The 110,588-nt window shown below is 62.3% G+C and carries 119 protein-coding genes, 4 tRNA genes and 2 pseudogenes (1 of these 125 cut by a window edge); 40 read left to right on the top strand and 85 right to left on the bottom strand.

What is annotated here, in order from left to right; translation table 11 throughout:
* Window positions 1–21 precede the first annotated feature (21 nt).
* Both M1E10_RS16075 and M1E10_RS16070 read left to right on the top strand, forming a co-directional pair.
* Complete coding sequence (locus tag M1E10_RS16075; protein WP_499173827.1) at window positions 22–651, top strand: glutathione S-transferase family protein; 630 nt, start codon at window positions 22–24, stop codon at window positions 649–651.
* 246 nt (window positions 652–897) lie between these two features.
* Complete coding sequence (locus M1E10_RS16070; protein WP_499173826.1) at window positions 898–2,220, top strand: PRC-barrel domain-containing protein; 1,323 nt, start codon at window positions 898–900, stop codon at window positions 2,218–2,220.
* Between the two features lie 158 nt (window positions 2,221–2,378).
* Here M1E10_RS16070 and tig read toward each other — a convergent pair whose 3' ends face one another.
* On the bottom strand, window positions 2,379–3,869 hold the full coding sequence (tig, locus tag M1E10_RS16065; RefSeq protein WP_499173825.1) for a trigger factor: 1,491 nt from the start codon (window positions 3,867–3,869) through the stop codon (window positions 2,379–2,381).
* A gap of 143 nt (window positions 3,870–4,012) precedes the next feature.
* Window positions 4,013–4,097 (bottom strand) — tRNA-Leu (locus M1E10_RS16060).
* Between the two features lie 537 nt (window positions 4,098–4,634).
* On the opposite strand from M1E10_RS16060, the gene M1E10_RS16055 reads away from it, so the two are divergent.
* The 3 genes from M1E10_RS16055 (at window position 4,635) to trmFO (ending at window position 6,760) form a co-directional block, all read left to right on the top strand.
* Complete coding sequence (locus M1E10_RS16055; RefSeq protein WP_499173824.1) at window positions 4,635–4,781, top strand: DUF1127 domain-containing protein; 147 nt, start codon at window positions 4,635–4,637, stop codon at window positions 4,779–4,781.
* Between the two features lie 226 nt (window positions 4,782–5,007).
* Window positions 5,008–5,151, top strand: coding sequence for a DUF1127 domain-containing protein (locus tag M1E10_RS16050; protein ID WP_069733981.1), 144 nt, complete (start codon window positions 5,008–5,010; stop codon window positions 5,149–5,151).
* 139 nt (window positions 5,152–5,290) lie between these two features.
* On the top strand, window positions 5,291–6,760 hold the full coding sequence (gene trmFO / locus M1E10_RS16045) for a methylenetetrahydrofolate--tRNA-(uracil(54)-C(5))-methyltransferase (FADH(2)-oxidizing) TrmFO (protein ID WP_499173823.1): 1,470 nt from the start codon (window positions 5,291–5,293) through the stop codon (window positions 6,758–6,760).
* On the opposite strand, the gene M1E10_RS16040 is transcribed toward trmFO, so the two are convergent.
* From M1E10_RS16040 to yajC, 4 genes are all read right to left on the bottom strand, one after another.
* A complete protein-coding gene (locus M1E10_RS16040; protein WP_499177202.1) occupies window positions 6,712–7,134 on the bottom strand; it encodes a hypothetical protein in 423 nt (140 codons plus the stop codon). The two genes, trmFO and M1E10_RS16040, sit on opposite strands and share 49 nt — an antisense overlap.
* 107 nt (window positions 7,135–7,241) lie before the next feature.
* Window positions 7,242–8,096, bottom strand: a complete 855-nt coding sequence (locus tag M1E10_RS16035) for a phytoene/squalene synthase family protein (RefSeq protein WP_499173822.1) — start codon at window positions 8,094–8,096, stop codon at window positions 7,242–7,244.
* Window positions 8,093–8,479, bottom strand: a complete 387-nt coding sequence (locus M1E10_RS16030; RefSeq protein ID WP_499173821.1) for an Mth938-like domain-containing protein — start codon at window positions 8,477–8,479, stop codon at window positions 8,093–8,095. The genes M1E10_RS16035 and M1E10_RS16030 overlap by 4 nt, the downstream gene beginning before the upstream one ends.
* Before the next feature lie 72 nt (window positions 8,480–8,551).
* On the bottom strand, window positions 8,552–8,902 hold the full coding sequence (gene yajC, locus M1E10_RS16025) for a preprotein translocase subunit YajC (protein WP_499173820.1): 351 nt from the start codon (window positions 8,900–8,902) through the stop codon (window positions 8,552–8,554).
* A 202-nt stretch (window positions 8,903–9,104) separates the two neighbouring features.
* Here yajC and M1E10_RS16020 point away from each other — a divergent pair, with 202 nt between their 5' ends.
* Window positions 9,105–9,977 carry an ATP-binding protein gene (locus tag M1E10_RS16020; protein ID WP_499173819.1) on the top strand — a complete coding sequence of 291 codons (873 nt, stop codon included), beginning with the start codon at window positions 9,105–9,107 and terminating at the stop codon, window positions 9,975–9,977.
* Window positions 9,978–10,028: 51 nt separating this feature from the next.
* On the opposite strand, the gene M1E10_RS16015 is transcribed toward M1E10_RS16020, so the two are convergent.
* The 15 genes and pseudogenes from M1E10_RS16015 to M1E10_RS15945 form a co-directional block, all read right to left on the bottom strand.
* Window positions 10,029–11,621 (bottom strand): peptidoglycan DD-metalloendopeptidase family protein, encoded by a 1,593-nt coding sequence (locus M1E10_RS16015; RefSeq protein WP_499173818.1) that lies wholly within the window; start codon window positions 11,619–11,621, stop codon window positions 10,029–10,031.
* Window positions 11,622–11,759: 138 nt separating this feature from the next.
* Window positions 11,760–12,401, bottom strand: coding sequence for a protein-L-isoaspartate(D-aspartate) O-methyltransferase (locus M1E10_RS16010; protein ID WP_499177201.1), 642 nt, complete (start codon window positions 12,399–12,401; stop codon window positions 11,760–11,762).
* Between the two features lie 8 nt (window positions 12,402–12,409).
* Window positions 12,410–13,186: a 5'/3'-nucleotidase SurE gene (gene surE, locus M1E10_RS16005; protein WP_499173817.1), complete on the bottom strand. Its 777-nt coding sequence runs from the start codon at window positions 13,184–13,186 to the stop codon at window positions 12,410–12,412.
* Window positions 13,186–13,794 (bottom strand): annotated as a pseudogene (gene serS, locus M1E10_RS16000) (serine--tRNA ligase); the annotation flags it as partial. The pseudogene serS and the gene surE, both read right to left, overlap by 1 nt.
* Window positions 13,795–13,944: 150 nt before the next feature.
* Window positions 13,945–14,604, bottom strand: a pseudogene (locus M1E10_RS15995) (serine--tRNA ligase); the annotation flags it as partial.
* Window positions 14,605–14,657: 53 nt separating this feature from the next.
* Window positions 14,658–15,482, bottom strand: coding sequence for a twin-arginine translocase subunit TatC (tatC, locus tag M1E10_RS15990; RefSeq protein ID WP_499173816.1), 825 nt, complete (start codon window positions 15,480–15,482; stop codon window positions 14,658–14,660).
* On the bottom strand, window positions 15,479–16,165 hold the full coding sequence (gene tatB, locus M1E10_RS15985; RefSeq protein ID WP_499173815.1) for a Sec-independent protein translocase subunit TatB: 687 nt from the start codon (window positions 16,163–16,165) through the stop codon (window positions 15,479–15,481). Before tatB ends, tatC begins: the two co-directional genes overlap by 4 nt.
* A 32-nt stretch (window positions 16,166–16,197) precedes the next feature.
* The gene (locus M1E10_RS15980; RefSeq protein ID WP_499173814.1) at window positions 16,198–16,404 is read right to left on the bottom strand and encodes a Sec-independent protein translocase subunit TatA; all 207 of its coding nucleotides are present in this window, start codon (window positions 16,402–16,404) and stop codon (window positions 16,198–16,200) included.
* Between the two features lie 40 nt (window positions 16,405–16,444).
* Window positions 16,445–17,545 (bottom strand): ABC transporter ATP-binding protein, encoded by a 1,101-nt coding sequence (locus M1E10_RS15975; RefSeq protein WP_499177200.1) that lies wholly within the window; start codon window positions 17,543–17,545, stop codon window positions 16,445–16,447.
* A gap of 59 nt (window positions 17,546–17,604) precedes the next feature.
* The gene (scpB, locus tag M1E10_RS15970) at window positions 17,605–18,234 is read right to left on the bottom strand and encodes an SMC-Scp complex subunit ScpB (RefSeq protein WP_499177199.1); all 630 of its coding nucleotides are present in this window, start codon (window positions 18,232–18,234) and stop codon (window positions 17,605–17,607) included.
* A gap of 67 nt (window positions 18,235–18,301) precedes the next feature.
* The gene (locus M1E10_RS15965; RefSeq protein ID WP_499173813.1) at window positions 18,302–19,141 is read right to left on the bottom strand and encodes a segregation and condensation protein A; all 840 of its coding nucleotides are present in this window, start codon (window positions 19,139–19,141) and stop codon (window positions 18,302–18,304) included.
* A 19-nt stretch (window positions 19,142–19,160) separates the two neighbouring features.
* Window positions 19,161–20,177 carry a glycoside hydrolase family 3 protein gene (nagZ, locus tag M1E10_RS15960; RefSeq protein WP_499173812.1) on the bottom strand — a complete coding sequence of 339 codons (1,017 nt, stop codon included), beginning with the start codon at window positions 20,175–20,177 and terminating at the stop codon, window positions 19,161–19,163.
* A 105-nt stretch (window positions 20,178–20,282) separates the two neighbouring features.
* Window positions 20,283–23,330 carry an SPOR domain-containing protein gene (locus tag M1E10_RS15955; RefSeq protein WP_499173811.1) on the bottom strand — a complete coding sequence of 1,016 codons (3,048 nt, stop codon included), beginning with the start codon at window positions 23,328–23,330 and terminating at the stop codon, window positions 20,283–20,285.
* 67 nt (window positions 23,331–23,397) lie between these two features.
* Complete coding sequence (gene argS / locus M1E10_RS15950; protein ID WP_499173810.1) at window positions 23,398–25,155, bottom strand: arginine--tRNA ligase; 1,758 nt, start codon at window positions 25,153–25,155, stop codon at window positions 23,398–23,400.
* Between the two features lie 56 nt (window positions 25,156–25,211).
* Window positions 25,212–26,429 (bottom strand): deoxyguanosinetriphosphate triphosphohydrolase family protein, encoded by a 1,218-nt coding sequence (locus M1E10_RS15945; RefSeq protein WP_499173809.1) that lies wholly within the window; start codon window positions 26,427–26,429, stop codon window positions 25,212–25,214.
* Between the two features lie 129 nt (window positions 26,430–26,558).
* Here M1E10_RS15945 and erpA point away from each other — a divergent pair, with 129 nt between their 5' ends.
* Window positions 26,559–26,891 carry a HesB/IscA family protein gene (gene erpA / locus M1E10_RS15940; RefSeq protein ID WP_499173808.1) on the top strand — a complete coding sequence of 111 codons (333 nt, stop codon included), beginning with the start codon at window positions 26,559–26,561 and terminating at the stop codon, window positions 26,889–26,891.
* A 77-nt stretch (window positions 26,892–26,968) separates the two neighbouring features.
* Window positions 26,969–27,763, top strand: coding sequence for an exodeoxyribonuclease III (gene xth, locus M1E10_RS15935; RefSeq protein ID WP_499173807.1), 795 nt, complete (start codon window positions 26,969–26,971; stop codon window positions 27,761–27,763).
* A 15-nt stretch (window positions 27,764–27,778) separates the two neighbouring features.
* Here the strand turns inward: xth and exoR are convergent, their stop codons facing one another.
* The 5 genes from exoR to M1E10_RS15910 all read right to left on the bottom strand — a co-directional run bounded on the left by exoR (window position 27,779) and on the right by M1E10_RS15910 (window position 35,315).
* Window positions 27,779–28,555 carry an exopolysaccharide production regulator ExoR gene (exoR, locus tag M1E10_RS15930; protein WP_499173806.1) on the bottom strand — a complete coding sequence of 259 codons (777 nt, stop codon included), beginning with the start codon at window positions 28,553–28,555 and terminating at the stop codon, window positions 27,779–27,781.
* 483 nt (window positions 28,556–29,038) lie between these two features.
* Entirely contained in the window at window positions 29,039–30,322 is a 1,284-nt protein-coding gene (locus M1E10_RS15925) for an OmpP1/FadL family transporter (RefSeq protein ID WP_499173805.1), read from the bottom strand.
* A 349-nt stretch (window positions 30,323–30,671) separates the two neighbouring features.
* A complete protein-coding gene (locus M1E10_RS15920) occupies window positions 30,672–33,587 on the bottom strand; it encodes a valine--tRNA ligase (RefSeq protein ID WP_499173804.1) in 2,916 nt (971 codons plus the stop codon).
* A gap of 114 nt (window positions 33,588–33,701) precedes the next feature.
* Window positions 33,702–34,484 (bottom strand): PopZ family protein, encoded by a 783-nt coding sequence (locus M1E10_RS15915; protein ID WP_499173803.1) that lies wholly within the window; start codon window positions 34,482–34,484, stop codon window positions 33,702–33,704.
* A gap of 180 nt (window positions 34,485–34,664) precedes the next feature.
* Window positions 34,665–35,315 carry a protein-L-isoaspartate O-methyltransferase family protein gene (locus tag M1E10_RS15910; RefSeq protein ID WP_499177198.1) on the bottom strand — a complete coding sequence of 217 codons (651 nt, stop codon included), beginning with the start codon at window positions 35,313–35,315 and terminating at the stop codon, window positions 34,665–34,667.
* Between the two features lie 233 nt (window positions 35,316–35,548).
* On the opposite strand from M1E10_RS15910, the gene M1E10_RS15905 reads away from it, so the two are divergent.
* Together M1E10_RS15905 and M1E10_RS15900 are read left to right on the top strand one after the other, a co-directional pair.
* Window positions 35,549–35,622, top strand: a tRNA-Cys gene (locus M1E10_RS15905).
* A gap of 497 nt (window positions 35,623–36,119) precedes the next feature.
* On the top strand, window positions 36,120–36,518 hold the full coding sequence (locus tag M1E10_RS15900; protein WP_499173802.1) for a hypothetical protein: 399 nt from the start codon (window positions 36,120–36,122) through the stop codon (window positions 36,516–36,518).
* A gap of 22 nt (window positions 36,519–36,540) precedes the next feature.
* Here M1E10_RS15900 and M1E10_RS15895 read toward each other — a convergent pair whose 3' ends face one another.
* Both M1E10_RS15895 and M1E10_RS15890 read right to left on the bottom strand, forming a co-directional pair.
* Window positions 36,541–36,774 (bottom strand): DUF6894 family protein, encoded by a 234-nt coding sequence (locus tag M1E10_RS15895; protein ID WP_499173801.1) that lies wholly within the window; start codon window positions 36,772–36,774, stop codon window positions 36,541–36,543.
* A 154-nt stretch (window positions 36,775–36,928) separates the two neighbouring features.
* Entirely contained in the window at window positions 36,929–37,204 is a 276-nt protein-coding gene (locus M1E10_RS15890) for a hypothetical protein (protein ID WP_499173800.1), read from the bottom strand.
* A gap of 357 nt (window positions 37,205–37,561) precedes the next feature.
* Here M1E10_RS15890 and M1E10_RS15885 point away from each other — a divergent pair, with 357 nt between their 5' ends.
* Entirely contained in the window at window positions 37,562–38,203 is a 642-nt protein-coding gene (locus tag M1E10_RS15885) for an exopolysaccharide biosynthesis protein (protein WP_499173799.1), read from the top strand.
* Here M1E10_RS15885 and M1E10_RS15880 read toward each other — a convergent pair.
* Window positions 38,200–38,460, bottom strand: a complete 261-nt coding sequence (locus M1E10_RS15880) for a hypothetical protein (protein ID WP_499177197.1) — start codon at window positions 38,458–38,460, stop codon at window positions 38,200–38,202. The two genes, M1E10_RS15885 and M1E10_RS15880, sit on opposite strands and share 4 nt — an antisense overlap.
* Window positions 38,461–38,634: 174 nt before the next feature.
* Here M1E10_RS15880 and M1E10_RS15875 point away from each other — a divergent pair.
* The 8 genes from M1E10_RS15875 (at window position 38,635) to M1E10_RS15840 (ending at window position 43,850) form a co-directional block, all read left to right on the top strand.
* A tRNA-Asn gene (locus M1E10_RS15875) sits at window positions 38,635–38,709 on the top strand.
* A 205-nt stretch (window positions 38,710–38,914) separates the two neighbouring features.
* The gene (locus M1E10_RS15870; protein WP_499173798.1) at window positions 38,915–39,292 is read left to right on the top strand and encodes a PH domain-containing protein; all 378 of its coding nucleotides are present in this window, start codon (window positions 38,915–38,917) and stop codon (window positions 39,290–39,292) included.
* Between the two features lie 275 nt (window positions 39,293–39,567).
* Window positions 39,568–39,885: a hypothetical protein gene (locus tag M1E10_RS15865; protein WP_499173797.1), complete on the top strand. Its 318-nt coding sequence runs from the start codon at window positions 39,568–39,570 to the stop codon at window positions 39,883–39,885.
* A gap of 187 nt (window positions 39,886–40,072) precedes the next feature.
* A complete protein-coding gene (locus tag M1E10_RS15860) occupies window positions 40,073–41,110 on the top strand; it encodes a cysteine synthase A (protein WP_499173796.1) in 1,038 nt (345 codons plus the stop codon).
* Window positions 41,111–41,116: 6 nt separating this feature from the next.
* Entirely contained in the window at window positions 41,117–41,854 is a 738-nt protein-coding gene (locus M1E10_RS15855; protein WP_499173795.1) for an alanyl-tRNA editing protein, read from the top strand.
* A 24-nt stretch (window positions 41,855–41,878) separates the two neighbouring features.
* A complete protein-coding gene (gene sseA / locus M1E10_RS15850) occupies window positions 41,879–42,742 on the top strand; it encodes a sulfurtransferase (RefSeq protein WP_499173794.1) in 864 nt (287 codons plus the stop codon).
* A gap of 4 nt (window positions 42,743–42,746) precedes the next feature.
* On the top strand, window positions 42,747–43,304 hold the full coding sequence (locus M1E10_RS15845) for a GNAT family N-acetyltransferase (RefSeq protein WP_499173793.1): 558 nt from the start codon (window positions 42,747–42,749) through the stop codon (window positions 43,302–43,304).
* A gap of 72 nt (window positions 43,305–43,376) precedes the next feature.
* Window positions 43,377–43,850: a DUF1203 domain-containing protein gene (locus M1E10_RS15840; RefSeq protein ID WP_499173792.1), complete on the top strand. Its 474-nt coding sequence runs from the start codon at window positions 43,377–43,379 to the stop codon at window positions 43,848–43,850.
* Between the two features lie 86 nt (window positions 43,851–43,936).
* Here the strand turns inward: M1E10_RS15840 and ald are convergent, their stop codons facing one another.
* Complete coding sequence (gene ald / locus M1E10_RS15835; RefSeq protein WP_499173791.1) at window positions 43,937–45,055, bottom strand: alanine dehydrogenase; 1,119 nt, start codon at window positions 45,053–45,055, stop codon at window positions 43,937–43,939.
* Between the two features lie 156 nt (window positions 45,056–45,211).
* Here ald and M1E10_RS15830 point away from each other — a divergent pair, with 156 nt between their 5' ends.
* The 3 genes from M1E10_RS15830 to M1E10_RS15820 all read left to right on the top strand — a co-directional run bounded on the left by M1E10_RS15830 (window position 45,212) and on the right by M1E10_RS15820 (window position 48,219).
* On the top strand, window positions 45,212–45,673 hold the full coding sequence (locus tag M1E10_RS15830) for an Lrp/AsnC family transcriptional regulator (RefSeq protein ID WP_499173790.1): 462 nt from the start codon (window positions 45,212–45,214) through the stop codon (window positions 45,671–45,673).
* A gap of 91 nt (window positions 45,674–45,764) precedes the next feature.
* Window positions 45,765–46,109 (top strand): PilZ domain-containing protein, encoded by a 345-nt coding sequence (locus tag M1E10_RS15825; RefSeq protein ID WP_499173789.1) that lies wholly within the window; start codon window positions 45,765–45,767, stop codon window positions 46,107–46,109.
* A 124-nt stretch (window positions 46,110–46,233) separates the two neighbouring features.
* On the top strand, window positions 46,234–48,219 hold the full coding sequence (locus tag M1E10_RS15820; RefSeq protein ID WP_499173788.1) for a 2',3'-cyclic-nucleotide 2'-phosphodiesterase/3'-nucleotidase: 1,986 nt from the start codon (window positions 46,234–46,236) through the stop codon (window positions 48,217–48,219).
* Between the two features lie 40 nt (window positions 48,220–48,259).
* Here the strand turns inward: M1E10_RS15820 and M1E10_RS15815 are convergent, their stop codons facing one another.
* Entirely contained in the window at window positions 48,260–48,820 is a 561-nt protein-coding gene (locus tag M1E10_RS15815; protein WP_499173787.1) for a DUF2087 domain-containing protein, read from the bottom strand.
* Between the two features lie 183 nt (window positions 48,821–49,003).
* Complete coding sequence (locus M1E10_RS15810; protein WP_499173786.1) at window positions 49,004–49,972, bottom strand: LysR family transcriptional regulator; 969 nt, start codon at window positions 49,970–49,972, stop codon at window positions 49,004–49,006.
* A gap of 145 nt (window positions 49,973–50,117) precedes the next feature.
* Here M1E10_RS15810 and M1E10_RS15805 point away from each other — a divergent pair, with 145 nt between their 5' ends.
* Entirely contained in the window at window positions 50,118–50,732 is a 615-nt protein-coding gene (locus M1E10_RS15805) for an FMN-dependent NADH-azoreductase (protein WP_499173785.1), read from the top strand.
* A gap of 90 nt (window positions 50,733–50,822) precedes the next feature.
* Here the strand turns inward: M1E10_RS15805 and M1E10_RS15800 are convergent, their stop codons facing one another.
* Both M1E10_RS15800 and ilvA read right to left on the bottom strand, forming a co-directional pair.
* Window positions 50,823–51,146: an HlyU family transcriptional regulator gene (locus M1E10_RS15800; protein ID WP_499173784.1), complete on the bottom strand. Its 324-nt coding sequence runs from the start codon at window positions 51,144–51,146 to the stop codon at window positions 50,823–50,825.
* Between the two features lie 70 nt (window positions 51,147–51,216).
* The gene (gene ilvA, locus M1E10_RS15795; protein ID WP_499173783.1) at window positions 51,217–52,467 is read right to left on the bottom strand and encodes a threonine ammonia-lyase; all 1,251 of its coding nucleotides are present in this window, start codon (window positions 52,465–52,467) and stop codon (window positions 51,217–51,219) included.
* Window positions 52,468–52,570: 103 nt separating this feature from the next.
* On the opposite strand from ilvA, the gene M1E10_RS15790 reads away from it, so the two are divergent.
* Window positions 52,571–54,025 carry a TrkH family potassium uptake protein gene (locus M1E10_RS15790; RefSeq protein ID WP_499173782.1) on the top strand — a complete coding sequence of 485 codons (1,455 nt, stop codon included), beginning with the start codon at window positions 52,571–52,573 and terminating at the stop codon, window positions 54,023–54,025.
* 29 nt (window positions 54,026–54,054) lie between these two features.
* Here the strand turns inward: M1E10_RS15790 and M1E10_RS15785 are convergent.
* The 4 genes from M1E10_RS15785 to M1E10_RS15770 form a co-directional block, all read right to left on the bottom strand.
* Window positions 54,055–54,139 (bottom strand) — tRNA-Leu (locus M1E10_RS15785).
* Window positions 54,140–54,241: 102 nt separating this feature from the next.
* Window positions 54,242–55,003, bottom strand: coding sequence for an ABC transporter ATP-binding protein (locus tag M1E10_RS15780; protein ID WP_499173781.1), 762 nt, complete (start codon window positions 55,001–55,003; stop codon window positions 54,242–54,244).
* A complete protein-coding gene (locus tag M1E10_RS15775; RefSeq protein ID WP_499173780.1) occupies window positions 55,000–56,040 on the bottom strand; it encodes a FecCD family ABC transporter permease in 1,041 nt (346 codons plus the stop codon). Before M1E10_RS15775 ends, M1E10_RS15780 begins: the two co-directional genes overlap by 4 nt.
* On the bottom strand, window positions 56,037–57,062 hold the full coding sequence (locus M1E10_RS15770) for a TroA family protein (RefSeq protein ID WP_499173779.1): 1,026 nt from the start codon (window positions 57,060–57,062) through the stop codon (window positions 56,037–56,039). The genes M1E10_RS15775 and M1E10_RS15770 overlap by 4 nt, the downstream gene beginning before the upstream one ends.
* A 276-nt stretch (window positions 57,063–57,338) precedes the next feature.
* Between M1E10_RS15770 and M1E10_RS15765 the strand changes: the two genes are divergently transcribed.
* Entirely contained in the window at window positions 57,339–57,578 is a 240-nt protein-coding gene (locus M1E10_RS15765; RefSeq protein ID WP_499173778.1) for a hypothetical protein, read from the top strand.
* 81 nt (window positions 57,579–57,659) lie between these two features.
* Window positions 57,660–58,199: a DUF4142 domain-containing protein gene (locus M1E10_RS15760; RefSeq protein ID WP_499173777.1), complete on the top strand. Its 540-nt coding sequence runs from the start codon at window positions 57,660–57,662 to the stop codon at window positions 58,197–58,199.
* A 540-nt stretch (window positions 58,200–58,739) separates the two neighbouring features.
* On the opposite strand, the gene wrbA is transcribed toward M1E10_RS15760, so the two are convergent.
* Entirely contained in the window at window positions 58,740–59,339 is a 600-nt protein-coding gene (gene wrbA, locus M1E10_RS15755; RefSeq protein ID WP_499173776.1) for an NAD(P)H:quinone oxidoreductase, read from the bottom strand.
* Between the two features lie 236 nt (window positions 59,340–59,575).
* On the opposite strand from wrbA, the gene M1E10_RS15750 reads away from it, so the two are divergent.
* The 6 genes from M1E10_RS15750 to M1E10_RS15725 all read left to right on the top strand — a co-directional run bounded on the left by M1E10_RS15750 (window position 59,576) and on the right by M1E10_RS15725 (window position 67,817).
* Window positions 59,576–60,355 (top strand): competence/damage-inducible protein A, encoded by a 780-nt coding sequence (locus M1E10_RS15750; RefSeq protein WP_499173775.1) that lies wholly within the window; start codon window positions 59,576–59,578, stop codon window positions 60,353–60,355.
* A gap of 111 nt (window positions 60,356–60,466) precedes the next feature.
* A complete protein-coding gene (locus tag M1E10_RS15745) occupies window positions 60,467–61,303 on the top strand; it encodes a universal stress protein (RefSeq protein WP_499173774.1) in 837 nt (278 codons plus the stop codon).
* A gap of 85 nt (window positions 61,304–61,388) precedes the next feature.
* Complete coding sequence (gene gpt / locus M1E10_RS15740) at window positions 61,389–61,886, top strand: xanthine phosphoribosyltransferase (protein WP_499173773.1); 498 nt, start codon at window positions 61,389–61,391, stop codon at window positions 61,884–61,886.
* Between the two features lie 640 nt (window positions 61,887–62,526).
* A complete protein-coding gene (locus M1E10_RS15735; protein ID WP_499173772.1) occupies window positions 62,527–66,345 on the top strand; it encodes a vitamin B12-dependent ribonucleotide reductase in 3,819 nt (1,272 codons plus the stop codon).
* Window positions 66,346–66,640: 295 nt separating this feature from the next.
* Window positions 66,641–67,405, top strand: a complete 765-nt coding sequence (locus M1E10_RS15730) for a hypothetical protein (protein ID WP_499173771.1) — start codon at window positions 66,641–66,643, stop codon at window positions 67,403–67,405.
* A 76-nt stretch (window positions 67,406–67,481) separates the two neighbouring features.
* Complete coding sequence (locus tag M1E10_RS15725; protein ID WP_499173770.1) at window positions 67,482–67,817, top strand: helix-turn-helix domain-containing protein; 336 nt, start codon at window positions 67,482–67,484, stop codon at window positions 67,815–67,817.
* Between the two features lie 21 nt (window positions 67,818–67,838).
* Here the strand turns inward: M1E10_RS15725 and M1E10_RS15720 are convergent, their stop codons facing one another.
* Complete coding sequence (locus M1E10_RS15720) at window positions 67,839–68,450, bottom strand: transglutaminase-like cysteine peptidase (protein ID WP_499173769.1); 612 nt, start codon at window positions 68,448–68,450, stop codon at window positions 67,839–67,841.
* 260 nt (window positions 68,451–68,710) lie between these two features.
* Between M1E10_RS15720 and M1E10_RS15715 the strand changes: the two genes are divergently transcribed.
* The gene (locus tag M1E10_RS15715; RefSeq protein WP_499173768.1) at window positions 68,711–68,968 is read left to right on the top strand and encodes a hypothetical protein; all 258 of its coding nucleotides are present in this window, start codon (window positions 68,711–68,713) and stop codon (window positions 68,966–68,968) included.
* Between the two features lie 82 nt (window positions 68,969–69,050).
* Here the strand turns inward: M1E10_RS15715 and phoB are convergent, their stop codons facing one another.
* The 10 genes from phoB to ftsZ all read right to left on the bottom strand — a co-directional run bounded on the left by phoB (window position 69,051) and on the right by ftsZ (window position 80,140).
* Window positions 69,051–69,737 carry a response regulator gene (gene phoB / locus M1E10_RS15710; protein ID WP_499173767.1) on the bottom strand — a complete coding sequence of 229 codons (687 nt, stop codon included), beginning with the start codon at window positions 69,735–69,737 and terminating at the stop codon, window positions 69,051–69,053.
* Window positions 69,738–69,754: 17 nt separating this feature from the next.
* Window positions 69,755–70,474, bottom strand: a complete 720-nt coding sequence (gene phoU, locus M1E10_RS15705) for a phosphate signaling complex PhoU family protein (RefSeq protein WP_499173766.1) — start codon at window positions 70,472–70,474, stop codon at window positions 69,755–69,757.
* A gap of 43 nt (window positions 70,475–70,517) precedes the next feature.
* A complete protein-coding gene (gene pstB, locus M1E10_RS15700; protein ID WP_499173765.1) occupies window positions 70,518–71,333 on the bottom strand; it encodes a phosphate ABC transporter ATP-binding protein in 816 nt (271 codons plus the stop codon).
* 13 nt (window positions 71,334–71,346) lie between these two features.
* A complete protein-coding gene (gene pstA / locus M1E10_RS15695; RefSeq protein WP_499177196.1) occupies window positions 71,347–72,582 on the bottom strand; it encodes a phosphate ABC transporter permease PstA in 1,236 nt (411 codons plus the stop codon).
* 95 nt (window positions 72,583–72,677) lie between these two features.
* Window positions 72,678–74,138, bottom strand: a complete 1,461-nt coding sequence (gene pstC / locus M1E10_RS15690) for a PstC family ABC transporter permease (RefSeq protein WP_499173764.1) — start codon at window positions 74,136–74,138, stop codon at window positions 72,678–72,680.
* A gap of 71 nt (window positions 74,139–74,209) precedes the next feature.
* Window positions 74,210–75,247, bottom strand: coding sequence for a type 2 periplasmic-binding domain-containing protein (locus M1E10_RS15685; RefSeq protein WP_499173763.1), 1,038 nt, complete (start codon window positions 75,245–75,247; stop codon window positions 74,210–74,212).
* A 144-nt stretch (window positions 75,248–75,391) separates the two neighbouring features.
* Window positions 75,392–75,727 (bottom strand): SPW repeat domain-containing protein, encoded by a 336-nt coding sequence (locus tag M1E10_RS15680; RefSeq protein ID WP_499173762.1) that lies wholly within the window; start codon window positions 75,725–75,727, stop codon window positions 75,392–75,394.
* Between the two features lie 162 nt (window positions 75,728–75,889).
* On the bottom strand, window positions 75,890–76,339 hold the full coding sequence (locus M1E10_RS15675) for a DUF2383 domain-containing protein (protein ID WP_499173761.1): 450 nt from the start codon (window positions 76,337–76,339) through the stop codon (window positions 75,890–75,892).
* 397 nt (window positions 76,340–76,736) lie between these two features.
* On the bottom strand, window positions 76,737–77,363 hold the full coding sequence (locus M1E10_RS15670; RefSeq protein WP_499173760.1) for an outer membrane protein: 627 nt from the start codon (window positions 77,361–77,363) through the stop codon (window positions 76,737–76,739).
* 1,739 nt (window positions 77,364–79,102) lie between these two features.
* A complete protein-coding gene (gene ftsZ, locus M1E10_RS15665; RefSeq protein WP_499173759.1) occupies window positions 79,103–80,140 on the bottom strand; it encodes a cell division protein FtsZ in 1,038 nt (345 codons plus the stop codon).
* 520 nt (window positions 80,141–80,660) lie between these two features.
* Here ftsZ and M1E10_RS15660 point away from each other — a divergent pair.
* Window positions 80,661–80,969, top strand: coding sequence for a DUF1883 domain-containing protein (locus tag M1E10_RS15660; protein ID WP_499173758.1), 309 nt, complete (start codon window positions 80,661–80,663; stop codon window positions 80,967–80,969).
* Here the strand turns inward: M1E10_RS15660 and M1E10_RS15655 are convergent.
* Both M1E10_RS15655 and M1E10_RS15650 read right to left on the bottom strand, forming a co-directional pair.
* Complete coding sequence (locus M1E10_RS15655; protein WP_499173757.1) at window positions 80,966–82,282, bottom strand: replication-associated recombination protein A; 1,317 nt, start codon at window positions 82,280–82,282, stop codon at window positions 80,966–80,968. The genes M1E10_RS15660 and M1E10_RS15655 overlap by 4 nt on opposite strands.
* Entirely contained in the window at window positions 82,279–83,682 is a 1,404-nt protein-coding gene (locus M1E10_RS15650; RefSeq protein WP_499173756.1) for a DegQ family serine endoprotease, read from the bottom strand. The genes M1E10_RS15655 and M1E10_RS15650 overlap by 4 nt, the downstream gene beginning before the upstream one ends.
* Before the next feature lie 118 nt (window positions 83,683–83,800).
* On the opposite strand from M1E10_RS15650, the gene M1E10_RS15645 reads away from it, so the two are divergent.
* A complete protein-coding gene (locus M1E10_RS15645) occupies window positions 83,801–84,187 on the top strand; it encodes a lysozyme inhibitor LprI family protein (RefSeq protein WP_499173755.1) in 387 nt (128 codons plus the stop codon).
* 17 nt (window positions 84,188–84,204) lie between these two features.
* On the opposite strand, the gene ilvD is transcribed toward M1E10_RS15645, so the two are convergent.
* Window positions 84,205–86,040 (bottom strand): dihydroxy-acid dehydratase, encoded by a 1,836-nt coding sequence (gene ilvD, locus M1E10_RS15640; RefSeq protein ID WP_499173754.1) that lies wholly within the window; start codon window positions 86,038–86,040, stop codon window positions 84,205–84,207.
* A 232-nt stretch (window positions 86,041–86,272) separates the two neighbouring features.
* Here ilvD and msrP point away from each other — a divergent pair, with 232 nt between their 5' ends.
* From msrP to M1E10_RS15620, 4 genes are all read left to right on the top strand, one after another.
* On the top strand, window positions 86,273–87,214 hold the full coding sequence (gene msrP / locus M1E10_RS15635; RefSeq protein WP_499173753.1) for a protein-methionine-sulfoxide reductase catalytic subunit MsrP: 942 nt from the start codon (window positions 86,273–86,275) through the stop codon (window positions 87,212–87,214).
* Entirely contained in the window at window positions 87,214–87,864 is a 651-nt protein-coding gene (gene msrQ / locus M1E10_RS15630) for a protein-methionine-sulfoxide reductase heme-binding subunit MsrQ (protein ID WP_499173752.1), read from the top strand. The genes msrP and msrQ overlap by 1 nt, the downstream gene beginning before the upstream one ends.
* A 142-nt stretch (window positions 87,865–88,006) precedes the next feature.
* Window positions 88,007–88,588, top strand: a complete 582-nt coding sequence (locus M1E10_RS15625) for a YqaA family protein (protein WP_499173751.1) — start codon at window positions 88,007–88,009, stop codon at window positions 88,586–88,588.
* 183 nt (window positions 88,589–88,771) lie between these two features.
* Window positions 88,772–89,869 carry a glycosyltransferase family 4 protein gene (locus tag M1E10_RS15620; protein WP_499173750.1) on the top strand — a complete coding sequence of 366 codons (1,098 nt, stop codon included), beginning with the start codon at window positions 88,772–88,774 and terminating at the stop codon, window positions 89,867–89,869.
* 123 nt (window positions 89,870–89,992) lie between these two features.
* Here the strand turns inward: M1E10_RS15620 and rplQ are convergent, their stop codons facing one another.
* From rplQ to rpsL, 31 genes are all read right to left on the bottom strand, one after another.
* Window positions 89,993–90,418 carry a bL17 family ribosomal protein gene (rplQ, locus tag M1E10_RS15615; protein ID WP_499173749.1) on the bottom strand — a complete coding sequence of 142 codons (426 nt, stop codon included), beginning with the start codon at window positions 90,416–90,418 and terminating at the stop codon, window positions 89,993–89,995.
* A 44-nt stretch (window positions 90,419–90,462) separates the two neighbouring features.
* Window positions 90,463–91,473, bottom strand: coding sequence for a DNA-directed RNA polymerase subunit alpha (locus M1E10_RS15610; protein WP_029620146.1), 1,011 nt, complete (start codon window positions 91,471–91,473; stop codon window positions 90,463–90,465).
* Between the two features lie 174 nt (window positions 91,474–91,647).
* A complete protein-coding gene (gene rpsK / locus M1E10_RS15605) occupies window positions 91,648–92,037 on the bottom strand; it encodes a 30S ribosomal protein S11 (RefSeq protein ID WP_007766864.1) in 390 nt (129 codons plus the stop codon).
* 133 nt (window positions 92,038–92,170) lie between these two features.
* Window positions 92,171–92,539 carry a 30S ribosomal protein S13 gene (gene rpsM / locus M1E10_RS15600; protein ID WP_499173748.1) on the bottom strand — a complete coding sequence of 123 codons (369 nt, stop codon included), beginning with the start codon at window positions 92,537–92,539 and terminating at the stop codon, window positions 92,171–92,173.
* Window positions 92,540–92,780: 241 nt separating this feature from the next.
* Window positions 92,781–93,431, bottom strand: a complete 651-nt coding sequence (locus M1E10_RS15595; protein WP_499173747.1) for a nucleoside monophosphate kinase — start codon at window positions 93,429–93,431, stop codon at window positions 92,781–92,783.
* Window positions 93,428–94,768 carry a preprotein translocase subunit SecY gene (secY, locus tag M1E10_RS15590; RefSeq protein WP_499173746.1) on the bottom strand — a complete coding sequence of 447 codons (1,341 nt, stop codon included), beginning with the start codon at window positions 94,766–94,768 and terminating at the stop codon, window positions 93,428–93,430. The genes M1E10_RS15595 and secY overlap by 4 nt, the downstream gene beginning before the upstream one ends.
* Before the next feature lie 228 nt (window positions 94,769–94,996).
* On the bottom strand, window positions 94,997–95,470 hold the full coding sequence (gene rplO / locus M1E10_RS15585) for a large ribosomal subunit protein uL15 (protein ID WP_499173745.1): 474 nt from the start codon (window positions 95,468–95,470) through the stop codon (window positions 94,997–94,999).
* A gap of 16 nt (window positions 95,471–95,486) precedes the next feature.
* Window positions 95,487–95,699: a 50S ribosomal protein L30 gene (gene rpmD, locus M1E10_RS15580; RefSeq protein ID WP_029620141.1), complete on the bottom strand. Its 213-nt coding sequence runs from the start codon at window positions 95,697–95,699 to the stop codon at window positions 95,487–95,489.
* A gap of 11 nt (window positions 95,700–95,710) precedes the next feature.
* Window positions 95,711–96,280, bottom strand: a complete 570-nt coding sequence (gene rpsE / locus M1E10_RS15575) for a 30S ribosomal protein S5 (RefSeq protein WP_499173744.1) — start codon at window positions 96,278–96,280, stop codon at window positions 95,711–95,713.
* A gap of 137 nt (window positions 96,281–96,417) precedes the next feature.
* The gene (gene rplR, locus M1E10_RS15570; protein WP_499173743.1) at window positions 96,418–96,780 is read right to left on the bottom strand and encodes a 50S ribosomal protein L18; all 363 of its coding nucleotides are present in this window, start codon (window positions 96,778–96,780) and stop codon (window positions 96,418–96,420) included.
* Window positions 96,781–96,792: 12 nt separating this feature from the next.
* Entirely contained in the window at window positions 96,793–97,326 is a 534-nt protein-coding gene (rplF, locus tag M1E10_RS15565) for a 50S ribosomal protein L6 (protein ID WP_499173742.1), read from the bottom strand.
* A 42-nt stretch (window positions 97,327–97,368) separates the two neighbouring features.
* Entirely contained in the window at window positions 97,369–97,767 is a 399-nt protein-coding gene (gene rpsH / locus M1E10_RS15560; RefSeq protein ID WP_029620137.1) for a 30S ribosomal protein S8, read from the bottom strand.
* 12 nt (window positions 97,768–97,779) lie between these two features.
* Window positions 97,780–98,085: an uS14 family ribosomal protein gene (gene rpsN, locus M1E10_RS15555; protein WP_499173741.1), complete on the bottom strand. Its 306-nt coding sequence runs from the start codon at window positions 98,083–98,085 to the stop codon at window positions 97,780–97,782.
* 33 nt (window positions 98,086–98,118) lie between these two features.
* Window positions 98,119–98,676 (bottom strand): 50S ribosomal protein L5, encoded by a 558-nt coding sequence (gene rplE, locus M1E10_RS15550; protein WP_037112439.1) that lies wholly within the window; start codon window positions 98,674–98,676, stop codon window positions 98,119–98,121.
* Window positions 98,669–98,977 carry a 50S ribosomal protein L24 gene (gene rplX, locus M1E10_RS15545; protein ID WP_499173740.1) on the bottom strand — a complete coding sequence of 103 codons (309 nt, stop codon included), beginning with the start codon at window positions 98,975–98,977 and terminating at the stop codon, window positions 98,669–98,671. The genes rplE and rplX overlap by 8 nt, the downstream gene beginning before the upstream one ends.
* Window positions 98,978–98,990: 13 nt before the next feature.
* Window positions 98,991–99,359, bottom strand: a complete 369-nt coding sequence (gene rplN / locus M1E10_RS15540; RefSeq protein ID WP_029620133.1) for a 50S ribosomal protein L14 — start codon at window positions 99,357–99,359, stop codon at window positions 98,991–98,993.
* 232 nt (window positions 99,360–99,591) lie between these two features.
* Window positions 99,592–99,828, bottom strand: coding sequence for a small ribosomal subunit protein uS17 (gene rpsQ / locus M1E10_RS15535; RefSeq protein ID WP_499173739.1), 237 nt, complete (start codon window positions 99,826–99,828; stop codon window positions 99,592–99,594).
* A 12-nt stretch (window positions 99,829–99,840) separates the two neighbouring features.
* Window positions 99,841–100,041 (bottom strand): 50S ribosomal protein L29, encoded by a 201-nt coding sequence (gene rpmC, locus M1E10_RS15530; RefSeq protein WP_016553554.1) that lies wholly within the window; start codon window positions 100,039–100,041, stop codon window positions 99,841–99,843.
* 12 nt (window positions 100,042–100,053) lie between these two features.
* Window positions 100,054–100,467: a 50S ribosomal protein L16 gene (gene rplP / locus M1E10_RS15525; RefSeq protein ID WP_029620131.1), complete on the bottom strand. Its 414-nt coding sequence runs from the start codon at window positions 100,465–100,467 to the stop codon at window positions 100,054–100,056.
* 38 nt (window positions 100,468–100,505) lie between these two features.
* Entirely contained in the window at window positions 100,506–101,240 is a 735-nt protein-coding gene (rpsC, locus tag M1E10_RS15520; protein WP_029620130.1) for a 30S ribosomal protein S3, read from the bottom strand.
* Window positions 101,240–101,629, bottom strand: coding sequence for a 50S ribosomal protein L22 (rplV, locus tag M1E10_RS15515; RefSeq protein WP_037112434.1), 390 nt, complete (start codon window positions 101,627–101,629; stop codon window positions 101,240–101,242). Before rplV ends, rpsC begins: the two co-directional genes overlap by 1 nt.
* A 2-nt stretch (window positions 101,630–101,631) precedes the next feature.
* Window positions 101,632–101,910: a 30S ribosomal protein S19 gene (rpsS, locus tag M1E10_RS15510; RefSeq protein ID WP_112643018.1), complete on the bottom strand. Its 279-nt coding sequence runs from the start codon at window positions 101,908–101,910 to the stop codon at window positions 101,632–101,634.
* Window positions 101,911–101,925: 15 nt separating this feature from the next.
* Window positions 101,926–102,762, bottom strand: a complete 837-nt coding sequence (gene rplB / locus M1E10_RS15505) for a large ribosomal subunit protein uL2 (RefSeq protein ID WP_499173738.1) — start codon at window positions 102,760–102,762, stop codon at window positions 101,926–101,928.
* A gap of 11 nt (window positions 102,763–102,773) precedes the next feature.
* Window positions 102,774–103,067, bottom strand: coding sequence for an uL23 family ribosomal protein (locus M1E10_RS15500; protein ID WP_499173737.1), 294 nt, complete (start codon window positions 103,065–103,067; stop codon window positions 102,774–102,776).
* A complete protein-coding gene (gene rplD / locus M1E10_RS15495; protein ID WP_499173736.1) occupies window positions 103,064–103,684 on the bottom strand; it encodes a 50S ribosomal protein L4 in 621 nt (206 codons plus the stop codon). The genes M1E10_RS15500 and rplD overlap by 4 nt, the downstream gene beginning before the upstream one ends.
* 13 nt (window positions 103,685–103,697) lie before the next feature.
* Window positions 103,698–104,339, bottom strand: coding sequence for a large ribosomal subunit protein uL3 (gene rplC, locus M1E10_RS15490; protein WP_499173735.1), 642 nt, complete (start codon window positions 104,337–104,339; stop codon window positions 103,698–103,700).
* A 37-nt stretch (window positions 104,340–104,376) separates the two neighbouring features.
* Window positions 104,377–104,685 (bottom strand): 30S ribosomal protein S10, encoded by a 309-nt coding sequence (gene rpsJ / locus M1E10_RS15485; protein ID WP_003547547.1) that lies wholly within the window; start codon window positions 104,683–104,685, stop codon window positions 104,377–104,379.
* Window positions 104,686–105,009: 324 nt separating this feature from the next.
* A complete protein-coding gene (tuf, locus tag M1E10_RS15480; RefSeq protein WP_499173734.1) occupies window positions 105,010–106,185 on the bottom strand; it encodes an elongation factor Tu in 1,176 nt (391 codons plus the stop codon).
* Window positions 106,186–106,250: 65 nt separating this feature from the next.
* Window positions 106,251–108,350 (bottom strand): elongation factor G, encoded by a 2,100-nt coding sequence (fusA, locus tag M1E10_RS15475; RefSeq protein ID WP_499173733.1) that lies wholly within the window; start codon window positions 108,348–108,350, stop codon window positions 106,251–106,253.
* Window positions 108,351–108,383: 33 nt separating this feature from the next.
* Window positions 108,384–108,854: a 30S ribosomal protein S7 gene (rpsG, locus tag M1E10_RS15470; protein WP_029621196.1), complete on the bottom strand. Its 471-nt coding sequence runs from the start codon at window positions 108,852–108,854 to the stop codon at window positions 108,384–108,386.
* A gap of 79 nt (window positions 108,855–108,933) precedes the next feature.
* Window positions 108,934–109,305 carry a 30S ribosomal protein S12 gene (rpsL, locus tag M1E10_RS15465; protein WP_003507760.1) on the bottom strand — a complete coding sequence of 124 codons (372 nt, stop codon included), beginning with the start codon at window positions 109,303–109,305 and terminating at the stop codon, window positions 108,934–108,936.
* Window positions 109,306–109,777: 472 nt separating this feature from the next.
* On the opposite strand from rpsL, the gene M1E10_RS15460 reads away from it, so the two are divergent.
* Complete coding sequence (locus M1E10_RS15460) at window positions 109,778–110,074, top strand: transcriptional regulator (protein WP_499173732.1); 297 nt, start codon at window positions 109,778–109,780, stop codon at window positions 110,072–110,074.
* A 64-nt stretch (window positions 110,075–110,138) separates the two neighbouring features.
* Here M1E10_RS15460 and M1E10_RS15455 read toward each other — a convergent pair whose 3' ends face one another.
* Window positions 110,139–110,588 carry the end of a cytochrome-c peroxidase gene (locus tag M1E10_RS15455; protein ID WP_499173731.1) on the bottom strand. Its footprint extends 612 nt past the window's final position, so only the last 450 of its 1,062 coding nucleotides appear in the window; its start codon lies off the right edge, out of view; its stop codon occupies window positions 110,139–110,141.

The following is a 110,588-nucleotide window of genomic DNA, read 5'->3' as shown; positions in this document are numbered from 1 at the left end:
CCTCCAATGGAGGAGTTCTTCATGACCGATGACCCGGTTCTTTACACAAACCCGATGTCGCGCGGGCGCATTGCGCGATGGATGCTGGAAGAGGTGGGCGTGCCCTACAGCGCCGAGATCATTCCTTTTGGGCCTGTCATGAAGGCCCCGGAATACCGGGCCATCAATCCCATGGGCAAGGTGCCGGCCCTGCGCCACGGACAGCATGTGGTCACGGAATGCGCCGCGATCTGCGCTTATCTGGCGGATGCGTTTCCGCAGGCCGGGCTGGCGCCGCCGACGACGGAGCGGGCCGACTACTATCGCTGGATGTTCTTTGCCGCCGGCCCGCTGGAGGCGGCGGTCACCAACCGATCGCTCGGCGTTCAGGTGACGCAGGACAAGCGCGGCATGGTCGGCTACGGCAGCTACGAGGAGGTACTGGACACGCTGGAAACGGCACTGGCAGGCCACGAATTTATCGCAGCCGACCGCTTCACCGCCGTCGATGTCTACGTCGGCTCCCATCTGATGTGGGGCTTGCAATTCGGTTCGATCGAACGTCGCCCTTCGTTCGAAAGCTATGTCGCGGGCCTTGCTGAAAGGCCCGCCCATCTCCGCGCCAGTGCTCTCGATGACGCGGAGATGCAGGCGATGCAAGCGACTGCCTGACGGCATTCTGGTTGGCGGCGGGTATGGAAACGCCCGCCGCTAAGATCAGGGCAGATTGCGCCTCATTCTCGCTAAGTCATTGATGTTGCTTCAGAAGAAGAAGCTGACGAAGCGGGCAAAAATACGGTTTTTTTTGGAACTTACCCGATCTCGCGGACTTTGATCTGGGTGCGTCTGGCACGATGGCCTTCGGTCAGCGACGAGCCGGCACACTTCAAAGACAACCAATCTAGAGAGGTAACGTCCATGAAGATGATCTATGTCACCGCCCTGTTGGCGGGTACCGCACTGATGCCGGCAACCGCCATGGCACAGCAGTCGACGGGAACCAATCCCCAGAATGACGCCGTCCAGTCCGGCCAGAATGCCGCCGGCATGTCTCAGGTTCAGCAGCAGATCCAGCAGGCTCTGCAGGCACTTGAAAACAACGACATGCAGGCTGCACGAGAGGCTGTCCAGGCTGCGCGACGCAATCTCAACCAGGACCGTCAGGGCGATGCCATGGCGCAGATCCGCCAGCCGCTGCAGGAAGCCGACCAGGCGCTGGCGCAGCAGGATGAGGCCGGCGCAGAACGGGCTCTCGATCGTGTCGAGCAGCAGATGACGAACCTCGAACGCCAGGGCCAGCAGAACGCCCAGGGCGCCGACGTGACGATCCAGGAAAGCGAAGCTTCCATCCGCGTCGACGTGCCGGAGCCTGATGTGACGGTGCAGCAGGCCAATCCGCGGGTCGCAGTACAGCAGAATCAGCCCGAGATCACCGTACACCAGCCTGCGCCGATCGTGACCGTGGACATTCCGCAGCCTCGCATCACCATTCGGATGCCGGAGCCTGACGTCAACGTCAGCCAGTCGCAGCCGCAGGTTCAGGTCGAGCAGGGCCAGCCGGAGGTTCGCGTCAGCGAGAGCGAGCCGCAGGTGCGCATGCAGGAAAACGATGAGCAGGCGAATGTCCAGGTCCAGCGGTCCGGCCAGCCGGTCGTGCGCATCCAGGAGTCCGAGCAGCAGGCCAACGTCCGATACGAGGCGGAAGAAGCTCAGGTCCGCGTGAACCGTGCGGAGGGCGAGCCCGAAGTACGCTTCGAGGAAAGCGAGCAGGCTGCGGCCCAGAATCGTCAGGCGTCACAGAACGAGCAGAACAACCAGGCGCAGACCGAAACGGCAGCCAATGAGGATGTCGATCAGGAGAGCACTGCTTCTGTCAACCCGCGGGGCGCTCGCGAAGGTGCCAATATGGCCATCGGCGTGGATGCCACCCGCGATGTGCCGCTCACGGTCGCCGACATCAAGAACTACGACATCGTCGGCGCCAACGGCAACAACCTCGGTGACATCGAGGACGTCGTCAGCGTCAACAACCGTCTTTACGCGGTCGTCACGTCCGGCGGCTTTCTCGGCCTCGGCGAGGAGCGGGCGGCGGTACCCCTGTCGGCACTCTATGTGACCGAAGAGGAAACACTGCTCGGCCCCAACGTGACGGAGCAGCAGATCGACGGTCTCGCAAACTTCGACTCGACCCAATATCCGAACCTTCCGGACGATCATCCGGTAACGCTCGGCGCACGCTAAAAGTGTCCGATCAGATGCCGGAGGCGGCTGGTATTGCCAGCCGCCTCTTTTTTAGCGCTCGCGACCTGCCGGGCGTCCTGACGTCCGCTTGAATGAGATCGGCACGAAAAAAGGCCGAGCTGCAAGAGCCCGGCCTTTCGCATGAAATCCGATCAAACTTACTCGGCGCTGTCGTCAGCAGCCTTCTTCTTCGGAGCAGCCTTCTTCTTTGGAGCCGCAGCTTCATCGGCACCTTCGTCGGCAGCCTCGTCCTTGGCAGCAGCCTTCTTCTTGGGTGCAGCCTTCTTCTTGGCGGGCTTTTCAGCCGAGTCGTCCTCGTCTTCCGCCAGCAGTTCTTCCTTCGTCACCGTCTTGTCGGTCACGTCGACGTCTGCGAGGAGCTTGTCGACGACCTTCTCTTCGAAGATCGGCGCGCGCAGCGAGGCGGAGGCGCCCGGCGTGTTGCGGAAGTAGTCGAGGATTTCCTTCTGCTGACCCGGGAACTGCTGCAGCTGGGCGAAGAGCGCACGCTGCATCTCGTCTTCGGTCACCTCAACGCCGCCCTTCTCGCCGATCTCGGAGAGAACGAGGCCGAGACGGACGCGACGTTCGGCAAGCTTGCGATATTCGACGCGCGCTTCTTCCTCGGTCGTGTCTTCATCTTCGAAGGTCTTGCCGGACTGGGCGAGATCCGTGTTGATCTGGCGCCAGATGTTGTCGAATTCTGCTTCGACGAGGCCCTGGGGCGCGTCGAACTGGTACATCTCGTCAAGCTGATCGAGGATCTGACGCTTGACCTTCTGGCGAGTGACATTTCCGTACTGGCCTTCGATCTGGCCGCGAACGATTTCCTTCAGCTTGTCGAGCGACTCGATGCCGAGCTTGGAGGCGAGCTCGTCGTTCAGCTCGAGTTCGGCGGCAGCAGCCACGTCCTTGACGGTGACGTCGAAGGTGGCTTCCTTGCCGGCAAGGTTGGCCGCCGGATAGTCAGCCGGGAAGTTGACGGTGATGGTCTTCTCGTCGCCGGCCTTGACGCCGACCAGCTGGTCTTCGAAGCCCGGGATGAAGCGGCCGGAGCCGATCACCAGTTCGGCGTCTTCGGCCGTGCCGCCATCAAAGGCTTCACCGTCGACCTTGCCGAGGTAATTCATGGTGACGCGGTCGCCGTCGGCGGCCTTGCCCTTCTTGGTCTCATAGGTGCGGGCGCTCTCGGCGATCTTGAGGATCTGCTCGTTGACCTCCTCGTCGGAGACTTCGACGACTTCACGCACGACCTTGATGCCGTCGGTCGACTTCAGCTCGATCGCGGGAATGACTTCATAGGCCAGCGTGAATTCGAAGTCCGCCTGGGCAGCGAGGATCTTCTCGGCTTCAGCTTCGTCCTCGGTCATGGTGATCGCCGGCTGCGTCGCCGACTTCTCACCGCGCTCGGAGAGGATCTTGGAGGGACGGTCACGGACGATCTCGTTGACGAGCTCGGCCATGATCGACTTGCCGTACATCTTCTTCAGATGCGCGAGAGGCACCTTGCCCGGACGGAAGCCGTTGATGCGGACCTTGTCCTTGGCATCGGCCAGACGCTCATTCATCTGAGCTTCCATGTCCTTGGCCGGGATGACGACCTTGATTTCGCGCTTCAGCCCTTCAGCGAGCGTTTCGGTAACCTGCATTTTCAAACCTTCATAATCGTGGCGGCGGTGCTCAGACAGCCGTTGGTTTCAATGAGCACGACGCCGGAACCTGAGTGACCGGCCGCGACTTCTGGACGCTGATCTCTAGCCTTACATGGCTCCCGATCCTGCCCCTGCGGCTCTGGTGCGGGTAGAGAGACTTGAACTCCCACGCCTTGCGGCACCAGAACCTAAATCTGGCGTGTCTACCAATTTCACCATACCCGCGCTCCAGCCGCGCAAAATCCCCGCTAAGGGGCTTTCGGAGCGCGCGTCTCTATATCACCCGTTTTTTCCAGCGCAAAGAGAAAATGACGGGTTTGCGACGTGTGGCCAAGCCTCGGCTCAGGCTCGCCCGCCCTGCATCGCTTAAGCCTGTATTAACCATCCGAAGATAAGATAAATCTAATTCAACTACGCCGGAACTTCAACAGCCGGCCGCGGTTCGAAGCCCATCGGAGATCGGTCCTGCGCTCCTCCCGCATCAGGACCGGCATGAGCCGGCGCCCTCCTCCTCCTTGCGCCGGTGAACATAACAGCGCCTGCCGTCCCCCTCCCGGCAGGCGCTGTCTTTTTGCCTGACGCCTGGGCCAATGGCGTAAAGATTAAGCAATGGTTTAAATCCGTTCCCGACGCGATGCACTGGCTGCATAGGTGGCATACTTGTTTGGCGCTTTTCTCCTTTTGCAGCGCAACATATATTGCGGTCATCAGATTTGAGCCGGTCCCGAGGGTCCGGTGGCAACCAACCAAAGGGGCATGACCATGAACATTGCAAACAAGTTCAACAACTGGCGCAAGTACCGCGAAACGATCACCGAACTGCATCGCATGAGCGATCGCGAGCTCCACGACCTCGGCATCGGCCGCAGCGACATCCGTCGCGTCGCCCGGACCGCCGTCGGCTTCTGATCGCGACTGTCCTGAGCCAAAAAATGGCGCCCTCCGGGGCGCCTTTTTTATTGCCCACCAGTCGCACGGCACTGGTGGTTTTTGCGGCATCGCCTGCTTCTTCATCAACTCACTGCACATTTGCATGGCAGTCGCATGTTTTTTGCACTGCACATTGTTATTATTCACGCGTATAAGTTCCTCATCGCCGGGCCGCAGTCCGGTTGAAACTCTGAGGACAACAACGATGAACCCGCTTCGCCTTGCCAAGAACTGGCTCAGCTACCGCCGCACGGTCAACGAACTTGGTGGTCTTTCCACCCAGGCTCTCAATGACATCGGCCTGACACGCTACGACATCCGCAACGTCGCTTCGCGCTCCTTCCGTTAATCGGTCCCTTCGGGCCCGACAACGATTGCTACGCGACGCCGCTCATGGGCACCCGATAGGGTGCCTTTTTGATTCTGCGCCCTGCCGAGAAAACGCCTTTTTGATTCCGGTCCGCTTGAAGGCATGTTAAGAGCGCGCCATGACCGAAAGACAATTTTCCCCCATCCATATCATCGGCGGCGGGCTCGCCGGTTCCGAGGCTGCCTGGCAGATCGCAAAGGCTGGTGTTCCGGTGATCCTGCATGAAATGCGGGGCGTGCGCGGCACCGATGCCCACAAGACAGATGGCCTGGCCGAACTCGTCTGCTCCAATTCCTTTCGCTCCGACGATGCGACCTCGAACGCGGTCGGCGTGATCCATGCGGAAATGCGGCTTGCCGGCTCGCTGATCATGGCCTGCGCCGATCGCTGCCAGGTGCCCGCCGGCGGCGCGCTTGCCGTCGACCGCGACGGATTTTCCGAGACGGTGACGGCCGAGATCGCGGCCCACCCGCTAATCACAGTCGTCAGGGAAGAAATCACCGGGCTGCCGCCTGCGGAATGGGACCTGGCGGTGATCGCCACGGGGCCCCTCACCTCGCCGTCGCTGGCCGCTGCCATCCAGGCGGAAACCGGCGAGGATTCGCTTGCCTTCTTCGACGCGATCGCGCCGATCGTCTACCGCGAAACCGTCAACATGGACATCTGCTGGTACCAGTCGCGCTACGACAAGGTCGGACCGGGCGGGACCGGCAAGGACTACATCAACTGCCCCATGGACGAGGCGCAATACAACGCCTTCGTCGACGCGCTCGTTGCCGGCGACACGGTCGGTTTCAAGGAGTGGGAGGGCACCCCATATTTCGACGGGTGCCTGCCGATCGAGGTGATGGCTGAACGCGGCCGTGAAACCCTGCGTCACGGGCCGATGAAGCCGATGGGCCTCACCAATGCGCATAATCCCACCGTCAAGGCGTATGCGGTCGTGCAACTGCGCCAGGACAATGCGCTCGGCACACTCTACAACATGGTCGGGTTCCAGACGAAGCTGAAGTACGGGTCGCAGGCGGAGATATTCCGGATGATCCCGGGGCTCGAGAACGCCGAATTCGCGCGTCTGGGCGGGCTGCACCGCAATACCTACATCAATTCGCCGCTCGTGCTCGACAAGACGCTGACGCTGAAGAGTCGCCCCGGCTTGCGTTTTGCCGGCCAGGTGACCGGCTGCGAAGGCTATGTGGAAAGTGCGGCCATCGGCCTGATGGCCGGGCGTTTCGCCGCTGCGGAGCGCAAGGGCGAGGCCATCGTGCCGCCGCCCGTGACCACGGCCTTCGGATCGCTGCTCGGCCACATCACCGGCGGGCATCTCACCTCGAACGACGAGCCGGGCAAGCGCTCGTTCCAGCCGATGAACATCAACTTCGGGCTGTTTCCGGACCTCGAGCCGGGCTCGATCGTCAAGCCGGAGGGCGTCCACCGCTTTCGCGGCAAGGACAAGACGATCATGAAGAAGCAGCTGATGGCCGCCCGCGCCCTTTCAGACTGTGCCTCATGGCTCGGCCAGGACGATGGCCGCAGGGCTCAGCTGAGCGATTCGGCAGCCTCTTCCTTGTCGGCGGTCGCCAGGTAGTTTCCAAGCAGCCAGAGCGAGACTTCGGCGGCATCCGCTTCCGTTCTGAAGACGAAGTCGCCGTTGTTGCTCGGCGCGTCCATGAATTCCGCGGAAAATCCCTTCAGATTGTCGAGGGGTGCCACCCGGACCCGTCCAGGCTTGATCAGGTGGCAGGTGTAATGCCGGCTGTGACTGCGCATAATCCCGGTCTTGTCGTCGTGCAGGCGCAGGAACACCGCTCCACCGTCGCCCGTTGCATGCAGTTCGCGGATCGCCTCGTTGGGGAAGGCCCTGCCGAAATGCATGATGGCGAAGCCAAGGTCCATTTCTCCGTCGCCATCGGAATTTCGCTTCGCTATCCGGGTCACGTAATAGGCGAGGAGGACGAGCATCACGAGGATGATGGACCAGACGATGATAGGCTGCACGCCGTTCTCCTTGGCGGTTGTAAGCTTATCCAGACTAAACCCGCAGCCTTGCGCGAACTTGGGGCGCGATGTCAGAAGCGCTGCAAAAGTTGCGCCTTCATCAACAAGATCTGGCGCCGCCATTGTGGCGGCTGGACCTGCCCTTCCAGCATCGCTGCTTTTTCCCGCAACGCACGGCGGAGAACTGGTTCCGCCAGCGAAACCGGCAGGAAAGCCGGAAACACCGCTCTGGAGACAGACCCTGCGCGTCTCGCCTTTGCCAGATGCTCCAAGCCCAGACCGGCGAAGGCTTCAACAGCGGCAGAAATCCGGGCGGTGTCGTCTCCCGCCAGAAACGCCTCGCGGTCGAGACCGGTGGCAGTCAGGATGTCGAGTGGCAGGTACACCTGGCCGCGCCGACGGTGCAGCGGCATCAGCAGCAACAGTCCGGCAACCGCCTGCGCGACGCCCGCATGTCCCGCAGCTTGCGCCGAACGGGCCGCGTCCTCCGGGGACAGGACGAGGCTTGCGAGCTGGATCAGCGCCGATGCGGTTTCCCCGGCATAGCCTTCCAGATCGTTTCGGTCGGCCAGGAGGTCGTCGTAGAGGTCGCCGATCCGGGCGTCGATCATCGCCGTCAGCGTATGGCGTGGCAGGCGGTAGCTCTCGACTGCCGACAGGAGTGCGACGGCCACCGGATTGCCGCCGGCGTCACCCTGAGCGCCTCCTTCCAGGAGATCACGCCACCACTGCAGCCGGATCTCGCCCGGTAGCGGCTCGCGCACCACGTCGCGGACCCGCGCGATCTCGGCATTGAAGGCGTAGAGCGCCGCCAACGCCGGGCGTTTTTCCTCCGGCGACAGCAGGCAGGCCAGATAGCGATCCCGATCGGTGTCCCGCAGCGACGCGAGAACCATGTCATGGACGTCGGCCACTTGGCGCGTCATACCGCTATCAGCGCGGCAGCCACCGAACGGGATTCGGCCAGCATGACATTGTAGGTGCGCACGGCCGCGCCCGTGCTCATCGGGTCGGAGGCGATGCCGCGTGCCTTGAGGGTAGCCTTCACCGCCTGCGGCAGCGGCCGGATCTCCTTGCCGGTTCCGACCAGCAGGACCTCGATATCGACTGCCTCATCCAGCACCCGCGACAGGGATTCGGCCGTCAGCGGTTCGCCTTCGGTCAAATCCCACCCGTGGACACCCGACGGCAGGCACAACAGCGAGCCGCGGTGCGACATGTCCGCAAAGCGAAACCCACCGTTGCCATAGGCATCGATGGGGGCACGGCCCGGAAAATGGGCATCGCGGATTTCAATTCCCTTGGGCATCGTATCGGTGCCTCCTCATATCGGAATGCAGACCGGAGGCGTGCGGCGGACCCGTGGATCCGCCGTGGAGGATCAGGAGGCTGCAGCTTCCGCCTTGACGGGCTCGCCCTTGACGCGGACTTCGGCGACGTAGGTGCGCAGTGCGCGAACCTTCACACCTTCGGCGATCTCGACTTCCACTTCGTTGTCGTCCACCACCTTCGTCACCTTGCCGGTGATGCCGCCGCCGAGAACGACATTGTCGCCGCGGCGGATGTTCGACAGCATCTCCTGGCGCTTCTTCAGCTGGGCGCGCTGCGGGCGGATGAGGAAGAAGTACCAGACCACCATCAGCGGTGCGAAGAGGAAAAGCATTTCGAGGCCGGAGCCGAATGCGGAAGGTGCGGCACCCTCGGCCTGGGCGAATGCTTCGGTGATGAACATAGGGAACTCCTCAATTGGCAGGAGCGTCCAAGCCCCCATTTTGCAAGTGGCCGGAATATAATTCCGATCCCCTCGAATGCAACAGAAACAGGGGGGCTGCGCGTACCGAATCGGGCTGGCCAAGGCTTTTACACGACAATATCGCGTGGTAACCGCATTTGCCCCTGATGCAGGGGATCGAAATCACGATAGGAGGTGGAGCATGGCGGATCAGCCGGACGACCGGTTGCTGCTCGAGATACGGCGGATTGCCGATGCGCTGGAGCGAATTGCCGGACCTGCCCCTGCCCTCAACGACTGGTCGGCAGCGGACTGCTTCGTCTGGGTGCCGGCGAACCTGCGCCTGCAGCCGGTGCCCCGGCCAAACCGGGTGGCTCTGTCGCTCATCCGCGGCGTCGACCACGTGCGCGACATCCTGCACGAGAACACCCAGCGCTTCGCGGAAGGATTTGCCGCCAACAACGTGCTCCTGTGGGGTGCGCGAGGCATGGGAAAATCATCCCTGGTCAAGGCGGTGCATGAGGACGTGCGGGCCGAAACCGGTACAGCGCTGAAGCTCGTGGAAGTCCATCGCGAGGACATCGCCTCGCTGCCGGCACTCCTCGATATCCTCAAGGACTCCGGCGAGCGGGTCATCCTGTTCTGCGACGATCTTTCCTTCGACCATGACGACACGGCCTACAAGTCGCTAAAGGCGGCGCTGGACGGAGGCATCGAGGGGCGCCCGGACAACGTGCTTTTCTATGCCACCTCGAACCGCCGGCATCTCCTGCCGCGGCACATGATGGAGAACGAGCAGTCGACGGCCATCAATCCGTCGGAGGCGGTCGAGGAGAAGGTCTCGCTGTCGGACCGTTTCGGCCTCTGGCTCGGCTTCCACAAGTGCAGCCAGGACGACTACCTGACGATGATCGACGGCTATGCGGACTATTTCGGCCTGCCTCTGGAGAGGGAGGTGCTGCACCACGAGGCGCTGGAATGGGCGACCACCCGTGGCGGCCGCTCCGGGCGCGTCGCCTGGCAGTATATCCAGGATCTGGCCGGCCGGCTGCGGATCCCGCTGGAGCGCAGATAAGGAAAAGCCCGGACGAGCCGGGCTTTTCCAACTTCCCTGATACGCACTACTCTATTCCAGGAAAGTGATCGGGTTGACCGGGGTAGCATCCTTGCGCACCTCGAAGTGGACCTGCGGGCGCTTGGCGTCGCCGCTCATGCCGGAGGTGCCGATGGTCTGGCCGCGGGTGACCTTCTGGCCGCGGGACACGCTAAGTTCTCCCGCATGGCCATAGACGGTGACCTTGCCGTCGTCATGGCGAACGAGAACCGTGTTGCCGAGCTGCTTCAGGCCATTGCCGGAGTAGATGACCACGCCGTTCTCAGCGGCCTTGATCGGCGTTCCTTCCGGAACCGAGATGTTGATTCCGTCGTTGCGGTTGCCCTCGACGTTCTGGCCGAAGCCGGCGATCACGGCGCCGCTGACCGGCCAGCGGTACTTGTCGATCCCGGTCGACTGCGGTGCAGCACCGCCGACATCGGTCTTCAGGGATGCTTCGGACACAGATGCCGTCTCGGCGGGCTTGGCTGGAGCGGGCTCGGCCTTTGCCTGGACCTGGGCCGGCGATTGGGTCGCCGGTGCAGCAGCGGCTGGCGTCTGCGCCAAGCCCTGGGCCTGCTCCCGCTTCTCCGGCACCGAGGCCGTCTGAACGGGATCGGGCGTTGCCGGAGCGGCGGACGGCGAGAGCGCCAGGACCTGGCCGATGCGGATGCTCTCCGACGTCAGACCATTTGCCGCCTTCAGCTGATCGACCGAGACGCCATTGGCGCGGGCGATCTTCGTCAGCGTGTCGCCCGGCTTGACCGTGTGCGTGCCGCCAGCCGGCGGCGTGAGCTTGGCCGGTTCGGCGAGACCCTTGTCGCGGGCATTGCCAGGCAGGACCGCAAGCTTCTGCTCCTGCTGCTGGACAGGTGCCGGGGCCCTGTTCTGGAGATCAATGTCGCCCGCGGCGACTTTCGCCGAATTGCTGGCGGTGCCGAACGTCGGAATGATGACCGTCTGGCCGGCGGCCATCTTGCCGCCGTTGGCCTTGAGAATTTCCCGCTCCGGTACGCCATAGCGCCTGGAGAGCGTGGCAGCGGTTTCACCCGGCTTCAGCGTCATCCGCGGCGCATTGACGGTCGACCAGCCGGCGGATGTTCTGACGGTGCCGGTGGTGATGGTGTCCGCGTTGGTCGTGGGAGCCGGAGCGGTCGTGGCGACCGACTGCTGCTCTGACGGGAAGGATTGCGCCATTGCCTGCTGGCGGTTGGCGAAATCGTCGCCACCCTGGGAGGAAGACGCGCCGCCGGGAGGCGCAAGTTCGGTGCGCTGAACCGCAGCCGGTGCTGCCGCAGACCGTGCCGGGGATGCGACCGAGGAATAGCCGCCGCCATTGCTGGCCGGATAGGGCTGGCTGGTGGCCGCACTGCGGCTCCCATAGTCAGCCACCGGTGCCGCTGCCATGCCGCTGTTCAGATTGCCGCGCGGCACGGGTGCCTGGCCATAGGCGCCGGATCCCTGCCGTTGCGGGATCGACGCCGTGGTCAGCGAATCGGTGTCGGAAAACAGACCGGAGAAGCGGGTGGCGTCGGAACTGCAGCCAGTGGCGACACTGGCCAGCAAGACTGCACCTGCGATCCGCAGCAGGGACTTCCGGGTAATCGAAGAACTCGTGATACGCATGACTCAACCTAACGTGACGCAGCAACCATCGTAGGCATGATTAAAGCGCGTTAGTCTTACTGGCCGGTTAAGGCGCGACCCTCGCATCTGCTTTTTTGCTAAATTGGTAACCATGCGGCGCGGCCGCAGGTACAAGCGTCAAAGAGCTGCCGCAATATGGGGGACGAGCGGCAGGTAGGGCGCCGTAAACAGGTCCTCCCGTTCGAACCGGCTGCCGGTCTTGCTGAGGCGCACCATCATGCAGGTGGTGTCGTCCACCATCAGCGGCGCGATCATCGTGCCGCCGGAGACCAGTTGCTCGGCGTAGAAGCGCGGCATGGTGGTGAAGGCGCCGGTGACAAGGATACGGTCGAAGGTCCCCTCACCCGGCATGCCGTTGATGCCGTCTGCCTGGCGGACGATGACGTTGCGCATCGCGAGCTTTTCGAGGCGTCCCTGCGCGGCAGTGACCAGCGTCCGGTAGCGATCGATGGTCAGCACCCGTTCGGCAAGCCTGGCAAGAACCGCGGCGGTGAACCCGCTTCCGGTGCCGATCTCGAGAATGCGCTGCCCCGGCTTCACCTGCAGGCTGGCCAAGAGCCGCACCGCCATGTCAGCGCCTTCCATGAAGGCGCCGCAGTCAATGGGGATCGTCCGGCTGGAATAGGTATTGTCTGCCGAAGAGGCCGGCACGAAGAGCGACCGTGGCGTCTGTTCCACCGCCGTCAGCAGGTCGAGGTCCGAAATTCCCTCGGACCGCAGGCGCAGAACGAGAGCAGCAAAGCCTTCCTTCTCCACCATGCTCGATTTCAATCGGTCACTCCAAAGCCCAGCGCATCGGCAACGCGATCCTGCACCGAATAATCGGTAAGGTCGAGCTTCAGCGGCGTCACGGAAATCTTGTTGTGCTTGATTGCGTGAATGTCGGTGCCGTCGCGGAAGTTCCCCTGGCGTTCGCCGAAACGCAGCCAGTAGTAAGGCAGGCCACGACCGTCGCGACGGGCGTCGATGGTCAAGCCGAAGTCGAGCTTGCCCTGCGCGGTGACCGCGACGCCCTCGACATCGTCCGGCGCGCAGTTGGGGAAGTTCAGATTGAGGAAGGTGCCGTCGGGCAGTTCCACGGTGCTCAGCTGCCGGATCAGGCCGGCCGCGTGGGCTTCGGCCACTTCGAAGGGCACGACCTTGCCGCCCTCGCCGTCATATTGCGAAGCCTGGCTCAGTGCGAAGGAGCGCACACCCTGGAGGGTTCCTTCGATGGCCCCGGCAATCGTCCCGGAATAGGTGACGTCGTCGGCCATGTTGGCGCCAGCGTTGACGCCCGAGAGAACCAGGTCGGGCTTCTCCGGCATGACTTCGCGGATCGCCATGATGACGCAATCGGTCGGGGTGCCGCGCAGGGCAAAGTGCTTGTCGCCGACCTGGCGAAGCCGCAGCGGTTCCGACAGCGTCAGCGAATGGGCAAGGCCGCTCTGGTCCGTCTCGGGTGCAACGATCCAGACGTCGTCGGAAAGCTGCCGGGCGACGCGCTCCAGCACTGCCAGCCCCTCGGCGTGGATCCCGTCATCGTTGGTCAGCAGGATCCGCATCAGGCGCGCTCGATCTTCTTGAGGCCACCCATGTAGGGAAGAAGCACGTCCGGGATTGTGATCGAGCCGTCCTCTTCGAGGTAGTTCTCCATGACCGCGATCAGGCAGCGGCCGACGGCGGTGCCCGAGCCGTTCAGGGTGTGAACGAACTTCAGGCCCTTCTCGTCCTTGCCGCGGTAGCGGGCGTTCATGCGGCGGCCCTGGAAATCACCGCAGACGGAGCAGGACGAAATCTCGCGGAAGGCGTCCTGGCCCGGCAGCCAGACCTCGAGGTCATAGGTCTTGCGGGCGCTGAAGCCCATGTCGCCGGTGCAGAGCGTCATGGTGCGGAAATGCAGGCCGAGCCGCTTCAGCACCTCTTCGGCGCAGGCGGTCATCCGCTCATGCTCGGCCACCGCGCTCTCGGCATCGGTGATCGAAACGAGCTCGCACTTCCAGAACTGGTGCTGGCGCAGCATGCCGCGGGTGTCGCGGCCGGCGGAGCCCGCTTCCGAGCGGAAGGAGGGGGTGAGCGCTGTGAACCGGAGCGGCAGTTTCTCCTGCTCGAGAATTTCGCCGGAGACGAGATTGGTGAGCGTCACTTCCGCCGTCGGGATCAGCCAGTAGTCCTCACTCGTTGGTGCACGCTCTAGTACGGCCTCCATTACCTGCTCGAGACTTCTTGCTCCAGATTTCAAATCCTGAACATCAGACTCAGTGGCATACTCAGAAATTGAATCTCGCATTTGTTTAGAGCGAGATCCCTGAGAGGCTCCGAAGAAGAGGTCTTCACCGAACTTTGGCAACTGGCCTGTACCAAACATCGCTTGGTCCCGAACAAGTAGCGGTCCGCTAACTTCAGTGTAGCCGTGCTCGGTGGTGTGCAGGTCGATCATGAACTGGCCGAGCGCCCGCTCGAGCCTGGCCAGCTGGCCGGTGAGAACCGTGAAGCGGCTGCCGGAGAGCTTTGCGGCGCGGTCGAAGTCCATCATGCCGAGCGCTTCGCCGATTTCGAAGTGCTCCCTGGCGGCGTGGTTCCAGCGCGGCTTCTCTCCGGTCACGCGGGCAATGACGTTGTCGTGCTCGTCCTTGCCGACCGGCACGTCCTCGAACGGAATGTTGGGAAGGCGCGACAGGGCATCCTCGAGCGCCGCAATCGCGGTCCGCTCCTCCTGCTCCACCGTCGGCATGGTGTCCTTGAGATCGGCGACTTCCGCCTTCAGCCTGTCGGCCAGTTCGGCGTTCTTCTGCGCCATCGCCGCGCCGATCTCCTTGGAGGCGGCATTGCGGCGCGACTGCATGTCCTGGAGCTTCTGGATGACCGACCGACGAGTGTCGTCGAGCGCGATCAGGGCAGCGGACATAGGCTCCGCACCCCGCGTCTTCAGCGCTTCGTCGAGAACGTCCGGATTGTCACGGATCCACTTGATATCGAGCATCGTCCCTGGCCTTTCGAGCGGAACGCCACCTTCGCAAGCAAGGCAGGAGAGCCTTAGGCCTCGTCCGTTTCGGAAAGGTCCGACGCGGCCGATTGGGCAACAGCTTCCTCAGCGCGTTTGCGCTCGACGAATCGGGCGGCGTAGATGGAAATTTCGTAGAGAAGGATGGTGGGCAGCGCAAGACCGATCTGGGAAAGCGGATCCGGCGGCGTCAGGACGGCGGCAACGATGAAGGCGATGACGATCGCGAACTTGCGCTTCTCGCGGAGCCAGTCGCTCGACAGGATACCCACCCGCGCCAACAGCGTCGTCACCACCGGCAGCTGGAAGACCAGCCCGAAGGACAGCACGAGCGTCATGATCAGGCTCAGGTATTCCGAAACCCGCGGCAGCAGCGAAATCGCCATCTCGCCCTCTTCCGGTGCCTGCTGCATGGACAGGAAGAACCACATGACCATCGGCGTGAAGAAGAAGTAGACGAGCGCCGCCCCCAGAAGGAAGAGCACCGGCGACGCGACCAGGAACGGCAGGAAGGCGGCCCGCTCGTTCTTGTAGAGACCAGGAGCGACGAACTTGTAGACCTGGGAGGCGATCACCGGAAATGCGATCACCAGCGCGCCGAACATGGCGACCTTCACCTGGGTGAAGAAGAACTCCTGCGGCGCCGTATAGATCAGTTCCGACTTGCTGACGTCCATGTCGGCCCAGACTACCGCCCACCTGTAGGGCACGACCAGGAAGTTGAAGAGATCCTTGGCGAAGAAGAAGCAGACGATGAAGGCAATGAAGAAAGCGCCGAGGGACCACATCAGCCGTCTGCGCAGTTCGATCAGATGCTCCAGGAGCGGCTGCGGCTTGTCGTCGATGTCACCGCTCATGCTTCATCCTTCGGCGTCTCGGCCTGCTTTGCGGGGCGCTTGCGCGGCGCCGGCTTGGGTGGAGCGGGCTCAGCCACCGCGGGTGCAGCAGCGCGCGACCGCTTCGGCCTGACGGCCTTCGCAGGCTCTGCTTCCGCAACGGAGGCGGCCGGCTTTGCAGACTTGCGGGCAGCCTTGGCCGGCTTTGCGTCAGCCGTCGCGGGTGGCAGGGCGGCAGACATGGATGGCGGCGTCGACGGCAGGGTCATGGCAGGCTGCGGCACCGACACGGGCGCAGGCTGCTCGGCCGGGATCACGCCCTCCACCGTCTTCTGCGCCTCGACATCCGGCTTTGCGACCTGCGGCACCTCTCCTGCAGAGGCTTGCGCAGGCTTGTCTACCTGGGTCGCCTTCTGGATGTCCGTGCGGATCTCGTTGCCCATCTGGCGCAGCGGGTTGATCGCATCGCGCAAGGCGTTCGACGGGTTCATCTTCTGCACGTCCGCGATGGTCTTGCGGACGTCGTCCATCTCCGTCTCGCGCAAGGCTTCGTCAAACTGCGAGCGGAATTCACCGGCCATCTTGCGCAGGTTGGAGGTCATCTTGCCGAATGCGCGCAGCATCGGCGGCAGATCCTTCGGCCCCACGACAACAATCAGAATAATGCCGATGACGAGCAGCTCGGTCCAGCCGATATCAAGCATTCAACAAGGCTCCTGCGGTCCGGATCATGTGCTCAGGTCCGCGTGTTTTCCTTGGTGTCTTCCGCCTTGTGATCAACGGTCTTGGCATGATCCGGAGTGTCGTCCTCACTGATGCCCTTCTTGAAGCTCTTGATGCCCTTGGCGACGTCGCCCATCAGTTCCGGGATCTTGCCGCGGCCAAACAGGACGAGGACAATGACCAGAACGATCAGCCAATGCCAAACACTGAAGGAACCCATAACTCAACTCCTAATTTCGGTTGCGTTGGATGTATGATGTTTAAGCGTCTTTTTCAAACACCAAAATGTCCTGCGGCTGAACCGTCACGGTGACATCTGCGAGAGCGGTCGGCAGCAGGTCGGCGCGGACGCGGGCGCGCAGTGGTTCCTCGCGGCCCGGCACGGCCAGTTCAAGAAGTTCTATCACACCCAGGAAGCGTCTGGAGCGGATTCTCGCCTCGATTTCGCCGCCCTGCGGCATCACCCGCACATCCGAAAGCCGGACTGCGATCGAGACTGCCGTACCCTCCGAAAACTGCGATGCCGCAACCCGGCCGACCGGCGTATCGACGGCGCCGTCCCGTACCCTGCCGTCGAACTGGTTGATCTCCGAGAAGAAGGCGGCAGCAAAAAGATCCTTCGGCTGCCGGTAGAGCAGATCAGAGGTACCGACCTGCACCAGCTGACCGTCGCGCAACAGGGCAATGCGATCGGCCATCCGCATCGCCTCCTCGGCGTCATGCGTCACGACGATCGCGGTTGCCCGGCTTTCGCGCAGGATCTGCAGCGTATCGGCGCGCACCGTATCCTTGAGCCGGGAATCGAGACCGGAAAACGGCTCGTCCATGAGAAGCACGCCGGGCCGCGGCGCAAGTGCCCGCGCCAGTGCCACGCGCTGCTGCTCGCCGCCCGAGAGTGCATGGGGATACTGTGCTGCATAATGGGCAAGGCCGACGCGCTCCAGGGCCGCCTGCGCGGCGGCGATCGCCTCGCGCTTGGGCAGGGCCGTCAGGCCGAACCTGACGTTGTCGAGCACGCTCATGTGCGGGAAGAGCGCGAAGTCCTGGAACATCAGCCCTATACCCCGCTTCTCCGGCGGCAGGAATACGGAGGGGCCGGCGGCTTCTCGTCCGTCAATGACCACCCTGCCCTGCGCCTGCACCTCGATCCCCGCCGCTATCCTCAGGAGCGTCGTCTTGCCCGAGCCGGAGGGTCCGAGCAGGCAGAGCACCTCTCCGGGCTCGGCCGTCAGCGATATGCCGCGGATCGTCGGTTTGCCGTGGTAGCTGTGATGGATGTCCTCGAACGTCAGCCGGGACGCAAACGACACGCCCGTCGTCGTCCGCGTCCGTTCGCTCGATTGTGCCGATGGAAGCGTCATGACCTGCTCGATGCTGGGGCTGGCGCCCTGGGCCTGTTCCCGCCCGCCAAAAAATGAGGTCATTCCTCCTCTTCACCGCCCGGTGTCAAGAGCCCGAGTTCCTCAAGGTCCATCTGGGTGATGGGATCCTCGTCCTCCTGCAGGTCGTCGCTCATGCCAGGAAGCGGAACGTGGAAATTCGGCGGGATACGCCCGGACAACAGGCCGGCCCCCTTCAACTCGTCCAGTCCCGGCAGATCGCGCAGTTCTTCCAGGCCGAAGTGGTCGAGGAAATCCGGCGTCGTGCCGAGCGTCACGGGGCGCCCGGGCGTCCTGCGCCTGCCGCGGAAGCGGACCCATCCCGCCTCCATCAGCACGTCCAGCGTGCCCCGGGACGTCTGGACACCGCGGATGTCCTCGATCTCGGCGCGTGTCACCGGCTGGTGATAGGCGATGATCGCCAGCACTTCGAGCGCGGCGCGCGACAGCTTGCGGACGTCGTTGTCATCCTTGCGGATCACGAACGAGAGGTCGGCTGCGGTGCGGAAGCCCCAGCGATCCGCGCTGCGGATGAGGTTCACGCCGCGCGACGCATAGAAAGACGAGAGGCTCTCCATCACCGCGGGGATGTCTACGCCGAGCGGCAACCGTTCCGCCAGGAAGTCTTCGGAGACGGGTTCGGCGGAGGCAAAGACCAGCGCCTCGGCGATCCGCTCGGCCTCCGCAAGCGAGAAGCTCTGCGGCGACGTGTCCTCCGTCTGCTCGTCCGGGTCATGCTCAGAAGGTATCAACGACCGTCTCCCGGGGTAGCGAGCCCTGCTGGCCGTTGCGCAGATAGATGGGCTGGAAGACGCCCTCCTGACGGATCTCGATCTTGCCCTCGCGGACAAGCTCCAGGGATGCGGCAAAGGCGCTGGCGGTGGCCGTCACCCGGTCCGCTGGCGGCAGATACTCCAGAAGATAACGCTGCAGCGCCGTCCAGTCGGTGACCTCGCCCAGCATGCGCGTCAGGAGATCGCGGGCATCGGACAGCGACCAGACCTTGCGCCGCTCGATCGTCACCTGGGTGACGGCCTGGCGCTGGCGAAGATTTGCATAGGCGGACAGAAGATCGTACAGGCTCGCGTCGTAGAAGGAGCGGACGCGGTGCGGGATATGCTCCGGGGCGCCGCGGGCAAAAACGTCGCGGCCCAGACGGTTGCGGTTGATGATGCGGGTCGCCGCCTCGCGCATCGCCTCGAGCCGCTTCAGCCGGAAGGCAAGCGCTGCCGCCATTTCCTCGCCGGAGGGGCCATCGTCGCCCTTCGCCTGCTGGGGGATGAGCAGTTTCGACTTCAGGAAGGCGAGCCAGGCAGCCATGACCAGGTAGTCAGCCGCGAGTTCGAGGCGGACGCGGCGGGCGCTTTCGACAAACAGCAGATATTGTTCGGCCAGCGCCAGCACGGAAATCTTGGCGAGATCGACCTTCTGCGACCTGGCCAAATGCAGAAGCAGGTCCAGAGGCCCCTCGAAACCGCCGACGTCGATCATCAGCGCCGGCTCGTCAGCCGCCCGCTCCGGCGCCTCCTGCCAGAGTTTGTCCATCGGAATGGCGCCTGGTGCGATGTTCATTGCCATTCCCACCTCATGCATCAGGTCAGGCGCTGGAGAGAAGCCCCCAAAATTCCTGGCGGAGCGCCGCTTCGTCGGCACCATCGCCCAGGCCAAATGCGGCTTCTACCCGTTGGGCACGCTGCAGTGCTTGCGCCTGCAGCGGACGCGCCTCCTCGACCACCGCCTTCATTTCCTCCATCACGCCGTTGCAATGCAAGATGATATCGCATCCACCCCCAGCTATTCGCCGGGCCCGTTCGCCGATCGTCCCTTTCAGCGCGTTCATCGAGGTGTCGTCGGACATCAGCAGGCCGTCGAAGCCGATGAAACCGCGGATGATCTCCTCGATCACCCTGGGCGAGGTCGTCGCCGGCTCATCGGGATCGATGGCGGTGAAGACGATGTGGGCGCTCATCGCCATCAGTTCGTCCTTCAGTGCCCGAAACGGCAGGAAGTCATGGGCCTCGAGTTCGTCGCGGCTGGCGGTCACCACCGGCAGATCGTGGTGAGAGTCGGCCATGCCGCGGCCATGGCCGGGGATGTGTTTCATCACCGGCAGCACGCCGCCGGCCGTCAGGCCGTCGGCCGCAGCCTTGCCCATCTCCGACACCGTCAGCGGATCGAACCCATAGGCACGGTCGCCGATGACATTGCTGGCGCCCTCCACCGGCACATCGAGCACCGGCAGGCAATCGACGTTGATCCCGAGCTTCAGGAGGTCGAAGGCGTGCAGGCGCGACATCAGCCAAGCCGCGCGCAACCCCATTTCGCGATCCTGTCGATAAAGGTCTCCAAGCGTCGCGGCGGACGGATATTTCTCCACGAGCGGCGGACGGATGCGCTGGACGCGACCGCCTTCCTGGTCGATCAGCACCGGAGCATCAGGCCGTCCGACGGTGTCGCGCATGGAAGCCGCCAGATCGGCAATCTGGGACGGCTTTTGGATGTTGCGGGCAAAGAGGATGAACCCCCAAGGCCGCTCGTTGCGGTAAAGGGCAATCTCGTCGGCGGAAAGGACGGGGCCGCTCGCCCCCAGGATCAGTGCTTTTGATTCGGTCATACGGCGATGATAGGCGCCACGGCGAAAATTGCGAATGCCGGCAGCGGTCGACCCTAACGAAAACGGGGCCTTTCGGCCCCGTTCAATTGGTGATGTTCCTGTCGGCTACTTCGCGACGAGGCAGCTTCCGCCAGCGGCACGATAGCTTTCGCAGAGCTGCACCGCTTCGGCCTTGCTGCCGGCCGGGATGCGGACGCGGTAGAAGGTGCCCTTGCCGGCGATCTCGGCCGCGCGGATATCGACACCGCGACCGCCGATGACGGAGGCAAACTTCGAGGAGAGGTTCTTGTAGGATTTCTCCGCGTCCGCGGCACTCGGTAGCGAGGCGATCTGGATCACGTAACCGCCCGGAGAAAGAGCCGCCACCTGGGTCTGCTGCGGAGCAGCCGGCGGTGCGGCAGACGTCGGCACAGTCGCTGTGGTTATTGCGCCCTGATCAGACACAGCCGCCACGGCATTTGCCCGCTGACGCTCGGGCCGCGCGGTCGGAACCGGAGCAGCAATTGACGATTGATCCGCAACCGGGGTTTCCAGCGCGAGACCTGCCATGTCGGCGGAGGCATCTGCTGAGACAGGTACGATGCCGGCCGCCTGGCCCTGTTCGGAGGCATTGGGCTCAGCGACCGCGGCATCCGGGATCGAGGCGATCTCGACTGTCTTGGCCGAAGCGGCCGGGACCTTCTGGGTTTCGACCGGGATCGAGGCCTGCACCGCCGGCTCCACCGGGGCAGCGACTTCCTGCTCCACGAGGGTACCATCCGGGCGCACGATCATCGTCTTGACCCGGCGCGGCATCACCGCAACCGCCTGAGACGCTTCCGGCGGCAAGTCTGCCTGCTGCGCCTCAGGAATAAGGCGATCCTCGCGATACGGGGTATCGGAAGCACTCGCCAATTCGACCGAATTCTCCCCTTCCAGAGGCAGCTGGTCGTTCATCAGTGTCTTCTGCACGACGTCCACCGGCTCCTCGCTGGCGGAAATCAAAGCTTCCTGCAGCGGGGCCGCAGGCACTTCGCCCGCAACACGGTCGTAGACGGCCTTGTCCTGGTTCGGAACGGTCTTCCCACCAGGATTGGCCGGGAGGACCTTCACCGGGCTGGTGTCGGCCGCGATCACGATCGGCTCGCCATTGGAGGCGAGCGAGCCGCTGTCGCCGCCAAACAGCGCATAGGCTACCGATCCACCCGCAATGACGACGCCGGCAATGGCCAAAGGCATGGCGAAAGCCGCCATCGAGCGGCGGGGGCTTTCGGTAAAGCGATCGCCGGATCGAGCAGAGGACCTTTCGGCGTTCGGCTGAGGTGGCAGCGGTTGGGTCAGGCTGCGGCGAAAATCCTGCTCAAGGGCACGCTCGAAGTCGTCGAGATCCAGATAGCCCGATGCCGCTGCTGGCTGCTGTGCCAGTTCCACATGATCGACGTCAGCCGCCCCCCCGGCATCGGCAGGCTCCGCTGCGGACGGCTGCAACAGGGACGCAAGCTCGGCGTCGATGTCGAAGTCGTAATCGTTGCGGTATTCCGGTGCTGGCTCCTGCTCTGCGGTCTGAAGATCTGGAACATGCAGATCGAACACAGATTCCGGCTGCTCCTCCGTTTCCGAGATCAAGCCCGGATCAAAAGCCAGGCTCGGAGCTGCCTCAGCCGTGAACGCAGGCACCGGAGGCTCTGACATCGGCTTTGGCGGCTGCGACACGGCAGCCGGGGGAATCACTGCGCTTGTGTAGGTCACAGCGGTTGGTGTGGCCGCAACAATGGAGGGCGCGGAGGGCGTGGGCACAACACGTGCCACCGGCGACCAGGAGGCGGTAAACCGCTGCGGCTCGACCGGAGCGGAGACGATGGCAGGTGCAGCAGGCTTCGGCTCGTCGAAAACATGGAGATCCTCGTCCGACAGAATGTCCGTCAGATCAAGCTCCAGATCATCGAGCGCCAGTTCGAAATCGTCGTCGAGCATCGGATCGACAGGCGCCTGCACCGGAGCGCTCACTGGCTTGGCGGAATTTCGCTGCAGGCTGTTGCTGAAGGCTTCATCTCGGAAGTCGAACGGCATGTCCCAGCGCGGCTCGGAGATCATCGGCCCGGCAGGTTTGCTGTCCTCGATGACGTTGTCCGACATGATGTCGGAGGGTGCATCAAAGCTCGGCGACACAAACGATGCCGCCCTGGTTTCGACGGGCTGAACCTGAACATCAGGAGCGGCAACTTGCTTGGGAGCCACCGTGAAGTCATCAACGGACGGCACGGGTTCGAAAGCCGCCTCCGAGTGTGGCGGCTTGGCCGGAGACACGTCCTGCAGCAGATCTGCGGACCTGTCGAGAACCGGCTCGATGCGAGAAACAGCATCAAAGCGAGGTGAAGCTGTGCTGGCCGGTTCCCTTACAGGGTTGAAGTTTGCGAGAGGCATGCGGAAGCCGGGCGTATAGATCGCCTTGCGCCCCGCCGAAAGCGGCGCTTCTGGAACGGGCGCAAACGCTTCCGTGGCGCCGATAGACAGTTCAACCTCATCCGAGAGATCGAAGGACGATTCAGCTTTGTCCGCTGCCGGAACAGTTTCTGCGGAGAGCACCGCCTCTGCCGCCGGAACAGCGTCCGCAAGAAAGTCATCATCCGGCGCAACCAGGGCTTCGGCAGGCGCGTCGCTCCAGAGGGCATCATCGAACGCATCAACCGGTTCCGGCTGAACGTCGGAGAGTTGCAAGTCGGGCTCGGCCGAACCAGTGAAGAAATCCTGGTCGTCCGGGGCGACATCGAAAGAGGTCTCGGCGTCGATTTCAGGTTCGCCGACCGCTTCTACGGCAGGCGATGGCTGGTCGTCGAAGGATCGCTCTTGCAATACTGCCGGCTCGGCAGGAGCCTGCGCCGATTGGTCAACGCTATCCTGGAATTGGTGCGGTGTATCGAAGACATCCGCCGGAGAAACCGTCTCGACAGGCGCAACAATGGACTGATGCGGACGCGGCGCTTCGTAGCGCTCGAATTCACGCAACAATTCGTCTTCGAGGTTGAAGGCGGGCTCACGGCGCTCCGCCACGGGTGGCTTGGGGACCAGACGCTCGTCATATCCGACGATCCGGGCGAGTTCTGCCAACGGATCATCGTCGGCAAAGAAGTCCGGACTGTCATTCCGGTTACGCGCAAGGTTGTTGTCTGCCATTACCTCGTCCACCCACCTACATCTACTCAGGGCATTGCCAGCGCTTTGTGGGGAAATGGTGGCGCAACTACCGCATTTCGTCTGGTGCGGCAGTGCCCGTGATGGACAATCCCGACTTCAGAACTGAGGCCACGGCGCGCACCAGTCCAAGCCTGGCAATACTCAATTCTCGGCTCTTATCATTAACAAATCGTAATTCAGGCTGATCCTTGCCCTTATTCCAGTGAGCGTGGAAGAAGCTTGCCAGATCATAAAGGTAAAATGCAAGTCTATGCGGCTCCTGCGACTGTGCCGCAGCCTCGACGACACGGGGGTATTCAGCCAGCTTTCCGATCAGCTGGATCTCAGCGTCATCGACAATCTCCCCGGTCATTCCGGAAAGATCAAGGGAATCAATGTCGACATCCGGAAACGCCTCGCGGGCCTGGCGGAATACCGACATGCAACGGGCATGGGCGTACTGCACGTAGAAGACCGGATTATCTTTCGACTGCTCGGTCACTTTGGCGAAATCGAAATCCAGAGGCTCCGAGCTCTTGCGGTAAAGCATCATGAAGCGGACCGAATCACGGCCCACTTCGTCCACCACTTCGCGCAGGGTGACGAAATCGCCCGAGCGTTTCGACATCTTCACCGGTTCGCCATTTCGGTACAGTTTCACCAGCTGGCAGAGCAGAACCGTGAGCTTGGCGCTGCCGCCCGAGATGGCCCGCGCCAGCGCCTCGAGGCGCTTGACGTAGCCGCCGTGGTCGGCACCGAGGACGTAGATCATCTCGTCGTAGCCGCGGTCGAACTTGTCCTTGAAGTAGGCCACGTCGGCAGCGAAATAGGTGTAGCTTCCGTCCGACTTGATCAGCGGCCGGTCGATATCGTCGCCCACTTCGGTAGAGCGAAACAGGGTCTGCTCGCGATCCTCCCAGTCCTCCGGCACCTGCCCCTTCGGCGGCGGCAGCGATCCACGATAAACGTGACCCTTGAAGGTCAGGTCGTTGATGGCGGCGCGGATGCGCTGGGCGCCCTCGGCATGCAGCGTCCGTTCCGAAAAGAAGACGTCGTGGCGAACGTTAAGCGCCTCGAGATCTTCGCGGATCATCACCATCATCGCGTCGATGGCCCGGTCCTTGACGAGCGGCATCCAGTCGTCGTCGGACATGTTGTGAAGCCGCACCCCGAATTCGTCAGCCAGCGCCTTGCCGACCGGCACGAGGTAATCGCCGGGATAGAGGCCCGCAGGGATCTCGCCGATGTCTTCGCCGAGCGCCTCGCGGTAGCGCAGGAAGACGGACCGCGCCAGGACGTCGATCTGGCTGCCAGCGTCATTGATGTAATATTCCTTGGTGACCTCGTAGCCGGCGAACGCCATCAGATTGGCCAGAGCGTCGCCGACGACGGCGCCGCGGCAATGGCCGACATGCATGGGACCGGTGGGGTTTGCGGAAACGTATTCGACGTTGGTCTTGCGGCCGGCGCCGACCGTCGAGCGGCCATAATCGGTGCCCTGCCGGATGACTGCCGCCAACAGCCGCTGCCAGTACTCCTTGGACAGTCGGATATTGATGAACCCGGGCCCGGCGATGGACAGATCGACGACATCCGGGTCTTCCTTCAGACGCGCAACGATCAGCTCCGCCAGCGCCCGCGGGTTTGTGCCGAGCGGCTTGGCGAGCACCATGGCGGCATTGGTGGCGATGTCGCCGTGGCTCGAATCCCGCGGAGGTTCCACGGCCACCCGGGCGAAATCGACCTCGCCGCGCTTCTCCTTGATCAGATCAATGGATTCGAGCGCAGTTTCTATTCTTGTCTCGAAGTCGGCGAAGAGGTTCATGTCATCATTCCCGCAGCAGGCGGACCCTTGGAAAGCCGTTGTTGTTGGCGCGCTGCCTAACGCAAATCGGGAGTCCGGTCAAACAACTCGCCATGCGCACGAACCGCATAGGAATCGGTCATGCCGGCCAGGTAGTCGCCGACATGACGGGCGCGCGCCGGCGGTGAAAGCCCGGCCATATGCTCGACCCAATAGTGGCTGCGCATCAGCGATGGATCCGCCAGATAGGCGCCGAACAGATCGGTGACAATCTGGGCCGCACCGGTGCGGATGCGCATGATCTCCGGGTGGCGGTAGATATGCGAAAACAGCAGTTTCTTGATCAGCCGGTCCGTCTCTGCCATCTCCGGCGAGAAATTGGCGAGCACCCGGCCGCAGGCGCGAACGTCTGCTGCGGACTGCGGCTTCACTTCTCCCAAACTTTGCTGCGCGTAGCCGATGACGTCCTCGACCATGCGCGTGATCTGCCGACGCATCATCTCGTGGGTGAAGCGGCTGGGCTCCAGATGCGGATAGCGGTCGCGGACCTCCTGCATCAGGCCGGCAAGGAAGGGCACATCCTCCAGCATATCGAACGTCAGGTAGCCGGCGCGCAGGCCATCGTCGATGTCGTGGGTGTTGTAGGCGATGTCGTCGGCGATCGCGGCCACCTGCGCCTCCAGGCTCGCATAGCTTGAAAGCTCCAGATCGTAGAGCTGGCAGTAGTCGCGGATCGGCTGCGGCACCGGCCCGCGCGTCCCCTCGCCCTCCGGCGTCAGCAGGGGTCCATTGTGTTTCACGAGGCCCTCCAGGGTCTCCCAGGTGAGGTTCAGCCCGTCGAAATCCGCATAGCGCCGCTCGAGCTTGGTGACGATCCGCAGCGACTGGGCATTGTGATCGAAGCCGCCATAGGGCTGCAGCACCTCGTCGAGCGCATCCTCGCCCGTGTGACCGAAGGGGGTGTGGCCGAAATCGTGGACGAGAGCGACGCCCTCGGCGAGGTCCTCGTCGAGCTTTAACGCGCGGGCCAGCGCACGGGCGATCTGGGCGACCTCGATCGTATGGGTCAGGCGGGTGCGGAAGTGGTCGCCGTCCGGACTGATGAAGACCTGCGTCTTGTGCTTCAGCCGCCGGAAGGCGGTGGCGTGGACGATCCGGTCGCGGTCGCGCTGGAATTCGGAGCGGGTGAGACTGCCGCCCTCGGGGAACAGGCGCCCGCGCGATGCCCAGGGATCTGTAGCAAAGGACGCCTTGTCACCGCTGCCGTAGCCCAGTGCCTGTCTATCAATCGTCATGCGTCTTGCCTGGCCTCTCTGCTTGCCTCGCCCATTGACGTGGGTTTTAAGGGTTCATACCTATAGTGCAATCCGGCGTCAGCCGAGACTACCAACCTTACCCGAGCCTTAAACTCGGCAGGAGACGACATGACGACACCCAATGTCACCCTTTCGGATGCTGCGGCAAAGCGCATCTCGCAGATCGTCGCAGGCGAAGCCGGCAAGCAGGCGCTGCGCGTCTCGGTGGAAGGCGGCGGTTGCTCCGGCTTCTCCTACAAGTTCGACCTGGCCGAAACCCCGGATGCCGACGATGTGATCATCGCCAATGGCGAGGCCAAGGTCCTGATCGACAGCCTGTCACTCGTCTACATGGAAGGTTCGGAAATCGACTTCGTCGACAATCTGCTCGGCCAGTCGTTCCAGATCAAGAACCCCAATGCGGTTGCCAGCTGCGGCTGCGGCACCAGCTTCTCCGTCTGATCGCTACCGCGTCACCATGGGCTTCCAAAGACCGTGGCGTTCGCTAAAAGGGTGACGACAACAGGAGCGGACAGCCGATGAAGATCGCCACATGGAACATCAACGGAGTGAAGGCGCGGATCGACAGCCTGCGCCAGTGGCTCAGCGATTCCTCCCCTGACATCGCCTGCCTGCAGGAGATCAAATCGGTCGACGAAAACTTCCCGCGGCTGGAGATCGAAGCGCTCGGCTACCATGTGGAGACCCATGGCCAGAAGGGTTTCAACGGTGTCGCGCTTCTTTCGAAGATGCGACCGGACGAGGTGATCCGCGGCCTGCCGGAAGGCGATGGTGATGACCAGTCCCGCTACATCGAAGGCGTCTTCTCGGTTCGCGGCGGTGCGATCCGCGTTGCCTCGATCTATCTGCCGAACGGCAATCCTGCCGATGATCCGGTGAAATATCCCTACAAGCTGAAATGGATGGAGCGCCTGCGCCGGCATGCGGAGAACTGCCTGCTGCTGGAGGAGCCGCTGATTCTGGCCGGCGACTACAATGTCATCCCCGAACCGCACGACTGTTTCGATCCGGCCGCCTGGACCGGCGACGCGCTTTTCCTGCCGGAAACCAGGGCGGCCTTCCGGCGCCTGGAGAACCTGGGGCTCACGGAAGCCGTGCGGGCCACCAATGACGCCACCAAGCTCTACACTTTCTGGGATTATCAGGCGGGCGCCTGGCAGAAGAACAACGGCATCCGCATCGACCACATGCTGCTGTCGCCGGAGGCCGCCGACAAGCTGCGCTCGACGACGATCGAAAAGCATGTGCGGGGCTGGGAGAAGCCGTCAGACCATGTGCCGGTAACGGCCATGTTCGACTTCGAGGCTGCCTGATCTCGCTTCAGGCCGCTATTCGACGGCGTGGCTGAATTCCTGCGAGAGGGCGACCGCGACGCGGCGCTCCTCCTCGTTGGCGACCGAGAAAGCCTGCTCCTGAAGCTGCTGCATCCAGCCGCAGTCCTTGGGGCCGCAGCGGTCGAGCGCTGCCGTCAGGAACGCCAGTCCACGGACCGTCTGCCCTTCCTGGAAGAGCACGTCGCCGAAGACCGCCATGGCGCCGGCGTGGCCACCCTTGCGGGCCTGGTTCAGCCACTTCTTGGCCTGGTGGACATTCTGCGCACCGCCCTCGCCCGCCAGGATCATCTTGGCAAGCTGGAACTGCGCTTCCGAGACACCGAAAGCCGACGCCGCCTGGAAATAAAGCTGGCGCGCCTGGGACAGGTCACGCTTGACCGGGGTGCCGGAAATGCCGTCGCGGTAATAGCCGGCCAGCGAAAGCAGCGCGTTGACGAAAAAACCGGTGTCTTCCGAGCCTGGCTCGACGCCCGCCGCCGCAATCTCGTTGTAGATCTTGAAGGCTTCGAAGTCGTCCTTCGCAACGCCGTCGCCATAGGCATACATGTTGGCGAGCGCCCAGCGCGAGCCCGTGTGTCCCTTTTCGGCAGCATAGCGATAGGCCTCGACGGCCTCTTCCTTCTGGCCGTTCTTGTAGGCCTTGAAGCCGAACTTGAAGAGGTCGAAGGGCCCGGATTCCCGCGTCACCCCCGAGTTGATGTCGAAGGCGGCGGCAGAACCGGTCATGATCACGATGGAGGCCAAAGACGCCCCCAGAAGCAATACTCTCATGGATCCCTTACCAGACATCGTTCACGCTCTTCCGGTCAACGGCATGGTCACGCACGAGGTGCACACTGCAGGCCTTTTCCCAAATTGGGGGGTTCGAACTCCACTCTCGAAGATTGCCCTGGACGTTACATCCAATTTCCGGCGAGACTAGGACATCGCGTATCCGCGACCATGCCCGAACCGTAACCTGCTGGCGCATGTCGCCTGTTGGCGCAACGCTTGGCTTTTGCTGTGAAATCCCGCCCATGATACTCCAACACAGGCGCGCCACCCCCGTGGCCCGCCTCTTTCGCCCCTATCGCTGCTCCCCGTTTGTGGCGGGAAATGGACAGATCTGCCCCTGCGAGATGCGCTGCCGACTCTGCCAGGGATGTGTTGCCAAATCGTCACAAGAATCCCAACTTCAGGAGAAGCAGGCGGATTGCCCGCACAAAAAAGCCCGGCACATCGGCCGGGCTTTTGTCTCTTCGAATGTCCGAGCGACTAGAAGCGAACCTTCAAGGAGGTCGATACACCGGCAGCGAGGTCATCATCGAACGTGTAGTTCGCCCGCTGGCCATAGGTCTGGCCGTCGATCACGACCGTGTTGGAGCTGCCCCCGGTCAGAAGAGCAAGAGCACCGGCGACGCGGAACTCGACATTTTTCGTCGGAGCGTAGGCAGCGCCGACGCCAAGCGTCCAGGTGTCCGTCTGGGTTCCGAAGTCCTGCGAGGTTCCACGGTCCCAGGTGACGCTGACGGCACCGCTCCACTGTTCGTTGAACTTGTGGCCGACGCCGCCGGAGACTGTCCAGCCGTCGCGGTAGCCGAGGTCGAGCGAGGTGATCCCGTTCGATGTCGTGCAGGTACCCGTGACCGCTGCGGAGCAGAACGGAATCTTCTGGAACTGGCTCCAGTCGACCCACTTTACGGAGCCGAAGGCCAGCCAATCCGGAGCGATACCGGACTGAACCTTCAACTCGATCACGTCCGGCATGTTCTGAGCGCCGTGTACGTCAAACGCCGGCGTCCCGTTGACCTGTGACAGATCAAGCGTGCCGGTGATGTCGTCCAGCTTCACTTCGCTGTTGTAGACGAGGCTTGCGCGGAAAGCATATTCCGGGATCTCATAGGCAACGCCGGCGCGCCAGCCCCAGCCGTCACCTTCCAGGTCCAAGCGGCCGACGCCCGTACGGAGTCCGCCAAATGCAGCAGGCACTCCTGTATAGTCTTGAACGAGACGCTCCTGAAAGCCGTAGACTTCCTGGTAGAATGTGCCGCCAATCAGGCGCAACTGCCCAGGACCTGCATCAAAACGGTAGGAGCAGGTCACCGCATAGTTCCGGCTTTCAACCTTGGTTTCGATATCCTCGTTGGCACCAGCCCAGTTCCGGCCAGGATTCTTGTGGGCGCCCCACGGCTCCGAGTAATCGAACATGCAGTCGGCGGCGTCGCCAATCGCGGCTTTCGCGCCGATCCGTGGGACCCAGTAGCTCTCGCTGCCATCCGCGGAATTCGGCAGGCTGTTGAGATTGCCGCCCCCGGTGGCACCTGCACCAGTGCCGTTGAATGGAAAAGCGCCGGAAGTCGTGTCGACGTCCCGTACATTGTTCAGCTCACGCTGCGGCGCCACGAATGTCACCGCAGACTCGGCTGCAAAGCGTCCCTCGTCGAACAGCAGGTCGATGTTGTAACCGCCGCGCTCAAGGCCTCCCGCCAGAGCCGTCGATGTCAGGGCGCAGCTCGTCGCAAGCACCAGAATCCCATTGGAAATAAGCGTCTTTTTCATTGTTCTCCCACCTCCCGGTATGTGATGGAGGCGAGTGTAGATGCTGTAAGGTAAATGACAACTTTCCGAAATTCGGCGCACCGTCCTGCGGGCCAAATCAAATTTACGTAACCTCGCTTGGAACAATTGATTTTCAGAAATTTATCGAAAAATTATTTTGCTGTTCGGCCGATACAACGAGTTCATTGAAATTAAATTCTACATCGCCACCACCCTGTGCCATTGTGGCAACATTGCGTCCGGCGATTGACGTAAACGGCAGATTGCCCACTCCTCGAGAGCAAATCCTAAAAGAAACGGCCCCGCAGCGGCGATTTGCGCTCCGGGGCCGCCAATTGGTGAGGGAAGCCTAGCCTGCTTCGGCGATTCTCTGCACTGCGGTCCTCAGGCTGTTCAACTGCACCTCAAGCTCCGCATGGCGCTCTCGTTCGGCGGCAACCACCTCCGGATCGGCATTCTGGACGAATTTTTCGTTTGCCAGCTTCTTGGCGATGCGTTCCCGCTCCGCCTCGACCTTTCCGATCGCCTTCTCGATGCGCGCCTTTTCGGCCGAGAGATCAATCAGGTTGCCGAGCGGCAGGCAGGCAATCGCTTCACCTACGACAACCTGGGCTGCCCCCTTCGGAGCGGCTGCGGCCATCTCGATGCTCTCGACGCGGGCCATCCGGCGGATGGCAGCATCGTGGCGCCTGAGGCGGGCTTGCGTGATCTCGCTCGCGCCGACGACGATCAGCGGCGCCACCGCCGACGGCGGGATGTTCATCTCCGCCCGGGCCGACCGCAGGCCGGAGACGAGATCCACCAGCCAGTTGATCTCCGCTGCGGCCGCCTCGTCAATAAACTCTGGAGCCGGCCAATCGGTGTGGCAAAGCAGCGTGTCGCGGCTTTCGGTGTGTGCCCAGAGCTCCTCCGTCATGAACGGCATGAAGGGATGCAGCAGCTTGTAGATCTCTTCGAGAACATAGGCCGCACAGGCCTGGGCCTCGGCCTTCGCCTGTTCGTCCTCGTCGGCAAAGATCGGCTTCAGAAGCTCGAGGTACCAGTCGCAGACCTGGTTCCAGACGAAGCGGTAGAGGGATCCGGCTGCGTCATTGAACCGCTGTCCCTCGATGGCGTCGGTGACATCGCGGATGGTGCCGGCAAGTTCCGTCAGGATCCAGCGATTGATGGTGAGCGTCGCGGTCTCCGGGATGAAGTGCGGATCGCGCTTGACGCCGTTCATCTCGGCAAAACGCGTGGCGTTCCACAGCTTGGTCCCGAAGTTGCGGTAGCCGGCGATGCGCGCCGGGTCGAGCTTCACGTCCCTGCCCTGCGCCGCCATGATGGCCAGCGTAAAGCGCAGCGCATCGGCGCCGTATTCGTCGATCAGCTCCAGCGGGTCGATGACGTTGCCCTTGGACTTCGACATCTTCTGGCCGTTCTTGTCGCGAACCAGCGCATGCACGTAGACCGTATGGAAAGGTTCGACCGGGTTTCCGGCCTCGTCCTTCATGAAGTGCATGCCCATCATCATCATCCGCGCGACCCAGAAGAAGATGATGTCGAAGCCGGTGACGAGCACGCTGGTCGGATAGTATTTCTCCAGCTCCTTCGTCTGCTCCGGCCAGCCCAGCGTCGAGAAGGGCCAGAGGGCCGAGGAGAACCAGGTGTCGAGCACGTCCTCGTCGCGGGTCAGGATCTCGCCCGGGCGGAAATTCTCCAGCAGATCCTCGACATAGGCCTTCATCGGGCCTTCGTGGGCGATGTAGTGCTGGATGGCGGCGTGCAGCGCCTCCTCCTCGGTCTTCTCTACGAAGACCTGGCCGTCCGGCCCGTACCATGCGGGGATCTGGTGTCCCCACCAGAGCTGGCGCGAAATGCACCAGGGCTGGATGTTGTCCATCCATTCGAAGTAGGTCTTGTCCCAGTTCTTCGGCACGAAGTTCGTGCGACCTTCGCGCACCGAGGCGATGGCCGGCTGGGCGAGCGTCTCGGCATCGACGAACCACTGGTCCGTCAGCATCGGCTCGATGACGACATTGGAGCGATCGCCGAAGGGCTGCATGAGCTTCTTGCTCTCGACATAGGGAATGTCGTTGCCCTCGTCGTCCTTGGCGGTAACGGCCAGACCTTCGGCATTGATCGCCTCGACGATCAGCTTGCGGGCGGTGTAGCGGTCGAGGCCGCGATATTCATCCGGCACAAGGTTGATGTCGTCGACCTCGGATTCCGAAGGCACGGTCCCGGATCTTGCGATCTCCAGCGCCTGCGCGGCACAGACCGCATAGGGCTCGCCGTCCTGGCGCAGCGAAGCTGTGCCATCCATCAGGCGGTAGAGCGGAATGTCGTTGCGCTTGGCGACCTGATAGTCGTTGAAATCGTGGGCGCCGGTGATCTTCACGGCACCGGACCCGAACAGCGGATCCGGGTACTCGTCGGTGATGATCGGGATCAGACGGCGATGCGCCTTCGGCCCGACCGGGATCTCGCAGAACTTGCCGACGATCGGCGCGTAGCGCTCGTCGGAGGGATGGACGGCAACCGCGCCGTCACCCAGCATCGTCTCCGGCCGGGTGGTGGCGATGGCGATGTAGTTGCGCTCCTCCTGAAGGATGATGTTACCGTCGGCATCCTTCTCGACGTAGGTGTAGGTCTCGCCGCCAGCCAGCGGGTACTTGAAGTGCCACATGTGGCCGTCGGCTTCGCGGTTCTCCACCTCGATGTCGGAGATCGCCGTCTCGAACTGCGGATCCCAGTTGACGAGCCGCTTGCCGCGATAGATGAGACCTTGCTTGTAAAGCGTTACGAAGACTTCGAGAACCGCTTCCGACAGTCCCTCATCCATGGTGAAGCGTTCGCGCGACCAGTCGCAGGATGCGCCGAGGCGCTTCAGCTGGTTGAAGATCAGCCCGCCCGACTCTTCCTTCCATTCCCAGATCTTGTCGATGAAGGCCTCACGGCCCATCTCGCGGCGACCGGGCAGCTGTCGCTCCGCCAGCTGCCTCTCGACCACCATCTGCGTCGCGATGCCGGCATGGTCCATGCCCGGCTGCCACAGCACATCCTTGCCGCGCATGCGCTCGAAGCGGACCATGATGTCCTGCAGCGTGTTGTTGAGCGCGTGGCCCATGTGCAGCGAGCCGGTGACGTTCGGCGGCGGGATCACGATGGTGAAAGGCTCCGCACCGGGCTTGGCATTGGCACCGGCCCGAAATGCGTCGGCCTCGTCCCATGCAGCGGCGATTTTCGGCTCAACGGCGGCGGAATCATAGGTTTTTTCGAGCATTTTCCGACCAGATCTGGAGTTCTTGTTGTGGGGTGTAAATAGGACTGGGAAATACGAGTCAATAAAAAAGCCGCCCCGTCACCGGAGCGGCCCCTGTTCGAAAATGGAGCGATGTCAGCGCCGCGGGCCGCGGGCGACGCGCTCGATTTCCTCGCGCACGAGGCGCTCCACGAGGGTCGGCAGATTGTCGTCGAGCCAATCCTGCAGCATCGGCCGCAGCATTTCCTGCGCCAGATCCTCCAGCGAGCGGTTCTGAATGCCGTCGAAGGCCGCGGCAAGCTCTCCGAAGGAGCGCGACACCTGCGCACCGGCCTCTTCTGACATCAGGCTGGCGGCGGATTCAATCCGCGCCGGCAGGCTCTGCGGCTCGGGCCGCTCGACCATGGCTGCTTCGGGCGCCCGGACGGGCTCGGCAGGAGCGGCAAAAACCGGAGCCTGCTCTTCTTCCAGCGCCTGCTGCTGTCTCGGCTCGGCGATCAGCCGCTCGGGCTGCTGGTAGGACATAATCTGTTCTGGTTCGCGGGCGGCGGGACGTTCGGGGAAGGCGGCGACGGCCGGAGCCGGAGCCCTGTGCTGACCGGGACGGTTCTCGTATGCGCGGTCGGCGCCGGCCCGCACGCGGGCTGCGACATCGGCCAGCGACAGCGACCGCTCCGGCTCAGGTTCTGCGAAAGGCCTGCGTGCGGGTTCTGCTCGCGCCGGCTGACCCGGATCGTTGGCAGCCACCTCCGAGGTCATGCCGAGGTCATCCTCGTCGAAATCCTCTTCGGCATAGACGGGGGGAAGCGAACGCGGCAGGCTGTCCTCGGCCTGAGGCTCATTGCTTTCGATGATCCGGCGGATGGACGCCAGTATCTCCTCCATCGACGGTTCACGCACTACATTTGGCTGAGCCATTTTCATCCCCGCAACTGACTGATCGGTCGGTTCGCATATCGCAACTCGAATCGCCTACAGTTTAGGGCACGGCCGTAGAGGGAAACAATCGCAGGATTCACAAGACCTTGCCGGACCCACAGATTTGTTCGCGGGTGAGTCCCGGCAGTCACACCGCAACTTGCGCGGCAGACGCCGTTTCTAGAACACGAAGCTTCTGGCGCGGCGGAAACCGGGAAGCGGCTTGACGCCGGCATTGAAGTGGACGCTCTCGGAGACGCTACCGCGTTCCTTGACCAGCCGCCTTGCCTGGGCAGCACTGCCATAGCCGATGACGGACACGAGGCGTCCGCCGTCACGCAGCTGTTCGATCAGGGCTTCCGGCACCTCTTCGATCGCGCCGTTCACGAAGATCAGGTCGAAGGGCGCCTCGGCAGGACAGCCCCGCTCCATCTCCCCCGGCACCACAGCGACGTTGTCGTAGCCGAGCGACGACAGCTTCTCGATCGCCTGACCGGCCAGGGCCTCGTCGGATTCGATCGACACGACGGAGCCGGCAATCAGCGAGAGAAGCGCGGAGACATAGCCGGTTCCGGTGCCGATCTCGAGGACGACGTCGTCCTTGGTGATCTGCGCCAGCTGCAGGAGCTTGGCGAGCGGCGAGGCTTCCATGAGGTAGCGGCCAGGCGCGATCTCGATGTCGTCATCGATGTAGGCGAGCGGCTTCAATTTAGCCGGGACGAATTCTTCGCGCGGGACGGCCAAAAATGCATCGAGCACCGAATAGGAGGTGACGTCGGTCGTGCGGATCTGGTTGTCGACCATCTTGGTGCGTGCGGCTTGGAAATCCATCATCTTGGCTGTCCCGGTTCGACCTGTCTGTGCCGTCTTTACTGGGCTGCCGCACCGCTTTCAAGTCGCACGCAGGTTTCCCGTTCAAAAACCTTGAACGCGCCCTCGCATGACTTCGGCGGCCACCCGGAAACAACCTCGCGGAAATCGACAGGACGCTCCCATCCCCTCTTGCGCCGCCTTTCGATTCGTTCTAAATGCCGCGCCACCACACGCTTTTATACCCCCCGGACGGCCTCGTGGCGGAGTGGTGACGCAGAGGACTGCAAATCCTCGTACCCCGGTTCAATTCCGGGCGAGGCCTCCAATTTTCCCTTCCCCCCTTTTTCAGGCAGCACCGTTGCCGCCAAGGCCAGCCGCCTGCTGTATCGGCCCATCGTCGTAGCTTTGCGGGGTAATAAACGCATGAGCAAACCGCGTTGCTCGCCGGACCGCTCTCATCGTTTCCCATAGCATCTTACGGATTGTTGATAGGGCTAACGGGTTCGTTAGAGGTAAGGCATACTGGGTGGTACCCGCACTGCTGGCCGCAGCGTTGGCCAAAGCGTGGATTGCCGTTCCGGACAACCGCTGACGCGTCGCGACCGAACAGCCAAAGCACCCGGTGCAACCGCAACATCCCACGCGGATTGTCGCGGTTGTAAAGATACATGGCGCAGAAGGATTAGAATGAGCAGATCAGCCGGTCCCGTAGGAAAGAAGGCGGGCAGAACCGACGTGCTAGCAGAAGGCGGAGACAAAAACGCACTGCGTCTCATGCAGATGATGCAACTTGATGACCGCAGAAGACGATGGGTCGCGAGCATGATCACGGCTCTCTGTTTTCTGGCCGCCGTGCCCGGCGTGCATGCACAGTCCGTGGAAGTCGAGAGCTTCGAGTACGAGTACGCTTCCGGCAGGGTGGTCCGGCTGACCGACATCGGATCGTCGCTGCCGAGCCCGGCGACGGGATCCAGGCTCGAAACGGAATACCCCGATATCGGCCCGATCCTCTTGTTCTGCACGGAACTCTCGGGGCCGCGCTTCGCCTATTTCGGCGGCGCGTTCTACAAGCTCAATGAAAAAGCGAGGCGGGAAGGCGCGCGCGTCGTCACCAACGAGGGCCCGCAGGGACTTCTGGATATCGATAAGCCACCCTCCCCCATGGCGGGAGACTTCAGGATGATCCTGAACCTCACGCGGGATGCAGGTGAAGGCTGCTGACAGCGTCTCCTACTCCGGTGCCCTAGAAGCGTATGACCGAGACGAACGGGACGGTGGCAATGACCGTGCCGTCTTCCTCGGTGATCTCGAAAGCCCGGCCGTCGATCACCTCGTCCCGCAACACTGCCTCGGCAACCATCTCCCGGGCGGACGACATGGCTTCCCGATGGGCGTCTTCGTGACAGGAGAATTCCGCACCTTCGATATCTGGCTCGAAAGTGCCTCCTTCCCGGATATGGAAATAATATCTTGCCATGGTGTGACAAAAACCACGATCCCTGCGGGAGGTTCCTGCATTCGCCAGATATTTGAACGCAAGCGACTGTTTTTGTTCGAAGGCTCGTTTTGCTGCAGGAGAAGAGGCCGCTGCACGGCGTCTGGAAGCAAGCGCGCCAATAAAGACCAGCCCTTCAGGCGGGCCAGTAGATGTCCGATTGGAAGTCGGGCGGGATCGCCGCCAATTCCCCCAGCGTCTTGGCCACGAACTGGATCTGGAGGGCCCGGTAATGGATTTCCCGCGGCATCGGGACACCGGTCGCCATCTGCCGGCTCCGCCACCGTTCGTAGCCCAGGCTGAGCAGGCGCCGTTCCGCCTCACTCTCGACATCGATGCGTCGCGGCGTCGGCAACTTGATAGTCACTGCGTGGAGGGCTGCCAAACCGCCCTCGATCACTCTCAGGTTCATGTCCGTCCTCTTCACCCCGAGCACAGATTCGGTGATTCTGCTGCCCGGCGGCAAGAGCGAGTTCTCATCGGTGAAACTTGCGGTACACCGCAAAGCTGTTAAAATTCGGGTTGATCGGCGGGGAGGACCGCCGTTCACCCGTTTGCGGAGGAGGAAGCCGCGATGCATGTCCTGGAATTCGTGACAGCGCTCAATCCCTTCGTGCTCGCCATTCTGGCGATCGCGATCGTGTGCGGCTGCTATGACCGGTGGCTCCTGCCGAAGTAGGAGGTCGGCACAACCCGGTCATCCGGCTGCTTTGCCGAAGCAACCAATGCTGCTATTCATCCGCGCTCCAGAGACGACAGGAGTGTGGACGTGCAGGACGGTTCGGATTTCAAAGACAGCTCAGCCTCGCTGAGCGAAACGCTGAGAACGGTGATCTCAAAGATATCGGGATCCTCCGTGACCCTTCGCGACCTGATGGCCGAAGTGGGGGAGCACGGCCTGCTTCTGATGTGCGCACTGGCCTCCCTGCCCTTTCTGATCCCTGTTTCCATTCCAGGCGTCAGCACCGTGTTCGGCTTTGCCATCATCCTGATCAGCCTGTCGGTCGCCTTCAACCGGCTGCCCTGGATGCCCCGCCAGATCCTGGACCGGAAGCTCGACACCACGAAACTGGTCCCGGCGCTGGAGAAGGGAGCCGCTCTCGTGTCGCGGCTCGATGCCTATCTCAAGCCTCGGATGTCGGGATTCGTTGCCGGGGCGCTGATGAACCGTGTCAACGGGCTGGCAATCGCCTTCGGCGGCGTGCTTCTGATGTTTCCGCTCGGTCTCATTCCGCTCTCCAACACGCTGCCGGGAATAGCCATCCTGTTGCTGACGACGGGAATGATCCAGCGCGACGGGCTGATCGTCGCCGCCGGCTATGCATTTCTGGTCATTACGGTGATCTACTTCGTCGTGCTTGGCCTGATGGCCTACGGCGCCGGCCAGGGCCTGGCGGCGATGTTCGCCTAGCCGTTTCGCCTTTGACGGCGGCGTTGCCACCAGATGGCCATACGCCGTCGCCTGCGCCTGACGAAGTGCAGGTCATGCGACAGGACGATGACACCCAGCGGCAGCATCCAGAACCCGAGAATCGGGAGGAAACCGAGGGTGCCGCCGGTGATGAGGCCGGTGCCGATCGCGATCCGCCCGATGCGCGAGCGGGGCATGGCGATCTCCCAGGAGCCAAGCACGAGCTTGCCGCTTTTCGGATCCATCCCGAAGCGCATCGTTTTCCGTTCCGTCGTCGTCAAATTCGTCTGCCTCGCAACTCACGCCATGCCGGCTCCAGATGGGGCGATATCTCGCGCAAAACAAGCGAGGCCAATTTTTTTAGAAAAACCGCTTGGCAAACGGCCAAAGCATTTGTATTACCCCGCTCGACGCCGCGACCGAGCGGTTGTTCCCTGGTAGCTCAGCGGTAGAGCATTCGACTGTTAATCGACAGGTCGCCGGTTCGAATCCGGCCCGGGGAGCCATATTCTTCAGTAAGCGTCTGTTTTCTGTTCAGCAAAATGCGAAGCAGACGCTTTCTTCCCCACTCCCCCCTCCTCGCTGTCATGGTCACGCCCAATAGGCATCGCCCCGTGGACACTGCCCACTCGTGACTGGGCGCGCGCCTCTGGAGCCCTTGGAAACGCCCGTAAGCAACCCACATCGTGCAGTTGAACCGGAGGGACAAAAATGGGCATATTCGACGGACTACTCGGGCATGGATCCACCGTGGATCCCGCCGACCTCAACAAGCGCCTCGCCGGCGTCCTGATTGAGGGCGAGACGCCTCAACTGGCTTTCAAGATTATCCGGGACTTCTTCGTCTTCACGGAGCATCGCGTCATCCTTGTCGACATCCAGGGGATGACGGGCAGCAAGGTCGACTATACCTCCATACCCTATCGAGCCATCACTCGGTTTGCCGTGGAAACGGCCGGCACCTTCGACCTGGACTCGGAGCTGAAGATCTGGGTGTCGGGAACGAGCGCGCCGATTACAAAGACCCTGAAGAAGGGGACTGATGTGCGCGGCATCCAGAGGGCGTTGGCCACCGGCGTGCTGCGGTAGACAAACCAAAACCAGCCGACCTTTCAATCCCACCGCTGGTGGCCCCTCTCGGTGTCCCGTGGCGAGGCGGTTGCCGGGTGTGGTCGGCGAATGAGGCGGGCGAATTCGAGATCATGAGGGCCCGACCGCCTCCCGTGGACAACGGCTTTCGCCGAGGGAGGCCAACCGCAGTTTAATGAGAACAATCTACATTAGAGGGAACAACTTTCGCTGCAGGAAGTTAGATCGCGGTAGTCAACATCAGGCCGAATGCCCGGCTCCCTCGGAGGAATATAATGTTTACCAAACTTCTCACAACCACCGCCTTCACCCTTGTTCTGGCTTCGGGCGCATTCGCCCAGGCGAGCGGTTCGAACGACTCGGGCAGCACCGGTGGCAGCACCGGCGGTGCGTCGAGCGGCACTGATGCGGGCGCTTCGACCGGTGGCACCGGCGGTTCCGCGACTGGTGCTGGCACGGCTGCCGCCGGCGCCGGTTCTTCAACCAGCACGAGTGCCCGCGACAGCGACGACAACGATTGCACCGACGCAAGCTCGGAGAAGGTCGGCACCACGGACAGCTCCACGGCGCCTCAGGTTGCCTGCGCCGAATAATCACGGCGCCGAATTGAACTGGAAAGGCCGGTCCCGCGACCGGCCTTTTTCGTGCCGTCCACGCAGACGCATCCACCGGATATAATTTCCGCGCCGCCGCCGCATGCTAAAACGCTATTTCTTGCCGCAGAGCGCTTGTTTGCAGAGAAGACGGAATCTACATCTGAGCCAACAGAAGGCCATTCCCATGACACTCGATACCTCCGTTCTCGGCACCATCGGCAACACGCCACTCATCCGCCTGAAGAAGGCGTCAGAAGAGACAGGCTGCGAGATCTTCGGCAAGGCCGAGTTCCTCAATCCCGGCCAGTCGGTCAAGGATCGCGCAGCGCTCTACATCATCCGCGATGCTGAACGAAAAGGACTGCTTCAGCCTGGCGGTATCATTGTCGAGGGAACGGCGGGCAATACCGGTATCGGTCTCACGCTCGTGGCAAAGGCTCTCGGCTACCGCACCGTGATCGTCATCCCGGAAACCCAGAGCCAGGAGAAAAAGGACGCCTTGCGGCTGCTCGGCGCCGAATTGGTCGAGGTCCCGGCGGTCCCCTACAAGAACCCCAACAACTATGTAAAGGTGTCGGGGCGGCTTGCGGACGAGCTGGCGAGAACCAATCCGGCCGGGGCCATCTGGGCAAACCAGTTCGACAATGTCGCCAACCGCGAGGCGCATGTGGATACGACCGCGGTGGAGATCCTGGAGCAGACAGATGGCAAGGTGGATGGCTTCATCTGCGCTGTCGGCTCCGGCGGCACGCTTGCGGGCGTCGCCAAGGGATTGAGGGCCAAGAAGCCGGGCGTGAAGATTGGTCTTGCCGATCCCGAGGGTGCAGCTCTCTACGAATATTACGCCCATGGCGAATTGAAGTCGGAAGGCTCATCGATCACCGAGGGCATCGGCCAGGGGCGGATCACGGCGAACCTGGAGGGCTTCACACCCGATTACGCCTATCGCATCTCCGACGCCGAGGCGCTGCCGCTGATCTTCGATCTTGTCGAGCACGAGGGCCTCTGCCTCGGCGGCTCGTCCGGCATCAACATCGGCGGGGCGGTCCGCCTTGCACGCGATCTCGGACCGGGGCATACCATCGTCACCATCCTGTGCGACTACGGCAACCGCTACCAGTCGAAACTCTTCAACCCGGACTTCCTGCGCTCCAAGGAGCTGCCGGTACCGGAATGGCTGACGACGAAGACCGACATCGCCGCTCCCTTCGAGACAGTCTGAGACCCTATGCCCGTTGATGCCCTCTTCCGAGACGATTTCTATCTGAAAACCGTCGAAGCCACCGTCACCGCCGTCCACGAGGACGGCGGGATAGAGCTGGACCAGACATGCTTCTATGCGACCTCCGGGGGGCAGCCCGGGGACACGGGATACCTGGAACGCGCGGACGGAAGTCGAATCCAGCTCGGCCAGACAAGGCATGGCGCCAGCAAGGACATCATCCTCCACGTGCCGCTGGAAGGGCAGACGCAGCCGCTCGTCGGCGAGCGGCTAAAGCTCACCATCGACTGGGATCGCCGCCACCGCCTGATGCGCATGCACACGGCCTGCCATCTGCTCTCCGTCGTCTGCCCCCATCCGATCACGGGCGCTGCCGTCGGCGAAGATGATTCCCGTGTCGACTTCGACATGAGCGAGACGATCGACAAGGACGCCGTGACGGCAGAGCTGATGGCGCTCGTCAATGCGGATCACCCGGTCTATCTCCAGTGGATCACCGACGACGAGCTTGCAGCCAATCCGGGCATCGTGAAATCGAAGAATGTCCGCCCGCCCGTCGGGCTCGGACGCGTCAGCCTGGTCTGCATCGGCGACAATTCCAGCGTTGACAGCCAGCCCTGCGGCGGCACACATGTGGCCCGGACCGGAGAGATCGGCGCCATCCACATTGCCAAGATCGAGAAGAAGGGCAAGGAGAACCGGCGGTTCCGCATTCGCTTCGGCGAGGCTCCGGCGGATATCTGACGTCAAATTGAAGAGAGGATGCCCATGACCCAGTCCAGCCGTTTCGTCGTTTCGTCAGAATGGCTCGAGGGGGAGCTCGGCAGTCCCGATCTTCGCGTGGTCGACGCTTCCTTCTACCTTCCCGCCCAGAAGCGGAACGCCGACGCCGAATATGCGGCGGGCCATATTCCCGGCGCCGTCCGTTTCGACCATGACAAGGTTGCCGATCACTCCACCGATCTGCCGCACATGGTCCCCTCGCCCGCGGTTTTCGCAGGGGCCGTCGGCAAGATGGGCATCAGCGAGACCGACCGGATCGTCATCTATGACGGGCCCGGCATCTTTTCCGCCCCGCGTGGCTGGTGGCTGTTTCGCGTCATGGGGGCGCAGAACGTCTTCATTCTCGACGGCGGCATCGATGGCTGGCGACGCGAGGGCCGGCCGCTGGAAACCGCCGTCCCGACACCCGAGGAACGCCTGTTCACTCCGGCGCTGCAGCCGGAAAAGGTCATCGATCTCGACACGATGAAACTGATCGTCGATGCCGGCACCATACAGATCGCCGACGCACGCGGCGCGGCGCGCTTCGAAGGGACCGAGCCCGAGCCGCGGCAGGGGCTGCGGTCCGGACACATGCCCGGTGCCCGCAACCTTCCGTCGAACGTGTTTTCCGCCGATGGCAAGCTGAGGCCTGTACCGGAGCTGCGCGCCATCCTGGAAGGCGCCGGCCTCGACCTCGACCGTCCGGTGGTGACGAGCTGCGGCTCCGGCGTCACGGCAGCCATCATCACGCTCGCGCTCCATTCCGTGGGGCACGAGGACAATGCACTTTACGACGGATCCTGGACGGAATGGGGTGGACGCTCCGACACGCCGGTCGTCACCGGTCCCGCCACAGACAGGACCTGAACGCATGGCCAAGACACCCACGCCGCTGACCGCACACGTCACCCAGCTCGAGATGACAGCGCCGCCCAAAGCCTCGCTTCCGGTGCCCGTGAACCTGCAGACGGCCGTCATTCGTGCGCCGGAGATCCCGCTGCATTTCTATCGCTACCTGTACCGGCAGGTCGGCAAGCGCTGGCACTGGTACAACCGGCTGAAGATGACCGACGAGCAGCTTGCCGCCATCATCCACAACCCTCGGGTTTCGGTGACCGTGCTCTACGTCAACGGCGCGCCGGCCGGCTTCTTCGAATTGTCGAAAGAGAGCGAGGAGTGGACGGAGCTCTCCTATTTCGGCCTGTTCGAACACGCCATCGGACTTGGCATCGGTAAGTGGTTCTTGCTGCAGGCGCTCTACGCCGCCTGGCAGGACATGCCGCAGAAGGTAACGGTGACGACGAACACGCTGGATCACCCACGGGCGCTGCAGCTCTACCAGATGATGGGCTTTCAACCGGTGTCGACAAGCGAAGCCATCGTGCAGCCGATGACCGACAAAGAGCTGTTGAAGGTGCTCGACGGCTAGGGTCGCAGGAATCGGGTGGCCGCTCGGGCCGCAATGATGATGGATGAGCGGAGCCAACAGGAGACCGCCATCATGCCCCCGCTTCACTTCACAGCCATGCCCACCGAACATGCCCATGCGCTGCAGTCCGGAGGCGTCGACGCCTACGGTCGTCAGCCTGAAAAAATGGTATCCCCGGGCGGAGGTATGCCCTGCCGGCATTGCCTCGATCACATCACGGAGGGCGAGGATCTGCTGGTCGTCGCCTACCGGCCCTTCCCCGAACTGCAGCCCTACGCCGAAATCGGTCCGATCTTCCTGCATGCGAAGGCCTGCCCTCGCTACGCGGCCGCCGAAGTGCTGCCGCCGATCCTCACGACCAGCCCCGACTTCATCCTCCGCGGCTATGGATCGAATGACCGCATCGTCTATGGCACCGGAGCAGTGACGCTGCAGGAGGATATCGTTTTCCGCGCCGAAGAGCTGCTGGCGCGTGCGGATGTCGCCTATGTCCACGTCCGCTCGGCGCGCAACAACTGCTATCAGTGCCGGATCGACCGGGCCTGACCGGCTTCAGTCCCTTTGACTGAAACCGGCGATCTGCTGCGGCAGGGAGGGCGACCGTCGTGCAGCCGCCCTGCCCTCCCGAACCGTCAGGCCACCGCGAGCAGGCTCTCCGGCGCGTGGGCCTCGTAGCCCAATGCCTCAGCGACCGCGGCATTGGCGACGCGTCCCCGGTGGACGTTGAGGCCATTGCGCAGGTGCTTGTCCTCGGCAAGCGCACGAAGGCCGCGGTCTGCCAGCGCCAGTCCGTATTGCAGCGTCGCATTGTTGAGCGCATGCGCCGAGGTCACCGGCACGGCACCCGGCATGTTGGCGACGCAGTAGTGGACGATGCCCTCGACCTCGTAGGTCGGGTCCGAATGGGTCGTGGCATGGGAGGTTTCGAAGCAGCCGCCCTGGTCGATCGCGACGTCGACCATGACCGCGCCCTGCTTCATGCCGGACAGCATGTCGCGGCTGACCAGCTTCGGTGCCGCGGCGCCGGGGATCAGCACCGCCCCGATCACCAGGTCGGCCGCAAAGACTTCCTCCTCCAAGGCATCGATGGTGGAATAGCGGGTGTGGACGCGGCCGTTGAAGATGTCGTCCAGCTGGCGCAGGCGCGGCAGCGAGCGGTCGATGATCGAGACATCGGCCCCCAGACCGACCGCCATCTTGGCCGCATGCAGGCCGACGACGCCGCCGCCGATCACCGCAACCTTGGCCGGCAGCACGCCCGGCACGCCGCCGAGCAGGATGCCGCGGCCGCCGTTCGCCTTCTGCAGGGCCGTGGCACCGGCCTGGATGGCCAGCCTTCCGGCGACTTCCGACATAGGCGCCAGAAGCGGCAGGCCGCCGCGTTCATCGGTCACCGTCTCGTAGGCGACGGCCGTCACGCCGGATGCCAGCAGCCCCTTGGTCTGCTCCGGGTCGGGCGCCAGATGAAGATAGGTGTAGAGGATCTGCCCTTCCCGAAGCTGCGCCCATTCCTGCGGCTGCGGCTCCTTGACCTTGACGATCATGTCCGATCTCTCGAACACTTCCTTCGCCGTGCTGGCGATCCGGGCACCGGCTGCCACATAGGCGCCGTCGTCGGCGCCGATCCCGGCGCCGGCCTTCGTCTCGATCAGCACCTCGTGTCCATGGGCCACATATTCGCGCACCGCGCCCGGCGTCAGGCCGACACGATATTCATGGTTCTTGATTTCCTTCGGGCATCCGACACGCATCAAGCGTTCCTCTCCTCTGATGGCATTCAGCCAATTGTTCTTAAGGAGGAAACCAGACCAAAAAACGCAAGCAATGTCCTTGCGAAGGTGGATTGGCTTTGGCGGGATTTTCGCGGATATTTGCGTTAGTGGTCGCATAACGGGAGATCCTTGCAGATGCAGCAGCCAGACACGATCGATCTTGCGATGATGCGCATCCTCCAGCAGGAGGGACGGATCTCCAATGCGGAGCTCGCCCAGCGGGTCGGGCTGTCGCAATCGGCCTGCTCGCGGCGTCTGGCGGCACTGGAGTCCGATCAGATCATCAGCGGCTATCACGCGCGCCTTTCCAACAAGGCGCTCGACTACAAGATGATGGTCATTGTCCATATCTCGCTGTCGGGGCAGTTCGCCAAGACGCTCACCGAGTTCGAGGCGGCCGTGAAGCGATGCCCCAACGTCCTCGTCTGCTATCTGATGTCGGGCGAATACGACTACATCCTGCGCGTGGCCGCCAAGGACCTGGAGGACTACGAGCGCATCCACCGCGATTGGCTCTCGGCGCTTCCGCATGTGGTCAAGATCAACTCGAGCTTCGCGCTGCGGGAGATCATCGACCGTCCCAATGTGGGGCTGTGAGAGCACGATCCGTCAAATCCGAGCAATCGGAATAAGCGGAAGGCAAGGAGCGCCTGGTAGAGTCCATTTCGGGACGTGGAGGCCGCAGCCGATGAACAACGACAAGCCTGGCATAAAGAACCGTGCCGCAGAGCGCACGAAGACGAGCATCTACGGCACGGTCCAGTACTTCAACCAGTCTGCCAGGGGCCGGGTGGTGGATCTGTCGGCGACCGGCATCGCCCTCGAGCTACAGGATGCCTTCGCAGCCGCCAGCGGAAGCCACGTCAAGATCGAGAGCGATGAACTCGGATTTATAGAGGGCACGGTCAAATGGTGCTGCGGAAGTCGGATCGGCATCGAGATAAGCCTCAACAGCAATGCACTGGCTCAGGTCTCGTCCTACTTCCGGTTCTTTCACAAGGACACAGCTCGGATGACCGCGCGGCAAGCATAGGCCGCCGTCGGCAATAGCGGCAGGTCCTGCACCCGAGATGTAGTTGAGCTGTCACTTTCCCGGTGTACTTGGCTGCAATTGCGCCTAATCTCGCTTTGGCAAACCGTCCCTACCGGAGTTCCCCATGTCGTCGTCCCCTCTCCTCCCGATCACCCGCCGCTCGCTGCTCGGTGGCCTGGCCGCCACCTCGGCGCTCGTCGTGCTGCACCCCTTTGCGGCGCGTGCGCAGGCCAACCAGGCGCATCTGCGGATCATGGAAACCACCGACATCCACGTCCACGTCTTTCCGTACGACTATTACGGCGACAAGCCGAACGACACGATGGGCCTTGCCCGCACCGCCTCGATCATCGATGCCATCCGCGCCGAGGCCGGCAATTCGATGCTGATCGACAACGGCGACTTCCTGCAGGGCAATCCGATGGGCGACTATATCGCCTACGAGCGCGGCATGAACGAAGGCGACCAGCACCCGGTCGTCAAGGCAATGAATGTTCTCGGCTACGACGCCGGCACGCTCGGAAACCACGAATTCAACTACGGCCTCGACTTCATGTTCAAGGTGCTCTCCGGCGCCGGCTTCCCTTACGTCTGCGCCAACCTCACCAAGGGCCAGCTGGCCTCCGACCCGAAGCAGGACGACCTGTTCTTCAAGCCCTATGTCATCCTTGAGAAGCAGATCCGCGACGGCTCGGGCGCCACCAGCCCGGTCAAGGTCGGCTTCATCGGCTTCGTGCCGCCGCAGATCATGCTCTGGGACGCCAAGCACCTCGAAGGCAAGGCGCAGACGCGCGACATCATCGAGGCCGCCCAGGCCTGGGTGCCGGTGATGCGCGAGGAAGGCGCGGACATCATCGTCGCGCTGTCGCACTCGGGCATCGACGGCTCGGGCATGAGCGAGCGCATGGAAAATGCTTCACTCTATCTTGCCGGCGTCGACGGCATCGATGCCGTCTTTACCGGTCACCAGCACCTGGTCTTCCCCGGCCCGAAGGATTTCGAAGGCATTGCTGGCGCCGATGCCGTCAGGGGCACGCTGATGGGCAAGCCCGCCGTCATGGCCGGCTTCTGGGGCTCGCACATGGGCCTCATCGACCTGCTGCTGGAAAAGGACGGCAACAGCTGGAAGATCGTCGATTTCACCACCGAAGCGCGGCCGATCTACCATCGCGACGCCGACCGCAAGGTGGTCGCCGACGTCGAGGACCAGCCGCAGGTGCTCGCCGCGGCCAAGGAGGATCACGAGGCGACGCTTGCCTATGTCCGCCGTCCGGTCGGCAAGACATCGGCACCGCTCTATTCCTACTTCGCCCTCGTCGCCGATGATCCCTCGGTGCAGATTGTCGCCAATGCGCAGGTCTGGTACATCGAGGACATGCTGAAGGACGGCGAGTACAAGGACTATCCGGTCCTCTCCGCTGCCGCTCCCTTCAAGGCCGGTGGCCGTGGCGGTGCGGAATACTATACCGACGTCCCGGCCGGCGACATCGCGATCAAGAACGTCGCCGATCTCTACCTCTACCCGAACACGGTGCAGGCGGTGCTGATCACCGGCGAGCAGGTGAAGAACTGGCTGGAAATGTCGGCCGGCATGTTCAACCAGGTCGAGCCGGGTGCCAAGGATGCGCCGCTGATCAACACCGGCTTCCCGTCCTACAACTTCGACGTCATCGACGGCGTCAGCTACCAGATCGACCTGTCGCAGCCGGCTCGCTTCGACAAGGACGGCGCTCTGGTGAACGCAGACTCGCACCGCATCACCGACCTGCAGTTCGACGGCAAGCCGATCGATCCGGCGCAGAAGTTCGTCGTGGCCACCAACAACTACCGCGCCGGCGGTGGCGGCAAGTTTCCGGAGATCGCCGGCGACAAGGTGATCTTCGTGGCGCCCGACACCAACCGCGACGTCGTCGTCCGCTACATCATGGACCAGGGCACGATCAACCCGTCGGCGGACGCCAACTGGTCGTTCAAGCCGATGGAGGGCACGACAGCGATCTTCGAGACGGGGCCGAAGGGTCGTGAGTATGCCGCGGAGATCAAGGGCGCGAAGATCGAGGATGCCGGCGACGGCGCCGAGGGATTTGCGAAATTCCGTCTGGTGCTCTAGGGCGAGCACCAGACGCCGCATCCGCTTTCCAAGGCCGCCGTCAGGCGGCCTTTTTCGTCGGGCCGGCCAGCTTCTGTAACAAGAGCCTCAACTCCGGCGGCGGTGCCTTTTCGACGCGGCGATAGTCGCTGCCGTCGCGGTTCCTGCGCATCAGGCCGAGATCGACGAGATCGCGGCGCAGGAGCGCTGCATCGCCGAAGAGATGGAGATCGTTCAGGAGATCGCCGATCTCACGCTCGGAGAAGCTGCGCTTCGGCGGGATGCGCGACCACAGCAACCACAGGCAAAGCTCCTGCTGGGACCGCTTGCTCGGCCAGCGGATGATCCGGCCATCGGTGTCGAAGACACGAAGGGTCCTCGACACCCGCGTCTCGTCGGCCGGCGGCGGCGTGTCGATAGTCCGGGCCACGTCCGGGAGCGGATCTGTCGTTCCGGCGCTGGATCTGAAGTGCTGATAGTTTCGATAGCCGCCTGCCCTGCTCAACAGGTTGAGCATCTCGACATGGCTCGGCGCATGGTCAAGCCTGCCGATCTGGTCGCGCAGCGATTTGGCGAAGGCCGACAGGTCGGCGACTTCCATCGGGAAGATGGTTCTGGTCATCTCTTATCCTCGACGTGCCGGTCCATTTCAGGTGTCGATGGTCGCCGTCTTGTCGAGCAGGCACGGGATAAGTGCTGATGATCTCTTCTAATGCAGGTTTAGCTTCCCATGCGGGACGGCGACGCTCGGTGAACTGCTGACCGATTGCTTCTTTTACCGGCTCCGTCACAAAGGTCAACGCCCTCATTCGGCCGCAGAACGCACCGCGATCTTGCGGCTTTGCTCCGCCAGGCCCGTCATGCTGGCGTGGTTCGGGCAGTTCGACAGGCGGGTCCGGAAGGCATCGATCAGCCAGGTGCCTGCAGGCCCTGGCGGGTTGGAGACCTTGCGAAGCGCATAGATCGGGTATTCCCCCTGCTCGTAGGCGTCGAGCTTCAGCGCCACGAGCCGACCGCTCTCCAGATCCTCGCGCACCAGCGAGGACGGCAGGCCGCCCCAGCCAAGGCCGCCACGAATGAGCTGATGCTTGGTGGCGATGTCGCTGACCCGCCAAGTCTTGTAGGAGAGGACGTTGAAATTGCGGCCATTCGTCAGGCCGGACGCATCGGTGACCACCAGTTGCGTCTCCTCGCGGACGTCCGCCAGGGTCAGCGGCCGGTCGATCCGTCCGAGAGGATGTTCCGCTGCAGCGATCGGCACCATGGAGGAATGGCCGATCTTTTCTGCGGCGATCGTGTCGTCCTGCTTCAGCAGCGCGCCGCCAAGTCCGATCCCGGCCCGGCCGGTGGAGACCATGTCCATGACCATGCCGAGTTCGCCGACGTTGAGGTTCAGGGCGACAGTCGGGAACCGCCTGCCGAACTCCCGCAGTTCGTCGACCACAACCTCGGCCGGCACCATGACGCTGATGGCAAGTGAAAGCTCCGGCTCCAGCCCCTCCTTGAAGCTCTTGGCACGCGCCCGCATGACCTGCAGGCCGGCGACGATGCGGCGCGCATCCGGCAGCATCGCGCTGCCCGCGTCGGTCAGCCTCGGCTGCCGCAGGCCGCTGCGTTCAAACAGCGGAACCTCAAGCTGCGCCTCGAGGTTGGCGATCGTGTAGCTGATGACAGATTGCGCCCTGTTCAACGCGCGGGCAGCGGCCGAAAAGCTGCCGGTCTCGGCGACGGCGAGAAAGACCTGCATCTGGTCGAGGGTCGGATTGGCATCCATGCATCTATCCAATTAATCGATATCAACTTTCTAGATTATCCCGGTTAAATCGATGGGCGGCAAGACCTATCTGATGGCTGGCGGCGAACGCCGCGTCGCCCACGACCTCCCAAGTCGACCACCGATCAAGCCAAGGAAGATAGTTATGTCATCCATCCTTCTCGTTACCTCGAGCCCCCGCGACGATTCGCTCTCGACCAAGGTCGCCACCGCCTTCGTCGACAAGCTGACTGCCCGCAAGCCGGAAACGGCTGTCGTCCACCGTGACCTCGGCAAGACGCCGATCGCGCATCTCGACATCGTGACCACGTCTGCCATTCGCAAGCAGCCTGCCGACCGCAATCCGGAAGAGGCCGCTGCAGCTGCCGTATCGGACGAGATGGTGGCCGAGCTGATGGCAGCCGATACGGTGGTGATCGCCACCGGCCTCATCAACTTCAACATCTATTCGACGCTGAAGTCCTGGATCGACAATGTCGCCCGCGCCGGCATGACCTTCCGCTACACGGCAGAAGGCCCGGAGGGTCTCGCCACAGGCAAGAAGGTCTACATCGTGCTGTCGGCCGCCGGGATCTATTCCGAAGGTCCTGCCATGGGCATGAACCACGCCACTCCCTACCTGAAGACCGTTCTCGCCTTCATGGGCATGACCGATGTCGAAGTGGTCTATGTGGAAGGCACGGCCTTCGGACCGGAAGCCTTCGAGAAGGCGCTGGCGGATGCGGAAGCGACGACATCGCGCCTGGCGCTGGCTGCCTGAGGCATCCCCTTCCCGTCAAATGCAGAAACGGCCGCGGCAATCGCCGCGGCCGTTTCATTTGGATCGATACCAATGTCCTTGCGACCGGCCTCAGGCCGAGCGGGACTTTTCGCCATCGGAAAACAGCGACGGACCGTTCTGGTCGATGATCTGGCGCGCCTTGCGGAAGGTGCAGTCGACCGCCTCGTCCATCGAGGTGAAGACGTCGGCGCGGATGAAATTGCGCACCAGCACCTCGCCGCCGACCTCCTTCTCGATGCGGCCGGCCAGCCGCAGCTGATTGCCCTCGCGGATCGGCGTTGCGAAGATCCTGCAATCGCCGTGGAGCTGCGGCTCGGCGGCCGGTGCCGCGGAAGCCTCCGCCTTGGAGCCGCCTGAGAAGATCGAGAGGATGCCGGAAAGGAAAGAAGCCATATGCGCTGCCTATCATAATCGCGGGGTTGGAGAAAGATGCCTGCCTGGCGTCACCGGGCGGTGACGCGCCTCAGATGATCAGGTTGGCGAGGATCTCGTTCTCGGTGATGTCCTGGTAGCCGAGGTCGGCGGCTTCGAAGCGCGCGAGCAACCCCTCAAAATTGCCGGGGTCGCGCGTTTCGATGCCGATCAGGATCGAACCGAAGTTGCGGGCCGATTTCTTCAGGTACTCGAAGCGCGAGATGTCGTCTTCCGGCCCCAGCAGGTTGAGGAAGTCGCGCAGTGCCCCGGGGCGCTGGGCCAGCCGCAGGATGAAGTATTTCTTCAGCCCCAGGTGGCGCATCGCCCGCTCCTTGACGTCCGGCAGGCGCTCGAAATCGAAGTTTCCGCCCGAAACCACCGCGACGACCGTCTTGCCCGCCAGGCGCTCAGGGCCGAGCATCTCGAGCGCCGTCAGCGACAGGGCGCCCGCCGGCTCCAGCACGAAGCCCTCGATGTTGAGCATTTCGGTGATGGTCACGCAGATGGCGTTTTCCGGCGCCAGCAGCACCTGCTCGGGCGAAAACCCCTTCAGCGTCTCGAAATTGAGGTCGCCGATCCGGGCCACGGCGGCGCCGTCGACGAAATTGTCGACCTTGGAGAGACGCACCGCGACGCCGGCTTCGAGGCTGCGGCGCAGGCTCGGCGCGCCTTCCGGCTCGACCAGCACGAAGCATTCCGGCGGCATCCGACCGCGCAGATAGCCGGTGATCCCCGAGGAGAGGCCGCCGCCGCCGACCGGCAGGACCATCAGATCCGGTCGCGCACCCTCCGGCAACTGTGCCATGATTTCTGCGGCGACCGTCGCCTGGCCTTCGATGATGTCGGCATGGTCGAAGGGCGGCACCATGAAGCCGCCGGTCTCGGCCACATAGGCGTTGGCGGCCGCATAGCACTGGTCGAAGATATCGCCGATCAGCCGGATGGTGATGAACTCGCCGCCGAAGATGCGCGTCTTGTCGATCTTCTGCTGCGGCGTGGTCACCGGCATGAAGACGACGCCAGGCACCTGGAAATGGCGGCAGACGAAGGCAAAGCCCTGGGCGTGATTGCCGGCGGAGGCGCAGACGAAGGTGCGGCCCGTTTCGCCGCTTGCCATCACCTTGCGCAGAAAGTTGAAGGCGCCGCGGATCTTGTAGGAGCGCACCGGCGAGAGATCCTCGCGCTTCAGCCAGACATCGGCGCCATAACGACGGCTCAGGTGCTCGTTCAACTGCAGCGGCGTCTCCGGGAAGATCTCCCGCAATGCCACGCTCGCCTCATCCACTGCCACTGTGTTCACGTCTGCTCCGTCCATTGAATTTCCAATGTCTTCCCGCTATGCCATAGCCAACCGCAAGAGACCAAATCATCTTTCGGACCACACGAGCAACCGGATCATCATTTTGAACGCCAGTCTCCTCCGGCCGGCCATCTATATCGCGGCGCTCTGTGGCCTCTATCTGGCAACGGCCATGTTCCTGCCGGCGATGATGGATCTCTATTACGGGCACGACGACTGGCAGGTGTTTGCCCTCTCGGCCTTCATGGTCGGCGGCATCTCGCTGATGACGGCACTTGCCACCCGCGGCGCACCACCGGTGTTTACCAAGCGGCTCGGCTTCCTGCTCGTCAACCTGCTCTGGGTGATCTTCTCGCTGGTGGGCGCAATCCCGCTCTATCTTGCCGATCACGATCTGAGCTTTGCCCAGTCGATCTTCGAATCGATCTCGGCGATCACCACCACCGGCTCCACGGTTCTCGTCGGCCTCGACGATATGCCCCCCGGCATCCTGCTCTGGCGCTCGCTGCTGCAATGGCTCGGCGGCATCGGCATCGTGGCGCTCGGCCTCTTCGTCCTGCCCTTTCTGCGCGTCGGCGGCATGTCCTTCTTCAAGCTGGAATCCTCCGACACCAGCGACAAGCCGTTTGCGCGGCTGGCGAGCTTCACTCGCGCCTTCATCGGCATCTATGTCGGCATCACGCTGGTCTGCGCCATCTGCTACGCCTGGGCGGGCATGAACCGCTTCGACGCGCTGAACCACGCGCTGACGACGGTCGCCACCGGCGGCTTTTCCACCCACGACGCATCGTTCGGCTATTTCAACAGCATTCCGCTGCTCTGGATCTCGACAATATTCATGACGATCTGCAGCCTGCCCTTCTCGCTCCTGATCATCTTCGTGGTCCGGCGCCGGCTCGATTCGCTGCGCGACCCGCAGATCATCGTGTTCGTGGGCTATCTCTTCGTCTTCTCGGTGGCGCTCGGCGTCTATCACCACCTGAACAACGACGTGGGCCTCGGCACGGCGCTGGCGCATTCCTTCCACAACATCTCGTCGATCCTCTCGACCACCGGCTATGCCAGCACCGACTATACCGCCTGGGGGCCGTTTGCCGTCGCGCTCGCCTTCTTCGCCACCTTCATGGGCGGCTGCACCGGCTCCACCGCCGGCGGCATCAAGGCCTATCGCTTCGTGGTGCTCTTCAACATCGTCGGCACCGGCCTGAAGCGGCTCGTCTATCCGAACGCCGTCTATTCGGTGCGCTACGGGAAATCAGTGATCGAGCCCGAGGCGCAGCGCGGCATCTTCCTGTTCGTGGCGCTCTACATCTTCCTGTGGGCGGTCGGCAGCCTTGCCATGACGCTGCTCGGCTATGATTTCCTGACCTCGGCCTCCTCGGTCATCACCGCACTGTCGAACGTGGGCCCCGGCATCGGCGACATCGTCGGCCCGGCCGGCAATTTCTCCACCATCAGCGACCCTGCCCTCTATCTCCTGTCGGTGATGATGCTTGCCGGCCGCCTGGAGATCCTGACGGTGCTCGTCCTGCTGACCCCGCTCTTCTGGCGCCAGTAGCGCGGCTGCCGAGCGTGCGGTCGTGGTGCTGGTGCGGACGGCGGGGCTCGAACCCGCATGACCGAAGCCGAGGGATTTTAAGTCCCTTGCGTCTACCAGTTTCGCCACGTCCGCATCGGTGTTTCAGTAGCGGCCAAGGGGAGGAAATGGAAGGGCCGCAGGCAACGAATTCCGGATGCCTGTGCAGACGCGCGGCGAGGAGTACGCCCCCCTCCCTCACCGCATGAAGTGAATATGCGGGCGCGCGTGATAGGGCGAGGTCTCGATCCTGGCGTCGACGCGGAAGACGGTCTTCAGAAGCTCTTCTGTCAAGACCTCGGCCGGCGCACCGGCGGTGAGGATACGGCCCTCCTGCATGACGATCAGCTGGTCGCAGAACATCGCCGCGTGGTTCAGGTCGTGCAGCGCGATGATGCTGGTGACCGAAAGGCTCGATATCAGGCGCATCAGGCTGATCTGGTGCTGGATGTCGAGGTGGTTGGTCGGCTCGTCGAGGATGAGCTCCTGCGGCGCCTGCGCCAGAGCGCGTGCAATATGCGTGCGCTGCCGTTCGCCGCCCGAGAGGCTTTGCCAGGGGTCGTTGCGCTTCTGCGTCATGCCGGCACGCTCCAGCGCCTCGGCCACGGCCGCGTCGTCGGCAAGCGTCCAGCCGGAAAACATCGAGCGGTGCGGAAAGCGGCCGAGCTTCACCACGTCGACGACCCTCAGGCTCGCATTGGTGGTCGCATGCTGCTCCACGAAGGCGACACGACGGGCAATCTGGCGGCGGTCGATGCCTTTCAGGTCCTCGCCGTCGAGCGTGATGCTGCCGGCCTGCGGGCGCTTCAGTCCGGCGAGCAGGCGCAGCAGCGAGGTCTTGCCGGAGCCGTTGGGGCCGAGAAGCCCGAGCATAAGGCCCGGCTTCACCTCCAGCGAGACGCCGTCGATGATCGTCTTCTTGCCGATCTTCCAGACAAGGTTTTCCGCCCTGATGCTCATGACGCGCGCTGGAACCGATAGAGGATGATGGAAAAGACAGGCACGCCGACGAGCGCCGTCACGACTCCGATCGGCAGCACCTGCTGCGGAATGAGGGCGCGGGAGGCGATGTCGGCGAGCACCATGAAGATGGCGCCGAAGACGGCACAGGCGGGCAGCAGCCGCACATGCAGCGGGCCAACGACGAAGCGCGCCGCATGCGGCACGACGAGGCCGACGAAGCCGATGGTGCCGACCATGCTGACGATAGTCGCCGTCATCACCGCCATCAGCGCAAAGAGCGCGATGCGGGTGCGGCCGACATCGACGCCGAGGGCGGCCGCCGATTCGTCGCCGAAGGCGAAGGTGTCGAGCACCCGGGCATAGAAGAGACAGATGACGAGCCCTAACCCGACGACGACGGAGACCAGCGCGAATTCCGGCCAGCGCACGCCGCCGAAGCTGCCGAGCAGCCAGAACATCACGTCGCGCGCCTGCTGGGCGTTGCCGGAGGTGGTGACCACATAGGAAGTCGCGGCGTTGAAGAGCTGCGAGGCGGCAACGCCGGCAAGGATCGTGCGGTCCGCCCCGCCGCGCGTGCCGTTGGAGAGCAGCGCCACGAAGAGGAAAGCCGCGAAGGCGCCGGCAAAGGCGCCCATGGAAAGCGTCACCGCGCCGGCCCCGAGGCCGAGGATGACGATCGCCACCGCGCCGGTGGAGGCGCCGGCGGAGATGCCCAGCACATAGGGTTCGGCCAGCGGGTTGCGGAGCAGCGACTGCATGATCGCGCCCGACAAGGCCAGGCCCGCACCGCAGCACGAAGCGACCAGCGCCCGGCTCAACCGATAGTCCCAGATCACCGTCTCGTGGATCCGGTTCAGCTCGACAGACGTCCAGCCGAGGCGGTTGGTGACGGCGGCAAAGGTCGTCGACAGCGGGATCGGCAGGTCGCCGATCCCGACGCTGATGCCGATGACGACGGCGATCAGCGCAAGGGACGCCAGGATAGACGTCCCGAGGACCAGCAGGCCCCGTATGGAACGTCCCGTCTCTGTCACTTCAGGAGACCGAGCGCCTTCATCTGCTCGGCCACCTGTTCGGCGCCGTAGATCGTGCGGATCGTCGGGTTCATCGCCTGGCCGTCCATCACGACGATCGCCTTGTTCTTCACCGCGGCGATCTGGCTAACGGCCGGATCGCTGTTGAGGAACGCGATCTTGGCTTCGGGCTTGTCGAGTTCCCAGCGGTTGCGGTCGAGGTCGGCGACGACGATGACGTCGGGATCGGCAGCGATGATGCTTTCCCAGCCGAGCGTCGGCCATTCCGCTTCCGTGTCGATGGCGTTCTTGCCGCCCAGCACGTCGGCGACGAAGCCGGAGGCGCCGTTCTTGCCGCCGAGATAGGCGTCGGCCGTGGGTGCGGGGCTGGAGAACCAGAAGAGGTAGGAGAGTGGCTCGCCATCGGTGGAAACGCCGGCGCGAAGCGCCGCCTCACGGGCCTTGAAGTCAGAGATCAATGCCTGGCCGCGATTGGCGACGTCGAAGATCTGGGAGAGCTCCTCGATCTCCTGATAGAGCAGGTCCATGTTCCACAGTTCCTTGCGGCTGCCGTACTGGTCCTTGACCTCTTCGGTGCTGAGGCAGGTGCTGGGCGAGAGGTAGGTCGGAATCGCCAGCCGCTCGAAATCGTCGCGCTTGGCGACCTTGCTGGTCGGCCCGATCAGGCTCGGCAACGCGGCGGCGACGAAGTCCGGTTGCTGCGCCAGGATCGATTCGAAGGTCGGAAACTCCACCGTCAGCAGCGTCACCTTGGCATTGGCCTCGGCAAGCTGCGGCAGCACCTGGCTCGGCCAGAAGGCTGTGCCAACCATCTTGTCCTCGAGGCCGAGCAGCAGCATGATTTCGGCACTGTTCTGGCCAAGGCCAACGGCACGCTCCGGCGCCTTCGCGTAAGTGACCTTAGCGCCGCAATTGTCGAGGGTCAGCGGATAGCTCGTCGGCGCGGCCGAGGCAGGCGCCACGGACAGCCCGAGCGTGATGCAAAGGCTGGAGATGGCGACAATCGAGTTCAGTGCGGTCACGAGCAAATTCCTTATATCGTCCTTGGAAGGCCAAGGGGAAATGACGGTTGCCGTATAACCCTCCTGCCGCGACAAAAACAAGAGCGCGATAGTCATATTATGTACTGGAGGATTCGCGCGAAATGCTTTGAGAACCTCCAAACCGCAAGCAGGCGGTGCCGCGCGGGAAGGCTCCAGTTCCACCCATCTCCGTTTCATTGAGTGATCACAGTGCTTTCGCCAGTTTCGGGCAATGTTCCGGGCGTCAGTTGGCGCATCAATTTTGGAGCAATGACAATGACATTTGCAGCTACGGCATTGGCTGACGATGACGCACCCGTCTTCGCGGACGACATACAACGCAACGCCTGGGCAATTGCTGCCCGACATCTGACGTCTGGCCAAAAGGATGTCACGAAAATGATTGCCGACGGGATCCAGCAGGAACGGAGGCGCTGCGTCGAATTGGTACACGCTGCGCTGGGGCCAGACGACAGTATCGCCATCTTCGTCGGCAATCCGAACACCGACTGGTAGCTTGCAGGCATTCTTCCGGCACGCAGGAACCATGGGCTTCGCCCGCGGTTTGTGCTGCGTTCAAAACGGGAGAAATACCACATGAACAAGTTTACCCTTACCGCGGCGGCCACCCTGATGATGGTCTCGGGCTCTGCCCTTGCGCAATCGGCTGCGGAGACCTCTGGCGTCAATTCGCTCGCGGGTGTCCCACCGAAGACTGAGGACTTCGTCCTTGAGGCCGCCTCCAGCGATATGTTTGAAATCGAATCGAGCAAGCTTGCCCTGGAGCGCGCGGGCGACGACGAGACAAAGGCATTCGCGCAGCAGATGATCGAGGACCACCAGAAGACCTCAAGCGAGTTGAAGCAGCTCGTCGAAGGTGGCAGTGTCCAGGCGCAGATCCCGACACAGATGACCGAAATGCATCAGGGAATGCTGGACGACCTCACGGAACTCCAGGGTGAGGAATTCACCGAGGAATATCACTCGGCGCAGGAAGATGCGCATGAAGCTGCGGTTGATCTGTACGAACGCTATGGGTCCGAAGGAGATAACGCCGAGCTGAAGGCCTTTGCTGCCAAGACCTTGCCGGCGCTCGAGCACCACTTGCAGATGGCCGAGCAACTCGATCAGGATTGACCGACCCTCGTCATACGAGATCCGCTCTCTGAAGAAGTCCCGCCGGCGACGGCGGGACTTCTGCTTTAGGGTGAGGTTGGCGATGTCGGCAAGCGCCGGCGATCCGACCCACCCTGACGTTCGAAATTGTTCCAACCGTACCAGAAGAGCCGCAACTGCACTCGCCGCGCCGCAAGCTGCATGTAAGGTAGCCGTGCCCGATTGAGAAAGCCGGGCTTTTTCCCCTTATTGCCCTGTCTCGCGACAGGGCTTTTTTTTTCCTCCATACGCCGGTCCGGTACGGCGCTGTGAAGCGTTAGCTGCTGGTCAACCAGAAAACACGGCCGATCTCGACTTGCCGGCTTTCGATGCCATCTTCCATGGGTCGCGTGGCAGTCTACGCGGCCGGGAGCCCCGGCGCACTCCCCTGCCCCAAGCCGGGGCTCCCGTCAGGTACGATCACGGGTTTCTTCTGATGCGGTCCAGCCGTATCGACCAGTGCTGGTGTCGACACAAAAAAACGCGGCCCGGGAGCCGCGTTTTGTCCATCGGTTCGAGTGATCAGGCCGAGAGCTTGGCCGCCAGCTTCGCCACATAGCCGCCCTGGTAGCGGGCACCGTCGAGCTCCACGGCCGAAGGCTGGCGGGAGCCGTCGCCGTCGGTGATGGTGCTGGCGCCATACGGTGAGCCACCCTTGACTTCTTCCACGCCCGTCTGCCCCTGGAAGGCATAGGGAAGCCCGGCCACGACCATGCCCTGGTGCAGGAAGCTCGGGATAAAGCTGAGGATCGTCGATTCCTGGCCGCCATGCTGGGTGGCCGTGGAGGTGAAGGCAGAGCCGAGCTTGCCGACGAGCTTGCCTTCTGCCCAGAGACCACCCGTCTGATCCCAGAAATTGCGCATCTGCGAGGCCATGGTCCCGAAACGCGTGCCGGCACCGACGATGATCGCATCGTAATCGGCAAGCTCGGCCACGGACGCGATCGGCGCTTCCTGGTCCATCTTGTAGTAGGAAGCCTTGGCGACCTCCTCAGGAACCAGTTCCGGCACCCGCTTGATGGTAACGTCGGCACCGGCAGAACGGGCGCCTTCCACAACGGCCTTGGCCATCGTTTCGATGTGCCCGTAGGCGGAATAGTAGAGAACCAGTACCTTGGCCATGCTTCGTCTCCGTTCAGGGTTGGTTTTGCAGATGTGGTGATGAGTCTAGCCTGTTCACGCCGGGTCAGCAGCCCCTGCGCCGGTCGACGCAGTGTTCGTATTTAGAAGACGAACCCGGTTGATCCGTCTTCAGTTCCGAAACGAAGAAGATTCTCACCGCCGCACGACAGCCTCTTCTGCCCGACACCAATTGGGCTTAGGACTGTCAGACCCCTTGCAGAACATCAGGACAAGCCATGTCACAGAGTCCCTCCACTGTCGTCGCCGCAGCCATGCTCGCCATCGGTGACGAACTTCTTTCCGGCCGCACCAAGGACAAGAACATAGGCCACCTCGCCGACGTGCTGACGCTGGCCGGCATCGACCTGAAGGAGGTCCGCATCGTCTCCGACGAGGAGGAGGCGATCGTAGAGGCGCTGAATGCGCTGCGGGGCCGCTACGACTACGTCTTTACGTCGGGCGGGATCGGCCCCACCCATGACGACATCACGGCCGATTCGATCTCCAGGGCCTTCGGGCTGCCTTGCGTCCACGACCCCGATGCCATGCAGTTGCTTGCGGACATGTACCAGCGCCGCGAGATGGAGTTCACCGAGGCGCGGCAGCGGATGGCGCGCATGCCTGAGGGTGCCAGGCACATCGCCAACCCGGTTTCCACGGCGCCCGGCTTCATCGTCGAAAACGTCTATGTCATGGCCGGGGTGCCGCAGGTTTTCCAGGCAATGCTCGACAATGTGCTGCCGGAACTGCGAACGGGGTCGAAGATGCTGTCGCGTGCCATCGCCTGCCCCTTCGGCGAAGGCGACATCGGCACCCCGCTGGCGGCAATCCAGAAGGCGCATCCGCAGACCAGCATCGGCTCCTACCCGAAGTATGACGGCAAGCGGTTCTCGACCGAAATCGTCGTCCGGGCCCGGGAGCAGGCGGAAATCGACGCTGCGGCAGCCGATGTGCAGCAGATGGTACGGGATCTGGAGCAGAAACACCTTCCGTCGAACGGCTCTGCGGATGCCTGATGCGTCGTCAGCCGGTGGACCAGCGCCCACCGGTTGACCAATATCAAGGAAGGCGCGAGGCTATGGGGCCAGGTTGGTAGAGACGACGGGCATCCGTTCAGGGGAGAGACCATGACCTACAAGACGATCGTTGCCATTCTCGACACGCCGGCGCATGCGGCGCAGATCACCGATTTCGCCTTGTCGGTGGCCGCTGGCTTTGACGCGCATGTGCTTGCCGTGCATGCCGAGACGCTGGCATCCGTGCCGCTGATCGCGCCGATGGAAATTCCCGATCCGGCCGCCATCGAGGCGCTGCAGGCGATGGCGCGGCGGGAAACGGCCGATGTAGAGAAGATCTTCCGGGAGCAGGCCGCCCGCGACACTGTCCCATCCGACTGGCGCAGCTTCGTGTCCCCCGCGGGCTATGCCGCTTCCTCCGTCATGGAAACCATTCGCGCTGCGGATCTGGTGATTGCAAGCCAGGGCGAATCGGCCAGCGACAGCCGCTCCGAGATTGCAAGCCTGCTCTTTGACAGCGGCCGGCCCGTCCTGCTTGTGCCCTATATCATGACGGTGCCAAAGCCGATCCAGCGTGTGATGATTGCCTGGAACGGATCCCGCGAAGCGACCCGCGCCACCTTCGATGCCCTGCCACTCCTGAAGAAGGCCGAGAGCGTCGAGATCTTCTGCGTCGATCCGCCGGAGAGGCCGAATCAGCTTGCCGACATGGCCGGCGTCGAGCTTGCCGCAGCCCTTGCCCGCCACGGTGTCAACGTCACCCTCACCACCCAGGAAGGCGGCGGCGTGTCGGCGGCGGACGCCATCGAAAACCGGCTTTCCGACAACAGTGTCGACCTTCTTGTCATGGGCGCCTATGGCACCTCGCGCTGGTGGGAAATGCTGTTTGGCGGCGTCACCCGCAGCCTGCTCGAATCGATGACCGCCCTGTCGCTGATGTCGCGCTAGCCACCGCTGCCGACAGTCTTGCCTTCGGCTCGGTTTCCCGGCTAAGAGCGAGCGCACATCCTGTGCTCTCGCAAATGGCCCGCTCATGTCTCTTCCAGAAAAAGCCTTTCCTCTCTCGTGGGATCAATTCCATCGCGATGCGCGGGCGCTCGCCTGGCGCCTGGCCGGGCTTGGCCAGGAGTTTCGCGCCATCGTCTGCATCACCCGCGGCGGCCTTGTGCCGGCTGCCATCATCTCGCGCGAGCTCAACATCCGGCTGATCGAGACGGTGTGCATCGCCTCCTACCACGACTACGTCAACCAGGGCGAAATGAACCTGCTGAAGGGCGTGACACCGGAGCTTTCGGCGAACGGCGGCGAAGGCGTGCTGGTCGTCGACGACCTGACCGATACGGGCAAGACCGCCTCGGAAGTGCGCGGCATGTTGCCGAAGGCGCATTTTGCCTGCGTCTATGCCAAGCCGTCGGGCGTGCCGATGATCGATACCTTCGTCACCGAGGTCAGCCAGGACACCTGGATCTATTTCCCCTGGGACATGGGCTTTGCCTATCAGGAGCCGATCGCCAAGGGCCCCAAGGGCTGACCTGCGGGTGACAACGGCGGCGCGGCGGTTGGATGTCTTCTGCCGCGCAAGGGGATCGCGCTGAACGGATTCCGTTGGCGAACCAATCTGCAACACCTGTTTTTTGATATGGACCGCCGTCTTCCGACGGCTGTGGACGAGCGGGGGTCGGACGCCGCTTTTGCGGCAATCTCTCCCCGCAAGCGCCTGACTTATCTGATTCTTTTCGCTGTCCCCGTTTTCCACAGGGTACCGACACAATATCTTGTGGTTAAAAAACTATGGCGATCTACGGCTTGACGAATCTGATGGCTGGGAGGAGATTGGCCGACGTGTTGCAGCGGCGGCGGAACCAGAGCTAACGAGGCTGGTTCTTTCTTCGAGTTCAGACGGGAATGACGGCGGCGGGTGGCTTGAAGAGCCGGCCGGCCAAGTGCTTTTCCTTGTCTTTTTTTGATCTGCCAAAAGCGCATCCAGCGCTGGTAAAAAGAGGCCGTTAACGCTATATTTAGTGTTGCAGCCGACCATCAACACAAGATACAGGTTGGACATCCCGGATGATTCACCTGGACCACATGATTTCCCCGGCTGCCCGTCATGGCGAGCCGCCGGGACGGATATTTGCGCCCCGGAACGGGCCACAGACGAGGGACACAAGGCAATGCGGATCGAACGTCGTTTCACCAAGCCCGGCCAGGGCGCCTATGCGGACATCCCTTTCCGAAAGGGGGTCAGCGAGATCCGCAACCCGGATGGCTCGATCGTCTTCCGGCTGGCCGATATCAACGTTCCGGCCCAGTTCTCGCAGGTGGCGACCGACGTTCTGGCGCAGAAGTATTTCCGCAAGGCCGGCGTGCCGGCGCGGCTGAAGAAGGTCGAGGAGAACGACGTCCCTTCGTTCCTCTGGCGCTCGGTTGCCGACGAGAAGGCGCTTGCCGCCCTGCCGGAAGACCAGCGCTACGGCTCCGAGACCGATGCCCGCCAGGTCTTCGACCGTCTTGCCGGCACCTGGACCTACTGGGGCTGGAAGGGCAAGTATTTCACCACTGAAGAAGACGCCGCCGCCTTCAAGGACGAGCTCGCCTACATGCTCGCCACCCAGCGCGTCGCGCCCAACAGCCCGCAGTGGTTCAACACCGGCCTGCACTGGGCCTATGGCATCGACGGCCCCGGCCAGGGCCATTTCTACGTCGACCCCTTCACCGGCAAGCTGACGAAGTCGAAGTCGTCCTACGAGCACCCGCAGCCGCATGCCTGCTTCATCCAGTCCGTCGGCGACGACCTCGTCAACGAGGGCGGCATCATGGATCTCTGGGTCCGTGAAGCGCGCCTCTTCAAGTATGGCTCCGGCACCGGCTCCAACTTCTCCTATCTGCGCGGCGAAGGCGAAAAGCTGTCGGGCGGCGGCAAGTCGTCGGGTCTGATGAGCTTCCTGAAGATCGGCGACCGGGCAGCCGGCGCTATCAAGTCGGGCGGCACGACGCGCCGCGCCGCCAAGATGGTGGTGGTCGATATCGACCATCCGGATATCGAGGAATACATCAACTGGAAGGTCAAGGAAGAGCAGAAGGTTGCAGCGCTCGTGACCGGCTCCAAGATCGTCGCCAAGCACCTGAAGGCGATCATGAAGGCCTGCGTCAACTGCGACGGCGACAACGACGCCTGCTACGACCCGAACCAGAACCCGGCGCTGAAGCGCGAGATCAAGGCCGCCAAGAAGGACCAGGTCCCGGAAAACTACGTCAAGCGCGTCATCCAGTTCGCCCGCCAGGGCTACAAGGACCTCGAGTTCAAGACCTATGACACCGACTGGGATTCGGAAGCCTATCTGACCGTGTCGGGCCAGAACTCCAACAATTCCGTTTCGCTGAAGGACGACTTCCTGCGCGCCGTCGAGAACGACGGCGAATGGAACCTGACTGCCCGCAAGGACGGCCGGGTGATGAAGACGCTGCAGGCGCGCGACCTCTGGGAACAGATTTCCTACGCCGCCTGGGCATCGGCCGATCCGGGCCTGCACTTCAACACGACGATGAACGACTGGCACACCTGCCCGGCTGCCGGCCCGATCCGCGCGTCGAACCCGTGCTCGGAATACATGTTCCTCGACGACACGGCCTGCAACCTGGCTTCGCTGAACCTCCTGCAGTTCAAGGATGCCGCCACCAAGCGCATCAACATCACCGACTACGAGCATGCGGTGCGCCTGTGGACCGTTGTCCTGGAAGTCTCCGTGATGATGGCGCAGTTCCCGTCCAAGGAAATCGCCGAACGCTCATACGAGTACCGGACGCTCGGCCTCGGCTATGCCAACATCGGCGGCCTGCTGATGTCGACCGGCATTCCCTATGATTCGACGGAAGGCCGCGCCATCGCCGGCTCGCTGACCGCCATCATGACCGGCGTTTCCTATGCGACCTCTGCCGAGATCGCCTCGGAACTCGGCCCCTTCCCCGGCTTTGCCCCGAACCGCGACAACATGCTGCGCGTCATGCGCAACCATCGCCGCGCGGCCTATGGTGAAGCGACCGGCTACGAAGGCCTGTCGGTGAACCCGGTGCCGCTGATCCATTCCGAAAACCCGGACCAGGATCTCGTCGTCCACGCCAAGGCTGCCTGGGACAAGGCGATCGCGCTTGGCGAACAGCACGGTTACCGCAACGCCCAGACGACCGTGATTGCGCCGACCGGCACGATCGGTCTCGTCATGGATTGCGACACGACCGGCATCGAGCCTGACTTTGCCCTCGTCAAGTTCAAGAAGCTTGCCGGCGGCGGCTACTTCAAGATCATCAACGGCGCCGTACCGGAAGCGCTGCGCACGCTCGGCTATTCCGAAAGCCAGCTGGCCGAGATCGAGGCCTATGCGGTCGGTCACGGCAACATCAACCAGGCGCCCGGCGTCAACCCCGGCTCGCTGAAGGCCAAGGGCTTCACCGACGAGAAGATCGAGGCGATCAACGGCGCCACCAAGGCGGCCTTCGACATCAAGTTCGTCTTCAACCAGTGGACACTCGGCGCCGACTTCCTGAAGGAGACGCTGAAGGTTTCCGACGAGCAGCTAGCCGACATGAGCTTCAACCTGCTCGAGCACATCGGTTTCTCCAGGAAGGAGATCGAGGCGGCCAACATCCACGTCTGCGGTGCGATGACGCTCGAAGGCGCGCCCTTCCTCAAGGACGAGCATCTCGCCGTCTTCGATTGCGCCAACCCCTGCGGCAAGATCGGCAAGCGCTACCTCTCGGTCGAAAGCCACATCCGCATGATGGCGGCTGCGCAGCCGTTCATCTCGGGTGCCATCTCCAAGACGATCAACATGCCCAATGAGGCGACCGTCGAGGATTGCGGCGCCGCCTACATGCTGTCCTGGAAGCTCGCGCTGAAGGCAAACGCCCTCTACCGTGACGGCTCGAAGCTGTCCCAGCCGCTCAACGCCTCGCTGATCGAGGACGAGGACGACGAGGATGATGCCGTCGACAACCTGATGCAGATGCCGGCAGCCGCTGCCGCCGTCACCGTATCGGAGCGGATCGTCGAGCGGATCGTCGAACGGCTGGTGCGCGAGCAGGAAAAGCTGCCGACCCGTCGAAAGGGCTATACCCAGAAGGCCAAGATCGGCGGTCACACCATCTTCCTGCGCACCGGCGAATATGACGACGGACGCCTCGGCGAAATCTTCCTCGACATGAACAAGGAAGGCTCGTCGCTCAGGGCGCTGATCAACAACTTCGCCATCTCGGTGTCGCTCGGCCTGCAATACGGCGTGCCGCTGGAGGAATATGTGGAGGCCTTCACCTTCACCAAGTTCGAGCCGGCTGGCATGGTCCAGGGCAATGACGCGATCAAGAACGCCACGTCGATCCTCGACTACGTGTTCCGCGAACTCGCCGTCTCCTATCTCGGCCGCAACGATCTTGCCCATGTCGACCAGTCGGACTTCTCGTCGACCACGCTGGGCAAGGGCTACAAGGAAGGCAAGACCAACCTGGTTTCGACCGGCTGGACGCGCGGCCACAAGCCTACGCTGGTCTCCGGCGGGATGTCGTCGAGCGAGCCCAAAGGGGCCGCGACTGCCGCCCCCGCCAAGGCCAGCCATGGCGGCAGCGTCACCTCCTTCTCGGGCTCGGCTGCCCGGAAGCTGGACGTGACCGCGGCGATCTCGACCTCCGAAGTCGTCTCCTTCAAGCGCGACTATGAGGAACGCGCCGCCGAACTGGCCGAAGAGGTTGTCTCCGAGATGTACGAGGAGCTTGCCACGGAAAGCCAGCAGGCCTCGACAGCCCTCTTCTCCGACAAGGCCGCCGACGACGCTGCTGCTGCCAAGGCAGAGGCCAAGAAGCTCGAGACCCAGCGCCGCATGCGCTCGATCGCCCAGGGCTACACGGGCAACATGTGCTCCGAGTGCCAGAACTTCACGATGGTGCGGAATGGGACGTGCGAGAAGTGCGACACGTGCGGTGCCACGAGCGGCTGCAGCTGATCGGGTAGCCGAGGAGCGGCCACAATGAACTTTGGAAAGCCCAGGGACCACATCCCTGGGCTTTCGCCGTCGAGGGACCAGGAAAACATAAAGGGATGCGCATGTGCGCAACTCCCAAAAACACCAAAGCCGAGACTTGCAGGTCTCGGCTTTGGATACCACGAACAAGCTGTCGCTCTCGTGGGGCAAAGAGAAGCTCTCCACCCTTTCGCAAGGTCACTGTACGGAGAGTCTTTCTTGGAGTCGAGTTGGGCGGCAGCATTCCTCCCATGCGCGCGACGCAGGAGACAATCTAATGACTGCCAGAAAGATATTAAGCGCCCACAAACTGATCGAGTACGCCTTTGCAATCCCACAAAGACGGGTGAAGATTATCGAGAATGCGCTTCAACCTCCAACGTTCATAATGGATACAATGTATCCGGACATCGAGCGCGCTACCGGACCTTATCTGGTATCTCAATGCACCGACCCGATCCGTCTAGAAAATCTCGATCAGCTTTATCAAACAAGGCTTGCCAAGATTTATCGAGAAAGAGAAGTACTCACTGATCATCACGAACAACGCCTGTTTAATGCAATGGACGCCATTTCCCATGTTCGGGATATGGACTGGGCGCTTCCTTCTAAGTGTAGTGTTGAACTTGCGCAGAGCATGCCAACAGGAATGGAGATTTGCGGTATTGAAGTTCGCATCAAGCCGTCGGTCCTGCTCAAAAGACGTGCGCCTGGCTTCAGAGATCCCTTTATTGGGGTGGTAAAGCCGTATTTTGGGAAAACGTCCCCGCTTCGCTCAGTTGATGATATGAGACGAGGAGTTCTATTCGCGACCCTATTGCACTGGTTCGCTGAATCCGCGCTGGACTTTCTCGGCACAGCAGACCCCAAAATGTGTTACGTCGCGGACGTGTTCGATGAAAAAACTCATTTTGCGGCGACGCGCTATAAGCAGCGCCGCAAGCAGATCGAAGCCCTAGCCTTGGAGATCTTCGACCGATGGGAACCAATTGCTGAGCGCTTAGAGGACAAGGCCTCGGCCCGCGGCTTGTCCACCAAATGATGTTATCGTCCGGCCATTCCCAGGGGATGGCCGGACAGCCATAGAGCATCGCGCGCTGAGCGCCGGGAATGTTAAGATGCCACCTGGAAAAGCCGATGAAACTGACTGGGCCCACCTCGACGCCATGACCGACGCGGAAGCGGAAGCCAATGCGCTGGCCGATCCCGACAATCCGCCGCTGACGCAAGCGCAGCTGCGCGCTGCGCCGCGCATGCCGCAGGTGAGAGTGATCCGGCGTGCGCTCGGTCTGACGCAGGAAGAATTCGCGCTCCGATACGAAATTCCGCTCGGTACGCTGCGTGATTGGGAACAGGGCCGGTCAGAGCCGGACCAGCCGGCGCGGGCCTATCTGAAAGTGATCGCCATCGATCCGGACGGAACAGCCAACGCACTGCGCAGAATGCCGGCCTGAGCCAGGGATACCACCCCTCTCCTACCGCACCGACCCCACCACCACGTCGCCGCGGCTTTCGATGCTCATCCAGCGGCCGGTATCGCGGGACGACTGGCGCTTGACGTAGACATAGCCGGTTTCGGTCCAGCGCCGGACCCTCGGGTCGAGATTGTCGAGGACGAAGTCACCGTCGGCGGTGCGCACCGTCAGGATCGCGTGCCCCTCGCCGTCCGGCTTGCGGACCACCGTGATCAGAAGATCGGACAGCGAAAAGCCTCTGGCTGCCAGTTCCCGGCGCTTCAGCAGGGCAAAGTCCTCGCAGTCGCCCTCGGTCACCGGATAGGTCCAGACCTCCTCGCGCCCGTAGATCAGCTTGTCGCGCTTGGGGGTGATGCGGGCGTTGACGGAGGCGTTGACGCGCTCGATCTCGGCCCATCTCTCCGCGGTGAGCTTGCCCGGCACGGCGGACGGAAGGCGCTGAGTGCACTCGCTCCGGTTCAGCTTGCAGAACTCGAAGTGCCCGATCGGCTGCGACGTAAGCTTGCCCACCACCATGCTCACGCCGGCACCGGACCCGGACGCCGCCACGCCCGGAAGGCACACCACCGCCGCAGCGGCAAGGACCGCCCTAAAAACGAGAGAAAGTTTCATCCGCCGTTCCCCTGATTCTTAACACAAATCTAAAGGAAGGATGACAGCCGGCGCAATTTACGAACTCTTACCCCTTATTTTCATGGTGACAGTCATCCCTTGGCTGGCGGCACAACAGTGGAGCCGGTGTCCAAACCTATGGTCGGCTCGCGCATCGAGCTCACGATAGGGCTTCATCCGGCCATCTTCTGGAAATTCGCACGGCTTGGGATACTTTGGCGCCGCCAGTCGTTGCTCTGCCAGAAACCCGGGAGTTCCCCATGAAGCCGTTCTACGTCCTGACGCTCACCGCCCTGCTCGCCGGCTGCACGACCGCGAGCCAGATCGAACCGATCCCCGGGAGCCTGATCTATGGCGGGCAGCCGGAAACGCGGCGCACCAAGGCGCCGATCGGAAGCACCGCCAACCATCGGTTCCGGGATCAGTTCGGCCAGGAATGGCAGGAGCGTTACATCATCACGCCGGACCGCTCGCTGCGGCTCGTCGACCGGCAGCGGATCGAATATCCGTTCGACTGAGCGCATGCACGACTGATCGGGCTGCCGAACAGAACGGCGAGACGGATTGGCGGGACCGGCACGACGTCGGTCCTTCCTGGCCTCAGGGGCCTTCCATGGAGTAGCCGGCACCGCGGACGGTGCGGATGACATCCTGCATGTTGGAGAAGTTGAGCGCCTTGCGCAGGCGCCCGACGTGGACGTCGACGGTGCGCTCATCCACGTAGATGTCATGGCCCCAGACGCCGTCGAGCAGTTGCGCGCGCGAATAGACGCGGCCCGGAGAGGTCATCAGGAATTCCAGCAGGCGAAACTCGGTCGGCCCCAGGCGCACTTCGCGGCTCTTGCGATGGACGCGGTGGGTCTCCCGGTCGAGTTCGATGTCGCCGCAGCGGAGCACCGCTGACAGCACCTCCGGCTTGGCGCGCCGCAGCATCGCCTTGACGCGGGCCATCAGCTCGGGCGTGGAAAAGGGCTTGACCACATAGTCGTCGGCACCGGTGGAGAGGCCGCGGATACGTTCGCTCTCCTCGCCGCGCGCCGTCAACATCAGGATCGGCAGGCGCTCAGTCTCGCGGCGCATGCGCAGCCGCCGGCAGAGCTCGATGCCGGAGACGCCGGGCAGCATCCAGTCCAGGATCAGGAGGTCCGGAACCCGCTCCTGAAGCCGCATTTCGGCCTCGTCGCCCTTGGTGACCGTCTCCACCTCATAGCCTTCGGCTTCGAGATTATAGCGAAGAAGCACACTCAGCGCTTCTTCGTCTTCCACCACCGTAATTCTTGGCTGCATGCCCGTCTCCGCCTGTCCTAATCGTCGCTCAGGATTGTGCTGAGCGTGTTGGACCGATCGTCCTTCGGGCGCTCGCCCTCGGGCTGCTCGCCCGTCGCCATGTAGTAGATGGTCTCGGCGATGTTGGTGGCATGGTCGCCGATGCGCTCAATGTTCTTCGCGCAGAACAAAAGATGCGTGCAGCTGGTGATGTTGCGCGGATCTTCCATCATGTAGGTGAGGAGTTCGCGAAACAGCGAGGTATAGATCGCGTCGATCTCCTCGTCACGCTGGCGAATGGCCTCGGCTTTTTCCACCGAACGGGTGACATAGACGTCGAGCACGTCCTTCAGCTGGATCAGCGCCAGTTCGGAGAGATGTTCCAGGCCGCGCGCCAGATTGCGCGGGATGCCGCTCTCCTGCACCGCTATGACGCGCTTGGCGGTATTCTTGCCAAGATCACCGACCCGCTCGAGATCGGCTGCAATGCGCAGCGACCCGATGACTTCGCGCAGGTCAGACGCCATCGGCTGGCGCTTGGCGATGGTGATGATCGCCTTTTCGCCGATTTCGCGCTCGGCGTTGTCGAGAATGACGTCGTCGGAAATCACCTTCTGGGCGAGAGCACCATCCGAGTTAACCAGCGCCCGAACGGCGTCGGCGCACATCTGCTCGGCAAGGCCGCCCATCTCCGAGATGCGGCGGGTCAGAAACTTCAGTTCTTCATCATAGGCCGATGTAATATGGATCGATGGCATTATCTGGTCCTCGCTAGCTTCGTGTCGGGCTGCCGAAAGCGGATCAACCGAAGCGCCCCATGATGTAGTCCTGCGTGCGCTGATCGCTGGGATTGGTGAACATCTTGTCCGTATCGTCCTCTTCCACCAGATTGCCGAGGTGGAACATGGCCGTGCGCTGCGACACGCGCGCCGCCTGCTGCATGGAGTGGGTGACGATGACGATCGAATAGTTGGTCCGCAGTTCGTGGATCAGTTCCTCGACCCTTGCGGTGGCGATCGGGTCCAGCGCCGAGCAGGGTTCATCCATCAGGATGACTTCCGGCGAGACGGCGACGGCACGCGCGATGCACAGGCGCTGCTGCTGGCCACCGGAAAGACCGGTGCCGCCTTCCTGCAGGCGATCCTTGACCTCGCTCCAGAGGCCGGCCTTCTGCAGGCTCGCCTCGACGATCTGGTCGAGGTCGGTCTTCGAGCGCGCCAGTCCGTGGATGCGCGGGCCATAGGCGACGTTTTCGTAGATCGACTTGGGGAACGGGTTCGGCTTCTGGAAGACCATGCCGACGCGGGCGCGCAGTTCCACCACGTCGATGGACGGATCGTGGACGTCCTGGCCGTCGAGCGTGATCAGGCCTGTCACCTTGGCGCCCTGGATCGTGTCGTTCATGCGGTTCAGGCAGCGCAGGAAGGTGGACTTGCCGCAGCCGGACGGGCCGATCAGGGCCGTCACCGTGTTGTTGCGGACGCCGAGGTTGACGTCGAAGAGTGCCCGCTTCTCGCCGTAATAGACCGAGACGTCCTTGCCGACCATCTTGTAATTGATATCATTCATCTTTTTAACCAGAGCCTTCTCAGCAGCAGCGTCGGACAACATATTCATATGGTGCTCTCCTTTACCACCGGCGCTCAAAGCGGCGGCGAAGAATTATCGCAATCAGGTTCATGAACAGCAGGAACACGAGCAGCACGATGATGGCACCGGAGGCTCGCTCGAAGAACGCCGGATCACCACGCTGTGTCCAGTTATACACCTGGACCGGCAAGGCGGAAGCCGGATCGAAAAAGCCGTCGGGCGGACCGGCCGGATATTCGCGCACGAAGGCCACCATGCCGATCAGCAGCAGCGGCGCAGTCTCGCCCAACGCCTGGGCGAGGCCGATGATGGTGCCGGTGAGAATGCCAGGCATGGCAAGCGGCACCACGTGATGGAAGATTGCCTGCATCTTCGACGCGCCGACGCCGAGAGCCGCATCGCGGATCGACGGAGGTACCGCCTTCAAGGCAGCGCGGGTGGCGATGATGATCGTCGGAAGCGTCATCAAGGTCAAGACGAGGCCACCCACCACAGGCGCCGATTGCGGCAGCCCGACGAAGTTGATGAAGACCGCCAGGCCGAGGATGCCGAAGACGATCGAGGGCACCGCCGCCAGGTTTGCGATGTTCACCTCGATGAGGTCGGTGAGGCGGTTCTTGGGTGCGAATTCTTCCAGGTAGATGGATGCAGCCACCCCGATCGGCAGCGAGAGCACCAGCACGATCAGCATCATGTAGAGGGAGCCGAGGATGGCGACGCCCAGACCGGCGGCTTCTGGCCGCGTATCGGATGCATCGGGATTGGTGAAGAAGTCCCAGTTGAAGCGGGTCGTGAGGATGCCGGCTTCCTTCAGCTGGTCGGCGAGGATCAGCTGCTCGGGCGAGACGTTTCGGTCGAGTTCCGCACTCGCCATCGTGACGCGGCCCTTGTAGTAGCCATCGATACGACCGGAGGCGAGCAGGTTGAACTCCACGGTTTCGCCGATCTGCGAGGGGTCGTTGAGCACGTACCGGCGCAGCATGGCCGGCTCCTCCCCGGAGATCAGGTCGGCGGCGTCATCCGAATCGATCCCCGTGAGGCCGCGTTCCGCCATGGCGGCCGCCAGCGAATCCTCGATCAGCGGAGCGTAACCGAATGTCGAGACCTTGGAGATCTCCGCAATGTCGCGCGCGCCGGTCTTGTCGAGCCTTGCCGGATCCAGATAGATATCGAGCGTGATATAGGTCTGCCGGAAGGTCGAGGCGCCGTTTGCGAAGATGGAGACCAGCAGGCCGACCAGCGCCAGGACGCCGATGGCAACGGCAATCTGGCCCATCAGCCGGAAACGGCGCTCTCCGGCATTGCGGCGGCGGGTTCGTGCATTGTCGGTCAGCGACGGCTTGGCATGGGTAGTTGCGGCGGTCATATCGGTCATTCGTACTGCTCCCGGTATCTGCGCACGATGTAGAGGGCCAGTACGTTCAGCCCGAGGGTTATGACGAAAAGGGTGAGGCCAAGGGCAAAGGCGACCAAGGTCTCCGGGCTTGCAAACTCCGTGTCCCCGGTCAGCTGGCTGACGATCTTCACGGTAACGGTCGTCATCGCCTCGAAGGGGTTGAGGTCAAGCCTGGCGGCTGCACCCGCGCCCAGCACCACGATCATCGTCTCGCCGATGGCCCGGCTTGCGGCGAGCAGGATGGCGCCGACGATGCCCGGAAGGGCGGCCGGCAGGATGACCCGCTTGATGGTCTCGGACTGGGTTGCACCCAGGGCATAGGAACCGTCGCGCATCGCTTGCGGTACGGCATTGATGATGTCGTCGGACAGCGAACTGACGAACGGGATGATCATCACACCCATGACGATGCCTGCGGTCAACACCGAGGAAGACGAAGTGCCGAGACCCAGCGGCTGCGCGATCCAGTCGCGCAGAAAGGGGCCGAAGGTGATCAGCGCGAAGAGACCGTAGACGATGGTCGGAATGCCGGCGAGGATTTCGATGGCGGGCTTTGCGAAGCTGCGCAGGGTCGAGCCCGCATAATCGGCAAGATAGATCGCGATCATCAGGCCGAGCGGGACCGCCACCAGCAGTGCCACCAGCGAAACGTAGAGCGTACCCCAGAGCAGCGGCAGGATGCCCAGATCGGAACCGCCGCGGAACTGAGGGTTCCAGACCGTGGAGAAGAAGAACTCCGACGCGGGATACATCTTGAAGAAATTGATGGTTTCGAAAACCAGCGAGAAGACGATCCCGGCTGTCGTGAGGATGGCGATTGTGGACGAGCCGATCAACAGAGTCAGAATGAAGTTTTCGCTGACATTGCGAGCCCGCATTCTCGGCTCGATGCGTCTGATCGACCATGCGAGAAGGCCGAGGGCAAGTCCAATGACGGCAATCGTCATGACCAGCCGGCCGATATCGGCACCTTGGCGATAGGCTTGCGCAGCCAGGTAAACTTCCTGCGGCACGTCACCAGCCAGGGCCACACCGACCTCGGCCAGGCGGGCGCGGATCGTGGAGAAGTCGACTTCGCCACTGTTGAGGGCTTCTTCGCTCAACTCGGTATTTGCCAGGACGGCATCGAGCCCGCCGGCAATCTGTCGCACATCCGACATGACGAGGCTCAAGGCACCGCCCTGCGGGATCACGCTGTCGGGGATCATGCCGCTGACGCGACTTTCGATGATGATCGGCTGCACGAATAGCCAGGCAACCATCAGAAGCAATGCGGGGACGGCGGTGAACAGAGCGACTGTCTGTCCGTAATAGCTCGGAAGAGAGTGAAGTTTCACTCCGCTCTCCGCAGAAGCGGCAAGGGCTTGACGCCTGCCGAAGAAATAGCCGAGTGCGGCGAGCACCAGGACTACGAGGACAATGCTGCCGACGCTCATCTCGTCCATACCCTTCACGAACAGGAAACTGGCGGCGCACTCGCTGCGCCGCCAGAAGTGGTGGCAGTGACTTAGAGCGCGCCCATCGGGGTGCGGTTCTTAACGGCTTCCTGCGTCTTGGCAAGCTCCGGATCGGACACCAGGCCGTAGTTGGCAAGCGGGCCGTCAGGACCTGCGATCTCGTCCGAGACGAAGAACTCAACGTATTCCTGCAGACCCGGGATTACGTCCAGGTGAGCGTTCTTGACGTAGAAGTAGAGCGGACGCGAAACCGGATAGTCGCCGGAAGCGATCGTCTCGACAGTCGGCTCGATGCCGCCCATGGTCGCGACGCGCAACTTGTCGGTGTTGTTCTGGTAGAAGGACAAACCGAAGACGCCGATGGCGTTCTTGTTGGCGTCGATGCGCGACAGGGTTTCGGTGTAGTCGCCATCGATATCGACTGAAACGCCGTCCGTGCGGAGCTGCATGCAGGCCTTGGCAGCGGCCTTCTTGTCGCCGGCATTTTCAGCGGCAAGAGCTTCCATCGTGCCGTTTTCTTCACAGCCCGCTACGATGACCTTTTCGTCGAAGACTTCGCGCGTGCCGTGCTTGGTGCCCGGAATGAACGCGAGGATCGGCTGTTCCGGCAGGTCGGAGCGGATGTCGCTCCAGTTCTTGTTCGTGTTGTCGACGAGCTTGCCGTCCTTGACAACCTTGGCAGCAAGCGCTGCGTGCCAGTCGGCCGGAGTGAAGGCGTACTCAGCACCGTTGATGTCCGAGGCGAAGACGATGCCGTCGTAGCCGATGCGAACTTCCTGGATCTCGTTCACGCCATTGGCCTTGCAGGTGTCGATGTCCGACTGGCTGATGCGCGAGGAGGAGTTTGCGATGTCGATGGTGTTCTCACCCACGCCTTCGCAAAGCTTCTTGCGGCCGGCGCCCGAACCACCGGACTCGACAACCGGAGTCGGATGTTCGAAGTTCTCGCCGAAGGCTTCAGCGACGATGGATGCGTACGGCAGAACTGTGGAGGAGCCTGCGATCTGGATCTGGTCACGCGCTGAGGCAACGCCCGAGGTGGCCAGCACAATTGCGGCAACCGCGCAGCTTCCAAGATACTTCTTCATGGATTTTCTCCCTAAGAATTCGGATTGACGCTTGTGCGTCGGCTCCCCTCTATAGGTCCCGCATAACAGTTTTGTGACAGATTTATATCACTTCCAAGACGTGGGCGCAGACCGCCGCTCAGCCCACTCCCAAAGGGTTCCGGCTCAGCCGAGCCGGGTCGTCGCCACCAGCACGAGCGCCGTCACACCGATCGCGAGACTCGCGCCCAGAAGGAGCGCCGGCATCGTCAGGATCAGCGGCAGCAAAAGCATCACGACGGCGAAGCCGCTATCGATGGCGAGATGCGCCGGCATGGTAAGATATGGCTTCCAGCCAAGTTCGTAGTCGGTGATCAGGGCATAGAGGACTGCAAAGCCGCCAAGCAGAACAAAGACTGCCAGAACTGCGCCCTGAGCACCGCTGAGCAAGGTGAGAACAATTATGCCGAGACCGACCGTATAGTCGGCAACCCCATGAACCAGCGTTGGTACGAACCGCATGAACCCTCCTCCAAGGGTGGCATTCTCGCCACGTTGCCTGAACGGCCAGCGGGTGCCTGCCGCCCTTCGACACTATCCTTCCTGTTGCGGAAAAGGGGGCGAACCGCCCCCCCCTACCCTCGTTGCATCTCTCGGGCTTAACCGAGAGTGCCGGAGTGATGCCTAGAGCCGGCTTGCCGTCTCCTGCATCCAGGCGCGGTGGCGCTGCTCGTCGGCCAGTGCCTTCTCGAAGAAGGCCTTCGACTTCGGCATCGCCTCCTGATGCTGCGACGCACGCTCATAGGCGGTGACGGTGTCGTCTTCGTTGGTCTTCATCGCCTTCAGAATTGCACCATCGCCCATCATGTCGGCCATCGCGATCTTGCCGGTCGTCAGCATCTGCTTCATGTCGCCTTTGGTCGGTGCGTCGATGGCGAGTTCGCGGGCCATCTCGTTCAGCACGTCGAGATGCTGCAGGTGATCATGGAGGAAGCTTTCCACCTGGCTGCTCAGCGTCTTGTCGTCGAGCCGCTCGATCGTCGATTCGTAAGCGGCAATCGCGTCGCGCTCGAGATAGATCAGGTTGGTAACCAGCTTTTCGATGCTGGATTCATTTCCGACCATGGTGACCATGTCTGTGCTCCTTCATTTGCGTTGACACAGGCCCCCCAACCAGCCGGCCGCCGCAGCGTTCCCGAGCGGGCGCATAAACAACAGCTTTCGGATGACAAGGCGGTGCGGCGAACGCGGAATCGGCGCCTGCAGCTTTCCGGCCTGTCGTGCAGATATCGTTGGAGCAAGAGAGATGTGCGATGCGAGCCGCAGCGGGCGTCTGGCGCCAGTCCGCGTCGATCGTCAGTGTTCAGATGGAAGTGCGCCATTCTAACGGCGGTCTCGGTGGAGGCGGCCGCCGGCGCCGTGCCGGCCGTCCGTAAAGGTGGGCCTCTCCAGGCGCCAGGCGCACTCGGTGCAAGCCTTCGTCACGGAATCCACCTCCCCGCGGACGGGGAGGCAGATTTCTTGCAGGAGATTAGAACCTGTAGTTCACGCCTGCCTTGATCGTGTGGTCGCTGACGTTGGTCTCGGAGGTCGAGACGCCGTTGAAGCTGCGCACGTCGCCGGTGCGGGTGTAGTTGTATTCCACCCGTCCGGAAATCTGCTCGTTGAACTTCTGCTCGACGCCGGCGCCGACCAGCCAGCCCGGCTTCCAGCCATCGGGACCCTGGGCATTGCCGCTGTCGCGCAGGCTCGTCATCGCACCACCTGCGGTGCCGTAGACCAGCGTGTCACCAAGCGGTGCGCCGACCTTGCCCTTGGCAGCGATCCGGTAGCGCTCCTTGAGCTCGCCGCCCGGGACGTCGACTTCGGTGTCGCCCATGTGGGAGAGTTCAAGCTCGCCGCCGACGACGACGCCGCCCATTTCGGCATTGTAACCGCCATGGACGCCGCCCATGAATTCTTTGTCGCCCGAGAACGGGCTCATGCTTTCGGAACCGGTGCCGGCGTGGAGACCGACATAGGCGCCGGTCCAGCCGCCGGACGACGCGACGGGCGCCTCATAGGCCGGGGCAGGATCGGAATAGGTGAGGTCCGCAGCCATGACAGGCGTAGCGGCAAATGCGGCGGCAATCGCCAGGGCGAAGGGCGTCGTGTTCATGATGTTTACTCCGTACAGCGCCTGCATCTTCCCATGCAGGCAATTACTCAGGTTACAGACTTCCGGCAGCGACCGCCCCAACAGCCCTCATGGCACCACCGGCAAGCTTCGATCAATATGTCGGAAATCCTTAAAGGCTTTGTTAATTTTGTCCGCGTGACGGCTGGATTTGGGGCCAATGCAGGTCACGAAAACGAGAGGATGCGGCAAGGGCGGGCAGCACTTCCTCATCTCAGCAAGGAGGGATAGCGGCACCGCCCCGATCCCTCGTCGTCCTCAACCTGTCCTTTCGTCATCCTCGCGCTCGGCTGAACCCGCTGCCCTTGGCATGGATCCTCGGATCAAGTCCGAGGATGACGAAAGTGAGGGAGGTGCCAGGGGTGGCTCACGAGACGCCGGAGCGAGCCGCATCCTTCGAGGGCCGGCCTTGCTCGTCCACCTCAGGATGAGGAGGAGTGTGTGGCACCGCCTCTCCATCGTCATCCTCCGCCCCATCCTTTCGTCATCCGCCGCCCCATGCTTTCGTCATCCTCGTCCTTGATCCGAGGATCCAAACCCAAGCCCTCCTCGCCGCAATCATTCTTTCCGCGCCGCCGCCAGTCGTCCTAACCCGTTGATGTCGCTGCCCTGTGCGTGGATCCTCGGGTCAAGCCCGAGGATGACGAAAGAGAGGGAGGTGCCATGGGTGCCTCACGGGACGCCGGAGCGAGACGGATCCTTTGAGGGCCGGGCTTTGCCCGCCCACCTCAGGATGAGGGGGAACGCGTGGCACCGCCCCATCCTTTCGTCATCCTCAGCCCTATCCTTTCGTCATCCTCGGGCCTGACCCGAGGATCCAAAACCAAGCCCTCCCCGCTAAAATCATTTTTTCCGCATCACCCCAATCCGCCTAACCCGTTGATGTCGCTGGCCTGTGCGTGGATCCTCGGGTCAAGCCGAGGATGACAAACAGAAAAATTCGTCTCCCGTCATCCACCCCCTCCCAACCCATGCCCATATTCCCCCCGTTCCGCTCTCGGATACACCGGCAGGCGTGCCGGCGAGGTGGGGCCGGCGCCGGGTGTGAGGGGACGACGTAAAATCTCACCTCCGGGGTTCGCGGAAAATGGTCTCCCTCCGGCGACACGGGGAGAGGCGCGGGGTTTCGGACCGGACCCTCGTCTCTTGAAGCCCGAAAGAGCGCGCCGGGCGTGCCTGTGCGGCACACAGGGGGGTCTCGGGATTGGTGTCGCCGGATGAATACGTCCGTCGCGACAGCGAGCGTTCGGCGAAGGTGCCTTAAGTGTTGGCGGTAACTTGGTCCGCGCGGGCTTTTGGCAACCAGACGAGCACCGTTCCCGGAAGACCCTTGCAGAGAGACCGGAGTCGCGGGCAACAACCGCCGAACGGGGCGCTGAGAGGTGCCACATAAACTAAAACTTACGAGGCAGCTTTCAGCGCCCCGTCCGAATTTGAAAGTTTTGAAGATCGCCAAGGGAGGAGTGCGTCTTGTCTGCAGCGTCGCGTGCCCGCCCCCGCCCTTCGAGGCTGCGCCCTGCGGGCTGCGCACCTCAGGGTGAGGGCTTCAAGAGATTCAAGGGATTCGACGGCAGCGCTCACTCCGCCCTCATCCTGAGGTGGGAGCGCAGCGACCCTCGAAGGATCGGGCGGCCACGATCGACGCCCCCCAACAGGTGCCCGGCAGAGCGGATGAGGGGCAGCCTCGGCGCGAGCCACGGGCGGCCACCCCTTACCCCTCCCTACTGCAGGAAGCGCGGCACCGGCGCACCGCCGTTGGCGGACATGCCGTTGAGCGGCTCTTCCGCCATCGCATGGCCACCATCGAGGCCTGTCGCGACAACGGAGACGCGGAACATGCCGTCGAGGTTGCGGTCGAAGATGGCCCCGACGACGATGTCGGCATCATCCATGACTTCGTCGCGGATGCGGCTTGCCGCTTCATCGACTTCAAACAGCGTCATGTCGGCGCCGCCGGAGATCGAGATCAGCACGCCTTTGGCGCCTTTCATCGAGATCTCGTCGAGAAGCGGATTGGCGATCGCAGCCTCGGCCGCGACCAAGGCGCGTCCGTCACCGGACGCTTCGCCTGTGCCCATCATGGCACGGCCCATGCCCTTCATCACCGATTTGACGTCGGCAAAGTCCAGGTTGATCAGGCCTTCCTTGACGATCAGATCGGTGATGCAGCCGACGCCGGAGAACAGCACGCGGTCGGCGGTCATGAAGGCGTCGGAAAACGTGGTCTTGGCATCCGCAATGCGGAAGAGATTCTGGTTAGGAATGACAATCACCGTATCGGCGGCGCGGCGCAGTTCCTCGATACCGGCATCGGCCGTCTTCATGCGGCGGTTGCCTTCGAAGGTGAAGGGCTTCGTCACGACCCCAACCGTCAGAATGCCGGCGTTGCGCGCCGCCTGGGCGATCACCGGGGCAGCACCGGTGCCGGTGCCGCCGCCCATGCCGGCGGTCACGAAGCACATGTGGCAACCCGACAGATGGTCCATGATCTCGTCGATGGATTCCTCCGCCGCGGCGCGACCGATCTCCGGCAGAGAGCCGGCGCCGAGACCTTCGGTCACCGTCGTGCCGAGCTGGATCCGCCGCGTTGCCTTGGAGGTCGCCAGCACCTGCGCATCGGTGTTGGCGGCGATGAACTCGACGCCCTCGAGCTCCTCGGCGATCATGTTGTTGATGGCATTGCCGCCGCCGCCGCCCACACCAATCACGGTGATCTTCGGCCGCATTTCCGTGATCGAGTGCTTCTTGTCTTCCGACATGGACAGGTCCTTTGCGCAGAGTGCTTTTGGCGCGCCGCCCGTGGCGCTGCCGAATCGATTGCCAGAGTAGGCCCGCAACAAGGCAGAGGCTTGGCAAAAGGACAAGATACCGCCGTATTCGCTTCGTTCGCTGGATGCGCGGGTCGCAGGCCAGGATCCAAGATAATCTAAATTAGAAAAATCTACCAAGCAAATGATCGACAATGAACTTCCGCGAGTGCGCACAAGAAAAAACCCTGCCGAGGGGAAGCGGCAGGGTCAGGACTGGAGGTCATTTATTGTTGTGTGACTGCGCCAGGGGAACGCTGCCGGTTATGTCTCATGTAGGCATCCGTATTCGGCCTTGCCAATGGCGCCGCCGCAAACGGGGGACGTTGAACGGTGGATCTTGCGTTCCGGTCAGTTGCGACCGCGTCCTTCATTTCATCTTAACAACCCATCAGAGGCGATCCGGTTCCACTTTTCCTTAACCAGGCGGTGATACTCATTATCGGCGTGGTATTTAGGATCGAGGCCAACCGTGGGAGCTCCGTCTTTCCGCTTCAAACACTATGACCTGAAAGGTCAAAGAGCAGGCACCTCCGTGGAGGTCACCCTCAGCGCGGTCAACAACGTCCGCCTGATGACGGCGGTGAACTTCCAGCGCTTCAAGGAGCTGCTCGATTTCAAGTACGTCGGCGGCGTCGCCAAGAAATCGCCCATTCGGCTGGTCGTTCCCGAAGATGGGCACTGGCACCTGATCGTCGACATGGAAGGCCATCACGGGCTGGCCGAGTCCGCCGTCAAGCTCACGCCGCCTTCCGCAGCAGCGCAGCGACGGGTCTCCTAAGGCTCACCCCGCTCCTTGCGCAGCTTCGACCACCAGTCGAGGCGCTTGCGGATGTCGCGCTCGAAGCCGCGCTCCGGCGGGTCATAGTAGAGCTGGCGACCCATCTTCTCCGGAAAATAGTTCTGGCCTGAAAAGGCATCCGGCTCGTCGTGATCGTAGCGATAGCCGTCACCATAGCCCTCTCCCTTCATCAGCTTCGTGGGAGCATTGAGGATGTGCTTCGGCGGCAGCAGGGAGCCATTCTCCTTGGCCGCCCGCATCGCCGCCTTGTAGGCGGTGTAGACGGCGTTCGATTTCGGCGCGGTGGCCAGATAGACGCAGGCCTGCGCCAGCGCCAGTTCGCCCTCCGGCGAGCCGAGATAATCATAGGCATCCTTGGCGGCATTGCAGATGACGAGCGCCTGGGGATCGGCCAGCCCGATGTCTTCCACCGCCATGCGCACCAGCCGCCGTCCGAGATAGAGCGGGTCCTCGCCGGCATCGAACATGCGGCAGAGATAGTAGAGCGCCGCATCGGGATCGGACCCGCGCACCGACTTGTGCAAAGCCGAGATCAGATTGTAGTGGCCGTCCTGGCCCTTGTCGTAGACGGGCGCCCTACGCTGGACGATCTGCGTCAGGCCCGCCGTATCGAAGACCTCGCCCTCGCGTGCTGCCCGCCAGACCTCCTCGGCGAGCGTCAGCACGGCGCGCCCGTCGCCGTCGGCCATGCGGATCAGGCTGGCGCGGGCATCGTCATCGAGCGGCAGCGGCCGTCCCTCGGTCTGCTCCGCCCGCGTCAGCAACTCCTGAAGGCTGCGCTCGTCATGCGGGCCGAAGGTCAGGACCCGGGCGCGCGACAAAAGAGCGGCGTTGAGCTCGAAGCTCGGATTTTCCGTGGTGGCGCCGACAAGGATGACCGTGCCGTCCTCCATCACCGGCAGGAAGCTGTCCTGCTGGGCACGGTTGAAGCGGTGGATCTCGTCGACGAAGAGCAGGGTCTGGCGGCCCTCCATGCGGCGCATGCGCGCCGTCTCGAACACCTTCTTGAGATCGGCGACGCCGGAGAAGATCGCCGAGATCTGCTCGAAGGCGAGGCCCGTCTCGCCCGAGAGCAGGCGTGCGACCGTCGTCTTGCCGGTGCCGGGTGGACCCCAGAAGATCATCGAGCCGAGCGAGCCGGCGCTGATCATCCGCTGGAGTACGCCGTCTGCGCCCGTCAGATGATCCTGCCCCGTCACCTCCGCCAGCGACTTCGGCCGCAGGCGGTCGGCAAGAGGTCGCCGGTTGGCGACCTCTTCGGGGACCTTCGGCGCAAACAGATCGCCCTTCATCGAAAGAACTGCCTGATCCGCTGGCCGTCCCGCTCGATCTCGACGCGCCAGAAGCCAGGATCCTCGTCCAGCATGTCTTCCATGGCCTCGCTCGACTGCACCGCCACGCCGTTCAGCGACACGATGATGTCCTTCGGCCGGAAGCCGATGCGGCTGCCGGGCGAATTGCGCACGACATCGACGACCACGACACCGCTTTTGTCGGCGGGCATGCGCAGTTCCGTTGCCAGCCGGGGCGAGAGGTTTCCGACGCGGATGCCGGCGAAGGGATTGCGTCCCTCGATCAGCCGCTCGTCGCGGGCGGGGGTTTCCGGCGCCGTATTCAGGGCGATCGTCACCTCTCGGCTGCTGCCGCTTGCCTGTACGGTCAGCACCGCCTCCTCGCCAAGACCGGCGGTCGTCAGGCGGTAGCCGAGTGCATCGGGATGCTCCACCTCGATGCCGTTGACGGCGGTAACGACTTCGCCCGGCTTGACACCCGCGGTATCGGCCGGACCGCCTTCGGCCACGCCGACGACCAGCGCACCGCGGGCAGCCGTCAGGCCGAGCGCCTCGGCGACGTCAGAGGTGACGGGCTCGAAGCTTGCGCCGATGTAGGGCCGCTCGAAGGTCTGGTCGCCCTCCTCGGCGGCCGCCAGGAAAACCTTCACCAAATTGGCGGGGATGGCGAAGCCGATGCCGTTCGACCCGCCGCCACGGGAGAAGATCGCCGTGTTGATGCCGATCAGCTCACCGTTCATGTTCATGAGCGCGCCCCCGGAATTGCCGGGATTGATCGAGGCATCGGTCTGGATGAAGAAACCGAAGTCGCCGGGCGTCACCTGGTTGCGGGCAAGCCCTGAGACGATGCCGCTTGTTACCGTCTGGCCAACACCGAAGGGATTGCCGACGGCCAGCACCAGATCACCCACTTCAACGGCGTCGGAATCACCGATGGGCAGGACGGGAAAATTTTCGTTCGCACCGACCCGCAGGACGGCAAGATCAAGGGTCGCGTCCTTCAGCAGGACCTCGGAGGCAAACTCCCGTCCGTCCGCGAGCGCAACCTTGATATCGGTGGCGCCCTCGATGACGTGGTTGTTGGTGACGATCAATCCGCCTGCCGAGACAATGACGCCCGAGCCCAGCGACGACTGTCTTTCCGTGCGGTTGGGCATACGCTGGCCGAAGAACTGTTCGAAGAAGGGATCGCCGGCGAACGGGTTCAGCCGCTCTACGGCCCGCTCGGCATAGACATTGACGACGGCACCCGCCGTCTGCTTCACCAGCGGCGCAAAGGACAGCTGCATCTGCGTCTGGCTCTCCGGCACTGTCTTTGCGGTCTGGGCACTGGCAAGTGGCGGGCATAGAAGGGACAGGGCCAAAGCACTGGCGGCAACGCGTTTCAACAGGCTTTGCATGAAATTCCTCTTTGCAAATTCGGAACGATTTTTAACGCGGAACGTCAGAAAGGAAAGCGGCGCGTCGATGCAGTTCATGCACCCGCGCTTTCCTCAATGGAACCACTGGAGAATATTGATGCCCCGTTTTCGTTCCCAATATGGCCGAGCGCTGTCGGTCGGCGCAATCGCGCTCGCCCTTTCCCTCTCGACGGGAGGCCTTCCCGGCCGCTCGACGGCTGCGGCGGCGAGCTTCGATTGCGAGAAAGAGGATCTTGCAGCCGACGAGCAGGCCATCTGCGACACCCGGGCGCTCAACGATGCCGACGTGAAGATGGTGACGACCTTCGACATCCTCTCCAGCCTGCTGGCCATGGGCGCCCGCGGCACCATGCAGGACGACCAGACGACCTGGCTTACGCAACCCCAGGCCTGCGGCGCAGACGTCGCCTGCATCCAGTCCGCCTATGATGCGCGGATGACGGTGCTGACAGAAACCTTCAACGGCCTGCCCCGGCCGCAGTAGATTTCTTAAGCCCCTCCCTACTCCGGCAGGATGCGCACGGCGCCCTTGTCGGCGCTGGAGGCGAAGGCGGCGTAGGCTTTCAGGGCCGTGGTGACGTTACGCTTGCGCGGCGCCACGGGCTTCCAGCCGAGCTTGTCCTGCTCGGTGCGGCGGTGCGCAATCTCCGAGTCGGGAACCAAGAGGTTGATGGTGCGGTTGGGGATGTCGATCTCGATCATGTCGCCTTCGCGTACCAGGCCGATGGCACCACCGTTGGCGGCTTCCGGCGAGGCGTGGCCGATGGAAAGGCCCGAGGTGCCGCCGGAGAAACGGCCGTCGGTGATCAGGGCGCAAGCCTTGCCGAGGCCCTTCGACTTCAGATAGCTCGTCGGATAGAGCATTTCCTGCATGCCGGGACCGCCCTTGGGGCCTTCGTAGCGGATCACGACGACATCGCCGGCCACGACCTCGTTGTTGAGGATCGCCTTCACCGAGGCATCCTGACTTTCGAAGACGCGCGCCGGACCGGTGAACTTCAGGATCGATTCGTCGACGCCCGCCGTCTTCACGATGCAGCCGTCGAGCGCGATATTGCCGTAGAGAACAGCAAGCCCGCCATCCTTCGAGAAGGGGTTCTTGACGGAACGGATGACGCCCTTGTCGCTGTCGGTGTCCAGATCGTCCCAGCGCGAAGACTGCGAGAAGGCAACCTGGGTGGGTACGCCCCCAGGGGCCGCCTTGAAGAAGGTGCGAACCATCTCGCTGTTGGTGCGGGTGATATCCCAACGATCGATGGCGTCGCCCAGTGTCGCTTCATGGACGATCTTGCAGTCGCGGTTGATCAGGCCACCCCGTTCGAGCTCGCCGAGGATGCGCATGATGCCGCCGGCACGGTGCACGTCTTCCATGTGGACGTCGCTCTTGGCCGGAGCCACCTTGGACAGGCAGGGCACCTTGCGTGACAGGCGGTCGATGTCGTCGAGCGTAAAATCGACGTCACCCTCGTAGGCGGCCGCAAGAATATGAAGAACGGTGTTGGTGGAACCGCCCATGGCAATATCGAGGGCCATGGCATTTTCGAATGCTTCCTTGGTCGCAATCGAGCGCGGCAGAACGCTGTAGTCGTCCTGCTCGTAGTGGCGGCGCGCCAGATCGACGATCAGGTGGCCGGCCTCGACGAAGAGGCGCTTGCGATCCGAATGGGTGGCGAGCGTCGAGCCGTTGCCAGGCAAGGACAAGCCGAGCGCTTCCGTCAGGCAGTTCATGGAGTTGGCGGTAAACATCCCAGAGCAGGATCCGCAGGTCGGACAGGCGGCGCGCTCGATCGCCTGAACATCGGCGTCTGACATGGAATCATCGGCTGCGGCGACCATGGCATCGACAAGGTCGAGCGCGACAGTCTTGCCCTGGAGCACGACCTTGCCGGCCTCCATCGGACCGCCGGACACGAAGACGGCCGGAATGTTGAGGCGCATCGCGGCGCTGAGCATGCCCGGGGTGATCTTGTCGCAGTTGGAGATGCAGACCATGGCATCCGCGCAATGCGCGTTGACCATGTATTCAACCGAATCGGAGATGATTTCACGCGACGGCAGCGAATAGAGCATGCCGTCATGACCCATCGCGATGCCGTCGTCGACGGCGATGGTGTTGAACTCCTTGGCCACGCCACCGGCGGCCTCGATCTCGCGGGCTACGAGCTGGCCGAGGTCCTTGAGGTGGACGTGGCCCGGCACGAATTGCGTGAAGGAATTCACCACCGCGATGATGGGCTTGCCGAAATCGCCATCCTTCATGCCGGTGGCGCGCCACAGGCCGCGCGCACCTGCCATGTTGCGGCCGTGGGTCGTGGTTCTGGAACGATAAACAGGCATGCTTTTCTTCCTCGATCTTGTATTTCGGGCGCGCTCTGCACGTGCGGCACAGCCCGGTTTTCTCGGCTTTCCTACTCCAAGGGGCTCGAAGTGTCACTATCAGGCGGGGCAAAACCGGTACGCCCTGCCGGAGGCTCACGCAAACGTGGGCGGGAGATTTCAGGCCGGTGCTGTGAAACTAATCCGTCTCGCGTTACGTATAGCAGACAAAGCCGCTCCGAAGGAGACTGTCATGTCCGTCTATCGCCCGCCCCATATCGCCGCCTCCGAGATCACTCCGCGCGACATCTACATGTCGCGGCGCAAGTTCATGGGCACCGCAGCGGCCGGCTTCGTGATGGCCGGCGCCGGATCGGCGCTCGCTGCGCCGCTCACCGCCGCTTCGAGCCGCTTTTCGACCGACGAGACGCTGACGCCGAAAGAGGCCGTCACCACCTACAACAACTTCTACGAGTTTGGGACCGCCAAGAGCGATCCGGCCGAGAACTCCGGCAACTTCAAGCCGCTTCCCTGGTCCGTGAAAGTGGACGGTCTGGTCGGCAAGCCGCGCGAATTCGACATCGACGAGCTGATGAAGATGCAGCTCGAAGACAGGACCTACTGGATGCGCTGCGTCGAGGGCTGGTCGATGGTCATTCCCTGGATCGGCTTTCCGCTGTCGGCGCTCCTCGACCAGGTGGAGCCGCTCGGCAGCGCCAAATACGTCGCCTTCGAGACTGTGGTGCGTCCGGAGGAAATGCCCGGCCAGACGGGCTTCCTGCAGCCGCTGGAATGGCCCTACATCGAAGGGCTGCGTCTCGACGAAGCGCGCCATCCGCTGACCATCCTCGCCGTCGGGCTCTACGGCGAGACGCTGCCCAACCAGAACGGTGCGCCGATCCGGCTCGTCGTGCCGTGGAAATACGGCTTCAAGGGCATCAAGTCGATCGTCAAGATCTCGCTTGTCGAGGAGCAGCCGGCGACCACCTGGAAGAATTCCAACGCCCGCGAGTATGGCTTCTACTCCAACGTCAATCCGGCCGTCGATCACCCGCGCTGGAGCCAGGCGACGGAACAGCGGATCGGCGAAGGCGGCTTCTTCTCCGTCGCCAACCGCCCCACCCTTCCCTTCAACGGCTATGCCGACGAGGTTGCCAGCCTCTACGAGGGAATGGACCTCAAGGCGAACTTCTGATGGCGTTGATTCCGACCCTGCCCCGCAAGCTGCACGGGGCAAGCATCTGGGCACTCTATGTCGTCGGCCTTTGTCCGGCGGCCTGGTACTTCTACCAGGGAGCCACCGGCGGGCTCGGCGTCAATCCGGTCAAGACCTTCGAACACCTGCTGGGCATCTGGGCGCTGCGCTTCCTGATCGCGACGCTGGCGGTCACGCCGCTGCGCGACTTTGCCGGCATCAACTGGCTGCGCTACCGCCGGGCGCTCGGCCTCCTGGTGTTCTACTACGTCGTGATGCACTTCTCCGTCTGGCTGATCCTCGACCGCGGCCTCGACTTCAGCTCCATTGCCGGCGATATCGTCAAACGGCCCTATATCACCATCGGCATGGTCTGCCTCGTCTCGCTGGTGCCTCTGGCGGTCACCTCCAACAGCTGGTCGATCCGGCGCCTCGGCCAGCGCTGGAGCCAGCTTCACCAGTTGATCTATCCAGTGGCGCTCGGCGGCGCGCTCCACTACCTCCTGGCGATCAAGTCCCTGACTGTCGGCCCGTTCATCCACATTGGGCTGGTCGCGCTGTTGCTGCTCTACCGGCCGCTGCGCAAGCCCTACCTTGCGTGGAAGCGTGGCAAGTCTGCGAACGCCCGGGCGTCACGGTCGTCCATCTGACCGGTCCCTGCTCCTTCTTCCGCGTCGGCCTGCGCCGGGGCTTTTCTTTCACAAAAGGGTCTGCAATACCCCCCGCCAGCCGGCGCAGGATGCGGTGGCGGACATCCCGTGCGTTCGTCGCGGATCAGCGAAAGGAATACCCGTGCTCCAGGCGCTTTATGACAGGACAATGCGGCTCGCCGCAAAGCCGCATGCGGAATACGCGCTCGGCGCCGTCTCCTTCACCGAAAGCTCCTTCTTTCCGATTCCCCCCGATACCCTGCTGATACCCATGGTCCTGTCGGACCGATCCAAGGCCTGGCGGTTTGCCTTCATCTGCACGTTCGCATCCGTCCTCGGCGCGCTCGCGGGCTACTTCATCGGCGCCTTTCTCTTCGACCAGGTCGCACAGCCCGTTCTGGAGCTCTATGGCTACGGCGGCAAGTTCGAGGAATTTGCGGAGCGCTACAATGCATGGGGCGCCTGGATCGTCCTGATCGCCGGACTGACCCCCTTCCCCTTCAAGATCATCACGATCGCAAGCGGCGCTACCCAGCTCAACATTGCGACGTTCCTGATCTTCAGCGTGATCGCACGCGGGGGCCGCTTCTATGCGGTGGCAGGCCTTCTCTACCTGGTGGGGCCGCCGGTACGCGACTTCATCGAGAAGCGCCTGGGGCTCGTGTTCACGCTCGGAGTGGCCGCGTTGCTCGGCGGGTTCGTTGCGGTGAGATACCTGGTGTGAGTAGTCGGGAGTAGGCACTTCGAGATTTCCCGAGGAGAGGATTGCAAATCGAGAACCGTCGTGGATTTCGACTACCGCCTATTCCACCGATGCAGATCTAATCTTAAGGAAATTCACGGTAGACATTCGAGAAACATTCGCCGAAACCAGAGTGGCAGCGATTACTCTGCCTGGGTGTACACCATGGTCCCGAACTTGATCTTTATCGGCCCCTTGCCGCCGCCGGTGCACGGACAGGCAATTGCGACTCGAACGGTCCAGGAGCAACTCCTCAATTTTGGACTGCAGCTCAGGACGATCGACCTTGGAGCCGGAAGCGGCGGGGCACCGGTGACCCAGAAACTACGCCGAGGCGTGGCGCACCTGCGGGCGGGTCTTGCCTGCATTCTTGGTCGCGAGCCCTGCGCCTATATCTCGGTCGGTGCGAACAAGGGCATGTATCTGACGGCACTGATGGCGCTTGCGGCGCGCGCAACGGGCAAGACGATCGTCCTCCATCACCACACCTTTGCGCATGTGGGCAAGCGGGTCTTCAGGATGAAGGCCCTCTCGGCTCTCGCCGGCCCCGCTGCGCGGCACGTCACGATCTGCCCGGCGATGAGCACGCAGCTGAAGAAGGCCTATCCGCGCATCACGAGAACCCTGGAATACAGCAATATCGGGTCCGTGGACGCGAGACTTGCGGAACTGCCGCGTGGGGAGCGCACCTCGGTCACCTTCGGCTTCCTCAGCAACCTGACGACGGAGAAGGGCGTCCATCTTGCTATCGACGTATTCCGGGAGGCCCTGGCGCGCGGTCAGGCGGACAAGCTCGTGCTGGCCGGTCCCTGTAACGACGAGGCTTCACGGCAGGTGGTGGCGGCGGCGACGCGGGAATTCCAGGACAAGCTTCTCTATCTCGGCCCCGTCTATGGCGACCGGAAGACGTCCTTCTTCGAGATGATCGACATCTTCCTGTTCCCCTCCACCTACGCCAACGAGACCCAAGGCATCGTCAATCTGGAAGCCCTGGCCGCCGGTCTTCCGATCGTGGCCTTCGGTCTCTGCTGCATCCCCTCGGACCTCGACGCGCCCTCCTGTATCGTGGTCGAGCCGAGGGGCGGGCCTGAGGCTTTTTCGCAGGCGACGGGACAACTGGCCGGCCTTCTGAAGACGAGATCTCGCGGGGAGATCGCGGGGACGTCACGCGAACAATTTGCGCGTCTGCAGTCACGGCATACTGCGGAGAAGACGGCGCTGGTGGAGGTTCTGGCATCTGCCAGGAAGCACGGGGCCGCTTGAGGCCAAGGATGACCGGTTCCACCCCTCGAGCCTCACCCGCCTACGCCAGCGTTCATATCTCCAAACGCAAAGAAGCCGGGCGCTTCCACCCGGCTTCCTATGCTCTTCCATCGAAATGGAGGATTATGCGGCTTCGGCAGCTTCCATCTCAGCCGCGTGGCGAACCTTGTCGGCTGCGCCCTTGGCGTTGACGTCGCGCTCGACGAACTCGATCACGGCCATCGGTGCATTATCGCCCTGGCGGAAGCCAGCCTTCATGATACGCAGGTACCCGCCATTGCGGGTTGCGTAGCGCGAGGCGATGGCGTCGAACAGCTTGCGGACGGCATCCTGATCCTGGATCTGCGAGATCGCCTGGCGGCGAGCGTGCAGGTCGCCGCGCTTGCCAAGCGTGACAAGCTTTTCGACGATCGGACGGATTTCCTTGGCCTTCGGCAAGGTGGTGAGGATCTGCTCATGCGTGATCAGCGAGGCAGCCATGTTGGCAAACATGGCCTTGCGGTGGCTGGCAGTGCGGTTGAGCTTGCGACCGGCTTTCTGGTGGCGCATCTCTGGTCTCCTTTACTTGCAGGCATCCGCCTGCAGTCTAATGGTTAGTACTGGTCTTCGTAACGCTTGGCGAGGTCTTCGATGTTTTCCGGCGGCCAGGCGGGAACTTCCATACCGAGATGGAGGCCCATGGATGCCAGAACTTCCTTGATCTCGTTCAGCGACTTGCGACCGAAATTCGGAGTGCGCAGCATTTCCGCCTCGGTCTTCTGGATGAGATCGCCGATGTAGACGATGTTGTCGTTCTTCAGGCAGTTCGCGGACCGGACCGAAAGTTCCAGTTCGTCGACCTTCTTGAGGAGCGCCGGGTTGAACGCCAGTTCGGTGACCGACTCCTCTTCGGCTTCCTTCTGCGGCTCGTCGAAGTTGACGAAAACCGAGAGCTGGTCCTGGAGGATACGGGCAGCGAAGGCAACCGCATCTTCGCCGGTGACCGAGCCATCGGTCTCGATGGTCATGGTCAGCTTGTCGTAGTCGAGAACCTGGCCTTCGCGGGTGTTTTCCACCTTGTAGGACACTTTCTTGACCGGCGAGTAGAGGCTGTCGACCGGGATAAGACCGATCGGAGCGTCTTCAGCACGGTTGCGATCGGCAGGAACATAGCCCTTGCCGTTGTTGACCGTGAATTCCATGCGGATTTCCGCGCCCTCATCGAGGGTGCAGATGACGTGGTCGGGGTTCAGGATCTCGATGTCGCCGACCGTCTGAATGTCGCCGGCGGTGACGGAACCTGGACCCTGCTTGCGCACAACCATGCGCTTTGCGTCGTCGCCATCCATCTTGATGGCGATTTCCTTGATGTTGAGCACGATGTCCGTCACATCTTCCCGGACGCCCGGGATGGAGGAGAATTCGTGCAGGACGCCGTCGATCTGGACGGCGGTAACAGCAGCACCGCGCAGCGACGACAAAAGCACCCGGCGCAGAGCGTTGCCGAGCGTCAAGCCGAAGCCCCGCTCAAGCGGTTCTGCGACGAGGTTCACCTTCGTGCGGCCGGACGAGGTGAACTCCACCTTGTTCGGCTTGATCAGTTCCTGCCAGTTCTTCTGGATCATGTTTTAAACCTTCCGTTCGTTGCCACCATCCAATCGTGGCAACCGAGCATGAGAAGCACCGAGCGAGACAATGCCCTTCGGCGGTACGGCAAAACCGCCAGACTTCGCGAACGAAGTGAGGCGGCATTACTCAAGTTCAATGCAGCCTGGCTGAACCGCCGGCGCATCCGCTGATTAGACGCGGCGCTTCTTGCGCGGACGGCAACCATTGTGCGGGATCGGGGTCACGTCACGGATCGAGGTGATCATGAAGCCAGCGGCCTGCAGAGCGCGCAGAGCCGACTCACGACCGGAACCTGGGCCGCAAACTTCGACTTCCAGCGACTTCATGCCATGTTCCTGGGCCTTCTTGGCGCAGTCTTCAGCAGCGATCTGGGCGGCGAACGGGGTCGACTTGCGCGAACCCTTGAAACCCTTCGCGCCAGCAGACGACCAGGCAATGGCATTGCCCTGCGCGTCAGTGATGGTGATCATGGTGTTGTTGAAGGTCGAATTGACGTGGGCAACGCCCGACGTGATATTTTTGCGTTCGCGACGGCGGACGCGTGTGGCTTCCTTGGCCATGGTCTTCCTTTCGTTGATCTCGTCACCGCCGTAGTTCCAGCGGCTCCACCGGAGCCAGGCTTGCGCCCGGCACCAAACTTAAAAAGAGGCCAGCGAGCGAGCGCCAGCCTCTCCCACCCGGAGAACCGGGAAATTACTTCTTCTTACCGGCAATCGCCTTTGCCGGACCCTTGCGGGTGCGGGCATTGGTGTGCGTGCGCTGACCACGGACCGGAAGGCCGCGACGGTGGCGCAGGCCACGGTAGCAACCAAGGTCCATCAGACGCTTGATGTTCATCGAGGTCTCGCGACGAAGGTCGCCTTCGACCTGGTAATCGCGGTCGATGGTTTCGCGGATCTGCAGAACTTCTGCGTCCGTCAGCTGATGAACGCGACGTTCAGCCGGAATACCGACCTTCTCGACGATTTCCTGTGCGAATTTTGCCCCGATCCCGTGAATATACGTCAACGCGATAACAACGCGCTTCGCAGTCGGGATGTTGACGCCAGCGATACGTGCCACGCCTATTCTCCTTGCGTTCCAGTTGCCATCCGGCAAGTGGTACTTCTTCCATGAGAGCAGCCGCGATGCGACCGCCAGTTCGAACGATTATCCGGAACAGTCAAACGACCGGACCCGGACACCCTTATCGGGAAATCCGCACCGATCGCATATGATGTCGCGAGTTGGCGCGGGGTTTAGCGGAATCAGTCGAAAATAGCAACCGACCCCGCCAAGATTCTTTAACAAGCCGCCGCCCCTCTCAGAGAGCGGCGAGGATGTTCTCTATGTCTGCCGTCACGACATCCATATCCGCCATGCCGTCTACGGTCTGCAAGCTGCCCTTGGCGTAGTAGTAGCCGATCAGCGGCGAGGTTTCCTTGTAGTAGACCTCGAGACGATGGGTCATCGTCTCGGCATTGTCGTCCGGGCGGCGCTTGAAATGGGTGGAACCGCATTTGTCGCAGACGCCTTCGACAGCAGGCTTCTTGTCGCTGTCATGATAGACCGCCCCGCACTGTGCGCAGGAGTAGCGACCGGACACGCGACGAACCAGTTCCTTGTCGTCGACCTTCAGCTCGATGATGGCCGACAATTCCTGACCCTTGTCCTTCAGCATCTTCTCGGTGGCATCCGCCTGGACGAGCGTCCTGGGAAAACCATCGAGAATGAAGCCATTGGCACAGTCGGGCTGGTCGATTCGCTCGGACACGATGGCGATGACGATGTCATCGGAGACCAGCTTACCGGCGTCCATGACTTCCTTGGCGCGCTTGCCGACGTCCGTCTGTGCCACCACAGCCGCCCGCAGCATGTCGCCGGTGGATAGCTGCGGAATTCCGTGCTTGTCCACGATCCGCTGGGCCTGGGTCCCCTTGCCCGCGCCCGGCGGTCCCAAAAGTATCAGTCTCATCGTCCCCTCTTTCCTCCACGCAGTTTCGACTTCTTGATCAACCCCTCGTACTGCTGAGCAATCAGGTGACCCTGGATCTGTGCGACCGTATCAAGGGTTACACTGACCACGATCAAAAGCGAAGTACCACCAAGGGCTAATGGCACCCCAGTCCGGGCGATCAACAGCTCAGGCAGGATGCAGACGAAGACGAGGTAGACCGCGCCGATCACGGTGATTCGGGTGAGAACGTAGTCGATGTAGTCGGCGGTCCGCTCGCCCGGTCGAATGCCCAGGATGAAGCCGCCATGTTTCTTCAGGTTATCGGCGGTGTCCTTCGGATTGAAGACGATCGCCGTATAGAAGAAAGCGAAGAAGGCAATCAGCATGCCGTAGAGCACCATGAACGCAGGCTGACCGTGGCCAAGTGCGGCGATCACCGTCGTTGCCCAGCTTGGAAGCTCGGCACTGTTTGCGAAACCTGCAGCCGTCGCCGGCAGAAGAAGAAGCGAGGATGCAAAGATCGCCGGGATCACGCCTGCGGTGTTGAGCTTCAGCGGCAGATGCGAAGTGTCGCCCTGGAACATGCGGTTGCCCACCTGGCGCTTCGGATACTGGATCAGAAGCCTGCGCTGGGCGCGCTCGACGAAGACGATCAGGGTGATGACGCCGATGGCCACCAGAATCACCAGAAGGATCAGCGCGGTCGACAGTGCGCCCGTCCGTCCGAGTTCCAGCGTGCCTGCAAATGCCGTCGGCAAGCCTGCAGCGATGCCGGCAAAGATGATCAGCGAGATGCCGTTGCCGATGCCGCGGGCGGTGATCTGCTCACCAAGCCACATCAGGAACATGGTGCCGCCCAGAAGCGTGACGACCGTGGTGATCCGGAAGAACCAGCCGGGATCAAGAACCAGACCGTTGCCGCTCTCCAGACCTGCGGCAATGCCATAGGCCTGCAGCGTGCCGAGCAGAACGGTGCCGTAACGGGTGTACTGGTTGATGACCTTGCGGCCCTGTTCGCCTTCCTTCTTCAACGCTTCGAGCGAGGGGACGACCGACGTCATCAGCTGCACGATGATCGACGCGGAGATATAGGGCATGATGCCGAGCGCGAAGATCGCCATGCGCTCGACGGCGCCGCCGGCAAACATGTTGAAGAGGCCGAGAATACCGCCTGCCTGGCCGCTGAAGGCCTGAGCGTAGGCTTCCGGATTTAGTCCGGGCAGCGGGATATGCGTTCCCAGCCGGTAGACCAGGAGGGCTGCCAGCGTAAACCACAGCCGCTTCTTGAGATCCTCCGCCTTAGCGAAGGTCGAAAAATTGAGATTGGAGGCAAGTTGTTCCGCTGCAGAAGCCATGCATTTCTCCGCCTGACCAATTCCGGCGGCGGGAAGGCGCCAAGCCCGGAAAGCAGTCTGAATTCAGTTTATGAAAACGGGCGGGGAGCGCGGGACGCAACCAGTGCCTCACCCTGTTTTCCGTATGGTTCCGGAAAGCGCGACCGTAGCGGCCGGTCCCAGAATCGTGAGGCTCACATATGGGAGCAAAATCGCCCGGTGTGAAGCACGCCGGGCGATTTATACGGCTTATTCGGCAGCAGGTGCTGCCGGAAGCTTGATGGTGCTGCCGGACTTCTCGATCTTCTCGACGGCAGCCTTGGAGGCGCCGGCGGCTTCGATCGTGACCTTGGCAGTCAGTTCACCGTCCGACAGGATGCGGACGCCGTCCCGCGGGCGACGGATCACGCCGGCAGCCTTCAGGGCTGCGGCGTCGATCGTTGCCTTGGGGTCGAGCTTCTCGGCATCGATCGCCGTCTGGATACGACCGAGCGACACGGTCACGAAATCCGACGAGAAGATGTTGTTGAAGCCGCGCTTGGGCAGACGACGATAGATCGGCATCTGGCCGCCTTCGAAGCCGTTGACGGACACGCCGGAGCGAGCCTTCTGGCCCTTCACGCCGCGACCACCGGTCTTGCCCGTGCCCGAACCGATACCGCGACCAACGCGCTTACGGTTCTTGGTCGAACCTTCGTTGTCTTTGAGTTCATTCAGTTTCATGATGACTTCCCCCGTCTCACTTCTCGTCGACGACGCGAACGAGATGCTGGACAGCACGGATCATGCCACGAACCGAAGGAGTATCCTCCAGGGTGCTGACCCGGTGCATCTTGTTGAGGCCGAGACCGATCAGCGTTGCACGCTGTACAGCCGGGCGGCGGATGGGGCTACCGATCTGCTCGACCGTAACCGTCTTGTTGGCTTCTGCCTGAGTGGCTTTTTTGGCCATGATCGCTCTCCTTATTCTTCCGAAGCAATGCCGGAAGCGGCGCGGCGAGCCTGAAGCGTAGCATACTTGAGGCCACGCTGAGCTGCGACGTCCTTCGGATGCACCTGATGCTTCAGAGCGTCGAAAGTGGCGCGAACCATGTTGTACGGGTTCGACGAACCGGTCGACTTCGCAACAACGTCACTGACGCCGAGCGTTTCGAAGACGGCGCGCATCGGGCCACCAGCGATGATGCCGGTACCGGCCTTGGCGGCACGCAGCAGAACCTTGCCGGCGCCGTGGCGGCCGTTGAGGTCGTGGTGCAGCGTACGGCCGTCGCGCAGCGGTACGAAGATCAGGTCGCGCTTGGCGGACTCGGTTGCCTTGCGGATGGCTTCCGGCACTTCGCGTGCCTTGCCGTGACCGAAGCCAACGCGGCCCTTCTGGTCGCCGACGACGACGAGAGCAGCGAAGCCGAAACGACGGCCGCCCTTGACGACCTTGGCGACGCGGTTGATCGCGACCAACTTGTCGACGAATTCGCTATCGCGATCGTCGCGGTTCTGGCGATCGTCGCGAGAACCTCTTCTTTCTTGTGCCATTGTCCTTTTCCTTTTTCTTTTCCGGGTGCAACGGGCGATTTCGGGAGCCAACCACCCACCGGGCGGGACGACTGATGATGACGGTTGAACCGTCTTTCGCCCGGCCACCCCTCAACGAGGCGGCCGGGCGAAAATTCTTAGAAGCTCAGTCCGCCTTCGCGGGCGGCTTCTGCCAGGGCCTTGATGCGGCCGTGATAGATGAAGGCGCCGCGATCGAACACGACTTCCGTTACACCGGCCTTGGTCGCCCGCTCCGCCACCAGCTTGCCGACGGCGGACGCTGCTTCAACGTCAGCGCCGGTCTTGAGCTTCGAGCGCAGATCCGTGTCGAGCGTGGAGGCGGCTGCAAGCGTGCGGCCGGCCACGTCGTCAATGACCTGGACATAGATGTTCTTCGACGAGCGATGAACCGACAGGCGCGGACGGCCGTTGGCAACCGCCTTAATCTGGCGGCGCACGCGGCTCGCGCGCTTTGCAAGTGCTTGTTTCCTGCTAGCCATATCGCGTGATCCTTACTTCTTCTTGCCTTCCTTGCGGATGATCCGTTCCTCGGCGTACTTGACGCCCTTGCCCTTGTAGGGCTCCGGACCGCGGTATTCGCGGATTTCCGCTGCAACCTGACCGACCTGCTGCTTGTTAATGCCGGTGACGATGATTTCCGTCGGCTTCGGCACGGCAATCGAAATCCCCTGCGGGGGTTCGTAGACGACGTCATGGCTGAAACCGAGTGCCAGTTGCAGGTTCTTGCCCTGCAGAGCGGCACGGTAACCGACGCCGTTGATCTCAAGCTTGCGCTCGAAACCGTCTTTCACGCCCTTGAAGATGTTTTCAATCATCGTCCGGGACATGCCCCACTTGGAGCGGGCGTCCTTGCTGTCGTTGACCGGGGTCACCGACACGCCGTCGTCTTTGTATTCAACCTTCACTTCGTCGTTTGCAACGAAGAAAAGTTCACCCTTCGGGCCCTTGGCAGTCACTCTCTGGCCATCAACCGAGGCCGTAACTCCAGCAGGAACCGGAACGGGCTTCTTACCGATACGAGACATTTTGTTGTCCTGTCTGTTCGCTATGGAGATCCCTGCCCTGTCTTAGAAGACAGAGCAAAGAACCTCGCCACCAACGTTCTGTTCGCGAGCCTGGTGATCGGCCATCACACCCTTCGGAGTCGAAAGGATGGTGATGCCGAGGCCGTTCGCGACCTGCGGAATGGACTTCACCGAGACATAAACTCGGCGGCCCGGCTTGGACACGCGGCCGATCTCACGGATCACCGACGCGCCTTCGTAGTACTTCAGCTCGATTTCGATCTCGGACTTGCCGTTACCGTAATCGGTCTGGGAATAGCCGCGGATGTAGCCTTCAGCCTGGAGCACGTCGAGAACGCGTGCGCGCAGTCTGGAGGCAGGCGTCGTCACCGAAGTCTTGCGGCGAGCGGCACCATTGCGGATGCGGGTGAGCATATCGCCCAACGGATCAGTCATGGTCATCTAACTGTCTCCTTACCAGCTCGACTTGACGATACCCGGCACTTTGCCGGAATTGCCCAGCTCACGAAGCGCGATACGCGACATCTTGAGCTTGCGATAGAATGCGCGCGGACGGCCAGTGACTTCGCAACGGTTACGGATGCGGGTCTTGGAGCCATCGCGCGGCAGCGAGGCAAGAGTCAGTGTTGCCTGGAAGCGCTCTTCGATCGAGAGCCCCTGGTTCATGATGGTTGCCTTCAAGGTCGCACGCTTTGCAGCCTGGGTGGCAACTGTCTTGCGGCGGCGCTTGTTCTTTTCAACTGCGCTAGTCTTCGCCATATCGAAGTTCCTTTTCTACGCTCGTCGTTACGGTTACTGACGGAACGGGAAGTTGAACTCTCTGAGGAGAGCCCGGGCTTCGTCGTCGGCCTTGGCCGTCGTGCAAACGATGATGTCCATGCCCCACATCTGATCAACCTTGTCGTAGTTGATCTCAGGGAACACGATGTGTTCCTTGATGCCCATGGCGAAGTTGCCACGGCCGTCAAAGCTCTTCGGGTTCAGGCCGCGAAAGTCGCGAACGCGCGGAAGCGCGATGTTGATCAGGCGGTCGAGGAATTCGTACATGCGTGCGCCGCGCAGGGTAACCTTGGCGCCGATCGGCATGCCTTCGCGGACCTTGAAGCCAGCGATGGAGTTGCGTGCCTTGGTGATCACGGCCTTCTGGCCGGAGATCGCGGCAAGATCCGCCGCAGCAACGGTGGGCTTCTTGGAATCGGCAGTTGCCTCGCCCACGCCCATGTTGATGACGATCTTCTCGAGCTTGGGGATCATCATCTCGTTGGCGAAGGAAAACTCTTCCTTCAGCGCACCGCGGATGCGGGATACATATTCCGTCTTGAGCCGCGGCTCATACTTCGCCTCAGCCATCGATCAGATCTCCCGTACGCTTGGCAACTCGCACCTTCTTCCCGTCGACAACCTGGAAGCCGACGCGGGTCGGCTTGCCATCCTTCGCGGCAACCGCGAGGTTCGACAGGTGAATGGATGCTTCCTTGTTGATGATGCCGGCTTCCTGCGTCTGCGTCTGACGCTGGTGGCGCTTCACCATGTTGATACCGCGCACGAGTGCGCGATCTTCCTTCGGCATAACCTGGAGGACTTCGCCGGTACGGCCCTTGTCCTTGCCGGTCAATACGACGACACTGTCGCCCTTGCGGATCTTCTGCATCGGTATCGCTCCCTTACAGTACTTCTGGAGCCAGCGAGATGATCTTCATGTGGTTCTTGGCGCGAAGTTCGCGCGGAACCGGTCCGAAGATACGGGTACCGATCGGCTCTTTCTTGTTATCGATTAGCACCGCCGCGTTGTTGTCGAAGCGGATGACGCTGCCGTCGGCGCGACGAATGTCCTTGGCGGTACGCACAACCACCGCCTTCATCACATCGCCCTTCTTCACGCGGCCACGCGGAATAGCTTCCTTGATCGAGACGACGATGACGTCGCCGACCGAGGCGTACTTGCGCTTGGAGCCGCCCAGCACCTTGATGCACATGACACGACGTGCGCCGGAATTATCCGCCACGTCGAGGTTTGTTTGCATCTGAATCATTTCAGGTCGCCTTTTTCTAATGACCGGAACGACCGGGCGCGCGAACGCCCCGATCCGGCTTATGGACAGAATTTCATTGTGCGCGGGACGGATCTTGCCAAGGTGGTTTCCTCAAAAGGACCTTCCCTGCGCTCAAAGCAAAAGAACGCTCGTTGCCGAGCGTCCTGCGCCGATGGCGTGCTTCATACAGAAATCTACGCCAGAAGCAAGAGCCTGGCGCAAATGACTGCAATTAAGCGTGGGCGGAAATCACCGTCCAGCACTTATCCTTGGAAATCGGGGCGCATTCCTGGATGGAAACCACGTCACCGACCTTGTACTGATTGTTCTCGTCGTGCGCCTTGTACTTCTTGGAACGGCGGACCGTCTTCTGAAGCAGCGGGTGCGCGAATCGGCGCTCGATGCGGACAACAACGGTCTTCTCGTTCTTGTCGGAAACTACGACGCCCTGCAGAATGCGTTTCGGCATATTGTTCTTCCTTTAGGCCTTTGCTTCTGCCGCCTTCTGGCGGGCAATGGTTTTGACGCGGGCGATGTCCTTGCGGACTTCATTGACGCGCGAGGACTTCTCGAGCTGTCCGGTGGCCTTCTGGAAGCGCAGGTTGAACTGCTCCTTCTTGAGGTCGGCGAGCTTGTCCTTGAGCTGGTCGGCCGTGAGGCCGCGAACTTCTTCGGCTTTCATCGTGCCTTCTCCTTACTCTGCGATGCGCTGAACGAAGCGCGTCTTCACCGAGAGCTTGGCGGAGCCGAGACGAAGCGCCTCACGGGCAATCTCCTCGGACACACCATCGATCTCGAACATCATCCGGCCGGGCTTGACCTTGCAAGCCCAGTATTCGACCGAACCCTTACCCTTACCCATGCGGACTTCCGTCGGCTTGGCTGTGACCGGAACGTCCGGGAAGACGCGGATCCACACACGGCCGGCGCGCTTCATGTAGCGCGTGATGGCACGACGAGCGGCTTCGATCTCGCGAGCGTTGACGCGGTTAGGCTCCTGAGCCTTGAGGCCGAATTCACCGAAGGCCAGATCAAATCCGCCCTTGGCAACGCCCTTGATCCGTCCCTTGAACTGCTTCCGGAACTTTGTACGCTTTGGCTGCAACATTTTCTTACTTCTCCGAGCTTATCTTTCGCCAGCGCTAATCAAGCATTTTCGCGACGACGATCGCCACGGTCGCCACGATCACCACGGCTTGCGGGACCCTGTGCGTCACCTTCGAGAGCGCGGCGTTCGGAAGCCATCGGATCGTGCTCAAGGATTTCGCCCTTGAAGATCCAGACCTTGATGCCGCAGATACCGAATGCGGTTTCGGCTTCCGCCGTCCCGTAATCGATGTCGGCGCGCAGCGTGTGAAGCGGCACGCGGCCTTCACGATACCATTCGGTACGGGCGATTTCTGCACCGCCGAGACGGCCGGCGCAGGTGATCCTGATGCCTTCGGCACCCAGACGCATCGCTGACTGGACGGCACGCTTCATCGCACGACGGAAGGCGATACGGCGCTCGAGCTGCTGGGCAATGCCCTGGGCAACCAGAGTGGCGTCGACTTCGGGCTTGCGCACTTCAACGATGTTGAGATGCGTTTCCGAATTCGTCATCGTCGAGATCTTCTTGCGAAGCTTCTCGATGTCTGCGCCCTTCTTGCCGATGATCAGGCCCGGACGTGCCGAGTGGATCGTGACGCGGCACTTCTTGTGCGGACGCTCGATGACCACCTTGGCGATACCGGCCTGCTTCAGCTCGGACATCAGATAGGCGCGGATCTTCAGATCCTCGTGCAGCAGCTTGCCGTATTCGGCATTGTCGGCGAACCAACGGCTGTCCCAGGTGCGGTTAATGCCGAGGCGGAAACCGATTGGATTGATTTTCTGACCCATTATGCGGCCTCCCCTTTTTCCTCGACTTCGCGCACGACGATCGTGAGGTGCGCGAAAGGCTTCTCAATGCGAGAAGCGCGGCCGCGACCGCGAGCGTGGAAGCGCTTCATGACGATCGACTTGCCGACGTAGGCTTCCGATACGATCAGGGAGTCGACGTCGAGGTCATGGTTGTTCTCGGCGTTGGCGATGGCGGACTCGAGAGTCTTCCTCACCGTGCCGGCGATACGCTTGCGAGAGAACTCGAGGTCTGCGAGCGCGCGTTCGACCTTCTTGCCACGGATCATGGCGGCAACCAGGTTGAGCTTCTGCGGGCTGACGCGGATGGTGCGAGCAACTGCCTGCGCCTCGTTGTCCTTCAGCCGGCGTTCGGTCTTTGCCTTCGCCATGGTTACTTCCTCTTCGCCTTCTTGTCCGCGCCGTGACCATAGTAGGTACGCGTGGGCGAGAACTCACCGAACTTGTGACCGACCATGTCTTCGTTGACGCTGACCGGGATGTGCTTGCTGCCGTTGTAGACGCCGAACGTCAGACCGACGAACTGCGGCAGGATGGTGGAACGGCGGCTCCACATCTTGATCACTTCGCTCCGTCCGCCTTCACGAACCTTCTCAGCCTTCTTGAGAAGATAGCCGTCAACAAACGGGCCTTTCCATACTGAACGAGCCATTCCTGACTACCTCTCTTACTTCTTGCGCTGGTGGCGCGAACGCATGATGAACTTGTCGGTCGACTTGTTCGAACGTGTCCGCTTGCCCTTGGTTGGCTTGCCCCACGGGCTGACTGGGTGACGACCACCCGAAGTGCGGCCTTCACCACCGCCGTGCGGGTGGTCGACGGGGTTCATGACGACACCGCGGTTATGCGGGGTCTTGCCGCGCCAGCGGGTACGACCGGCCTTGCCGTCGTTGATGTTGCCGTGGTCCGGGTTCGACACCGCGCCGACAGTGGCGAGGCACGAGCCTGGTACGAGACGCTGCTCGCCCGAGTTCAGGCGAAGGATGGCCATGCCCTGGTCACGACCGACCAGCTGCACGTAGGTGCCGGCCGAACGCGCGATCTGACCGCCCTTGCCAGGCTTCATCTCGACGTTGTGAACGATCGAGCCAACCGGGACGTACTGCAGAGGCATGGTGTTGCCCGGCTTTACATCGACGGCCTTGTCGGAGGCAATGACCTTGTCGCCGGCAGCAAGGCGCTGCGGAGCGAGGATGTATGCCAGTTCACCGTCTTCATACTTGATGAGGGCGATGAATGCGGTGCGGTTCGGATCGTATTCCAGACGCTCGACCGTGCCTTCAACGTTGAACTTGCGACGCTTGAAGTCGATCAGGCGATAGGTACGCTTGTGACCGCCGCCGATGAAGCGGGCGGTGATGCGACCAAGGTTGTTACGACCGCCGCTCTTGGAGAGACCTTCCGTCAGCGCCTTGACCGGCTTGCCCTTGTGAAGGCCAGACCGGTCGACGATGACCAGCTGGCGCTGGCTCGGAGACGTCGGATTGTAGCTTTTCAATGCCATTTTTCTGTTCCTCAGAGACCGGTGGAGACGTCGATCGACTGACCTTCAGCCAGTGTGACGACAGCCTTCTTCACGTCCTTCTGCTTGCCGATGAAGCCGCGGAAACGCTTAGTCTTGCCCTTGCGGATCAGCGTATTGACGGCCTTGACCTTCACACCGAAAAGCGCCTCGATGGCAGCCTTGATTTGCGGCTTGGAAGCATCCTTGGCAACGTTGAAAACAATCTGGTTCTGTTCAGATACCAGCGTCGACTTTTCGGTGATCGAAGGAGATACGATCACATCGTAGTGGCGAAGATCGGTCACTTGAAACGCTCCTCTAGAGCTTCAACTGCGGCCTTCGACAGCACGAGCTTGCCGCGACGCAGGATATCGTAAACATTGATGCCCTGAACCGGCAGAACATCGACGTTGGGGATGTTCTGGGCAGCGAGCTTGAAGTTGCTGTCGAGTTCAGCACCGCCGATGAAGAGCACGTTGGTGAGCCCCATGGACGCGAACGAACCGACAAGCGCCTTGGTCTTTGCTTCGGCGGCAACCAGGTTGTCGATGACGATCAGGTCTTCCGACTTCAGCTTGGCCGACAGGGCGTGGCGCAGAGCAAGCGCACGGACCTTCTTGGGAAGGTCGTGCTCGTGGCTGCGGACGACCGGGCCGTGAGCCTTGCCACCGCCACGGAACTGAGGTGCACGCGCGGAGTGGTGACGAGCGCGGCCCGTACCCTTCTGCTTGTACATCTTGGCACCGGTGCGGGACACTTCTGCACGGGTCTTCGTCTTGTGCGTGCCCTGCTGCTTCTTGGCAAGCTGCCAACGAACCATACGGGCCAGAATGTCTTCGCGGGGGTCGAGGCCGAAAATCTCATCCGACAGGGAGACCTTGCCGGCGTCTTTTCCCTCGAGGGTCTTGACGTTGAATTCCATTTGCTTGGCTCCCTTACTTCGCGGCCGACTTGATGGCATCGCGAACAACGATCCAGGCGCCCTTGGAGCCGGGAACGGCACCCTTGACGAGGATCAGCCCGCGGTTCTCATCGGTGGAGACGACTTCAAGGTTCTGCGTGGTCACGCGCGTCTGGCCCATGTGGCCCGCCATGCGCTTGCCCTTCCAGACCTTGCCCGGATCCTGGTTCGAACCGGTCGAACCATGCGAACGGTGGGAAACGGACACACCGTGCGTGGCCCGAAGACCGCCGAAGTTGTGGCGCTTCATGGCACCGGCAAAACCCTTACCGATCGTGGTACCCGTCACGTCCACCAGCTGACCAGCGGTGAAGTGGCCGGCCGTCAGCTCGGTGCCGACGTCGATCATGTTGTCTTCGGTCACGCGAAACTCGACGAGCTTCGCCTTTGGCTCGACTTCGGCAACGGCAAAATGGCCGCGCAGCGCCTTCGTCACGTTCTTCACCTTGGCGGTGCCTGCACCCAGCTGAATAGCCGTGTAGCCATTCTTTTCCTGGGTACGCTGGGCAACGACCTGGCACTTTTCGAGCCGCAGTACTGTTACCGGGATATGTTCGCCGTCGTCATTGTAGACGCGGGTCATTCCCACTTTCTGTGCAATTACACCCGAACGCATCGGTTAATTCCTTCTCACTCAGCTCAAGGCGACCGCCTCAGAGCTTGATCTCAACATCGACACCTGCGGCGAGATCGAGCTTCATCAGCGCGTCTACCGTCTGCGGTGTCGGATCTACGATGTCGAGAAGGCGCTTGTGGGTGCGCATCTCGAACTGCTCGCGGCTCTTCTTGTCGATATGGGGAGACCGGTTAACCGTAAACTTCTCGATTCGGGTCGGAAGCGGAACGGGGCCCCGGACGCTAGCACCGGTGCGCTTCGCCGTCGACACGATCTCGCGCGTGGAAGCATCGAGAATTCGGTGATCGAACGCCTTCAGGCGAATGCGGATATTTTGGCCGTTCATTCGACGTTATCCTTGTTGTCTGTTACTACGCGTGCCCAACGAAAAGGCACGGGTTGTTCTTTTACCTAAGGCGGACCACCGGTTTCAAAGATCGAGAGGAACACCGCAGGACGGTATCCCTTTCCAGTCTTCGGGCCTTGCGACCCACCTTGATGCTGATTGCAGTTCCCTGCCCCATTCGAAGCAGGGGCAAATCGCGCTTGCGCGCCATTTGCTACATTTTCGTGTCATAAGCAAGCGACGAAACGCCGCTTGCTTAAATCATTGTTCGTCGCAGGTGCGGCGATGCCGGTGCGATTAGCACCGGCACTTGCCGTACGTCGCTTACGTAACGATCGACGCGACGATGCCGGCGCCGACGGTGCGGCCGCCTTCGCGGATCGCGAAGCGCAGCTTTTCTTCCATCGCGATCGGGTTGATCAGCGTCACCTTGACGGTGACGTTGTCGCCCGGCATGACCATTTCCGTGCCTTCCGGCAGTTCGACGATGCCCGTCACGTCGGTCGTGCGGAAGTAGAACTGCGGACGGTAGTTGGTGAAGAACGGCGTGTGACGGCCGCCTTCTTCCTTCGTCAGGATGTAGGCTTCTGCCATGAACACGGTGTGCGGCTTGACCGAACCCGGCTTGCACAGGATCTGGCCACGCTCGACGCCGTCACGCTGGACGCCACGGATCAGCGCGCCGATGTTGTCGCCGGCCTGGCCCTGGTCGAGCAGCTTGCGGAACATTTCAACGCCGGTCACAGTCGTCTTCGTCGTGTCGCGGATGCCGACGATCTCGACTTCCTCGCCGACCTTGACGATGCCACGCTCGACGCGGCCGGTCACAACCGTGCCGCGGCCCGAGATCGAGAACACGTCTTCGATCGGCAGCAGGAACGGCAGGTTGATCGGACGCTCAGGCGTCGGGATGTAGTCGTCGACCGCTGCCATCAGCTCGCGGATCGCGTCTTCGCCGATCTTCTTGTCGGAATCTTCCAGAGCGGCCAGAGCCGAACCCTTGATGATCGGAATATCGTCGCCCGGGAAGTCGTAGGACGACAGAAGCTCGCGCACTTCCAGCTCGACGAGTTCGAGAAGCTCGGCGTCGTCGACCTGGTCGACCTTGTTGAGGAAGACGACGATCGCCGGAACGCCAACCTGACGGGCGAGCAGGATGTGCTCGCGCGTCTGCGGCATCGGGCCGTCGGCGGCCGAGCAGACCAGGATCGCGCCGTCCATCTGGGCAGCACCGGTGATCATGTTCTTGACGTAGTCGGCGTGGCCGGGGCAGTCGACGTGCGCATAGTGGCGGGCAGCCGTCTCATACTCGACGTGGGCCGTCGAGATGGTGATGCCGCGTGCCTTTTCTTCCGGGGCAGCGTCGATCTGGTCGTAGGCCTTGTATTCACCGAAGTACTTCGTGATCGCGGCGGTCAGCGACGTCTTGCCGTGGTCAACGTGACCAATCGTGCCGATGTTGACGTGCGGCTTGTTGCGCTCAAACTTGCTCTTTGCCATTTCCGGCTCTCCGTTCTTTGCCCCTTTTCAGGGAAATTCTTTATGGGTTCAGAGGGTTACCCCGGTCACTTCTGACCGGAGTACTTCGCCTGGATTTCCGTAGCGACGTTGCTCGGCACCGGTGCATAATGATCGAACGTCATCGTGTACTGGGCGCGGCCCTGCGACATGGAGCGCAGGTTGTCGACGTACTTGAACATGTTGGCCAGCGGCACATGGGCATTGATGACCACGGCGATGCCACGGCTTTCCTGGCCCTGGATCTGACCGCGACGGGAGTTCAGGTCGCCGATCACGTCGCCCACGTAGTCTTCCGGGGTGACGACTTCGACCTTCATCATCGGCTCGAGCAGCTGTGCGCCGGCCTTCTTGGCCGCCTCACGGAAGCAGGCACGCGATGCGATTTCGAAGGCGAGGACCGAGGAGTCCACGTCGTGGAAGGCACCGTCGATCAGCGTCGCCTTGACGCCGAGCATCGGGAAGCCTGCCAGCGGACCGGAGGACATGACGCTTTCGATGCCCTTCTGAACGCCCGGGATGTATTCCTTGGGAATGGAACCACCAACGATCTTCGACTCGAACTTGAACTCGTCACCTTCCGGATTAGGTTCGAAGATGATCTTGACGCGCGCGAACTGGCCGGTACCACCGGACTGCTTCTTGTGCGTGTAGTCTTCTTCGTGGGTCTTCGTGATGGTTTCGCGGTAGGCAACCTGCGGCGCGCCGACGGTGGCTTCAACCTTGAATTCACGACGCATGCGGTCGACGAGAATGTCGAGATGCAGTTCGCCCATGCCGGCGATGATGGTCTGGCCCGATTCCTCGTCGGTCTTAACGCGGAAGGACGGATCCTCAGCGGCCAGACGGTTGAGCGCGAGGCCCATCTTTTCCTGGTCGCCCTTCGTCTTCGGCTCGATGGCGATCTGGATGACCGGCTCGGGGAATTCCATGCGCTCGAGGATGACCTGATGCAGCGGATCGCAGAGCGTGTCGCCGGTCGTGGTTTCCTTGAGGCCTGCGAGAGCCACGATGTCGCCGGCAAAGGCTTCCTCGATGTCTTCACGGCTGTTGGAATGCATCTGCAGCATGCGGCCGACGCGTTCGCGCTTTTCCTTGACCGTGTTCATGACCGACGTGCCCTTTTCGAGCTTGCCGGAATAAATGCGGGCGAAGGTCAGCGAGCCGACGAAGGGGTCGTTCATGATCTTGAACGCCAGCATCGACAGCGGCTCTTCATCCGAAGGATGGCGCGCGATTTCCTGCTCGGTCTTCACGTCGATGCCGTTGATCGACGGGATGTCGAGCGGCGACGGGAGGTACTCGACGACGGCGTCGAGCAAAGGCTGGATGCCCTTGTTCTTGAAGGCCGTGCCGCAGAACATCGGATGGAACTTGACGTCGATCGTGCCACGGCGAACCAGCGCGCGGATCTGATCGTTGTCGGGCATGATGCCTTCGAGATAGGCTTCGGTGGCAGCTTCATCGATATCGACGACCTGTTCGATCATCTTCTCGCGATATTCCTGCGCCTTTTCCTTCATGTCCTCCGGGATCTCGACGATATCCCACTGGGCGCCGAGCGACTCGTCGCGCCAGATCAGTGCGTTCATCTCGATCAGATCGATGACGCCCTTGAATTCGGTTTCAGCGCCGATTGGCAGCTGCATGACGACGGCGATCGCACCCAGGCGGGTCTTGATCATCTCGACCGAGCGGTAGAAGTCGGCGCCGGTCTTGTCCATCTTGTTGCAGAAGATCATGCGCGGAACATGATACTTCTCGGCCTGACGCCAGACGGTTTCCGTCTGCGGCTCTACACCGGCGTTGGCGTCGAGCAGCGCGATGGCACCGTCGAGTACGCGCAGCGAACGCTCGACTTCAATCGTGAAGTCCACGTGGCCGGGGGTGTCGATGATGTTGAAGCGGCGCATCTTGCCGTCGCGACCCTTCCAGTAGGTCGTGGTGGCAGCGGAGGTGATCGTGATGCCACGCTCCTGCTCCTGCTCCATCCAGTCCATGGTGGCCGCGCCGTCGTGGACTTCGCCGATCTTGTGCGACTTACCGGTGTAATAAAGGATACGCTCGGTGGTCGTGGTCTTGCCGGCGTCGATGTGCGCCATAATACCGAAATTTCGGTAGTCTTCGATTTTATATTCGCGAGCCATAGGACTGCCTTTCGAAATTCGGTCGGACTTAGATTACCAACGGTAGTGCGAGAACGCGCGGTTGGCGTCAGCCATCTTGTGCGTGTCTTCACGCTTCTTGACGGCGCTGCCGCGGTTGTTGGCGGCATCCATGAGTTCACCCGAGAGACGATCGACCATGGTGGTCTCGTTGCGCTTGCGAGCAGCAGCGATCAGCCAGCGGATCGCCAGGGCCTGGCGGCGCTCCGGACGGACGTCGACCGGGACCTGATAGGTTGCACCACCGACGCGGCGCGAGCGGACTTCAACGTGCGGGGCAACGTTCTCGAGGGCCGTGTGGAAGATACCCAGCGGCTCCTGCTTGACCTTGGCCTGCACGGCGTCGAACGCGCCATAGACGATGGTCTCGGCCACGGACTTCTTGCCGTGGAGCATGATGGCATTCATGAACTTGGTAACGATCAGATCGCCGAACTTCGGGTCCGGGTTGATCTCACGCTTTTCTGCACTGTGGCGACGGGACATACTTCTTGTCTCTCAACGGTTGGGACGCTTTATCACGCGGAGAACCTCGCGCAGCGCCGGAATACTGAATTCGGCCGAATTACTTCGGACGCTTTGCACCGTACTTCGAACGGCGCTGCTTGCGGTTCTTGACACCCTGGGTATCGAGAACGCCGCGGATGATGTGGTAACGAACGCCCGGCAAATCCTTGACGCGGCCGCCGCGGATCATCACGACAGAGTGCTCCTGAAGGTTGTGGCCTTCACCCGGAATGTAGCCGATGACCTCGAAGCCATTCGTCAGACGGATCTTGGCGACCTTACGCAGAGCCGAGTTCGGCTTCTTCGGTGTCGTCGTGTAAACGCGGGTGCAAACACCACGCTTCTGCGGGTTTTCCTGCAGAGCAGGAACCTTGTTGCGCTTTACCTGTGCCTGACGCGGCTTGCGGATCAGCTGGTTTACGGTAGGCATATAACCATCCCTTGCAAAATCTTCTTCCAAACCCTTGCGGGCCAATCTGAGGCCGTCTCCGGCCGTGACACACACCATGTCTCATGCGCAAAACGTGGCCCAAGCCGGTTTTCCGGATGGACCACAAAAAGCAGAGGACGCATTCCTCATGCGTCATGCGTGCAGCATTCGTGTCTTCAACGTGCGTCGGGGAGCGTGTTTGAGGCGTACTCCAGAACGAGTCGTTCCGAACGGACTAGCCTCACATTGCTTCCGATGGAGGGGCGTTTACTGTTTTACCCCTTTCTCGTCAAGGCCAATGCCGAAAATAATGGGTTTTGGCCCTTCCGGAACAGCTCTTGCGACACAAAGTTAGGATTTAAGGAGTGATTGAACAAGGCACGACAGCTAGGTTCGGGAATCGCCTGATCCCGTTCGGATCCCCCTGCCCTCGTGGTAAGCCGCCGGTCGGCAAGCCATCAACGGAGATGACATGATGACCACCCCCGACAACGACAACAACCTCGAAGGTCCCATGGTGTTCATCATCATCGGCAAGGCGTACGAGGTCAAGGACAGCGAAGGCATCGACCTGCACATCATGCTGCGCGCTCCCGACGACGATTCGGCCGTGCGCGAGGCTTTGAACGCGCTGTCCGAGGAAGGTTTCATCGAAGCGGAACTGGATCAGATCGGTGTTCTTCAGGAAGAGCCCGTCGAAGAGCCGCATGCCTCCGCCTACCAGGGCGCGCTCGAAGGCGAGGTCGCCATCATCCGGTTCGGCGACTAGCCAGTGCGAAGCATCCGCCGGATGACCGGCGGATGCTTCAGCCAACGTCAGCTTTGTTCTTATTTTACTGTAACGTCGAAATGATACTGATCGGCCGAGGCGTATCACCGGTCTCAGCCGGCAGGATCGGATAGATGATCTCCGGCATCTTGCCTGTCAGCGAATTCAGGAAGGCGACGATCAGTTCGACTTCCTCCTCCTGAAGCTCCTCGCCCAGTTGCGCCGTCCCCATCACGGCAACCGCCTGCTTCAGATCCCAGACCTTCCCGGAATGGAAGTAGGGTGCGGTCAAGGCGATATTGCGCAGCGGCGCTGCACGGAAGACGTAGGAATCGTCGGCAGTGTTGGTTACCGCGAAACGGCCCTTGTCGTTCTCGGGCAGCACATCGGCCCCTGGCTTCTCGATCAGGCCGAAGGGATAGTATCCCTCGCCGCCGACGTTGATGCCCGCATGACACGAGGCGCACCCCTTGTCCATGAACAGGGAGAGCCCCTGTTTCGCCTCGACAGTCAT

Source organism: Rhizobium sp. PK7-22, from assembly GCF_056530405.1.
Note: the sequence above shows the minus strand (reverse complement) of the source record. Positions and strands in the feature narration are given on the sequence as shown.

Bases quoted from the DNA above. Each gene is read 5' to 3' on its own strand.
- M1E10_RS16075 (WP_499173827.1), top strand. From the start codon at position 22: ATGACCGATGACCCGGTTCTTTACACAAACCCGATGTCGCGCGGGCGC.
- M1E10_RS16070 (WP_499173826.1), top strand. From the start codon at position 898: ATGAAGATGATCTATGTCACCGCCCTGTTGGCGGGTACCGCACTGATG.
- tig (WP_499173825.1), bottom strand. From the start codon at position 3,869: ATGCAGGTTACCGAAACGCTCGCTGAAGGGCTGAAGCGCGAAATCAAG.
- M1E10_RS16055 (WP_499173824.1), top strand. From the start codon at position 4,635: ATGAACATTGCAAACAAGTTCAACAACTGGCGCAAGTACCGCGAAACG.
- M1E10_RS16050 (WP_069733981.1), top strand. From the start codon at position 5,008: ATGAACCCGCTTCGCCTTGCCAAGAACTGGCTCAGCTACCGCCGCACG.
- trmFO (WP_499173823.1), top strand. From the start codon at position 5,291: ATGACCGAAAGACAATTTTCCCCCATCCATATCATCGGCGGCGGGCTC.
- M1E10_RS16040 (WP_499177202.1), bottom strand. From the start codon at position 7,134: ATGCTCGTCCTCCTCGCCTATTACGTGACCCGGATAGCGAAGCGAAAT.
- M1E10_RS16035 (WP_499173822.1), bottom strand. From the start codon at position 8,096: ATGACGCGCCAAGTGGCCGACGTCCATGACATGGTTCTCGCGTCGCTG.
- M1E10_RS16030 (WP_499173821.1), bottom strand. From the start codon at position 8,479: ATGCCCAAGGGAATTGAAATCCGCGATGCCCATTTTCCGGGCCGTGCC.
- yajC (WP_499173820.1), bottom strand. From the start codon at position 8,902: ATGTTCATCACCGAAGCATTCGCCCAGGCCGAGGGTGCCGCACCTTCC.
- M1E10_RS16020 (WP_499173819.1), top strand. From the start codon at position 9,105: ATGGCGGATCAGCCGGACGACCGGTTGCTGCTCGAGATACGGCGGATT.
- M1E10_RS16015 (WP_499173818.1), bottom strand. From the start codon at position 11,621: ATGCGTATCACGAGTTCTTCGATTACCCGGAAGTCCCTGCTGCGGATC.
- M1E10_RS16010 (WP_499177201.1), bottom strand. From the start codon at position 12,401: ATGGTGGAGAAGGAAGGCTTTGCTGCTCTCGTTCTGCGCCTGCGGTCC.
- surE (WP_499173817.1), bottom strand. From the start codon at position 13,186: ATGCGGATCCTGCTGACCAACGATGACGGGATCCACGCCGAGGGGCTG.
- tatC (WP_499173816.1), bottom strand. From the start codon at position 15,482: ATGAGCGGTGACATCGACGACAAGCCGCAGCCGCTCCTGGAGCATCTG.
- tatB (WP_499173815.1), bottom strand. From the start codon at position 16,165: ATGCTTGATATCGGCTGGACCGAGCTGCTCGTCATCGGCATTATTCTG.
- M1E10_RS15980 (WP_499173814.1), bottom strand. From the start codon at position 16,404: ATGGGTTCCTTCAGTGTTTGGCATTGGCTGATCGTTCTGGTCATTGTC.
- M1E10_RS15975 (WP_499177200.1), bottom strand. From the start codon at position 17,545: ATGACGCTTCCATCGGCACAATCGAGCGAACGGACGCGGACGACGACG.
- M1E10_RS15965 (WP_499173813.1), bottom strand. From the start codon at position 19,141: ATGGCAATGAACATCGCACCAGGCGCCATTCCGATGGACAAACTCTGG.
- nagZ (WP_499173812.1), bottom strand. From the start codon at position 20,177: ATGACCGAATCAAAAGCACTGATCCTGGGGGCGAGCGGCCCCGTCCTT.
- M1E10_RS15955 (WP_499173811.1), bottom strand. From the start codon at position 23,330: ATGGCAGACAACAACCTTGCGCGTAACCGGAATGACAGTCCGGACTTC.
- argS (WP_499173810.1), bottom strand. From the start codon at position 25,155: ATGAACCTCTTCGCCGACTTCGAGACAAGAATAGAAACTGCGCTCGAA.
- M1E10_RS15945 (WP_499173809.1), bottom strand. From the start codon at position 26,429: ATGACGATTGATAGACAGGCACTGGGCTACGGCAGCGGTGACAAGGCG.
- erpA (WP_499173808.1), top strand. From the start codon at position 26,559: ATGACGACACCCAATGTCACCCTTTCGGATGCTGCGGCAAAGCGCATC.
- xth (WP_499173807.1), top strand. From the start codon at position 26,969: ATGAAGATCGCCACATGGAACATCAACGGAGTGAAGGCGCGGATCGAC.
- exoR (WP_499173806.1), bottom strand. From the start codon at position 28,555: ATGAGAGTATTGCTTCTGGGGGCGTCTTTGGCCTCCATCGTGATCATG.
- M1E10_RS15925 (WP_499173805.1), bottom strand. From the start codon at position 30,322: ATGAAAAAGACGCTTATTTCCAATGGGATTCTGGTGCTTGCGACGAGC.
- M1E10_RS15920 (WP_499173804.1), bottom strand. From the start codon at position 33,587: ATGCTCGAAAAAACCTATGATTCCGCCGCCGTTGAGCCGAAAATCGCC.
- M1E10_RS15915 (WP_499173803.1), bottom strand. From the start codon at position 34,484: ATGGCTCAGCCAAATGTAGTGCGTGAACCGTCGATGGAGGAGATACTG.
- M1E10_RS15910 (WP_499177198.1), bottom strand. From the start codon at position 35,315: ATGGATTTCCAAGCCGCACGCACCAAGATGGTCGACAACCAGATCCGC.
- M1E10_RS15900 (WP_499173802.1), top strand. From the start codon at position 36,120: ATGATCACGGCTCTCTGTTTTCTGGCCGCCGTGCCCGGCGTGCATGCA.
- M1E10_RS15895 (WP_499173801.1), bottom strand. From the start codon at position 36,774: ATGGCAAGATATTATTTCCATATCCGGGAAGGAGGCACTTTCGAGCCA.
- M1E10_RS15890 (WP_499173800.1), bottom strand. From the start codon at position 37,204: ATGAACCTGAGAGTGATCGAGGGCGGTTTGGCAGCCCTCCACGCAGTG.
- M1E10_RS15880 (WP_499177197.1), bottom strand. From the start codon at position 38,460: ATGCGCTTCGGGATGGATCCGAAAAGCGGCAAGCTCGTGCTTGGCTCC.
- M1E10_RS15870 (WP_499173798.1), top strand. From the start codon at position 38,915: ATGGGCATATTCGACGGACTACTCGGGCATGGATCCACCGTGGATCCC.
- M1E10_RS15865 (WP_499173797.1), top strand. From the start codon at position 39,568: ATGTTTACCAAACTTCTCACAACCACCGCCTTCACCCTTGTTCTGGCT.
- M1E10_RS15860 (WP_499173796.1), top strand. From the start codon at position 40,073: ATGACACTCGATACCTCCGTTCTCGGCACCATCGGCAACACGCCACTC.
- M1E10_RS15855 (WP_499173795.1), top strand. From the start codon at position 41,117: ATGCCCGTTGATGCCCTCTTCCGAGACGATTTCTATCTGAAAACCGTC.
- sseA (WP_499173794.1), top strand. From the start codon at position 41,879: ATGACCCAGTCCAGCCGTTTCGTCGTTTCGTCAGAATGGCTCGAGGGG.
- M1E10_RS15845 (WP_499173793.1), top strand. From the start codon at position 42,747: ATGGCCAAGACACCCACGCCGCTGACCGCACACGTCACCCAGCTCGAG.
- M1E10_RS15840 (WP_499173792.1), top strand. From the start codon at position 43,377: ATGCCCCCGCTTCACTTCACAGCCATGCCCACCGAACATGCCCATGCG.
- ald (WP_499173791.1), bottom strand. From the start codon at position 45,055: ATGCGTGTCGGATGCCCGAAGGAAATCAAGAACCATGAATATCGTGTC.
- M1E10_RS15830 (WP_499173790.1), top strand. From the start codon at position 45,212: ATGCAGCAGCCAGACACGATCGATCTTGCGATGATGCGCATCCTCCAG.
- M1E10_RS15825 (WP_499173789.1), top strand. From the start codon at position 45,765: ATGAACAACGACAAGCCTGGCATAAAGAACCGTGCCGCAGAGCGCACG.
- M1E10_RS15820 (WP_499173788.1), top strand. From the start codon at position 46,234: ATGTCGTCGTCCCCTCTCCTCCCGATCACCCGCCGCTCGCTGCTCGGT.
- M1E10_RS15815 (WP_499173787.1), bottom strand. From the start codon at position 48,820: ATGACCAGAACCATCTTCCCGATGGAAGTCGCCGACCTGTCGGCCTTC.
- M1E10_RS15810 (WP_499173786.1), bottom strand. From the start codon at position 49,972: ATGGATGCCAATCCGACCCTCGACCAGATGCAGGTCTTTCTCGCCGTC.
- M1E10_RS15805 (WP_499173785.1), top strand. From the start codon at position 50,118: ATGTCATCCATCCTTCTCGTTACCTCGAGCCCCCGCGACGATTCGCTC.
- M1E10_RS15800 (WP_499173784.1), bottom strand. From the start codon at position 51,146: ATGGCTTCTTTCCTTTCCGGCATCCTCTCGATCTTCTCAGGCGGCTCC.
- M1E10_RS15780 (WP_499173781.1), bottom strand. From the start codon at position 55,003: ATGAGCATCAGGGCGGAAAACCTTGTCTGGAAGATCGGCAAGAAGACG.
- M1E10_RS15765 (WP_499173778.1), top strand. From the start codon at position 57,339: ATGACATTTGCAGCTACGGCATTGGCTGACGATGACGCACCCGTCTTC.
- M1E10_RS15760 (WP_499173777.1), top strand. From the start codon at position 57,660: ATGAACAAGTTTACCCTTACCGCGGCGGCCACCCTGATGATGGTCTCG.
- wrbA (WP_499173776.1), bottom strand. From the start codon at position 59,339: ATGGCCAAGGTACTGGTTCTCTACTATTCCGCCTACGGGCACATCGAA.
- M1E10_RS15750 (WP_499173775.1), top strand. From the start codon at position 59,576: ATGTCACAGAGTCCCTCCACTGTCGTCGCCGCAGCCATGCTCGCCATC.
- M1E10_RS15745 (WP_499173774.1), top strand. From the start codon at position 60,467: ATGACCTACAAGACGATCGTTGCCATTCTCGACACGCCGGCGCATGCG.
- gpt (WP_499173773.1), top strand. From the start codon at position 61,389: ATGTCTCTTCCAGAAAAAGCCTTTCCTCTCTCGTGGGATCAATTCCAT.
- M1E10_RS15735 (WP_499173772.1), top strand. From the start codon at position 62,527: ATGCGGATCGAACGTCGTTTCACCAAGCCCGGCCAGGGCGCCTATGCG.
- M1E10_RS15730 (WP_499173771.1), top strand. From the start codon at position 66,641: ATGACTGCCAGAAAGATATTAAGCGCCCACAAACTGATCGAGTACGCC.
- M1E10_RS15725 (WP_499173770.1), top strand. From the start codon at position 67,482: ATGCCACCTGGAAAAGCCGATGAAACTGACTGGGCCCACCTCGACGCC.
- M1E10_RS15720 (WP_499173769.1), bottom strand. From the start codon at position 68,450: ATGAAACTTTCTCTCGTTTTTAGGGCGGTCCTTGCCGCTGCGGCGGTG.
- M1E10_RS15715 (WP_499173768.1), top strand. From the start codon at position 68,711: ATGAAGCCGTTCTACGTCCTGACGCTCACCGCCCTGCTCGCCGGCTGC.
- phoB (WP_499173767.1), bottom strand. From the start codon at position 69,737: ATGCAGCCAAGAATTACGGTGGTGGAAGACGAAGAAGCGCTGAGTGTG.
- phoU (WP_499173766.1), bottom strand. From the start codon at position 70,474: ATGCCATCGATCCATATTACATCGGCCTATGATGAAGAACTGAAGTTT.
- pstB (WP_499173765.1), bottom strand. From the start codon at position 71,333: ATGAATATGTTGTCCGACGCTGCTGCTGAGAAGGCTCTGGTTAAAAAG.
- pstA (WP_499177196.1), bottom strand. From the start codon at position 72,582: ATGGGCCAGATTGCCGTTGCCATCGGCGTCCTGGCGCTGGTCGGCCTG.
- pstC (WP_499173764.1), bottom strand. From the start codon at position 74,138: ATGAGCGTCGGCAGCATTGTCCTCGTAGTCCTGGTGCTCGCCGCACTC.
- M1E10_RS15685 (WP_499173763.1), bottom strand. From the start codon at position 75,247: ATGAAGAAGTATCTTGGAAGCTGCGCGGTTGCCGCAATTGTGCTGGCC.
- M1E10_RS15680 (WP_499173762.1), bottom strand. From the start codon at position 75,727: ATGCGGTTCGTACCAACGCTGGTTCATGGGGTTGCCGACTATACGGTC.
- M1E10_RS15675 (WP_499173761.1), bottom strand. From the start codon at position 76,339: ATGGTCACCATGGTCGGAAATGAATCCAGCATCGAAAAGCTGGTTACC.
- M1E10_RS15670 (WP_499173760.1), bottom strand. From the start codon at position 77,363: ATGAACACGACGCCCTTCGCCCTGGCGATTGCCGCCGCATTTGCCGCT.
- ftsZ (WP_499173759.1), bottom strand. From the start codon at position 80,140: ATGTCGGAAGACAAGAAGCACTCGATCACGGAAATGCGGCCGAAGATC.
- M1E10_RS15655 (WP_499173757.1), bottom strand. From the start codon at position 82,282: ATGAAGGGCGATCTGTTTGCGCCGAAGGTCCCCGAAGAGGTCGCCAAC.
- M1E10_RS15650 (WP_499173756.1), bottom strand. From the start codon at position 83,682: ATGCAAAGCCTGTTGAAACGCGTTGCCGCCAGTGCTTTGGCCCTGTCC.
- M1E10_RS15645 (WP_499173755.1), top strand. From the start codon at position 83,801: ATGCCCCGTTTTCGTTCCCAATATGGCCGAGCGCTGTCGGTCGGCGCA.
- ilvD (WP_499173754.1), bottom strand. From the start codon at position 86,040: ATGCCTGTTTATCGTTCCAGAACCACGACCCACGGCCGCAACATGGCA.
- msrP (WP_499173753.1), top strand. From the start codon at position 86,273: ATGTCCGTCTATCGCCCGCCCCATATCGCCGCCTCCGAGATCACTCCG.
- msrQ (WP_499173752.1), top strand. From the start codon at position 87,214: ATGGCGTTGATTCCGACCCTGCCCCGCAAGCTGCACGGGGCAAGCATC.
- M1E10_RS15620 (WP_499173750.1), top strand. From the start codon at position 88,772: ATGGTCCCGAACTTGATCTTTATCGGCCCCTTGCCGCCGCCGGTGCAC.
- rplQ (WP_499173749.1), bottom strand. From the start codon at position 90,418: ATGCGCCACCAGAAAGCCGGTCGCAAGCTCAACCGCACTGCCAGCCAC.
- M1E10_RS15610 (WP_029620146.1), bottom strand. From the start codon at position 91,473: ATGATCCAGAAGAACTGGCAGGAACTGATCAAGCCGAACAAGGTGGAG.
- rpsK (WP_007766864.1), bottom strand. From the start codon at position 92,037: ATGGCCAAGGAAGCCACACGCGTCCGCCGTCGCGAACGCAAAAATATC.
- M1E10_RS15595 (WP_499173747.1), bottom strand. From the start codon at position 93,431: ATGAGACTGATACTTTTGGGACCGCCGGGCGCGGGCAAGGGGACCCAG.
- secY (WP_499173746.1), bottom strand. From the start codon at position 94,768: ATGGCTTCTGCAGCGGAACAACTTGCCTCCAATCTCAATTTTTCGACC.
- rplO (WP_499173745.1), bottom strand. From the start codon at position 95,470: ATGAAACTGAATGAACTCAAAGACAACGAAGGTTCGACCAAGAACCGT.
- rpmD (WP_029620141.1), bottom strand. From the start codon at position 95,699: ATGGCCAAAAAAGCCACTCAGGCAGAAGCCAACAAGACGGTTACGGTC.
- rpsE (WP_499173744.1), bottom strand. From the start codon at position 96,280: ATGGCACAAGAAAGAAGAGGTTCTCGCGACGATCGCCAGAACCGCGAC.
- rplR (WP_499173743.1), bottom strand. From the start codon at position 96,780: ATGGCTAGCAGGAAACAAGCACTTGCAAAGCGCGCGAGCCGCGTGCGC.
- rplF (WP_499173742.1), bottom strand. From the start codon at position 97,326: ATGTCTCGTATCGGTAAGAAGCCCGTTCCGGTTCCTGCTGGAGTTACG.
- rpsH (WP_029620137.1), bottom strand. From the start codon at position 97,767: ATGACCATGACTGATCCGTTGGGCGATATGCTCACCCGCATCCGCAAT.
- rpsN (WP_499173741.1), bottom strand. From the start codon at position 98,085: ATGGCGAAGACTAGCGCAGTTGAAAAGAACAAGCGCCGCCGCAAGACA.
- rplE (WP_037112439.1), bottom strand. From the start codon at position 98,676: ATGGCTGAGGCGAAGTATGAGCCGCGGCTCAAGACGGAATATGTATCC.
- rplX (WP_499173740.1), bottom strand. From the start codon at position 98,977: ATGCAGAAGATCCGCAAGGGCGACAGTGTCGTCGTATTGACCGGCAAG.
- rplN (WP_029620133.1), bottom strand. From the start codon at position 99,359: ATGATTCAGATGCAAACAAACCTCGACGTGGCGGATAATTCCGGCGCA.
- rpsQ (WP_499173739.1), bottom strand. From the start codon at position 99,828: ATGCCGAAACGCATTCTGCAGGGCGTCGTAGTTTCCGACAAGAACGAG.
- rpmC (WP_016553554.1), bottom strand. From the start codon at position 100,041: ATGAAAGCCGAAGAAGTTCGCGGCCTCACGGCCGACCAGCTCAAGGAC.
- rplP (WP_029620131.1), bottom strand. From the start codon at position 100,467: ATGTTGCAGCCAAAGCGTACAAAGTTCCGGAAGCAGTTCAAGGGACGG.
- rpsC (WP_029620130.1), bottom strand. From the start codon at position 101,240: ATGGGTCAGAAAATCAATCCAATCGGTTTCCGCCTCGGCATTAACCGC.
- rplV (WP_037112434.1), bottom strand. From the start codon at position 101,629: ATGGCGAAGGCAAAGACCGAACGCCGGCTGAAGGACAACGAGGCGCAG.
- rpsS (WP_112643018.1), bottom strand. From the start codon at position 101,910: ATGGCTCGTTCAGTATGGAAAGGCCCGTTTGTTGACGGCTATCTTCTC.
- rplB (WP_499173738.1), bottom strand. From the start codon at position 102,762: ATGGCATTGAAAAGCTACAATCCGACGTCTCCGAGCCAGCGCCAGCTG.
- rplD (WP_499173736.1), bottom strand. From the start codon at position 103,684: ATGGAATTCAACGTCAAGACCCTCGAGGGAAAAGACGCCGGCAAGGTC.
- rplC (WP_499173735.1), bottom strand. From the start codon at position 104,339: ATGCGTTCGGGTGTAATTGCACAGAAAGTGGGAATGACCCGCGTCTAC.
- rpsJ (WP_003547547.1), bottom strand. From the start codon at position 104,685: ATGAACGGCCAAAATATCCGCATTCGCCTGAAGGCGTTCGATCACCGA.
- tuf (WP_499173734.1), bottom strand. From the start codon at position 106,185: ATGGCAAAGAGCAAGTTTGAGCGCAACAAGCCGCACGTCAACATCGGC.
- fusA (WP_499173733.1), bottom strand. From the start codon at position 108,350: ATGGCTCGCGAATATAAAATCGAAGACTACCGAAATTTCGGTATTATG.
- rpsG (WP_029621196.1), bottom strand. From the start codon at position 108,854: ATGTCCCGTCGCCACAGTGCAGAAAAGCGTGAGATCAACCCGGACCCG.
- rpsL (WP_003507760.1), bottom strand. From the start codon at position 109,305: ATGCCTACCGTAAACCAGCTGATCCGCAAGCCGCGTCAGGCACAGGTA.
- M1E10_RS15460 (WP_499173732.1), top strand. From the start codon at position 109,778: ATGATGACCACCCCCGACAACGACAACAACCTCGAAGGTCCCATGGTG.